The sequence below is a fragment of the Flaviflexus equikiangi genome, from assembly GCF_014069875.1.
GTDB classification, from domain to species: domain Bacteria; phylum Actinomycetota; class Actinomycetes; order Actinomycetales; family Actinomycetaceae; genus Flaviflexus; species Flaviflexus equikiangi.
Genome location: NZ_CP059676.1, coordinates 2,005,330 through 2,120,672 on the forward strand (window position 1 = coordinate 2,005,330; position 115,343 = coordinate 2,120,672).

At 62.9% G+C, this 115,343-nt stretch carries 100 protein-coding genes, 4 tRNA genes and 2 pseudogenes (1 of these 106 running past the window's edge); 30 read left to right on the forward strand and 76 right to left on the reverse strand.

Annotated elements, in window-relative coordinates:
- A protein-coding gene (locus H2O75_RS09235; RefSeq protein ID WP_182171222.1) for an anaerobic glycerol-3-phosphate dehydrogenase subunit C crosses the window boundary here: on the forward strand, nucleotides 1–1,004 show its 3' portion. The gene continues 289 nt to the left of window position 1, outside the view; only the last 1,004 of its 1,293 coding nucleotides appear in the window; its start codon lies beyond the left edge, outside the window; it ends in the stop codon at nucleotides 1,002–1,004.
- A gap of 54 nt (nucleotides 1,005–1,058) precedes the next feature.
- On the opposite strand, the gene panD is transcribed toward H2O75_RS09235, so the two are convergent.
- The 14 genes from panD to dacB are packed head-to-tail and all read right to left on the reverse strand — an operon-like array spanning nucleotide 1,059 to nucleotide 13,872.
- Nucleotides 1,059–1,499 (reverse strand): aspartate 1-decarboxylase, encoded by a 441-nt coding sequence (gene panD / locus H2O75_RS09240; protein WP_310650318.1) that lies wholly within the window; start codon nucleotides 1,497–1,499, stop codon nucleotides 1,059–1,061.
- Entirely contained in the window at nucleotides 1,492–2,325 is an 834-nt protein-coding gene (gene panC, locus H2O75_RS09245; RefSeq protein WP_182171225.1) for a pantoate--beta-alanine ligase, read from the reverse strand. The genes panD and panC overlap by 8 nt, the downstream gene beginning before the upstream one ends.
- Before the next feature lie 9 nt (nucleotides 2,326–2,334).
- Nucleotides 2,335–3,237 carry a Rossmann-like and DUF2520 domain-containing protein gene (locus tag H2O75_RS09250; RefSeq protein ID WP_259365241.1) on the reverse strand — a complete coding sequence of 301 codons (903 nt, stop codon included), beginning with the start codon at nucleotides 3,235–3,237 and terminating at the stop codon, nucleotides 2,335–2,337.
- Nucleotides 3,234–4,793, reverse strand: coding sequence for a PH domain-containing protein (locus tag H2O75_RS09255; RefSeq protein ID WP_182171231.1), 1,560 nt, complete (start codon nucleotides 4,791–4,793; stop codon nucleotides 3,234–3,236). Before H2O75_RS09255 ends, H2O75_RS09250 begins: the two co-directional genes overlap by 4 nt.
- The gene (locus H2O75_RS09260; RefSeq protein WP_182171235.1) at nucleotides 4,790–5,281 is read right to left on the reverse strand and encodes a PH domain-containing protein; all 492 of its coding nucleotides are present in this window, start codon (nucleotides 5,279–5,281) and stop codon (nucleotides 4,790–4,792) included. The genes H2O75_RS09255 and H2O75_RS09260 overlap by 4 nt, the downstream gene beginning before the upstream one ends.
- Nucleotides 5,282–5,327: 46 nt before the next feature.
- Nucleotides 5,328–5,789 (reverse strand): DUF3180 family protein, encoded by a 462-nt coding sequence (locus H2O75_RS09265; protein ID WP_182171238.1) that lies wholly within the window; start codon nucleotides 5,787–5,789, stop codon nucleotides 5,328–5,330.
- The gene (folK, locus tag H2O75_RS09270) at nucleotides 5,786–6,640 is read right to left on the reverse strand and encodes a 2-amino-4-hydroxy-6-hydroxymethyldihydropteridine diphosphokinase (protein WP_182171241.1); all 855 of its coding nucleotides are present in this window, start codon (nucleotides 6,638–6,640) and stop codon (nucleotides 5,786–5,788) included. The genes H2O75_RS09265 and folK overlap by 4 nt, the downstream gene beginning before the upstream one ends.
- Nucleotides 6,633–7,403 (reverse strand): dihydropteroate synthase, encoded by a 771-nt coding sequence (gene folP / locus H2O75_RS09275; RefSeq protein WP_182171244.1) that lies wholly within the window; start codon nucleotides 7,401–7,403, stop codon nucleotides 6,633–6,635. Before folP ends, folK begins: the two co-directional genes overlap by 8 nt.
- An 8-nt stretch (nucleotides 7,404–7,411) precedes the next feature.
- Complete coding sequence (gene folE / locus H2O75_RS09280) at nucleotides 7,412–7,978, reverse strand: GTP cyclohydrolase I FolE (RefSeq protein ID WP_182171247.1); 567 nt, start codon at nucleotides 7,976–7,978, stop codon at nucleotides 7,412–7,414.
- Nucleotides 7,975–10,023, reverse strand: a complete 2,049-nt coding sequence (gene ftsH, locus H2O75_RS09285) for an ATP-dependent zinc metalloprotease FtsH (RefSeq protein WP_220462725.1) — start codon at nucleotides 10,021–10,023, stop codon at nucleotides 7,975–7,977. Before ftsH ends, folE begins: the two co-directional genes overlap by 4 nt.
- A complete protein-coding gene (gene hpt, locus H2O75_RS09290) occupies nucleotides 10,013–10,567 on the reverse strand; it encodes a hypoxanthine phosphoribosyltransferase (RefSeq protein WP_220462726.1) in 555 nt (184 codons plus the stop codon). Before hpt ends, ftsH begins: the two co-directional genes overlap by 11 nt.
- Before the next feature lie 35 nt (nucleotides 10,568–10,602).
- Entirely contained in the window at nucleotides 10,603–11,598 is a 996-nt protein-coding gene (gene tilS, locus H2O75_RS09295) for a tRNA lysidine(34) synthetase TilS (RefSeq protein WP_182171251.1), read from the reverse strand.
- A complete protein-coding gene (locus tag H2O75_RS09300; protein ID WP_182171254.1) occupies nucleotides 11,574–12,509 on the reverse strand; it encodes a zinc-dependent metalloprotease in 936 nt (311 codons plus the stop codon). Before H2O75_RS09300 ends, tilS begins: the two co-directional genes overlap by 25 nt.
- Nucleotides 12,499–13,872 carry a D-alanyl-D-alanine carboxypeptidase/D-alanyl-D-alanine endopeptidase gene (gene dacB, locus H2O75_RS09305; protein ID WP_182171257.1) on the reverse strand — a complete coding sequence of 458 codons (1,374 nt, stop codon included), beginning with the start codon at nucleotides 13,870–13,872 and terminating at the stop codon, nucleotides 12,499–12,501. The genes H2O75_RS09300 and dacB overlap by 11 nt, the downstream gene beginning before the upstream one ends.
- A 67-nt stretch (nucleotides 13,873–13,939) precedes the next feature.
- Between dacB and H2O75_RS09310 the strand changes: the two genes are divergently transcribed.
- A complete protein-coding gene (locus H2O75_RS09310) occupies nucleotides 13,940–14,440 on the forward strand; it encodes an inorganic diphosphatase (protein ID WP_182175161.1) in 501 nt (166 codons plus the stop codon).
- A gap of 202 nt (nucleotides 14,441–14,642) precedes the next feature.
- Here the strand turns inward: H2O75_RS09310 and H2O75_RS09315 are convergent, their stop codons facing one another.
- The gene (locus H2O75_RS09315) at nucleotides 14,643–16,022 is read right to left on the reverse strand and encodes a C40 family peptidase (protein ID WP_182171260.1); all 1,380 of its coding nucleotides are present in this window, start codon (nucleotides 16,020–16,022) and stop codon (nucleotides 14,643–14,645) included.
- 456 nt (nucleotides 16,023–16,478) lie between these two features.
- On the opposite strand from H2O75_RS09315, the gene H2O75_RS09320 reads away from it, so the two are divergent.
- From H2O75_RS09320 to H2O75_RS09330, 3 genes are read left to right on the forward strand one after another with little or no spacing between them, the layout of a single operon-like run.
- Nucleotides 16,479–17,762 carry an O-acetylhomoserine aminocarboxypropyltransferase/cysteine synthase family protein gene (locus H2O75_RS09320; RefSeq protein WP_182171263.1) on the forward strand — a complete coding sequence of 428 codons (1,284 nt, stop codon included), beginning with the start codon at nucleotides 16,479–16,481 and terminating at the stop codon, nucleotides 17,760–17,762.
- Nucleotide 17,763: 1 nt separating this feature from the next.
- Nucleotides 17,764–18,978: a homoserine O-acetyltransferase MetX gene (gene metX / locus H2O75_RS09325; protein ID WP_182171266.1), complete on the forward strand. Its 1,215-nt coding sequence runs from the start codon at nucleotides 17,764–17,766 to the stop codon at nucleotides 18,976–18,978.
- Nucleotides 18,979–19,018: 40 nt separating this feature from the next.
- Complete coding sequence (locus H2O75_RS09330) at nucleotides 19,019–20,044, forward strand: alpha/beta hydrolase (protein ID WP_182171269.1); 1,026 nt, start codon at nucleotides 19,019–19,021, stop codon at nucleotides 20,042–20,044.
- Nucleotides 20,045–20,058: 14 nt separating this feature from the next.
- Here H2O75_RS09330 and H2O75_RS09335 read toward each other — a convergent pair whose 3' ends face one another.
- The 7 genes from H2O75_RS09335 to ppdK all read right to left on the reverse strand — a co-directional run bounded on the left by H2O75_RS09335 (nucleotide 20,059) and on the right by ppdK (nucleotide 30,383).
- On the reverse strand, nucleotides 20,059–21,351 hold the full coding sequence (locus tag H2O75_RS09335; protein WP_182171272.1) for a hypothetical protein: 1,293 nt from the start codon (nucleotides 21,349–21,351) through the stop codon (nucleotides 20,059–20,061).
- A gap of 46 nt (nucleotides 21,352–21,397) precedes the next feature.
- Nucleotides 21,398–24,256, reverse strand: coding sequence for an FAD-binding and (Fe-S)-binding domain-containing protein (locus H2O75_RS09340; RefSeq protein ID WP_182171275.1), 2,859 nt, complete (start codon nucleotides 24,254–24,256; stop codon nucleotides 21,398–21,400).
- 40 nt (nucleotides 24,257–24,296) lie between these two features.
- Nucleotides 24,297–24,527, reverse strand: coding sequence for a hypothetical protein (locus H2O75_RS09345; protein WP_182171278.1), 231 nt, complete (start codon nucleotides 24,525–24,527; stop codon nucleotides 24,297–24,299).
- Nucleotides 24,524–26,527, reverse strand: a complete 2,004-nt coding sequence (gene feoB / locus H2O75_RS09350; RefSeq protein ID WP_182171281.1) for a ferrous iron transport protein B — start codon at nucleotides 26,525–26,527, stop codon at nucleotides 24,524–24,526. The genes H2O75_RS09345 and feoB overlap by 4 nt, the downstream gene beginning before the upstream one ends.
- Nucleotides 26,524–26,772 (reverse strand): ferrous iron transport protein A, encoded by a 249-nt coding sequence (locus tag H2O75_RS09355; protein WP_182171284.1) that lies wholly within the window; start codon nucleotides 26,770–26,772, stop codon nucleotides 26,524–26,526. Before H2O75_RS09355 ends, feoB begins: the two co-directional genes overlap by 4 nt.
- Nucleotides 26,773–26,896: 124 nt before the next feature.
- Nucleotides 26,897–27,352: a ribose-5-phosphate isomerase gene (locus tag H2O75_RS09360; RefSeq protein ID WP_182171287.1), complete on the reverse strand. Its 456-nt coding sequence runs from the start codon at nucleotides 27,350–27,352 to the stop codon at nucleotides 26,897–26,899.
- Nucleotides 27,353–27,665: 313 nt separating this feature from the next.
- Nucleotides 27,666–30,383, reverse strand: a complete 2,718-nt coding sequence (ppdK, locus tag H2O75_RS09365) for a pyruvate, phosphate dikinase (protein WP_182171290.1) — start codon at nucleotides 30,381–30,383, stop codon at nucleotides 27,666–27,668.
- Nucleotides 30,384–30,566: 183 nt separating this feature from the next.
- Here ppdK and H2O75_RS09370 point away from each other — a divergent pair, with 183 nt between their 5' ends.
- Nucleotides 30,567–31,118: an HdeD family acid-resistance protein gene (locus tag H2O75_RS09370; RefSeq protein WP_182171292.1), complete on the forward strand. Its 552-nt coding sequence runs from the start codon at nucleotides 30,567–30,569 to the stop codon at nucleotides 31,116–31,118.
- An 89-nt stretch (nucleotides 31,119–31,207) separates the two neighbouring features.
- Here the strand turns inward: H2O75_RS09370 and H2O75_RS09375 are convergent, their stop codons facing one another.
- The 7 genes from H2O75_RS09375 to H2O75_RS09405 all read right to left on the reverse strand — a co-directional run bounded on the left by H2O75_RS09375 (nucleotide 31,208) and on the right by H2O75_RS09405 (nucleotide 38,743).
- The gene (locus tag H2O75_RS09375; protein ID WP_182171294.1) at nucleotides 31,208–32,842 is read right to left on the reverse strand and encodes a formate--tetrahydrofolate ligase; all 1,635 of its coding nucleotides are present in this window, start codon (nucleotides 32,840–32,842) and stop codon (nucleotides 31,208–31,210) included.
- Between the two features lie 102 nt (nucleotides 32,843–32,944).
- The gene (locus H2O75_RS09380) at nucleotides 32,945–35,473 is read right to left on the reverse strand and encodes an ATP-dependent Clp protease ATP-binding subunit (protein WP_182171296.1); all 2,529 of its coding nucleotides are present in this window, start codon (nucleotides 35,471–35,473) and stop codon (nucleotides 32,945–32,947) included.
- A gap of 88 nt (nucleotides 35,474–35,561) precedes the next feature.
- On the reverse strand, nucleotides 35,562–35,984 hold the full coding sequence (gene dtd / locus H2O75_RS09385; RefSeq protein ID WP_182171298.1) for a D-aminoacyl-tRNA deacylase: 423 nt from the start codon (nucleotides 35,982–35,984) through the stop codon (nucleotides 35,562–35,564).
- Nucleotides 35,984–36,280, reverse strand: coding sequence for a DUF2516 family protein (locus H2O75_RS09390; protein ID WP_182171300.1), 297 nt, complete (start codon nucleotides 36,278–36,280; stop codon nucleotides 35,984–35,986). The genes dtd and H2O75_RS09390 overlap by 1 nt, the downstream gene beginning before the upstream one ends.
- Entirely contained in the window at nucleotides 36,277–37,338 is a 1,062-nt protein-coding gene (gene ygfZ, locus H2O75_RS09395; RefSeq protein ID WP_182171302.1) for a CAF17-like 4Fe-4S cluster assembly/insertion protein YgfZ, read from the reverse strand. Before ygfZ ends, H2O75_RS09390 begins: the two co-directional genes overlap by 4 nt.
- The gene (locus H2O75_RS09400; RefSeq protein WP_182171305.1) at nucleotides 37,335–37,892 is read right to left on the reverse strand and encodes a heme-binding beta-barrel domain-containing protein; all 558 of its coding nucleotides are present in this window, start codon (nucleotides 37,890–37,892) and stop codon (nucleotides 37,335–37,337) included. The genes ygfZ and H2O75_RS09400 overlap by 4 nt, the downstream gene beginning before the upstream one ends.
- A 101-nt stretch (nucleotides 37,893–37,993) precedes the next feature.
- On the reverse strand, nucleotides 37,994–38,743 hold the full coding sequence (locus H2O75_RS09405; protein ID WP_182171307.1) for a hypothetical protein: 750 nt from the start codon (nucleotides 38,741–38,743) through the stop codon (nucleotides 37,994–37,996).
- Between the two features lie 462 nt (nucleotides 38,744–39,205).
- Between H2O75_RS09405 and H2O75_RS09410 the strand changes: the two genes are divergently transcribed.
- The 4 genes and pseudogenes from H2O75_RS09410 to H2O75_RS09425 all read left to right on the forward strand — a co-directional run.
- Nucleotides 39,206–39,916 carry a FadR/GntR family transcriptional regulator gene (locus tag H2O75_RS09410; RefSeq protein ID WP_182171309.1) on the forward strand — a complete coding sequence of 237 codons (711 nt, stop codon included), beginning with the start codon at nucleotides 39,206–39,208 and terminating at the stop codon, nucleotides 39,914–39,916.
- A gap of 95 nt (nucleotides 39,917–40,011) precedes the next feature.
- Nucleotides 40,012–40,467, forward strand: a pseudogene (locus tag H2O75_RS09415) (helix-turn-helix domain-containing protein); the annotation flags it as partial.
- A 124-nt stretch (nucleotides 40,468–40,591) separates the two neighbouring features.
- Nucleotides 40,592–41,836, forward strand: coding sequence for an IS256 family transposase (locus H2O75_RS09420; protein ID WP_182169453.1), 1,245 nt, complete (start codon nucleotides 40,592–40,594; stop codon nucleotides 41,834–41,836).
- Nucleotides 41,837–41,879: 43 nt separating this feature from the next.
- Nucleotides 41,880–42,419, forward strand: a pseudogene (locus H2O75_RS09425) (integrase core domain-containing protein); the annotation flags it as partial.
- A gap of 106 nt (nucleotides 42,420–42,525) precedes the next feature.
- On the opposite strand, the gene H2O75_RS09430 reads toward H2O75_RS09425, so the two are convergent.
- The 9 genes from H2O75_RS09430 to H2O75_RS09465 form a co-directional block, all read right to left on the reverse strand.
- A complete protein-coding gene (locus H2O75_RS09430) occupies nucleotides 42,526–43,104 on the reverse strand; it encodes a cyclase family protein (protein WP_259365242.1) in 579 nt (192 codons plus the stop codon).
- Nucleotides 43,105–43,224: 120 nt separating this feature from the next.
- A complete protein-coding gene (gene pstB / locus H2O75_RS09435; protein ID WP_182171311.1) occupies nucleotides 43,225–44,004 on the reverse strand; it encodes a phosphate ABC transporter ATP-binding protein PstB in 780 nt (259 codons plus the stop codon).
- A gap of 33 nt (nucleotides 44,005–44,037) precedes the next feature.
- Entirely contained in the window at nucleotides 44,038–45,126 is a 1,089-nt protein-coding gene (gene pstA, locus H2O75_RS09440; protein ID WP_182171313.1) for a phosphate ABC transporter permease PstA, read from the reverse strand.
- Entirely contained in the window at nucleotides 45,123–46,235 is a 1,113-nt protein-coding gene (locus tag H2O75_RS09445) for a PstC family ABC transporter permease (RefSeq protein WP_259365243.1), read from the reverse strand. Before H2O75_RS09445 ends, pstA begins: the two co-directional genes overlap by 4 nt.
- A gap of 80 nt (nucleotides 46,236–46,315) precedes the next feature.
- Entirely contained in the window at nucleotides 46,316–47,512 is a 1,197-nt protein-coding gene (locus H2O75_RS09450) for a phosphate ABC transporter substrate-binding protein PstS (RefSeq protein ID WP_259365244.1), read from the reverse strand.
- Between the two features lie 155 nt (nucleotides 47,513–47,667).
- The gene (locus H2O75_RS09455; protein WP_182171317.1) at nucleotides 47,668–48,645 is read right to left on the reverse strand and encodes an NUDIX hydrolase; all 978 of its coding nucleotides are present in this window, start codon (nucleotides 48,643–48,645) and stop codon (nucleotides 47,668–47,670) included.
- Nucleotides 48,642–50,945, reverse strand: a complete 2,304-nt coding sequence (locus H2O75_RS09460) for an RNA degradosome polyphosphate kinase (RefSeq protein WP_240161781.1) — start codon at nucleotides 50,943–50,945, stop codon at nucleotides 48,642–48,644. The genes H2O75_RS09455 and H2O75_RS09460 overlap by 4 nt, the downstream gene beginning before the upstream one ends.
- A 48-nt stretch (nucleotides 50,946–50,993) precedes the next feature.
- Entirely contained in the window at nucleotides 50,994–51,797 is an 804-nt protein-coding gene (mshD, locus tag H2O75_RS10935) for a mycothiol synthase (protein ID WP_259365245.1), read from the reverse strand.
- Nucleotides 51,797–52,405, reverse strand: a complete 609-nt coding sequence (locus H2O75_RS09465) for a hypothetical protein (RefSeq protein WP_182171319.1) — start codon at nucleotides 52,403–52,405, stop codon at nucleotides 51,797–51,799. The genes mshD and H2O75_RS09465 overlap by 1 nt, the downstream gene beginning before the upstream one ends.
- A 119-nt stretch (nucleotides 52,406–52,524) precedes the next feature.
- Here H2O75_RS09465 and H2O75_RS09470 point away from each other — a divergent pair.
- Nucleotides 52,525–52,596 (forward strand) — tRNA-Lys (locus H2O75_RS09470).
- Nucleotides 52,597–52,735: 139 nt separating this feature from the next.
- Here the strand turns inward: H2O75_RS09470 and H2O75_RS09475 are convergent.
- The 5 genes from H2O75_RS09475 to H2O75_RS09495 form a co-directional block, all read right to left on the reverse strand.
- Complete coding sequence (locus H2O75_RS09475) at nucleotides 52,736–52,996, reverse strand: GlsB/YeaQ/YmgE family stress response membrane protein (RefSeq protein ID WP_182171321.1); 261 nt, start codon at nucleotides 52,994–52,996, stop codon at nucleotides 52,736–52,738.
- A gap of 159 nt (nucleotides 52,997–53,155) precedes the next feature.
- Nucleotides 53,156–53,971, reverse strand: coding sequence for an EamA family transporter (locus H2O75_RS09480; RefSeq protein ID WP_220462727.1), 816 nt, complete (start codon nucleotides 53,969–53,971; stop codon nucleotides 53,156–53,158).
- 81 nt (nucleotides 53,972–54,052) lie between these two features.
- Nucleotides 54,053–54,796 (reverse strand): endonuclease/exonuclease/phosphatase family protein, encoded by a 744-nt coding sequence (locus H2O75_RS09485; RefSeq protein WP_182171323.1) that lies wholly within the window; start codon nucleotides 54,794–54,796, stop codon nucleotides 54,053–54,055.
- A complete protein-coding gene (msrB, locus tag H2O75_RS09490) occupies nucleotides 54,783–55,208 on the reverse strand; it encodes a peptide-methionine (R)-S-oxide reductase MsrB (RefSeq protein ID WP_182171325.1) in 426 nt (141 codons plus the stop codon). Before msrB ends, H2O75_RS09485 begins: the two co-directional genes overlap by 14 nt.
- Nucleotides 55,205–56,776, reverse strand: coding sequence for a mechanosensitive ion channel family protein (locus H2O75_RS09495; protein WP_182171327.1), 1,572 nt, complete (start codon nucleotides 56,774–56,776; stop codon nucleotides 55,205–55,207). The genes msrB and H2O75_RS09495 overlap by 4 nt, the downstream gene beginning before the upstream one ends.
- A gap of 304 nt (nucleotides 56,777–57,080) precedes the next feature.
- Between H2O75_RS09495 and H2O75_RS09500 the strand changes: the two genes are divergently transcribed.
- The 3 genes from H2O75_RS09500 (at nucleotide 57,081) to H2O75_RS09510 (ending at nucleotide 57,357) form a co-directional block, all read left to right on the forward strand.
- A tRNA-Glu gene (locus H2O75_RS09500) sits at nucleotides 57,081–57,153 on the forward strand.
- A gap of 24 nt (nucleotides 57,154–57,177) precedes the next feature.
- Nucleotides 57,178–57,251: transfer RNA gene (locus H2O75_RS09505), tRNA-Asp, on the forward strand.
- A gap of 33 nt (nucleotides 57,252–57,284) precedes the next feature.
- Nucleotides 57,285–57,357 (forward strand) — tRNA-Phe (locus tag H2O75_RS09510).
- Between the two features lie 484 nt (nucleotides 57,358–57,841).
- On the opposite strand, the gene H2O75_RS09515 is transcribed toward H2O75_RS09510, so the two are convergent.
- On the reverse strand, nucleotides 57,842–61,672 hold the full coding sequence (locus H2O75_RS09515; protein WP_182171329.1) for an ExeM/NucH family extracellular endonuclease: 3,831 nt from the start codon (nucleotides 61,670–61,672) through the stop codon (nucleotides 57,842–57,844).
- A 240-nt stretch (nucleotides 61,673–61,912) separates the two neighbouring features.
- On the opposite strand from H2O75_RS09515, the gene H2O75_RS09520 reads away from it, so the two are divergent.
- On the forward strand, nucleotides 61,913–62,380 hold the full coding sequence (locus tag H2O75_RS09520) for a phage holin family protein (protein ID WP_259365246.1): 468 nt from the start codon (nucleotides 61,913–61,915) through the stop codon (nucleotides 62,378–62,380).
- A complete protein-coding gene (locus H2O75_RS09525) occupies nucleotides 62,373–62,654 on the forward strand; it encodes a DUF3618 domain-containing protein (protein WP_182171331.1) in 282 nt (93 codons plus the stop codon). The genes H2O75_RS09520 and H2O75_RS09525 overlap by 8 nt, the downstream gene beginning before the upstream one ends.
- Nucleotides 62,655–62,713: 59 nt before the next feature.
- Here H2O75_RS09525 and H2O75_RS09530 read toward each other — a convergent pair whose 3' ends face one another.
- Nucleotides 62,714–62,902, reverse strand: a complete 189-nt coding sequence (locus H2O75_RS09530; RefSeq protein ID WP_182171333.1) for a BldC family transcriptional regulator — start codon at nucleotides 62,900–62,902, stop codon at nucleotides 62,714–62,716.
- Between the two features lie 174 nt (nucleotides 62,903–63,076).
- Between H2O75_RS09530 and H2O75_RS09535 the strand changes: the two genes are divergently transcribed.
- A complete protein-coding gene (locus H2O75_RS09535; protein WP_182171335.1) occupies nucleotides 63,077–63,304 on the forward strand; it encodes a DUF3073 domain-containing protein in 228 nt (75 codons plus the stop codon).
- 58 nt (nucleotides 63,305–63,362) lie between these two features.
- Here the strand turns inward: H2O75_RS09535 and purM are convergent, their stop codons facing one another.
- From purM to H2O75_RS09565, 6 genes are all read right to left on the reverse strand, one after another.
- Nucleotides 63,363–64,436 carry a phosphoribosylformylglycinamidine cyclo-ligase gene (gene purM, locus H2O75_RS09540; protein WP_182171337.1) on the reverse strand — a complete coding sequence of 358 codons (1,074 nt, stop codon included), beginning with the start codon at nucleotides 64,434–64,436 and terminating at the stop codon, nucleotides 63,363–63,365.
- A complete protein-coding gene (gene purF / locus H2O75_RS09545; protein ID WP_182171339.1) occupies nucleotides 64,433–65,899 on the reverse strand; it encodes an amidophosphoribosyltransferase in 1,467 nt (488 codons plus the stop codon). Before purF ends, purM begins: the two co-directional genes overlap by 4 nt.
- Entirely contained in the window at nucleotides 65,889–67,340 is a 1,452-nt protein-coding gene (locus H2O75_RS09550; protein WP_259365247.1) for an RNB domain-containing ribonuclease, read from the reverse strand. Before H2O75_RS09550 ends, purF begins: the two co-directional genes overlap by 11 nt.
- Before the next feature lie 9 nt (nucleotides 67,341–67,349).
- Nucleotides 67,350–67,613 (reverse strand): hypothetical protein, encoded by a 264-nt coding sequence (locus H2O75_RS09555; protein ID WP_182171341.1) that lies wholly within the window; start codon nucleotides 67,611–67,613, stop codon nucleotides 67,350–67,352.
- On the reverse strand, nucleotides 67,610–67,975 hold the full coding sequence (locus H2O75_RS09560) for a sterol carrier family protein (RefSeq protein WP_182171344.1): 366 nt from the start codon (nucleotides 67,973–67,975) through the stop codon (nucleotides 67,610–67,612). The genes H2O75_RS09555 and H2O75_RS09560 overlap by 4 nt, the downstream gene beginning before the upstream one ends.
- 69 nt (nucleotides 67,976–68,044) lie before the next feature.
- Entirely contained in the window at nucleotides 68,045–72,373 is a 4,329-nt protein-coding gene (locus H2O75_RS09565) for a bifunctional metallophosphatase/5'-nucleotidase (protein ID WP_259365342.1), read from the reverse strand.
- A 193-nt stretch (nucleotides 72,374–72,566) separates the two neighbouring features.
- On the opposite strand from H2O75_RS09565, the gene ptsP reads away from it, so the two are divergent.
- Nucleotides 72,567–74,246: a phosphoenolpyruvate--protein phosphotransferase gene (gene ptsP, locus H2O75_RS09570; protein ID WP_182171350.1), complete on the forward strand. Its 1,680-nt coding sequence runs from the start codon at nucleotides 72,567–72,569 to the stop codon at nucleotides 74,244–74,246.
- A 63-nt stretch (nucleotides 74,247–74,309) separates the two neighbouring features.
- Here the strand turns inward: ptsP and gdhA are convergent, their stop codons facing one another.
- The 7 genes from gdhA to H2O75_RS09605 all read right to left on the reverse strand — a co-directional run bounded on the left by gdhA (nucleotide 74,310) and on the right by H2O75_RS09605 (nucleotide 83,310).
- Nucleotides 74,310–75,662 carry an NADP-specific glutamate dehydrogenase gene (gene gdhA / locus H2O75_RS09575; protein WP_182171353.1) on the reverse strand — a complete coding sequence of 451 codons (1,353 nt, stop codon included), beginning with the start codon at nucleotides 75,660–75,662 and terminating at the stop codon, nucleotides 74,310–74,312.
- A gap of 216 nt (nucleotides 75,663–75,878) precedes the next feature.
- Nucleotides 75,879–78,137: a phosphoribosylformylglycinamidine synthase subunit PurL gene (gene purL, locus H2O75_RS09580; RefSeq protein ID WP_182171356.1), complete on the reverse strand. Its 2,259-nt coding sequence runs from the start codon at nucleotides 78,135–78,137 to the stop codon at nucleotides 75,879–75,881.
- Nucleotides 78,134–78,823: a phosphoribosylformylglycinamidine synthase subunit PurQ gene (gene purQ / locus H2O75_RS09585; RefSeq protein WP_182171359.1), complete on the reverse strand. Its 690-nt coding sequence runs from the start codon at nucleotides 78,821–78,823 to the stop codon at nucleotides 78,134–78,136. The genes purL and purQ overlap by 4 nt, the downstream gene beginning before the upstream one ends.
- Nucleotides 78,820–79,071: a phosphoribosylformylglycinamidine synthase subunit PurS gene (purS, locus tag H2O75_RS09590; protein ID WP_182171362.1), complete on the reverse strand. Its 252-nt coding sequence runs from the start codon at nucleotides 79,069–79,071 to the stop codon at nucleotides 78,820–78,822. The genes purQ and purS overlap by 4 nt, the downstream gene beginning before the upstream one ends.
- A gap of 28 nt (nucleotides 79,072–79,099) precedes the next feature.
- Complete coding sequence (locus H2O75_RS09595) at nucleotides 79,100–80,005, reverse strand: phosphoribosylaminoimidazolesuccinocarboxamide synthase (RefSeq protein ID WP_182171365.1); 906 nt, start codon at nucleotides 80,003–80,005, stop codon at nucleotides 79,100–79,102.
- Between the two features lie 88 nt (nucleotides 80,006–80,093).
- Nucleotides 80,094–81,308, reverse strand: coding sequence for a phosphoribosylamine--glycine ligase (gene purD / locus H2O75_RS09600; protein WP_182171368.1), 1,215 nt, complete (start codon nucleotides 81,306–81,308; stop codon nucleotides 80,094–80,096).
- 136 nt (nucleotides 81,309–81,444) lie between these two features.
- Nucleotides 81,445–83,310 carry a phosphoenolpyruvate carboxykinase (GTP) gene (locus tag H2O75_RS09605; protein ID WP_182171371.1) on the reverse strand — a complete coding sequence of 622 codons (1,866 nt, stop codon included), beginning with the start codon at nucleotides 83,308–83,310 and terminating at the stop codon, nucleotides 81,445–81,447.
- Between the two features lie 368 nt (nucleotides 83,311–83,678).
- On the opposite strand from H2O75_RS09605, the gene H2O75_RS09610 reads away from it, so the two are divergent.
- Nucleotides 83,679–84,677, forward strand: coding sequence for a hypothetical protein (locus tag H2O75_RS09610; RefSeq protein ID WP_182171374.1), 999 nt, complete (start codon nucleotides 83,679–83,681; stop codon nucleotides 84,675–84,677).
- Between the two features lie 75 nt (nucleotides 84,678–84,752).
- On the opposite strand, the gene H2O75_RS09615 is transcribed toward H2O75_RS09610, so the two are convergent.
- Nucleotides 84,753–86,036: an adenylosuccinate synthase gene (locus H2O75_RS09615; RefSeq protein WP_182175176.1), complete on the reverse strand. Its 1,284-nt coding sequence runs from the start codon at nucleotides 86,034–86,036 to the stop codon at nucleotides 84,753–84,755.
- 384 nt (nucleotides 86,037–86,420) lie between these two features.
- Between H2O75_RS09615 and H2O75_RS09620 the strand changes: the two genes are divergently transcribed.
- Together H2O75_RS09620 and H2O75_RS09625 are read left to right on the forward strand one after the other, a co-directional pair.
- Nucleotides 86,421–88,787, forward strand: a complete 2,367-nt coding sequence (locus H2O75_RS09620; protein WP_182171377.1) for a glycogen/starch/alpha-glucan phosphorylase — start codon at nucleotides 86,421–86,423, stop codon at nucleotides 88,785–88,787.
- A 185-nt stretch (nucleotides 88,788–88,972) separates the two neighbouring features.
- Complete coding sequence (locus H2O75_RS09625; protein ID WP_182171380.1) at nucleotides 88,973–89,392, forward strand: peptidase S9; 420 nt, start codon at nucleotides 88,973–88,975, stop codon at nucleotides 89,390–89,392.
- A 92-nt stretch (nucleotides 89,393–89,484) separates the two neighbouring features.
- Here the strand turns inward: H2O75_RS09625 and H2O75_RS09630 are convergent, their stop codons facing one another.
- The 4 genes from H2O75_RS09630 to H2O75_RS09645 all read right to left on the reverse strand — a co-directional run bounded on the left by H2O75_RS09630 (nucleotide 89,485) and on the right by H2O75_RS09645 (nucleotide 93,511).
- Complete coding sequence (locus tag H2O75_RS09630; protein ID WP_182171383.1) at nucleotides 89,485–89,883, reverse strand: arsenate-mycothiol transferase ArsC; 399 nt, start codon at nucleotides 89,881–89,883, stop codon at nucleotides 89,485–89,487.
- Nucleotides 89,884–90,042: 159 nt separating this feature from the next.
- Nucleotides 90,043–91,065: a class II fructose-bisphosphate aldolase gene (gene fbaA / locus H2O75_RS09635; RefSeq protein ID WP_182171387.1), complete on the reverse strand. Its 1,023-nt coding sequence runs from the start codon at nucleotides 91,063–91,065 to the stop codon at nucleotides 90,043–90,045.
- 206 nt (nucleotides 91,066–91,271) lie between these two features.
- Nucleotides 91,272–92,264, reverse strand: coding sequence for an asparaginase (locus tag H2O75_RS09640; protein ID WP_182171390.1), 993 nt, complete (start codon nucleotides 92,262–92,264; stop codon nucleotides 91,272–91,274).
- A complete protein-coding gene (locus H2O75_RS09645; RefSeq protein WP_220462728.1) occupies nucleotides 92,264–93,511 on the reverse strand; it encodes a transporter permease in 1,248 nt (415 codons plus the stop codon). The genes H2O75_RS09640 and H2O75_RS09645 overlap by 1 nt, the downstream gene beginning before the upstream one ends.
- 156 nt (nucleotides 93,512–93,667) lie before the next feature.
- Between H2O75_RS09645 and H2O75_RS09650 the strand changes: the two genes are divergently transcribed.
- Genes H2O75_RS09650 through H2O75_RS09660 form a run of 4 tightly spaced genes read left to right on the forward strand, consistent with a single transcriptional unit; the run spans nucleotide 93,668 to nucleotide 96,165 of the window.
- Entirely contained in the window at nucleotides 93,668–94,345 is a 678-nt protein-coding gene (locus H2O75_RS09650; RefSeq protein ID WP_182171396.1) for a GntR family transcriptional regulator, read from the forward strand.
- 53 nt (nucleotides 94,346–94,398) lie between these two features.
- Nucleotides 94,399–94,527 carry a hypothetical protein gene (locus tag H2O75_RS10940; RefSeq protein ID WP_259365248.1) on the forward strand — a complete coding sequence of 43 codons (129 nt, stop codon included), beginning with the start codon at nucleotides 94,399–94,401 and terminating at the stop codon, nucleotides 94,525–94,527.
- Nucleotides 94,528–94,579: 52 nt separating this feature from the next.
- A complete protein-coding gene (locus tag H2O75_RS09655; RefSeq protein WP_182171399.1) occupies nucleotides 94,580–95,347 on the forward strand; it encodes a hypothetical protein in 768 nt (255 codons plus the stop codon).
- Nucleotides 95,344–96,165: a Sir2 family NAD-dependent protein deacetylase gene (locus tag H2O75_RS09660; protein ID WP_182171402.1), complete on the forward strand. Its 822-nt coding sequence runs from the start codon at nucleotides 95,344–95,346 to the stop codon at nucleotides 96,163–96,165. The genes H2O75_RS09655 and H2O75_RS09660 overlap by 4 nt, the downstream gene beginning before the upstream one ends.
- Before the next feature lie 14 nt (nucleotides 96,166–96,179).
- Here the strand turns inward: H2O75_RS09660 and H2O75_RS09665 are convergent, their stop codons facing one another.
- The 4 genes from H2O75_RS09665 to H2O75_RS09680 form a co-directional block, all read right to left on the reverse strand.
- Nucleotides 96,180–96,755 (reverse strand): TrmH family RNA methyltransferase, encoded by a 576-nt coding sequence (locus H2O75_RS09665; RefSeq protein WP_182171405.1) that lies wholly within the window; start codon nucleotides 96,753–96,755, stop codon nucleotides 96,180–96,182.
- A complete protein-coding gene (locus H2O75_RS09670) occupies nucleotides 96,752–97,465 on the reverse strand; it encodes a LemA family protein (protein WP_182171408.1) in 714 nt (237 codons plus the stop codon). Before H2O75_RS09670 ends, H2O75_RS09665 begins: the two co-directional genes overlap by 4 nt.
- A 64-nt stretch (nucleotides 97,466–97,529) precedes the next feature.
- A complete protein-coding gene (gene pyrE, locus H2O75_RS09675) occupies nucleotides 97,530–98,093 on the reverse strand; it encodes an orotate phosphoribosyltransferase (RefSeq protein ID WP_182171411.1) in 564 nt (187 codons plus the stop codon).
- Nucleotides 98,094–98,170: 77 nt separating this feature from the next.
- Nucleotides 98,171–98,941 carry an SDR family NAD(P)-dependent oxidoreductase gene (locus H2O75_RS09680; protein WP_182171413.1) on the reverse strand — a complete coding sequence of 257 codons (771 nt, stop codon included), beginning with the start codon at nucleotides 98,939–98,941 and terminating at the stop codon, nucleotides 98,171–98,173.
- Nucleotides 98,942–98,971: 30 nt separating this feature from the next.
- Here H2O75_RS09680 and H2O75_RS09685 point away from each other — a divergent pair, with 30 nt between their 5' ends.
- Together H2O75_RS09685 and H2O75_RS09690 are read left to right on the forward strand one after the other, a co-directional pair.
- On the forward strand, nucleotides 98,972–99,766 hold the full coding sequence (locus H2O75_RS09685; protein WP_182171415.1) for an exodeoxyribonuclease III: 795 nt from the start codon (nucleotides 98,972–98,974) through the stop codon (nucleotides 99,764–99,766).
- Nucleotides 99,767–99,770: 4 nt separating this feature from the next.
- On the forward strand, nucleotides 99,771–100,076 hold the full coding sequence (locus H2O75_RS09690; RefSeq protein ID WP_182171417.1) for a hypothetical protein: 306 nt from the start codon (nucleotides 99,771–99,773) through the stop codon (nucleotides 100,074–100,076).
- 80 nt (nucleotides 100,077–100,156) lie between these two features.
- Here the strand turns inward: H2O75_RS09690 and H2O75_RS09695 are convergent, their stop codons facing one another.
- Both H2O75_RS09695 and H2O75_RS09700 read right to left on the reverse strand, forming a co-directional pair.
- Entirely contained in the window at nucleotides 100,157–100,423 is a 267-nt protein-coding gene (locus H2O75_RS09695) for a hypothetical protein (RefSeq protein ID WP_182171419.1), read from the reverse strand.
- Nucleotides 100,424–101,460: 1,037 nt separating this feature from the next.
- Nucleotides 101,461–102,228 (reverse strand): serine hydrolase domain-containing protein, encoded by a 768-nt coding sequence (locus tag H2O75_RS09700; RefSeq protein WP_182171421.1) that lies wholly within the window; start codon nucleotides 102,226–102,228, stop codon nucleotides 101,461–101,463.
- Nucleotides 102,229–102,244: 16 nt separating this feature from the next.
- Here H2O75_RS09700 and H2O75_RS09705 point away from each other — a divergent pair, with 16 nt between their 5' ends.
- The 3 genes from H2O75_RS09705 to H2O75_RS09715 all read left to right on the forward strand — a co-directional run bounded on the left by H2O75_RS09705 (nucleotide 102,245) and on the right by H2O75_RS09715 (nucleotide 103,882).
- Entirely contained in the window at nucleotides 102,245–103,006 is a 762-nt protein-coding gene (locus H2O75_RS09705) for an HAD-IIA family hydrolase (protein ID WP_182171423.1), read from the forward strand.
- 73 nt (nucleotides 103,007–103,079) lie between these two features.
- Entirely contained in the window at nucleotides 103,080–103,553 is a 474-nt protein-coding gene (locus H2O75_RS09710; RefSeq protein ID WP_182171426.1) for an ASCH domain-containing protein, read from the forward strand.
- A complete protein-coding gene (locus H2O75_RS09715) occupies nucleotides 103,550–103,882 on the forward strand; it encodes a YnfA family protein (protein ID WP_182171428.1) in 333 nt (110 codons plus the stop codon). Before H2O75_RS09710 ends, H2O75_RS09715 begins: the two co-directional genes overlap by 4 nt.
- Nucleotides 103,883–103,909: 27 nt before the next feature.
- Here H2O75_RS09715 and H2O75_RS09720 read toward each other — a convergent pair whose 3' ends face one another.
- From H2O75_RS09720 to H2O75_RS09750, 7 genes are all read right to left on the reverse strand, one after another.
- A complete protein-coding gene (locus H2O75_RS09720; RefSeq protein WP_182171431.1) occupies nucleotides 103,910–104,446 on the reverse strand; it encodes a GNAT family N-acetyltransferase in 537 nt (178 codons plus the stop codon).
- A 183-nt stretch (nucleotides 104,447–104,629) separates the two neighbouring features.
- Nucleotides 104,630–105,469, reverse strand: a complete 840-nt coding sequence (locus H2O75_RS09725) for a class C sortase (protein WP_182171434.1) — start codon at nucleotides 105,467–105,469, stop codon at nucleotides 104,630–104,632.
- 104 nt (nucleotides 105,470–105,573) lie between these two features.
- A complete protein-coding gene (locus H2O75_RS09730) occupies nucleotides 105,574–107,025 on the reverse strand; it encodes a SpaH/EbpB family LPXTG-anchored major pilin (protein WP_182175179.1) in 1,452 nt (483 codons plus the stop codon).
- Between the two features lie 26 nt (nucleotides 107,026–107,051).
- Nucleotides 107,052–108,041 (reverse strand): class C sortase, encoded by a 990-nt coding sequence (locus H2O75_RS09735; protein WP_310650319.1) that lies wholly within the window; start codon nucleotides 108,039–108,041, stop codon nucleotides 107,052–107,054.
- A 42-nt stretch (nucleotides 108,042–108,083) separates the two neighbouring features.
- Nucleotides 108,084–109,721, reverse strand: coding sequence for a SpaH/EbpB family LPXTG-anchored major pilin (locus tag H2O75_RS09740; RefSeq protein ID WP_182171439.1), 1,638 nt, complete (start codon nucleotides 109,719–109,721; stop codon nucleotides 108,084–108,086).
- A 60-nt stretch (nucleotides 109,722–109,781) separates the two neighbouring features.
- The gene (locus tag H2O75_RS09745) at nucleotides 109,782–113,474 is read right to left on the reverse strand and encodes a DUF7927 domain-containing protein (protein WP_220462729.1); all 3,693 of its coding nucleotides are present in this window, start codon (nucleotides 113,472–113,474) and stop codon (nucleotides 109,782–109,784) included.
- Between the two features lie 199 nt (nucleotides 113,475–113,673).
- Entirely contained in the window at nucleotides 113,674–115,284 is a 1,611-nt protein-coding gene (locus H2O75_RS09750; protein ID WP_182171445.1) for a LuxR C-terminal-related transcriptional regulator, read from the reverse strand.
- Nucleotides 115,285–115,343: the final 59 nt, after the last annotated feature.

Consider the following 115,343-nt stretch of genomic DNA (forward strand, 5'->3'; position numbering starts at 1 on the left):
CCCGTGCGGTCATGAAGGCTGAGCCGGGGAAGATGCCGCTGCGCGACAAGCTCATCACCCAGACGAACCTCATGGGTATGGCGATGACGCCCGTCGCTCCCATCGCCAACTGGGCGCTGCGCCAGAAGCCGATCCGTGTCGCCGTCGAGAAGACGGTGAAGATCCACCGTGAGGCTCCCATGCCGGTCGCGACCTCGCAGTCGTTCATGGGCTGGTGGAAGAAGCGCGAGCGGAAGACTGATGCGACGCGCGGACCGGTCGTGTTCTTCCACGGCTGTGCCGGCGGTTATTTCGAAGTCGAGACGTCGAAGCGAACGGTCGAGGTCCTCGAGCATCTCGGCTACGAGGTGATCGTTCCCAAGCAGGGTTGCTGCGGTCTCGCCCAGCAGTCGAACGGCCTGTTCGATGGTGCGACGAAGTCTGTCATCAAGCTCGCCAACCAGCTGAAGTCCGCAGGCCGCGATCTCACGATCGTGTCCTCCTCGGGTTCCTGTGCCGGCATGCTCAAGCATGAGGCGCACAAGATCATGGGCGTCGAGGATCCTGCCCTGCTCGATGTCGGCACCCGTATGAGGGAGACCGCGGAGTTCCTCAATGAACAGATCGAGGCCGGTATTCTCGATCCGTCCGCGTTCCGTCCGATCGAGGACACCGTCACCTACCATCAGCCGTGCCAGGTGAAGTCCCAGGGCATGGGCATCCCCACCATCACGCTACTCGAGTCCATTCCCGGGCTGACGGTGCGCGAATCCGGTGAGAACTGCTGCGGCATCGCAGGCACGTACGGCCTGAAGGCCGAGAAGTACGACATTGCTCAGCTTGTCGGCCAGCCGCTCTTCGACAAGATCAAGGCCTGGAGCCCCAGTCTTGCCGTGTGTGAGACGGAGACCTGCCGCTGGCAGATCCGCAAGGGTTCGGGAGCGAAGGTTGTCCACCCGGTCAACCTCATCCACCACGCCCTCGGCCTGTCGGACGATCTCTACGACCAGAACGCCAAGAACTAGCGCACAGGACATGGGGGTGGCCCGGAGCAATGCTCCGGGCCACCCCCACATCTGTCAGGCGCTGCGGTAGTCCTCGAAGGGGACGCCGCTTGACGTGAGGCCCGTACCATCCGGTACCTGGCCGGGTTCGCTGGACGTCTCGACGATCGCATTCGTGTCGTCGACGAAGACGACGCGCGGCACGTACGTGCGTGCCGTCTCGTCGTCGAGCTGGCTGTAGGCGATCAGGATGACCATGTCGCCCGTGTTGATGAGGTGGGCCGCCGCCCCGTTGATCTGGAGCTGGCCGCTGCCCCGCTTGGCGGGAATCGTGTAGGTGGTCAGACGGGCACCGTTCGTGACGTCGACGATGTCGACGGCCTCTCCGGGGAGAATGTCTGCAGCATCGAGCAGGTCCGCGTCGACCGTGACAGAGCCGACGTAGTCGAGATCTGCTCCGGTGATCGTTGCGCGATGGATCTTGCCGGTCATCATCCGGCGCATGCGATTAGCCAAAAGACACCTCCATGTTGTCGATGAGGCGGGTTGCTCCCACCCGTGCGGCGACGATCGCGAGACCGGTCCGCGCGTTCGAGGATACTCCCTGGAACGTCTCGGGGCTCACGATGGTGGCGTAGTCAACGTCCACGCCCGTCGTCCCCGCCAGCGTCTCGCCGAGCAGTCGTTCTGTCTCGGCGGGCGGCAGCCCGCCCCTGGCGGCTTCTCGTGCCGCAGTGAGCGCCTGCACGAGTGCGAGCGCGGTCGTGCGCTCCTCGGGGCTGAGATAGGTGTTGCGGGAGGAGAGCGCGAGGCCGTCACTGTCGCGGACGATGGGGACGCCGACGATGTCGATCCCCATGTCCAGATCCCTCACCATGGTTGTGATGAGGGCGAGCTGTTGGGCGTCCTTCTGCCCGAAGTAGGCGACGTCGGGGCGGACCAGGTTGAAGACTTTCGCGACGACCTGGAGCACGCCGGCGAAGTGTGTGGGCCGGGTAGCGCCCTCGAAGCGGGTCGCGACCTGCCCCGGGTCGATCCGCACGAGAGGCTCATTCTCGTACATCTCGTCGTCACTCGGTGCGAACACAATATCGACATCCCCGAGGATCTCCATGTCCTTCTCGAGCTGTCGCGGGTAGGCGTCGAAGTCCTCCCCCGGCGCGAACTGGAGCGGGTTGACGTAGATGGAGACGACGACCGTGTCGGAGTGGGCGCGGGCAGCATCGATGAGCCTGCGGTGTCCCGCGTGCAGCGCCCCCATCGTCATGACGAGGCCGATCGAGCCGTTGGCATCACGGATCCGCTGGCGCAGCTCCTGCTTAGTTGTTACGAGGTGAGTCACGAACCTAGTCTACTCGCCGGTAACTTCCCCGCCATCGGCCATCATTCGACCATCGTCACACTGGAGCGCTCGATCCATGTCCTTCGCTGTCGAGGGGGTGATGATGCGGCGGGTGACGGCACGATCGGCGGTGGCCTTCGCAATCGCCCGGTAGGTTGCGAGAATATCGGGGTGGTCCGCTAGTTCGCGGACGTGGTTCTCCACGGTGCCCGCGTCCCCGCGCACGATCGGTCCCGTCAGGAGGGACTCCCCCGAACGCAGCGCCCCATCGAGACTCGCTCCCGCCAGAGGCGCGAGAAAGGCTCCGGGATCGGGGATGCCAGCATCGTCGAGGAGCCTCATCGCCTGGGCGACGACGGTGACGAGATGGTTCCCCCCGTGGGCAAGAGCCGCATGGTAGAGGCCCCTCTTCTCGGAGGGCACCTCGACGGGAATACCATCGATTTCGGTGACGAGGGCGTGTGCGATCGGCAGGATCGTGGCGGGTCCGGAGACTGCGAAGGGGCAGTCGACGAGACGGTCGAGGTCGAGCGATGTTCCGGTGAAGGTCATGGCGGGGTGAATGGCGAGGCCGAGGGCTCCCTGCGCCGCCGCGGGGGCCAAGACCTCGGACCCCATGCTGCCCGCCGTGTGGACGAGCACGTGTCCCGGCTGCCAGGCTTTCAGCTTGGCCAGGCCCGAGACGATCCCGGCGATCTCCCTGTCCGGCACCGCCAGGATCACGAGTTCGCTGGTGCGGACGATGTCCTCGACGTCGCGATGTGGGGTCCCGGGCAGGAGCACGTCGGCGCGCTCCGCAGACTCATCGGAGGGGGCATGGACGCCGACGATCGTGTGCCCTGCACGCGCGAGAGCGGCCCCCAGGACGGCGCCGACCTTGCCGGCGGAGATGATGCCGATGCCGAGCTTCATGCCACTCCTACTCGCTGGGACCATTGTTCGATGGACTCCCGGTCGTTGACGGCGCGAGCATGCAGGCCGTGCTGCCGCTCCTCGGACAGGAAGCCCCACACCTGGTCGATGCTGAAGTTCGATGCACTCCACGTCGTATCGCCGGCCACGAGGCTGAGCTCGAACGTGCCGAGCCCCAGACGTGCCTGGACGGGACCCTGTGAGGCTTTGAGGCCCTGCCAGTGGCCGTGCAGCGCAACCGTGAGCCGTCTCGTCAGCCAACCGTCTCGGTGGGCAGCGACAGTGGACGTGAGGACGAGTCCGTTCCTGCGCCTGCGGAACGGGTCGAGAAAGCGTGCGGACGGGGGCGTGGGAGCGAAGAACCGCGACGGGCCCGTGCCCGAGAGAGCATCATCGAAGAAGCCCCCAAGGTCGTCGACGCCGACGCTCGGGATAATGGTCCACAGCAGGTCGAGAGCATCCGCACGCGTGCCGACAGGCATGATCGTGCTCCTCGTCATCGCGGAGTTGATCGAATCCTCGTCGATGACAGAGCCTGCGATGAGGATCTTCACCTTCCACCAGTCCTTCCGGCGCCACAGGAAGGGCTGTTCGAGTGTGACGGCGTGAATGCGTCTCGGCGGGATCGTCTGCGTCGTTGTCGTCGTCAGTCCCCGGCGGACACGGATGCCGTCGCGGGTGAGGAACAGCTTGAGGCCGTGATTGAGGTTGAACTGTCCCCACAGCGCGGCCACCGTGCCGCCTGCCGCGACGACGAGTCCGAAGGAGAAGCCTCCGTCGAGCCAGATCAGCGGCACGAGGACCGCGGCCAGCGCGCCCAGTGTGGTGAGGAGGATGCCGGACAGGAGGATCGACCCCACCAGCCGGCCCGTGGGAAGCTGGTAGAAGGGCTTCTCTGCCGCGTACGCATCATCCGGGTCGTAGAGGTCTCCGACGCTCTCCCCCCGGTCGACCGAGAACTCTGTTCCGGCGCGTGCCGCGCTCGCGATCGTCAGGATCTGGCTTCGCAGGGCCTGGATCTCGTTCATCTTCAACAGGCCGAGCGAGAGATTGCTGCCTGACGAGGAGGCTGAATCGATCATGATCGAGCCGAGGCCGAGGAGGCGGGGGATGATGCCCTGCTTGATCTCGACGGACTGGATCCTGTCCCACCGGACGTGACGGTGGGTTCCGGAGAAGATCCCGGACCGGTAGTGCACGCCCGAGGGCGCGAGGACGTAGGCCTGCTTGCGCCAGACAAGCCAGGACATGAGGATGACGAGGAGCGAGAGCGCGAGCGCGCCTCCCGCGACGATCAGGACCCATGTCGTCGTGATCCCCGTGATCGCCTGCCACACCTCGGAGAAGCCCTCCTCGGCGACCTGGAGGAGGATGGAGAATGCTGCGGCCGCGAGGGCCGCCCACACCTTCCACAGGGACAGCAGCGGCGTGGCCCAATGGAAACGGCTCCAGTCGCCCTCGGGGATCGTCGAGGCGACCTGCGCCATCGCCTCGTCCACTGACGAGGAATCATTCACCGGCGCGGCCTCTTCTGGCGGCATGTTCCGGTCTGTCACAGCCCCTCCATCTTCGTCGTTCCCAGCTCGGTGAGGCGGCGGCGCAGCCGATCGGCCTCTGCGCGGGGCACGCCGGGGATCTTCGCGTCCGCCGTGGCGGACGCCGTCTCCATCGTGATCGACGCGAGACCGTACCCGCGCAGGAGCGGCCCGTCTTCCACCTTCACCTCCTGCATGCGGCCGTAGGGGACGACGTCGAGCCTGCGGAACATGATCCCCCGGCACACGAGCAGTTCCTCGTCCGTCTCGTGGTAGCCCGTGTAGTAGACGGCCCGCACTTTGACGGCCGTGACGCTCAGGATCAGGACGAGCACGGCGGCAAGGGAGATGATCAGCCAGAGCAGGCTGGACCAGGCCACTGCCGCGATGATGAGGATCACCGCGACGGGCACGAACCAGAAGGCGCCGACGAGCGCGCGAACCTTCGCATGATCGGTCGATATTCGGGTGAAGGTGATTCCTGGCGCGAGCGGGGTGGCGACTGTCATGGTTCCTACTGTAGGTTGCCTCGGTTGGCCCCGCACGTTCGGCACGTCAGGCTCCGGCAGGTGCCCCCGGGGGTTCCTCTTCGTCGTCGTCGATCGAGCACCACCACTCCCCGAGGCGCCCCGCTCCGCCCAGTGCGGCCGACGCGAGTCCCATCCACAGGGAGTGTGCCGCCTGCTGGTCGAGGAATATGGCGTGATTGTCCGAGGCTGCCAGCCAGGCACCGAGCCCGATCCCCGCGAGAAGCATCCCGGCACGGCTGCACGCCTGGCAGAGGATAGCGATCCGAGCGGCGGTGAGCGGAGTCACCGAGGACGTGGCGCCTTTCGCCATGGCACGGACCTGCCAGGCAGAGGCGAGAAGAGCGAGTGCGAGAACGAGGGGGATCGTCCATGACAGGGATGGGATGGCGATCAAGGCCACCGTGGAGTCGATCCAGACGGACATGCCGAGGAAAGCGGCAAGGGCGCCGAGCAGGAACCACGAGAGCATCTGGATCGGGGACGTCATCTGATGCGCTTCCCGCGGAGCTTCCCCCACGGGTCGACCTCGGCCCATGGTTCCATGACGAAGCTCCTCATGTGCGCCCTCGGATGGGGCAGCGTGAGGTCAGGATTATCGGACAGCACTTCCCGGTCGGCAACCTTGTACGAGATGAGGTCAAGGTCGAGAGTGCGCGGACCCCAGACCTCTTCACGGATCCGTCCCTGTTCGTCCTCGATGCGCTGGAGCTCGGCAAGAAGTGCGAGCGGCGACAGCGTCGTCTTGCCGATCATGACGGCGTTCACGTAGTTCGGTTGGGATGGCATGCCGGGAGCGACCTCTGCGGCCGTCACTCTCGTCCGGGACATCTGCTCGTATTCGAGGACTCGAGCCAGCTTTCCGGCGCCCACCTCCACCTGGGTGACAGGATCATCGAGGTTGGAGCCGATGCCGACGACAACATCAGCGGCAGGCTTGGGCGGGCGCAGCAGTTCGCCGAGACGCCGGATCGTCACCGTCACGTCGGTAAAGGCGTGCGGGATCGGGGCGGAGGGCTTGTGCACTGTCACGTCGACAGCGAGAGCGCCCGTGCCCAGCATCCGATCCGCGATACGCTCCGCAAGAGTCTCGATCAGATCGACCGGTTCACCCGTCACGATCTCGATGACGTGATCGGCCGCATCAGCATAGTTGATGGTCTGCGCAAGGTCGTCCGAGGCACCTGCGCGGGATGTCGACGTGTGGAGGATGACGTCGACAGTGAATTCCTGCCCGTCTCGCCGCTCCTCGTCGAAGACACCGTGATAACCGGTCGCGGTCAGCCCGGTCAACTCAATCCGGTCTGCCAGGCGGCCGCCCGGGAGATAAAGATCAGCCATGAATCCTCCTCGCCAGCTCGGCCGCCGCAGCGGTTGCCCCAGCATTGTGGACACGGACGCCCCATGCGCGTCCGTACAGAAGTGCACTCACGATAGCAGTCGCCGTGTCACGATCACCGTCGACGGCTCCGAGGAAGCGCTTGCGGGAATGTCCGATCAGCCATCGGCCGGGGAGCAGGTCGACGAGTTCGTCGAAGCGCCGCAGAACCTCCCAATCCTGATCGCCGACCTTGGAGAATCCTAAGCCCGGATCGAGGATCAGGCGGGACTGGTCGATTCCGGCAGCGGTCGCTTTGTCGATAGCGGCCGACATTTCCCGGCCCACGTCCGTGATGATGTCGTCGTAGACGGCCGTCTCATCCGTTGTCGCCGCTCCCCCGCGCGAATGCTGGAGGACGTAGAGCGCATCGGAGTCCGCCACGACGGCGTGGATCTCAGGCTCCACCCTGCCGCCCGTCACATCGTTGATGATGCTGGCTCCGGCCGCAATCGCATGCTTCGCCGTCTGCGCGTGATACGTGTCCACGGAGACGGTGATCCCTTCGGCCACGAGGCCGGTGATGACGGGTCCGATCCTGGACCATTCCTCGTCGAAGCCGAGCGGTGCGGCGCCGGGCCGGGTTGATTCGCCGCCCACGTCGATGATCGTCGCGCCGTCGGCGATCAGGCTCCGAGCATGCTCGATGGCACGCTCTGCCGTGTTCCAGCGGCCACCATCCGAGAACGAGTCGGGGGTGACATTGAGGATGCCGAGGATCTCCATGGGCTGGCCTATCTGCTCATGATGAGGCTCATCGCCTCGGATCGGGTCGTCGCATGGCGCATGACGCCGCGCACTGCCGACGTGACCGTGCGGGCACCGGGTTTGCGTGCACCCCGGAGAGACATGCACATGTGCTCTGCTTCGACGACGACGATCGCACCGCGCGCACCGAGGGAATCCATGAGAGCATCCGCGACCTCGGACGTGAGTCGCTCCTGGATCTGCGGGCGTCGGGCGTAGCCGTCGACGAGCCGTGCCAGTTTGGACAGGCCCGTGACACGGCCGTCCTCCCCGGGGATGTAGCCGACGTGGGCAACCCCGTAGAAGGGCAGGAGATGGTGCTCGCACACCGAGTACATCGAGATGTCTTTGACGAGGATCATCTCCTGATGGTCAACATCGAACGATGCTGAGAGGACCTCCGTGGGGTCCTCGTGGAGCCCGGAGAACATCTCCCGGTAGGCGCGTGCGATCCGGGCGGGGGTATCGACGAGCCCGTCGCGTTCCGGATCTTCGCCGATCGCGACGAGCAGGTCGCGGATGGCATTCTCAACACCAGCAGAATCGAAGGTCACGATGGCTCCGTCGGATAGGCGATGGGAGGGATGGTCGAGAGGGGACGCTCGTCCGAACTCAGCCAGAGCGGACGCTCGGGAGCCTTGACCACGGGGACGAAGAGCTCAGCGAGCTCCTTCTCCAGAAGGGTTTCCTTCTCGAGGAGTCGGCCGGCCAGCTCGTCGAGGATGTGCCGGTTGGCCTGCATGATCTCCCAGCACTCATCGTGTGCCGCGTCGATCAGCTGGCGGACCTCCTGGTCGATGATGTGGGCCATGCGGTCGGAGTATTCGGCGTGGCCCCCGCCTGCGGCGCGGGTCATCGGATCGGCATCGTCCGCGACGAGACGGACAGCGCCGACACGGGCCGACATGCCGTATTCGGTCACCATCTTGCGGGCGATACTCGTCGCCTTCTGGATGTCGTTCGATGCTCCCGTCGTCGGATCGTGGAACACCATCTCCTCGGCGACACGCCCGCCCAGCGCATAGACGAGCTGGTCGAGCAGTTCGTTGCGGGAGGTCGAATACCTGTCCTCAGTCGGCATCACCATCGTGTAGCCGAGTGCCCGTCCGCGCGGCAGGATCGTCACCTTCGTGACAGGATCCGTGTGGTTGAGGGCGGCCGCGGCCAGGGCGTGCCCGCCCTCGTGGTACGCGGTCATCCGCTTCTCGTCCGCATTCATCACCCTCGTGCGGCGCTGCGGGCCTGCGATGACACGATCGATCGCCTCGTCGAGATCCTCGATCGTGATCGTCGTCTGTTCCTGGCGTGCGGCCAGGAGGGCCGCTTCGTTCATGAGGTTCGCCAGATCGGCACCCGTGAATCCGGGTGTGCGACGGGCGATGGACTCGAGCTCGATGCCGTCGGCGAGCGGCTTGCCGTCGGAGTGGACGCGGAGGATCTTTGTCCGGCCCGGCAGGTCGGGAGCATCGACAGCGATCTGACGGTCGAAGCGCCCCGGCCGCAGGAGTGCCTGGTCGAGAACGTCGGGCCGGTTCGTCGCCGCGATGAGGATGACGTTCGTCGTCGCGTCGAACCCGTCCATCTCCACCAGCAGCTGGTTGAGCGTCTGTTCGCGCTCGTCGTTGCCGCCGCCGACGCCGATGCCGCGGGATCGGCCGACCGCGTCGATCTCGTCGACGAAGATGATGGCGGGGGCGGACTGTTTGGCCTTCGTGAACAGGTCTCGGACTCGCGATGCTCCGACGCCGACGAACATTTCGACGAATTCGGATCCGGAGATCGAGAAGAACGGCACCTGTGCTTCACCCGCGACGGCTTTCGCGAGGAGTGTCTTGCCGGTGCCTGGCGGTCCGTACAGGAGGACGCCCTTGGGAATCTTGGCTCCCATCGCATGGAACTTCTCGGGCTTCTCGAGGAACTCTTTGATCTCGCCGAGTTCCTCAACGGCCTCGTCGGCTCCCGCCACGTCCGAGAACGTCACGTCCGGCATCTCCTTGTCCATGCCGGCGCCCTTGCTGCGGATCTTGCCGAACCCGCCCATGCCGCCCTGCTGGAGCTTCGGCAGGAGGAAGATGAAGAAGCCGAGGATGATGAGGAGGGGGATCGCCATGATGAGGAGCGATGCCCAGATCGACTCCTGAGGGACGATCGAGTTGTAGCCGTAGGCGGGCTCGGCCGACTCGACGAGATCGACGATATCCTCCCCCTGGGGGGTGATGTACTGGAAGGCGACACGGTCGCCGACCTCCTGCTGTTCACCCTCCGCATCCATGACCGAGACGTCTTTCGCGAGGTCGATGCGGACGGTCTGGGCGCCCTGGGTGATGACGACACGCTCGATGTCGCCGCCTTCAGCCTCCTGGAGGATCGTTATGCCCTCGGAGGTCGAGATGGGAGTGTATTCGCTGCCGCCGAAGAACATGTAGTAGAAGGCGAGCGCGAAGAGCGGTGTGAGGAGCCACGGGAACCACGAGCGCTTGGCCTCGGGCTGGTTCTTCTTCTTCGGGTCGTTCTTCGTCTTCTGGTCGTCCGTGCTCCTGCTCGCCGAACGCCAGGGCCTCTTATCCTCGCCCGGCTTGTCCTTCTTGCTATCCGCCATAGACGTGAGGTGCGAGCGTGCCGACGAAGGGCAGGTTCCGGTACTTCTCTGCATAATCCAGGCCGTAGCCGACAACGAATTCGTTGGGGATGTCGAATCCTACATACTCGACGTGGATGTCGACGGTCGTCGCGTCGGGCTTGCGCAGAAGGGTGGCGATCTCGACGGAGGCGGGCCCGCGGGACTCCAGGTTGGCCTTCAGCCAGGACAGCGTCAGCCCGGAGTCGATGATGTCTTCGACGATCAGGACATGCTTGCCCTCGAGGTCCGTCTCGAGGTCCTTGAGGATCCTCACGACACCAGATGATTTGGTGCCGGACCCGTACGATGACACCGCCATCCAGTCCATCGTCAGCGGCGTGTGCATCTTGCGGGCGAGATCGGCCATGACCATGACCGCTCCCTTGAGGATGCCGAGGACAAGGATCTCCTTCCCCTCGTAATCCCGGTCAATGGCGGCAGCGAGCTCGTCGAGCCTGCTGGAGATCTCGTCTTCGGTAATGAGGATCTTGCACAGGTCCTCGCCCATATCCGTCGAATCCACGAATGTCCCTTCTCGTCTGGCTACTAGCCTTTATGCTACTCCACGTGCCGTTCCAGACGATCGCGCGTTCTCCTCACGCGTAGTCCCGGAACGTCGATCCGTTTACCGGTCTCTCCTTCGACGAGACGATCGACTGCATTGACATGCCAGGCCGTCAGTTCGCCCGCCCGCGCTCCCTGCGCGAGGAGCCAGGATCGGATGATGCGGGTGCGGATGGCGCGGTGGTGGGGGCGGAGGGAGGCCAGGAGGAGCCCCTCGCCATCGAGCGCCTCCCCGAGCGCCGTATGTGCGAGATCATCGAGGCAGTCCAGGTCCTCCTGCAAGAGGCCAGCAGTGCGTGCGAGTGCACCCCGAACGTCCTGCCCGAGCGCTCTCGACAGCTCCGGCAGGGCACGATCGCGTACCGCGGACCTGCGGAGCGGCCCGCCGTCTGCCGTCCGCCACGGCCCCTCGCTGCTGTTCGAGGGATCGTCCCACCACTGCCAGCCCCATTCACTTAAGGCCTGGCGCAGCTCGGACCGTGTGAGGTTGAGGAATGGTCTCGCGAACGGCACATCGGTCGTGCCGGGAAGGTATCCAGTCGGCCGCATTCCCGCTATCGACCGGGGCCCGCTGCCGCGCCCCAGACCCATGAGGACCGTTTCCGCCTGGTCGTCCATCGTGTGCCCGAGGAGAACGAGTGCGGGCCCGCCGAGACGTCGCGCCTCGTCGGCGATCGCAGCATACCGTCCCGTCCGCGCACTGCCTTCGGGGCCTTCGGAACCGGCTGCATCGATGCGGACTGCACGCGCCGGCATGAGAGCGGATAGTCGTTCGACGAGATCGCGCGCTCTCGTGTCCGATCCCGGCAGGAGCCCGTGATCGACGGTGATGGCGCGGGGTGACACCCCGGCGGACTGTGCCTCGGCGGACAGTGCAAGAGCGAGAGCAAGCGAGTCCGATCCTCCGGAGCACGCGACAAGCACCGTGCGTGATTCGAGGGCGCCGCGAACAGCTTGGCGGGCTGCTAGGACAGCACGCGGGCGATCCACGAGTGGGGATCCTTCAGCTCGTTCACATCCGGCACGTAGAGCGGGTTCTGCCACAGTGTGTTCAGGCCGTCATGTCCGCGCTCGCGGATGACAGTTGACACGAACTTTTCGCCGTCGCGGTACTGGTCGAGCTTGAGGTCGACCCCGAGGAGCCTGTTCGCGAACCTTGCCAGATTCGATCCAGCGCCCCTGCGGGCCGCAACGGCCGCGGTGATGCGCTTGCGGGAGGGAATCCGGGCGATCGGGACCGTGTTCATGACATACTCCGCGTGCCCTTCGAGCACTGCCATGAGGGCGAGAAGATCGTCAAGGGCATCCTCTTCGAAGCCATCGTCGATGGCGTCGATGACGAGCCGGACCTTGGCGATGAGGACGTCTTTGAGCCACGGTGCGGCCGTGAACTGGAAGGCGTGGGTGAACTCGTGCACGCACACGAACAGCTGGACGTCGCGGCTGTCGAGGTTCCATTCGCTCGCGAATTCCCACACGTTCGGTGCGACAAGAAGGAGCCGTCCCGGTATCGGCAGTCCCTGCCCCGGTATTGCCGTCAACGCGAACGGATCGTACTGTCCGAGAATGCGGGGGGCGAGGAATGCGAGAGCTCCCGCCATCTCTTCCGAGACGAGGCGGTTGCCGATGCGGCCACCGTTCGTGAACTCTTCGATGAGGGGGGCGGCTGAGATCGCGGCCGCCTGCGCCCATCCCGGGCGGGCGAGAACCGCAACCGGGGTTGCCGCCACTGTCTCCGTGACGTCGTGGAGTTTCGTCACGCTGGCCACGATGTCGGGGGCGGCAGCTGCGCACTGCCTGAGTGATGTCGCCACTGCTTTCGCCTTGGCCGGCGTGATGGTGGGGCCGGAGCCTGAGAACTGCCGCGTTCGACGGTAGGCGATGGTCGGGTCAATCGGCATTCTCGTCCCCCATGGCTAAGGCATTGATGGCCTCATCGATTGCGGGACGAACTATTCCCGTTGTTCCCGACTCTAGACCATCGATGAGTATCGAGAAGGCAAGGACCTGTCCGCTTTCCGTCGTCACGTAGCCCGTGAGGGAGTTCGCGGCGATCAGGGTGCCGGTCTTGGCCCGGACGAGCCCCTGCGTCGGCAGACCGTCGAACCGGCTCCACAGCGTGCCGCTCAAGCCCGCGACGGGGAGGGAGTGGGGGATGGTGGACGTGTCGCAGCCGCATGATGCGGAATCGACGAGTACGGAGGTCAACAGGTGGGCGCTCACCCTGTTGTCGATCGAGAGTCCCGCAGCATCGGAGACGATCAGCCCCGTCGTGTTGTAACCCTGATCGACGAGGGATTCCTTCACCGCGACGGCAGAACCGTCGAAATCCGCTGTCAGTCCGCGGCTCTGCGCGACGAGGTGTCCGAGAACCTGGGCGAGAGAGTTGTCCGACATCGTCAACGTGTAGTCGACGAGATCGCGGATCGGGGCGGAAGAGACGATCCCGGCAGTGTTCTCGTCGGTTGCCGCAGGGGCCGTGCCTGTGGTGACGGTCGTAACCTCGATACCCCGTTCGCCGAGGAGCTCCGCGAAGCGGTTGACCGCATCGCGATCCGGGTTCGTGGAATAGACGCTTCCGACGATGCCGCCGTCGATCGCGATGGGCCTCATCGGCATGATGAACTGGCGATCGGAGCCGACAACGTTCTCGTGATAGTCGGTGCCGGTGAACAGGCTCGAGTCGAGGCTGAGCTCAATGCTCGACAGTCCTCTGGATTCGAGCTCGCTGATTGTTTGATCGGCGAGATCTGCCAGGCCGGCACGGCCGACGGCCGACATCTCATCCCCGTAGCCCGATGACAGGTAGATGTCGCCGCCGCCGACGAGATAGAGGCGCTGTTCGGAGATGATGGCCCGGGTGTCCAGTGTGGTGTTCGGGCCCAGCTCCTCGAGTGCGGCAGCCGCCGTGAGAACTTTCATGCTCGACGCGGGCAGTCTCCCCGTCCCGCCCCTCATGTCATACACGAGGGTTCCGTCGAGTTCCCGGACGACGAATGATGTCTCTCCCGTGTTCCGGGGGTCGTCGGCGAGACTCTCTGCGATGGTTGCGACGTCGCCCGGCAAAAGGTCGACACCACCATCATCAACCGGAACGTCTGCGTCAATTGCCTCAAAGTTTGCCGCTTCAGGGTAGGCTCGTGGTTCTAACGGCTTGTCCGTTGCCGTCAAGATTCCCGGGGCTATGTCAACTGCATCCGCAACCACATAGCCACCGAGTAGAATCAGGACAGCGACAATACCTGCCTGCGATCGTGCCTTCACCTCTTCAGTCTGTCACGTTCGTTCACCGTTCACCACAAAGGAACCTGTAGCCATAGGAGGCGTCATGTTGGAATTCGATGTCACCATCGAGATCCCCAAAGGCAACCGGAACAAGTACGAGGTAGACCACAAAACCGGTCGCATCCGTCTCGACCGAATGCTCTTCACCGCAACCCGATACCCGGACGATTACGGGTTCATCGATGACACCCTCGGTGAGGACGGTGACCCGCTTGACGCACTCGTGCTCCTTGAGGAGCCCACGTTCCCCGGCTGTGTGATCCGATGCCGCGCACTCGGCATGTTCCGCATGAAAGACGAAGCGGGAGGCGACGACAAGGTTCTGTGCGTGCCCGCAGGCGACCAGAGAGCATCGTGGCGCGTCGACATCGACGACGTGTCCGAGTTCCATCGTCTCGAGATCCAGCACTTCTTCGAGGTGTACAAGGATCTTGAGCCCGGCAAATCAGTCGAGGGTGCACACTGGGTCGATCGCGCCGCTGCGGAAGCGGAGATCAAAGCCTCCTATCAGCGTGCCATCGATCAGGGCTACTACGACGAGCACTAAACGGTGAAGAGGAAGAAGGGGACTGGTTCTGCACCGGTCCCCTTCTTGCTGCCCTCATGTCCGCTTCTCCTCCGTCGATGATCAGACAGACCATTCGAGTCGCCGGGACGGATGATGCTCATGAGGCCGTGACACGAGTGTTTGCTCAACGCAGTGACGGCAGGCCCAAGGCCTGCCGTCACTTCTGCTGTTCACCTGCTGGTCAGTCGCCGATGACGTTGCGGTACATCGGGCTTCCCCACACGGCGCGTTCCTGCGTTCCCATCGACGGGTTCCAGGCTGCGATGTGGGAGCCGTTGCCGGTGTAGATACCGACGTGGCCGGGCCACCACATGAGATCGCCGGGGCGTGCCGCAGAGGCCGCGACGAGCGTTCCGTTGAACTGCGCACCGTACGAGGAGCGAGCAACTGTGATGCCGTGATGTGCGTAGACGTAGTGTGCGAATCCGATGCAGTCCCAGCCAGCCGGCGTCACGCCGCCCCACACGTACGGAGCCCCCACGAACTGGCGGGCGTACGCGACGATCGAGGTGCGCGTCGCCGTCACCGGGCCAGGCGTGGGCGTCGGAGTCGGCGTCGGTGTGGGCGTCGGAGTCGGAGTCGGTGTGGGTGTCGGAGTCGGCGTCGGAGTTGGAGTCGGCGCAGGCGTAGGCGTAGGCGTCGGAGTTGGCGTCGGTGTCGGAGTCGGCGTGGGCGTTGGTGTCGGTGTGGGCGTTGGTGCGGGAGCCGGCGTTGCCGATTCCTCACGATCCTGCTGGTTGGCCTGGGATTCGAGGGCCGCGGCCTCCTGCTGCGCCTTGGCTTCTGCCTCGGCCTGCCTGATGGCCTCGAGCCTTGCGTCCTCCACCTGTTGGAGCCTTGCTTCTTCGAGTGCTTCGACGCGGGCGCGCTCTTCCGCCTCTTCGACACCCTTCTGCTCCGCTAGCGCGGCGATGAGTGCGTCGCGGCGGCTCTGCGCTTCTGCGAGCTGTTCCTCCACTGCGCGGGCGAGCTGGTCGGCTTCCCGTGCAGTATCGTCTACGTCGCTGGCTGCTGCGGTCTGTGCGGCGGCTGCTTGGGTTGCCTGCTCCTCCATCGCTTCAGCAAGGTTGAGCTTGGCTTCGAACTCTTGGAGCTTCGTCTCTGCGGACTGGCCGAGGCGGTCGTAGGCGCTTTGACGGGCGTTCGCCTCTTCGAGGCTCTCAGCGGAGAGGTAGTTGCCGAACGGCACGGCGCTCGCGCCGTCACGGTACATGGCGGCACCGACGCTTCCGAGCTCCTTACGCGCAATCTCGACCTCGGCATAGGCGGCGTTCGCAGCATCCTGCGTATCCATAGCCTTCGTGATCGTCTCGGACAGTTCGGCCTGGGCTCGGATCTGCTCGCTCTCGGCCAGGGCGGCCGACTCGGCGAGAGCAGTGGACTCTGCCGATAGCGAGGCAAGTTCCGCCTCGAGCTCTGCGAGCGACATCTCCATATAGTTCGAGGTTGTCACCTCGTCGTCTCCGTCATCGGCGATGCCAGCAGTGCCAACAAGGATCATGCTGGCGGCAAGAGCCACGGCACATGTGGCGTGGATGCCACGTCTGCGAATTCCGGCCACGTATTACTCCTCGACGCTGCGGCGTGTCGTTGTGACAATGCCGCCTACTAGTTTTTCGAACCGATACTGACGGTATACCACCCGTGACCTTTTTGAAACAATTTCTCCAATATCCCCACAGTTCACATCTGTCACACGAGTAACATCGGGACGGGATTGCCGGGAAGTGGCGACTTGCTGGGAAATTCCTGAGGTCGGGCCCACACCGAACAATGTGAACGTGATCAACATCACTTTTTATGATCGTGGGCCTTTGGTCCATGTTGTGAGACTTCTGCCCGGGCCTGACCATGGAGACGACGCGTCGCTTAGTGTCATCCCATGTTCCGAATGTGTAACTAGAGCGCGCACCCCTGTGCGTGCACCGATGCTCGCACAGCATCGGCCCAGCCATACCCTGCGAGGCTGGAGTTGTTACGCAACTTTGGCACTCCCTTATATGTTTGAGAGAGAAAAATGACCCAAGAAAACTGGAACTTCGAGACCCTTCAGATCCATGCCGGACAAACCCCCGATTCCGAGACGGGGGCCCGCGCCCTCCCGATCTACCAGACCACGTCGTTCGTGTTCGAGGATGCGGCGCAGGCCGCGGGGCGCTTCGCCTTGACGGAGCCCGGCAACATCTACACCCGCATCACCAACCCGACCCAGGGCGCGATCGAGGCGCGTCTTGCCGCCCTTGAGGGAGGAGTAGCTGGCCTGCTCGTCTCCTCCGGGCAGGCGGCGACCACTCTCGCAATCCTCAATATCGCGCAGGCAGGCGATCATGTCGTCGCCAGCCCCTGGCTGTACGGCGGGACGCTGAGCCTTCTCACCCACACGCTGACCCGCTACGGGATCTCCGTGAGCTACGTCGAGGACCCTGCCGACCCCGAGTCGTGGCGGGCCGCCGTGACGGACAAGACGAAGCTGTTCTTCGGGGAGACGATTCCGAACCCGCGCGGCTCCGTTCTCGACCTGGAGAAGATTGCGGACGTCGCCCACTCGGAGGGCCTGCCGCTGATCGTCGACAACACGGTTGCGACTCCATACGTTCTGCGGCCGTTCGATTTCGGTGCAGATGTTGTCATCCATTCCGCGACGAAGTTCCTGGGCGGACACGGCACCTCGATCGGCGGAGTCATCATCGAGAAGGGCGATTTCGACTGGACGTCAGGGAAGTTCCCGACGCTCTCCGAACCGGATGCCTCCTACCATGGCATCACGTGGGGGGATCTCGGCCCGGGAGCCTTCGTCACCCGTATCCGCACCACGCTCCTGCGCGACATCGGCCCCGCGATCTCACCCTTCAACGCCTTCCTCATCGGCCTGGGCGTGGAGACGCTCTCGCTGCGGATGGAGAAGCACCTCGAGAACACGCGCCGCGTCGCCGAGTTCCTCGAGAACCACGATCTCGTCGAATCGACGACGTGGGCTTCCCTGCCATCCTCCCCTTACTATGATCTGGCGCAGAAGTACACGCCGAAGGGCGCGGGCTCCATCATCGCCTTCACCGTCAAGGGCGGGAAGGATGCCGGCATCGCCTTCGTCGACGGCCTCACTCTCCACTCCAATGTGGCCAACATCGGGGATGTTCGTTCGCTCGTCATCCACCCAGCATCGACCACTCATTCGCAGTTGACGGATGATGAGCTGGCTGCCGCGGGCGTGCCCGCGGGTCTTGTCCGCCTCTCTGTGGGACTCGAGCACATCGACGACATCCTGGCTGACCTCGAGCAGTCTTTCGAGAAGCTGGCCTGACATGGATCGGTCTCCCTCCTACCTCGTCGGTCATCCCCCGTTACGGATCACCGATGCCGCCCCGGTACGCGACGCCGACACGGGCTACCGCCCGCATGCTCGGTTCCGCAGCCTCCCCGCGAGCGGGGCATGGCGGGAGGGAGACGACCCGGGCGACCGGAAGTTCGTTCATCTCGGCTCCCAGACACTCGAATCCGGCGCGACAATCGACGTGACGGTCGCCTACGAGACGTGGGGGGAGCTGAACGAGGACCGCACGAATGCTGTCCTCCTCTGTCACGCACTCACGGGCGACTCGCACGTGCGGAACGCGGATGGTACCGAGGGCTGGTGGCCCGGCATCGTCGGACCCGGCCTCGCGATCGATACCGACAGGTATTTCGTCGTGGCTCCCAATGTGCTCGGGGGCTGTCAGGGGACGACCGGGCCAGCCTCCCCACATCCCGACGGCCGCCCGTGGGCCCGCAGGTTCCCCCGCCTCACCGTCCGCGACCAGGTCGCCACGGAGAAAGCCCTCATGGACTATCTGGGGGTCCCGTCCTGGCATCTCGTCGCAGGGGCGTCCGCCGGCGGTCATCGCGTCATGGAATGGCCCGCAAGCTACCCCGAGCACGTTGACCAGTTCGCTGTCCTCGTGTCCGCTCCCGAGACGACAGCGGAGCAGATCGCCTACGCACATCAGCAGATCCTGGCAATCGAGCTGGATCCGGCGTGGCGGGGCGGGGACTATTACGATGCTCCCGCCGGCAACGGCCCGCACGCCGGGCTCGGCCTGGCTCGCGCTATCGCCCACACCACGTACCGATGTCCGACGGAACTCGATTCGCGCTTTGACAGGGCACCCCAGGAGGGTGAGGATCCGATGGATGGTGGACGTTTCGCCGTCCAGTCCTATCTCGACTATCACGGCTACAAGCTCGCGGCCCGCTTCGATGCCAACTCTTATCTCACGCTCACCGAAGCGATGATGACCCACTCGATCGGCCGCGGACGCGGCGGCGTCGAGGCAGTGCTCTCGACCATGACGCAGCGTGCGCTCGTCGTCTCGGTCGACTCGGACAGGCTCTTCCATCCCGCCGATCAGCGGCGCCTCGCGGAGAGCCTTCCGGGCTGCGATGGTCTCGTGTCCATCCACTCCGACCACGGCCACGATGGTTTCCTCGTGGAGGATGATCAGGTCGGAGACATCCTGCGCACGTTTCTTGCAGGGGCCTGAATCGGGAACGGGAACGGCTCGTTCCTGACACAATGGGGGCATGTGGTCACCCGACGTCCTTGGACCCGGATTCGAATCCGTCACGCTGCCGCTCCTCGACGATGAGGAGGGGGAGGTTGTCACGACACTGGTTCGGCACGTCCCTGCCGATGATCCCCTGGCACGTGACTCGACGCCGACGTCTCCGCGCTTCGTCATGCTGGCGATGCACGGCTGGAACGACTACTTCTATCAGGTCGAACTGGCCCGTGTGATCTCCCGTGCCGGAGGGGCCTTCTACGCGTTGGACCTGCGCAAATACGGCAGGTCATCGCGCCCTCATCAAACCCCCGGCTACATCGCATCCCTCTCCGATTACGATGAGGACATCCATGCCGCACTCGATACGATCCACACGATCCACGGGTGGGAGATGCCCTTGGTGATGTATGGCCACTCCACCGGCGGCCTGACCGCCGCGCTGTGGGCCGACCGTCATCCCGGAGCGCTCTCCGGCCTCATCCTCAACTCGCCGTGGCTGGAGTTCCAGGGCGCGACACTCGTCCGCCAGCTCTCCACTCCACTCCTCGAATCCCTTGCCCGGGTCTCGCCGGAAGCCGTCCTGCCCCTGCCTGATAACGGCTTCTACCATCGCCTCTTGACGGGATGGCGGGACGAGGGTGAGCTGGTGGAGGACGACACTGACCCTTTTACGACGACGGGGTGGACGTTCAACGAGGAATGGCGCCGCTATCCGACGACACCGATTCGGGCAGGCTGGCTGACCGCCATCCTCCAGGGCCATGCACTCGTCGCGAAGGGTCTCGACATCTCGTGCCCCACGCTCGTCCTCACCTCTAACCAGACAATCTTCTCCGACAAGTGGTCGGTCGAGATGAGAGGGGCTGACACGGTCCTCGATGTCGACCAGATCTGGCGCCGAGTCCCCTACCTGGGACGCGTGACAGCCCTGATCCGCCTCGAGGGCGCCATTCATGACGTGACGCTCTCTCGCGCGGCTGTCCGCACTCGAGCCTTCGGCGAGATGAGACGGTGGCTGCGGGCGTATATTCAGCCCCGCCGCTAGCGCCAGGCTCTCTCCTAGCGGAGATCTCCCAGACGTGCGCCGCCCTCGGTGCGCCAGTTCTTCCATCCGTCCATGCGGCGCCCCGCAACCGCGGATGCTGCATGATCGGGATCCGTGAAGCGCTCTCCCGATTCCAGCACGATCTCACCGGCCGACGTGAGCCGTGCCGACGCGTTCACTCTGCGGCGCAGAGACTTGAACGTCAGGGTCTGCTCTCCGATGCGGGAGGCGATGGCGCGCAGCTCGCTCGGACGTTCCGGCCATTCCACCTCTGGAAGCTCGATCGCCCCATCATCGTTCTCTCCCGTGAGCAGATCGACGTCCGGCGCGGCATCAATGCCCGTCCCGTCGGCAGTGAAACCGACGGAATGGAACGTGAACTCTGGTTCCGGATCGTCCTCGACCTGGTCTGCATTCGATACTGTTTCTGCCTGGATGCTCGAACTATCACGAGCGGCGCTGTGGGCGCCCCTCTTCGCTGCCGCCGGGGCCTCGTCGTCACCCTCATCACGAACGTTCTCCTCGGGCTGCGCGTGGCGGGAGACATCGTCGAGGGGGTCACCCGCACGGCTGACGAACACGACACCGTCGTTTCCTTCCGTGCTCTCAGTCGTCTCGTCCTGCTTATCGGCGGGACTGTCAACCGCCTCTTCCACCGAATCCGGCGCTGTCGCGGCAGTGTCGGACGGATGCGGCGGGGGCGCGATCTCGCCCCGGCGCAGCTCTTGTCCGATGGCGAGGAAGGATGCCTCGTGGGGGCGGACCTGTTCGAGAGAGACAAGGATCCCTGCCCTGGATTCGTGAAGGTCGATCCTGTGCACATCGATGCTGGCACCGACAAGCGTGTCGAGAGCCGCCCGGACCTGATCCTCGACTGTCACTGCGAGAATGATGAGACGCGGATGGTCCTCCAGTCCCGGCGGGCAGGAGTCGAGGAAGCTCTGCCAGTCCTTCCGGAACGCTGCGAGACCGCGAGGGTAGAGTCCCGACATTCGCCCGGATGGGATCTCCTCGTGGCGAGACGCACGCGCCAGCGATGCCATGAGGGTTTCGGAGTCGAGTCTTTCGACCACGTCGACCGTGACGGTCTTCCCCGTCGGATCGAGGGCGACGAGGGAGGTGTGGCGGGTCTGGTCCGCGAGACGGCTCGTCTCCGTCAGCCACGCCACGGGAAAGATCGGGCGATAGATCAGCTCGACGACCTGGTCACGGACCGCCATGAGCGTCTCGCGGATGATCTCGTCACGATGAGTGAGGGAGGGTCGAGCCGGGCTGAGCCGGCCATTATCCAGCGAGAAGACGGGCATACTTCACCTTAAATCTGAGCCGCGAACATACACGTCCCAGGATACATCAGCTTTCTGGGAGTCCGCCGGAAAGCAGCGTCGCAAGGTGAACACCGTGACGGTCGGCCAAGCTCTCGGCCTGGGTTCGGCAGGAGAAGCCGTCTGCCAGGAAGACGGCGTGCGGATGGTCGCGAAGGGCTGGCAGGAGCGCCCCCTCCGCCACCTTGCGGGAGATATCTGCGTGCCCCCTCTCCATCCCGAAGTTCCCCGCCATGCCGCAGCATCCGGACAGCTCGACGACGTCTGCCCCGGTACGGGACAGGAGCTCCGCGTCCGTCTTCCAACCCATGACCGAATAGTGATGGCAGTGCGGCTGGGCCACGACTGTCGTGCCTGTCAGGTCGGGCAGGACGAGGCGGTCGGGACCGAGCGGTGCCGGCGCCAGCAGGATCTCGGCCAACGTGTACGTGTTGTCGGCCACGAGGCGAGACCGCGGGTCCTCCGATAGGAGCTCGGGAAGATCGTCGCGGAGCACGGCCGTGCACGAGGGTTCGACTCCGACGATCGGGATCCCGTTCATGGCGAACGGAGCCAGCTCGGCGAGAAGCCCCTCCAGCTGGTGTCTCGCCCCGTCCAACTGGCCCGTCGTGATCCAGGTCAGCCCGCAGCACACGGGCTTCTTCGGGACGAGGACCGTGTAGCCGGCACGTTCGAGCACCTCGACCATGGCGCGCGCACCATCGGTATCGAGAGTCTCCGAGAACGAATCCGCCCACAGCATGACGTACTTCGCTGCATGATTTCCAGCCGAGGAGGACAGGCCGGCGGCGGATGCCCAGCGGGAGAACCTGCGAGTCGCGAGGGACGGCATCGTCCTCTCCGTGTCCACTCCCGCGAGCGCGAACACCGTCTTCTTCACAGGGGCGACAGACATGGCTGCGTTCGCAAGCTTCGCGACCGTGGGCACGAGCGTGGCCAGCTTCGTCCATCGCGGCAGCTGGCCCAGTAGGTAATGCAGCTTCGGGCGGATCTTGCCCTTGTGGGCGCGGTAGAGCACTTCGGACTTGTATCGCGCCACGTCGACCCCGCTCGGGCAGTCAGCCGAGCACGCCTTGCATGCCAGGCACAGGTCGAGGGATTGGAAGACCTCTTCGGAGCCCCAGTCGGCGATCAGCTGTCCGTTCGCGACCTCTTCGAGGATACGGGCACGGCCGCGGGTCACGTCCTTCTCGTCCTTCGTGGCCTGGTAGGAGGGGCACATGAAGCCGCCGTTCGCCCTCGTGTCGGCACGGCAGGCGCCGACGCCCGTGCACCGGTGCACGGCGGTTGTGAAGTCTCCTCCGTCCTCGGAGAAGGCGAAGCCGGTCCCCGTCGTCCCGCCGCCCGGAATCGGGCGGGCATAGGGCCTGCGAAGGTTCGCGTCGAGAGGATCGGGATCGACGATGATGCCGGGGTTGAGGGTCTTGCCCGGGTCGAAAAGGTTCTTGACGTGGGAGAAGAGCGTCATCATCTCCGGGCTGTACATGCGGCTCAGCAGTTCCGAGCGCGCCCTGCCGTCACCGTGTTCGCCCGAGAGGGAACCGCCGTAGGAGGTGACCAGGTCTGCTGCGTCTTCGAGGAACGCCCGCGTCTTCGGAACGCCGCTCGGATCGGACAGCGGCATGTCGATGCGGACGTGCACGCAGCCGTCGCCGAAGTGCCCGTAGAGGATCCCGTCCACCCCGTGATCGGACATGACTGCCGTCATATCCCGCAGGTAGGCGCCCAGGTGCTCCGGCGGCACCGCGGAGTCTTCCCAGCCCGGCCATGCCTCCCTGCCGCGGGGAGACCGTCCCCCGAGCCCCGCACCGTCGGCGCGAATCTTCCACAGTGCTGCCGATTCGGGGCCCTGCGGAGCGATCCGGTACGAGGTCGTGCCCGCGACGGCGAGAACGGATTGGACGCGATCGGCGACGATATCGGGAGATTCCCCTTCGAAGGCGCCGACCTCGACCATGAGCCAGCCGCCTCCGGCCGGAAGCTCGGGCACTCCCCCGCGTGCCCGCTCGACGATGTCGACGAGCCGACGATCCAGCCCTTCGATCGCGAGGGGCTTGAGGGGGAGGATTGCGGGGACGGCGTCGGCGGCCCGGATCATGTCCTCGTAGCCGAGGACGATGAGGGTGGTGCCGGATGCGAGGGGGACGAGGGCGACCTCCGCTTCGAGAACGGTTGCCAGGGTGCCTTCGCTGCCCACGAGGAACTTGGCCAGGTCGCGGCCGTTCTCCGGCAGGAGGTGTTCGAGAGAGTAGCCGGAGACCTGCCTCGAGAACCTGCCGGAGTGTGTCCGGATCTGGGCGAGATGGGAGTCGACGAGCTCCGTCAGTCCGGCAACGGAGGAGCCTTTCTCTGCCGTGTACCGGCGCCCCAGTCCGTCGATCACGTCGAGGCTGATGACGTTCTCGGCGGTCTTCCCCCAGGCGACAGCGTGCGGCCCGCACGCATTGTTGCCGATCATTCCGCCGATCGTCGCCCTGTTGGATGTCGATGGGTCGGGGCCGAAGCGGAGCCCGTGGCGTGCCGCCTCTTTCTGCAGCGTCGTCAGGATCGTGCCGGGTTGCACACGTGCCGTGCGGGCCTCTGGATCGACCGAGATGACGTTGGTGAGATGACGGGACAGGTCGAGCACGAGGCCAGTCCCGATCGAGTTGCCCGCGATCGAGGTGCCTCCCCCGCGGATGGTCAACGGGATGCCCTCTTCGCGTGCGAAGTTCTGGGCGGTGACGATATCGTCCGAGGACGAGGGGAACGCGACAATCTGGGGGACGACACGATAGTTCGACGCATCCGTCGCATACTCAGCCCGTCGGCGGATCCCGGTTTCGACCTCTCCCGAGATAAGCCCCGAGAGGCGGGTCGCGATCGTGTCAACCTGTGTCGTTGTCATGCGTCAAGTGTGGCACATGCTGGGCTCGTGAACCTGGGAGCTACATCCTTCGGACACTCATGAGGGGGCACCCCCGGCAGCCTGCCGGAAGGACGTCCGCGGGGGCGATAGCAGCACACGTGCCCGTCCCACATCCGGACACCGTCGGCGCCCCGAGACGTTCCCTGTGGTCGACGGCGAGCCTCACGAGTTCGGGATCGACCGATGCGGTGCGCGCCATCGATTCGATACTCCCGCCGCCCAGGAGAGCCGACATGACCCGTGATTTCACAGGAGTGATCCGATCTGGAAGACGGCAACCGCCAAGAGCCAGGCGAGGACGAGCTGGGCGCCGAATGCTCCGGCCGTGATCCGCCATCCCAATATCCGCTTCTGCTCAGCCAGAGTTGCCACGCACGGCGTGTAGGCGAGGACGAAGACGAGGAAAGCGAGTGCCGCCGCCTGACCATGCCCGCCGGAGGCATCATCGAAATCGGCCCGCAGTCTCTCGCCCAGGTCCGAGCCCTCAGCATCCTCATACGAGTTCTCTTCCGGCTCGTCCACCTGGTAGGACTGCGAAAGCGCCGCGACAACAGTTTCCTTTGCCACGATTCCGGTGAGGAGTGCGGCGGACGCATGCCAGTCGTTGAATCCTGCCGGGGCGAACACCGGGGCGATCGTTTGGGCGACCTCCGCGTACAGCGAATCCTCGACCGGAACATCGGCAAGATCGTGGTCGCCTGTCACGGGGATCGCCATGAGGCCCCACATGATCGTCAGCATGACGACAATCGTGACGCCCGCGCCCTTGAGGAAGGCAAGCGCCCGGCGGGCAGCAGACAGGAAGACGGTCGTCACGCCCGGCTTCTGATAGGCGGGCAGGACGAGGAACAGCGGGTCCGCGCTCGTATCATCTGAGAACACGAGTTTGAGGAGAAGCCCACCGGCGATCACGAGGAGGACGGAACCGATATACATCGCGAACACGACAGTTCCGGCATGGCTCGGGAAGAACGTCGCGGCGATAAGAATGTAGACCGTGAGCCGGGCCGCGCAGGATGTGAGCGGCACGAGAAGCGCCGTCACGGTGCGGTGCGCGGCGTTCGGGAGAGTCTTGGTGGCCGCGAGCGCAGGCAGGTTGCACCCGAACCCGACGATCAGAGGCAGGACGGCGCGACCATCGAGCCCGATGGACCGCATGAGGCGGTCGGCGAGAAGCGCCGCTCTCGCCAAGTATCCCGAATCTTCAAGCAGTGCGAGTGCGAAGAACATGATGAACATGAGAGGCACGAACGACAGCACGACGCCGATGCCGGCAAGGATGCCGTCGATGAGGAGGGACTCGACCCATGTGTCCGACAGGCCGAGAGCGCCCGTCAATGCGAGAGCCCAGTCGGTGACGGGGCCGCCGACGAAACCTTCCGCCCACTCCATGACGGGAGCGGCCACGCTCGTCGTCAGCTGGAACAGGCCCCACAGCACGCCGAGCAGGATGAGGATGCCGGCGACCGGGTTGAGGAGGACCCGGTCCACCCTGTCCGAGAACGTCGTGTCGATACGGGGGCGCTTCGCACCGAGACGGGAGGAGACCACCTCCACCCAGGCGAACACGTCGTCAGCATCTTCGAGAAGCTCCGCGAGCGTCGTCGCATCCGCCGCCTGCGTCGAGCCGCAGCAGTCCCCACCCTCAGCGCACGTACACGCCTTCGCATCCGGGCCGATCAGGAAAGGCAACACATCGAGGCCTGTCCGCACCGCGCCAGCCAAATCCTCGAGCCCGAGACCATGACGGGGATCGATGGCGACAACGGGAACACCGAGAACGCTCGACATCGTCTCGGTATCGATCTCGACGCCTTCGGCGCGCGCCACGTCGACCATGGAGAGGGCAACGATAACGGGCAGGCCGACACGAGACAGCTGGCCGAGGAGGTAGAGGGAGCGGGAGAGCGCAGTCGCGTCAAGAACGGCGACGACAAGGTCGGGCTTCCCACCCTCGACCTGAATATCACCCGTCAGGAGCTCAGTGACGACCTGCTCGTCCGCGGAACGAGCAAGCAGCGAGTACGTGCCCGGGGAGTCGACGACGGTGAGCTGACTGCCGAACGCACGCCACCCGCCGGTCGAGAGGTCCACCGTCGTGCCCGGAGCATTCCGAATATCCTGGCGCGCCCCTGTCAGACGATTGAACAGCGTGGACTTTCCAACGTTCGGGTTGCCGACGAGAAGGATCCGAGGGCTGCCGACAAGAGTGGGGGCACCGGAGCTCGGCCCGCAGTGGGAGCAGGTCATGAGATCGCCTTCGGCATGGGAACACCGTCACAGGGTTCCACGTGGATTCTGGCAGCTGCAGCCCTGTCGAGGGCGAGACGCCCACCGTCGATATCGAGGACAGTGCCCCCGAACAGGGTTCGCTGGGTGACTCGGATGATCGCACCCGGACGCAGACCGAGTTCGCGTGCCCGCAGGCGCCCCGATTCGATCCCTAAGGAGACGACGCGGGCCTGCTGATTGGCGGGCCAAGAGCTGAGCTTCATACCTCAAGGTTAGGTATGGCTAACCAACCCCGCGAGGGACCTTAGTCTGCCCAGGCGTGTGAGGTCGGACGGGACAAGAAGGGCGGGTGGCTGCACCAGCCACCCGCCCTCTGTTGAACGAGGCTCAGTCCTCTTCGTAGGCGCAGAGCGCGTCGACCTTGGCGGCCGATGCTGAGGTCTCGTCGAATTCGTAGTTGAGGAATTCCTTGGCGAGACGGCGAGCGAGCTCCTTGCCGATGACGCGTTCGCCGAGGCAGAGAACCTGGGCATTGTTCGAGAGCACGAGGCGCTCGACCGAGAACGAGTCGTGTGCGGTGGAGGCGCGGATGCCCTTCACCTTGTTCGCTGCCATCGCCACGCCCATGCCCGTGCCGCAGACGAAGATGCCGCGGTCGGCCTTGCCTTCGGCGATCATACGGGCAGCGTTGACGGCGACGTGCGGGTAGTCGACATCTTCGCCCTGCTTGACGCCGGCGTCGATGACTTCATCCACCCGGGGGTCGTTCTCGAGGTCAGCCTTGATGGCATCCTTGTAATTCACTCCGGCGATATCGCCGGCAACAACAACGCGAAAACCCATGTTCTTTTCCTTTCGATGGTGTCGGAAACGCCGGGTGGCCGACCAGGATCGACCGGGTGCCTGCGCCGCCGACGCGGCTCGTCGTCTCCGTACTCTCCGCAGCCGCGTTCACCACGACTGCTTAGGTCAAGACTATCCCCTCGGCCGACCGTCACGTCGAGACATATCACTTCCGAAACCCCCGCAGGGTCCTTCCTGCAAACGCGTGACCTGGCTTTTTAATCAGGAGTGCGATCGTCTCTCGCGGACGCTCACGTTTGGTGATGTGCAGCATGATGGGGCGGCACGTTCGTGCCGCCCCATCATCGGAGAACTAGTCCCAGGGCTGGGATTCGTTGCTGACCGCTGCGCGGCCCGCTTCCAGGCGTGCGACAGGCACGCGGAACGGGGAGCAGGAGACGTAGTCGAGTCCGACAGCGTCGAAGAAGTGGATCGACTGCGGGTCGCCTCCGTGTTCGCCACAGACACCGCACTTGATGTCGGGTTTCACGGATCGAGCCTTCTCGACGCCCACGGCGACGAGCTTGCCGACACCGCGCACATCGATCGATTCGAACGGCGAGACGCCGAACACGCCGAGGTCGAAGTACTCGTTGAAGAACGTGGACTCGACGTCGTCGCGGGAGAAGCCCCACGCCGTCTGGGTCAGGTCGTTCGTGCCGAAGGAGAAGAAGTCCGACTCCTCGGTCAGCGAGTGCGCTGTCATGGCCGCTCGCGGCAGCTCGATCATCGCACCGATCTGGATGTTGAGCGTGACGCCCCTGCTCTCCTCGACGGCGGCGATGATCTCCTCAGCGTCTTCCCGAATGATCTGGAGCTCTCGAACAGAGCCCACGAGCGGGACCATGATCTCGGGGCGGGGATCCCCACCGGCCTCGATCCGATCCGCCGCGGCCTCCGCGATTGCCCGGATCTGCAGTCCGAACAGGCCGCGAATCTTCAGGCCGAGACGCACGCCGCGCAAGCCCAGCATCGGGTTCTGCTCGTGCTGCTCTCGAACAGCCTTGAGAAGCTTCCGCTCCTTCTCCGTGACCTCGACCCCGGTGGCCTCCTTGACGGCGATCTTGACCGTCAGGTCGGTGATGTCGGGCAGGAACTCGTGGAGAGGGGGATCGATGAGACGGATCGTGGTCGGCAGACCATCCATCGCCTCGAGGATGCCGACGAAGTCTCCGCGCTGCAGCGGGCTCAGCGCCTCGAAGGCCGCATTCTGCTCTTCGGGCGTCTCGGCGAGAATCACCGTCTCGATCAGCTGGCGCCGATCTCCGAGGAACATGTGCTCCGTGCGGCAGAGGCCGATGCCGGTGGCACCGAACTTCCTGGCGCGCGCCACATCCTCCGGCGCGTCCGCATTGGCCCGCACCTTGAGACGTGCACGCTTGTCGGCGTGCGTGAGGAGCAGGTCGACGGCGGCGACGAGCTCCTTCGTCTCGTCATCGTGAGCGGCTGCGATGCCGGCCTCGAGCCCCTCTTCGATGTAGATCGAGACAGGGGAGGGAGTGACGGGAACATCGCCCAGGTAGACGTAGCCGGAGGTGCCATCGATCGCGATGACATCGCCCGCCTTGAGCACGCGATCCGAGCCGCGAATGGTCACGGTCTCGGTCGACTCATCGACATAGAGCTCTTCGGCGCCCACGACACAGCACCTGCCCATGCCGCGCGCGACAACGGCAGCGTGGGAGGTCTTGCCGCCGCGAGCGGTGAGGATGCCGGAGGCGACGACCATGCCTTCGAGATCGTCGGGGTTGGTTTCGCGGCGCACGAGGATGACGTCGGCGCCGGCCTTCGTTCTCGCGACCGCTTCAGCGTTGTTGAAGACGATCTCACCCACGGCCGCACCCGGAGATGCTGCCATGCCCTTCGTCAGGGTGATCTTCTCGGCCTCGTCATCGAACTGGGGGAAGAGCAGCTGGGTGAGCTGTTCGCCGTTGACGCGGGTCAGGGCCTCGTCACGGGTGATGAGGCGCTCCTCGACGAGCTGCGATGCGATGCGGAACGCGGCGGACGCGGTCCTCTTGCCGACGCGGGTCTGCAGGAGCCAGAGCTTGCCCTCTTCGACCGTGAACTCGATATCGCACATGTCCCGATAGTGGGTTTCGAGCGTGTGGAGGTTGGCCATGAGCTCGTTGTAGGACTTCTCGTCGAGTTCCTTGAGAGCATCGAGCGGCAGGGTGTTGCGGATGCCGGCGACGACGTCCTCACCCTGTGCGTTGACGAGGTAGTCTCCGTAGACGCCCGTGTGGCCCGTCGATGGGTCACGGGTGAAGCACACACCGGTACCCGACTTTTCTCCCATGTTGCCGAACACCATCGCCTGGACGTTGACTGCGGTGCCCAGATCGTGGGGGATGCGCTCGCGGCGCCGATAGATTTTCGCGCGATCCGTGTTCCACGAGCGGAAGACGGCCTCGATCGCCTTGTCCATCTGCTCGCGCGGGGTCTGCGGGAACGGAACACCCGTCTCGCGTTCGACAATGTCCTTGTAGACGTCGACGAGTTCCTTGAGGGCGTCGACATCGAGCTCGGTGTCCTGGGTGACGCCGCGCTTGTCCTTCGCAGCATCGAGAGCATCGGCGAAGTAGTCGCCGTCGATGTCGAGGACGGTCTTGCCGAACATCTGGATGAGTCGGCGGTAGGAATCCCACGCGAAGCGAGGGTTGCCCGACTTGCGTGCCAGGCCCTCGACGGACTGATCGTTGAGGCCGATGTTGAGCACTGTCTCCATCATGCCGGGCATGGAGAACTTCGCGCCCGAGCGGACTGACAGGAGAAGCAGGTCGTCTGGATCGCCCAGCTTCTTGCCCATATCCGCTTCCATCTGCCGGAGCGCGGTCGTCACCTCGACACCGAGGGTGTCCGGGGAGGAGCCCTGGGCGAGGTAGGCGCGGCAGGCCTCCGTCGTAATGGTGAACCCCGGGGGTACCGGAATTCCGAGCTTCATCATCTCTGCAAGGTTCGCGCCCTTGCCGCCGAGAAGATCCTTCTTGTCCTTGTCACCTTCGGTGAAGGCAAAGACATATTTCGTCATCAGTATCCTCCGTTGGACCTGTCCGTAATGTGTAGTACGTCACGAATGACGGTAACACTTGCGACCCACCCGTGTTGTGACTTTGGTCCCAACGATCATTTTGGCCCGGAATGCCAACGGAAAATAGTGATTGACACTGACGCGCGCTAAAGTGAACTCATACTAATCAGAGAGGTTCCGCCCATGTTCTCGTTCCTATCTCGCTCCTGGTGGCTTCCCTTTGCCAGCGGAATCGCCGCCATCATCTTCGGCCTTTTGGCGATCATCATGCCGGGGACAACTATTTCCCTCCTGCTGATGCTCTTTGCAATTTTTCTCATTGTGCAGGGCGCTGGCCTCGTCTGGTCCGCCTACAAGTCCGAGGGTCCCGGTTCGATCGCTCTCGGCGCGACAGGTGTCGTCCTCATCGTCTTCGCGATCTGGACTCTCGCGGCAACCGATTCGGCTGCTGAACTCCTCGTCACCATCATGGGTATCTGGGCTCTCGCCATCGGTGTCGCCACGGCTCTCGCCGGCTACGGCATCCGCAACCGCACCGACCAGTGGACCCTCCCCCTCATCGGCGGCATCATCATGGCCCTTGCCGGCATCCTCGTCATCATCAAGCCGTGGACCGGCGTGGCCGCTATCGCGATCACCATCGGTGTCGGCGCTATCCTCTGGGGCGGCCTCATGGCCTCGATCGGCTGGTCTCTCAAGAGCATCCTCCCGGGCGACGAAGCACCGAGGAAGTAACTGCAGCACCAAGGAACTCTGATGAGTGGGCCGGTTTCACCGGCCCACTTCTCTATGCGTCAAGACGGTGCACATGCGGCACCTTCCCCCTATTGCAGGCCTGTGAGCACACCGTCCGCGACGTCGATGTCGACAGCATTCGGATGTGCAGGAAGCCCCGGCATCGTCATCACCGAGCCCGCGATGAGGACGACGAATCCTGCACCCGCGGAGAGCCGCACGTCCGTGATCGGTAGCGTGTGTCCGCTCGGTGCCCCCATGAGCTTCTCAGCGGCGAAGGAGTAGGGGGATTTGGCGATGCAGATCGGCAGCCGTCCGTAGCCGCGCTCCTCGAGCCCCCGCAGCTTCCTCCGTGCCCCCTTCGACCATGAGACTGCGCCGGCACGGTACACCCGTGTGGCGACCAGGTGCGCCTTCTCGGCAAGGGACACGTCTTCCGGGTAGCAGAATGTCGTCTCGCTCGGCTTCTCGAGGTCGGCCAGGACGGCACGGGCAAGATCGATCGAACCGGCTCCCCCGTCAGTGAAGTGGGTGCTGGTCACGGCTCTCACCCCGAGGGGCTCGAGAAGATCAGCCACCGCCTGGAGCTCTGCCGGCGTATCCGTGTCGAAGGCGTTGAGAGCGACGAGAACGTTCTGGCCGAAGACATCCTTGAGGTTCTCGACATGGCGGAGGAGATTGCTCGCCCCCGCCCGGAGCGCCTCGACATTCTCTGCCGCCACGTCACGGACGGGCACCCCTCCATGATATTTCAGGGCCCGGACGGTTGCGACAACGACGGACAGATCGGGCCGCAGCCCCGACTGCCTGCACAAGATGTCGATGAACTTCTCCGCGCCGAGGTCCGCACCGAAGCCCGCTTCGGTGATCGTGATCGTCCCTGTCGCGAGTGCGGCTCTCGTTGCCAGCACGCTGTTGCAGCCGTGGGCGATGTTCGCGAAGGGGCCCCCGTGGACGAATGCGGGGGTTCCTTCGAGGGTTTGGACCAGGTTGGGGGCGAGAGCATCCTTGAGGATCGCCGTGAGAGCCCCAGCGGCAGAGAGCTCGGCAGCAGTCACTTCGCCGCCGTCGTATCTCTCGCCGACGACGATGCGGCTGAGCCTTTCCCGCAGATCATCGCGGGATTCCGCAAGGCACAGGACAGCCATGATCTGGCTGGCCGCCGTGATGTCGAACCCGGTCTCCGCGAGAACCCCGTTGCTTCGCCCGCCGAGAGAGGTGACGATGTGGCGGAGCGAACGGTCATTGACGTCGATGGCGCGGCGAATCTCGATGGAACGCGGATCGATGTCCAGTGCGTTGCCGTGGTGGATATGGTTGTCGACGAGTGCGGCGAGGAGGTTGTTCGCCGCAGCGATCGCCGCGAAATCACCGGTGAAATGGAGGTTGATATCGTCTTCTGGCAGGAGCCTGGCTCGCCCACCCCCAGTCGCTCCCCCCTTCATCCCGAACACGGGCCCCATCGAGGGTTCCCGAAGGGCGAGAACAGCCTCCTCCCCCAGTCCCCGCAGACCATCGGCCAGGCCGATCGACGTGGTCGTCTTCCCCTCACCGGCCGGCGTGGGGGACATGGCCGTGACGAGGACGAGGCGCGATCGCCGAGGCGGCAGCGACGCGAGCCACTCCAGATCCACTTTCGCCTTGTCGTGTCCGTACCTCAGCAGTGCTTCATCGGGAATCCCGATCGAGCGGGCAATATCGGCAATGGGCTGGGGATGCGTCATGCCTCGAGTTTAGTGGAGGCGGGTGTGGCGGCGGTGTGTTATCGAGTGCCGGTACGCAGAAGGTGGGGAGCAGATTGCTCTGCTCCCCACCTTCTCTCGTGACTACTGGCCCGCTTCGAGTGCGGTGTCGTCGAGTGCGTCGACCGCCTCGTTGATCTGTTCCTCGAGGACCTCGTCGACCGATTCACCCTCGAAGGTGAAGGACATCGGAATGTTGTCCTGATCGACCCCGACCTTGATGGTCTGGCCCGGCTTGAGATCGCCGAAGAGGATCTTCTCCGACAGCGTGTCCTCGATTTCGCGCTGGATGGCGCGGCGGAGGGGACGCGCACCGAGAACGGGGTCGTAGCCGCGCTCCGCGAGCAGTTCCTTCGCCTCCTGCGTGATCTCGATCAGCATGTCCTGGTCGGCGAGACGCTCGGACAGCTGCGCGATCATGAGATCGACGATCTTGAGGACCTCGTCGCGGGAGAGCTGCGGGAACACGATGATCTCGTCGACACGGTTGAGGAACTCGGGACGGAAGTGCTGCTTGAGCTCGTCGTTCACCTTCGTCTTCATCCGGTCGTAGGACGCCATCGTGTCGCCCGTGACCTGGAAGCCCGTGTTCTGCGAACGCGCGATGTCCTTCGTGCCAAGGTTGGTCGTCATGATGATGACCGTGTTCTTGAAGTCGACGACACGACCCTGCGAGTCCGTGAGGCGTCCCTCTTCGAGGATCTGCAGCAGGGAGTTGAAGAGATCCTGGTGTGCCTTCTCGACCTCGTCGAAGAGGATGACGGAGAACGGACGGCGTCGAACCTTCTCGGTCAGCTGACCGCCGTCTTCATATCCGACATACCCGGGAGGGGCACCGAACAGTCGCGAGACCGTGTGCTTCTCCGCGTACTCCGACATGTCGAGCGTGATGAGGGCATCCTCGTCGCCGAACATGAACTCGGCGAGAGCCTTCGCGAGCTCCGTCTTGCCGACGCCGGTCGGGCCGGCGAAGATGAACGAACCGCCCGGACGCTTCGGATCCTTGAGGCCTGCACGCGTGCGGCGGATAGCCTGGGACAAGGAACGAATCGCATCGTCCTGGCCGACGATCCGCTTGTGCAGCTCCTCTTCCATGCGCAGGAGCTTCGCGGATTCCGCCTCGGTGAGCTTGAAGACGGGGATACCGGTGGACATCGCGAGAACTTCGCCGATGAGATCGCCGTCGACGACGGACACCTGATCCATGTCTCCCGACTTCCAGGCCTTGTCCTTCTCGGCACGCTCCTCGGCAAGACGCTGCTCGGTGTCGCGCAGAGCGGCGGCCTTCTCGAAGTCCTGCCCGTCGATCGCGGCTTCCTTCTGCTTGCGAACATCGGCGATCTTCTCGTCGAGGTCGCGCAGCTCCGGCGGGGCCGTCATCTTCCGGATGGCGAGGCGGGCTCCCGCTTCGTCGATGAGGTCGATGGCCTTATCGGGGAGGAAGCGGTCGTTGACGTAGCGGTCGGACAGCGTTGCGGCCTGCTCGATCGCATCATCCGTGATGGTGACGCGGTGGAAGGCTTCATACCGATCGCGCAGTCCGCGAAGGATGTCGATCGTCTGCTCCACGGTCGGCTGATCCACCTGGATCGGCTGGAATCGGCGTTCGAGGGCGGCATCCTTCTCGATGTGCTTGCGGTACTCGTCGAGTGTCGTGGCACCGATGATCTGGAGTTCGCCGCGTGCCATCATCGGCTTGAGCAGGGACGCCGCATCGAGCGCGCCCTCCGCCGCACCGGCGCCCACCATGGTGTGCACCTCGTCGATGAAGAGGATGATGTCTCCGCGGGTGTTCACTTCCTTGAGGATCTTCTTCAGACGCTCTTCGAAGTCGCCGCGGTAGCGGGAACCCGCCACGAGGGAGCCCATGTCCAGGGCGTACAGCTGCTTGTCGCGGAGGGTCTCGGGCACGTCGCCGGAGGCGATGGACTGGGCGAGTCCCTCCACCACGGCCGTCTTGCCCACGCCCGGTTCGCCGATGAGAACAGGGTTGTTCTTCGTGCGGCGGGACAGGATCTGCATGACCCTCTCGGTTTCGAGCATGCGTCCGATGACGGGATCGAGCTTGCGCTCGCGTGCCGCATGCGTGAGGTTGCGGCCGAACTGGTCAAGAATCGTCGAGCCGGCCTTCTGGCCCTCTCGCGGGCCGCTGCCCACTCCGACGGTCTCCTTGCCCTGGTATCCGCTCATCAGCTGGTTGACCTGCTGGCGTACTCGCGGCAGGTCGGCGCCGAGCTTGACGAGGACCTTGGCGGCCACGCCGTCCTGCTCGCGGAGCAGGCCGAGGAGGAGGTGTTCGGTACCGATGTACGAGTGGCCGAGCTGCAGGCCCTCGCGCAGTGCGTACTCGAGGACCTTCTTCGCCCGCGGAGTGAAGGGGATATGGCCGGAGGGAGCTTCGTTCCCCTCGCCAATAATGTCAATAACCTGGACACGTACGTCATCCAGCGAGATCTCGAGTGCCTCGAGGGACTTCGCTGCCACACCCTCACCCTCGCGGATAAGGCCGAGCAGAATATGCTCGGTGCCCAGGTATTTGTGCTTGAGGTTCCGAGCCTCATCCTGGGCAAGCACGATCACGCGCCGCGCACGGTCAGTAAACCGTTCGAACATTGCGCCTCCTTTAATAGCTTCACCAACTCTAACTGTCGATGCGGGAGTGCTATGCCCGTGTTCGCCACTGGCGTTAGCCGTTATCTGCCTAGCATTCCCACCACAGGGTGAAGGGGCCGTCGTTGACGCTTTCCACTGCCATCATCGCGCCGAAGACGCCCGTCTTGACGACGAGGCCGTGGGCGCTCTCGAGCCTGCGCGCGACCGCCTCATAGACTGGTTCCGCAACGGGACCCGGCGCGGCGTGCGACCACGAGGGCCGCCGGCCTTTCCGGATATCCCCGTAGAGCGTGAACTGGGAGACGAGGAGGATCTCCCCGCCCCGTTCCGTCACGCTCTCATCCTCGAACACGCGCAGGTCGGCGATCTTCCGCGCGGTGAGTTCGATCTCGCGATCACCGTCGTCCGCGGTGACGCCGAGCAGGACGAGCAGGCCGGGGCCGATGGTGGACACGGTCTCGCCGTCGACGCTGACGCTGGCGGAGGCGACGCGGCTGATCACTGCCCGCACTACCAGGAGCCCCGATCCCTGGGCCCGCGGCGGGGGCTGTCATCGAGCTTCGGCTTGATCGTGCCGAGATAGTAGATGACAAGGATGAAGCATGCGAGCGAGATGAGGAAGGAACCGGGGATGCGGAAGGGCATGAGTCCGGCGCGGAGTGCGAGTCCGCCCAGCAGTGCCGCTACCCACGCCCACTTGCTCATGGTTCCCGCCCACGGGAAGGCATCTTTCGGCCGCGTCGCGGCATCGACGATCGCCCACAGGAACAGGGCGATGACGAAGTAGTTGAAGAGCATCCCGATCATGGCGCAAGCTTTCGTATCTTGGGGCGATCGTAGGACAGTGCCGTCCTGCCGTCCGGGTTGACGATGACCTCCGCGAGCGCGGGTATGCCATCGATGGCGAGCTGGGCGTCGAGCGGCGTGTTGCGCTTGAGCAGACCGAGGCCGACGGGCCCCTCGTCCATGTCGCGCCCCGCGCTCGTGATCTTCCCGACCGTCTTCTCTCCCCATAGGATCTCGGATCCTGCGGCAGGGAGGCGCTCTGCGGAGCCATCGAGTTGGAGGAGGACTGCGCGCCGTGGGGGGCGTCCGAGGTTGACGGTGCGCGCAACGGCCTCTTGGCCGCGGTAGCAGCCCTTGTCGAGGTGGACGGCAGAGCGGAGCCAGTCCCATTCGTGCGGGAGGGACTTGTCGTCAACATCGAGGGCTGGCCGGGGCCGCAGATCGACGATCCGCTGAGCTTCCCACGCGAGCATGCCCGCCATCGTGCCCTCCCACTCGTCGAGAGCGGCCTCGAGGTCAGCGGCCGGCACGAGGGCCAAATAGCGGTCGTGTCCGCGCGCAGGATGCTGATCCGGGTCGGCTCCGTAGGCGACGGATGATGCTGGGACGGCGGGCCAGGGGTCACGCCACGTGAGGATCGCCCGCGGCACGGTCTCGGAACCGTATCCGCCGAGGAGGCTGAGGTCGTCGCGGAGTGCGACGTCTACTCTCATCATGAACTTCATGGACTGGAGGAAAGCCCGCAGCTCCTCTCCCTGCCCGACATCGGTGATGAGGTAGAGGGTCTCGCCGTCGTCCTGGACGAAGGCTGGCACCTGGATCCGACCCTCCGCGCTCAACAGGATGGTCTCTGTCGATTCCCCCGGCGTCAGCCCCGTCAGGTGCTGGGTTGTCAGGCTGTGGACCCACGTGAGCCGGTCCTGGCCCGTCACGGTCACCACCTCCATGTGGGACAGGTCGACGAGTGCCGTGCCCGCGAGGAGGGCGCGCTGCTCCCTGGCGGGTGAGCCGTAGTGGGCGGGGACGGGAGCATCGATGCCGTCCCCGAGGACGGCGCCGGGACGCTCGCTCGGCTTCACATGTCCTCCCGGACGCGTGAGAGCCTGCCCGCGGCGTAGGACTGCATCTCCTCGCCGAAGGCCGCCATGTCGTACGCGAAGAGGAGATCCGATTCGACAAGGCCGACCTGGAGGCTGCTGGCGTTCACCTCTGCTCCCGCCGCGGAGCGCACCATCGCATCGGAGATGAGTGTCATGCGGGGCGCCTTGACTGTGCCGATGTAGAGCGCGACCCGGCCGTCCGGGGTGGCGATCATCGCTTCGACGTCGCCCTCTTTCTCGGGAGACTGGCGAAGGTAGCCGGAGGCGACCTGCCAGCGGCGGTTCTCGGTCAGCTGCGACACCCCAACGGAGCCCGGCAGCTCCTTATCGATGTCGTCCGGGTTCTCGTTCGCCAGCGTCCACGTCGACGTGACCGTCAGGTAGGGCCCGCCGTCGTTGTGGATCTCGAGATCGCAGATGATGGCAGCATCGTCGATGCCGGGGTAGCCGAGCATGCCATAGCCGCGCCACGTGCCGACCAGCCATGCCATCGGATAGGTCTCGGGGGCCAGATTATCGGGAATCTCAAACATGTCTCTACAGTAGCGAACCGGGGAAGCGTTCCAGAAGCGTCACTCTCGGACGACGGGGCCGAAGCGCTCGCAGACGGAGGGACGTTCGCCGCGGGCGTAGCTCAGGAGATGACGAGGACGAGCGTATAGGCGACGACGGCCGCGACGCAGAGCGGAACCATCGCCAGGGCGGCTCCCGGCCTCCGCCTGGTGGCAGGTGGGAGCCTGCGCAGGATCGAGTCGAAGATCGCGAGGATCGCGCCCGCGACGAAACCGGCCGCGGCGGCCACGTACCAGGCGATGTCGGCGACGAGCATGAAGCCGAGTCCCCCGAGGAAACCGCCGACCATGTAGACGATGTGGCGGACGTGCCGGAGGGAGTGCGGGATGAGGACGTCGAGGAGAAGGGCCACAGCAACCGCGGTCAGCACGGCACTGGCGGCCACGCGACCATCCGCATCCACGACGACCGTCCTCGTCCACAGGGCAGTCATGAGGGCAAGGATGGAGCCGGAGACGGTTCCCGAGATCTGTTCGAGGAGGCGCGGACGTCCGTCTCGTCTCGCCATCTCCGCCACGAAGCCGACGATCACGGTGAGGCCGGCAAGGAACACGAGTTCGCGGACTCCGAGGAAGTATCCGACGGCCCCGGACGCGACGGAGAAGGCCGCGATGACACGCCTGGCGGTGCCAGGGTTGGGCAGGTCGATGAGGAACGGCCACCCCACCGCGAGGACGACGCCGATGGCGATACCTGCAGCCGTTGTCGCGATCGGTCCGAGCGCAACAGCGCCGAGAAGCACTCCTGCGCCCGCCAGGCTCGTGCCGGCACGGGCTCGCGAACTCATCCGCATCTCAATTCCACTCTTCACCCCTTGATCTTGCCACGCCGCCCGCCCGCTCCCGCTCCTTATTCGACACGAGCCTCCTCGTCGAGTCGCCAGGAGCCAGATCTTGCCTGCAATTTGGTGCAGAAATGGGACGGGCGAATGCACGGAGGATAGAGAGTGGACGTGATTGCCGCCACAGGTTGACGCGTGCGGGAAAGCCCGCAAGAATATGGGTACGACATCGGATCGCGAAAGCCCCGGGCTCCAACTATTGCCGCTACGAGCGGCCTACGCGCCGACAGGCGCTATCCGGTTCGGTGTCGCTCAAGTTAGCGTCGGCAATGCCGACGCTAACTTATTGTCCCCGCATTGTGAGCGGAGGGACACCTCTCGGCACCACTTGCCACACTATGGTGACGCCAACCACACCACCATCATTGAGGGTCCGGCACGGGGCCTGGGGCTGGCGTGAGACAATCGAGCGGCAAGGACAAAGGAGTGCACATGCCGGTTGATCGGGTCACATCAGCCATTGACGCCATTTTAGCCCGGATTCATTCCGGCGAGTTTCCCGTGGGCGAAGCGCTGCCGCCCGAGGCGGATCTGGCGACGATGCTCGAGGTTTCTCGCCCGACGATGAGAGAGGCCGTTCGCTCACTGTCGACGAAGGGCGTCCTGCGCGTTATCCACGGGCGCGGCACGTTCGTCAATCCCGTGGCCAGCTGGACCGATCTTCCCGCCATGGTGGAAGCATTAGGCCGCTCCCAGTCCCCTCGCGAGATCGGCCTGCAGCTCATCGAGCTGCGCCGCATGATCGAGGTGGGCGCGTGCGGCCTTGCCGCGCGCAACCGCACCGACGACGATATCGCTGTCCTCACGGAGCTTCTCACCATGTTCGAGGATGCGGCCGAGACGGGCGACATCGACACGATCGCAAAAGCCGATCTCGCTTTCCACACGACGATTCTGGAAGCGAGCGCGAATCCGTTCCTGTCCGTCATCATGCATCCTCTTCAGGATGCTCTCTCAGCATCACGGAAGCAGACGAGTGCCGACTCCCGGATCCGACGCCGGGCGGCCGAGCATCACCGCATCATCCTCTCCGCCATCGTCGATGGCGATGAGGCGCGGGCGAAAGATGCGATGCGGAAGCATATGACCCAGACGAGGGACGACATCGCAGCCTATCTGCCCGACCAGCCCGTGACGGACTAGTTGTAGTTCCTTGGGACGTTGTGAACGCTCGAGTTAGATGAAGACCTCCGGCAGGATGTGGGTTACCACACACGCATCCTGACCCGGAGGTCTTCATGTCCCACGCTAACGCACCCCTCACCCCAATCGGCAGAAAACGCCTCGCCGCCCTAATCGTCGATGATGGGTGGTCGATCAGACGCGCGGCCGAACGATTCCAGGTCTCACCCGCGACCGCTTCGAAATGGGCGTCCAGATACCGGGCCGGTGAACCCCTCACCGACCGTTCGTCGCGGCCGCATCATTCACCCACACGACTCCCGAAACGACGTGAGCGTCGCATCATCTCGCTGCGCTTCACCCGCAGGTGGGGGCCTCACCGCATCAGTTACCGCCTTGGCATCCCGCGCTCGACGATCGAGCGTGTCCTCGCCCGCTACCAGATGCCCCTACTCGCTCATGTTGATCAGGCGACCGGGTTGCCAGTGCGAAAGCCACGGATCGTACGCTACGAGAAGCAGGCACCGGGTGAGCTCGTGCATGTCGATATCAAGAAGCTTGGTCGTATCCCAGTAGTGCCCCTTAGAGTGGTGTAGCCCCCGGGGTGGTCGTGAGCGTCGTTGCTGACGTGGACACGGTCACCGTGGGATCCTTCGAGAAAGCTCTCTACTTCCCACTCGAAAGGACATCGCCACGATGACCGCTCCTCATATTATCGACCCTGCAGGCCTGCTCCGTGAAGCCCTGGCCGAAGCATCCCCGGACTTGATGCGCGATCTGCTGCAGGCCATGATCAACGCCCTGCTTTCAGCAGACGCCGATGCCGTGGTCGGGGCGGAATGGGGCAAGCCCAGCCCCGACCGCCGCACCCAGCGCAACGGCTACCGCCACCGGCCCCTGGACACCCGGGTCGGCACAGTGGATGTTGCTGTCCCAAAACTCAGATCGGGCACATATTTTCCCGACTGGCTGCTCGAGCGCAGAAAACGAGCCGAAACAGCACTGATCACGGTCGTGGCTGACTGCTACCTCGCCGGCGTCAGCACTCGGCGGATGGATAAGCTCGTGAAAACCCTGGGTATTCATTCCCTGTCGAAGTCGCAGGTCTCGCGCATGGCTACTGACCTGGACGAGCACGTGGACCAGTTCCGTCACCGCCCGCTCGATGAGGCCGGCCCGTTCACGTTCGTCGCTGCTGACGCGCTGACCATGAAGGTCCGCGAGGGCGGGCGTGTGATTAACGCGGTCGTCCTCATCGCTACCGGCGTCAATGCCGATGGTAGGCGTGAAGTCCTCGGCCTGCGGGTTGCGACCAGTGAGACCGGGGCGGCATGGAACTCCTTCTTCGCCGACCTCGTCGCACGCGGCCTGACCGGCGTGCGTTTAGTGACTTCTGATGCTCATGCGGGCCTGATCGAGGCGGTCGCAGCGAACCTGCCGGGTGCGTCCTGGCAGCGATGCCGCACGCACTACGCCGCGAACCTGATGAGCGTGTGCCCCAAGAGCTACTGGCCGGCAGTCAAAGCGATGCTGCACTCGGTCTACGACCAGCCCGACGCAGCCAGTGTCCACGCCCAATTCGACCGGCTCTTGGACTACGTCGGCGATAAGCTCCCTGAAGCTCACGATCATCTGGACGGCGCACGTGCCGATATCCTTGCCTTCACCGGTTTCCCGACCGGGGTGTGGGCCCAGATCTGGTCCAACAACCCCAATGAGCGCCTCAACCGCGAGATCCGTCGCCGCACCGATTCGGTGGGGATCTTCCCCAACCGAGAGGCGATCATCCGCCTGGTCGGTGCGGTCCTGGCCGAGCAGACCGATGAATGGGCCGAAGGGCGCCGCTACCTCAGCCTCGACGTTCTCGCCAGAAGCCGCCTCCACATGCTTCCCGAGACCACAGACGAGGTGAGCGACGATCCTCTCGAACTGACCGCCTAACCACTAATTGAAGAACCGAAGGAACACCGGCTACACCACTCAAAGGGACTTGACCCGTATCCCCGACGGTGGTGGGCATCGCATGCTTGGCCGACAGGCCGGAAAGAAACATAACACTGGCCATGGAAGACCCGGACGCGGGTACGCCTACCTGCATCACGCAGTCGATGATTATTCCCGGCTCGCGTATTCCGAGATCCTCTCTAATGAGAAGAAAGAAACTGCGTCTGGGTTCTGGGAACGCGCCCGTGCTTTCTTCGCCCAGGCCGGCGTAACCGTTTCCGCGGTGATGACTGACAACGGGGCATGCTACCGCTCACACGCCTTCAGAATTGCTTTGGGCCCAGAGGTAAAGCATCGATTTACTCGCCCGTATCGGCCGCAAACTAATGGGAAAGTTGAACGGTTCAACCGCACACTTACTGCAGAGTGGGCGTACGCGGCTATGTATGTCAGTGATGAAGCCAGGGCCGCAACGTACGATGCCTGGCTACATCACTACAATCATCATCGACCCCATACCGGGATCGGTGGGCAGACTCCCTCGGATCGTGTTCACAACCTCACTGGGAACTACAACTAGTCCTCGAGCAGCGCCATCGCGTTCACCTGCGATGAATCGACTCCCTTGATCCGGAGCGGCCCGAGCGTGACGAGCTTGATCGTCTTGTCCCCGATCGCCTTCATGCTCATGTCCTCGATGCCGACGATGATGTGGTCGGAGTAGTTGCCGAGGAGCCAGCGGTGCGCTTCGGGCCCCGATCGTTCGTCGGGGCGGCGATCGACATCCAGTCCATGCCGATGCAGTCGAGCTCGGGGAACTCTCCGCACAGCCACTTCGACAGGCCCGAATGAAGGCTGACGCCGTTGTTCTGGTACATGTGGGGATCGCTCGTCCGCTTCTCTTCGAAGCCGGTGCGGATCAGCAGGAGGCGCTTGCCCTTGAGGTCGCCTGCGAAAGGCTCGAGGTCTTCCTTCGTGACGATCTCGTCCGGGCCGTTGCGGTGCGGCAGGTCGACGAGCAGGATTTCCTCCCCCAGGTAGGCGAATTTCTCGATGGGCAGCTCGTCGAACGGCACCCCTTCCGTATTGAAGTGGCGCGGCCCATCCATGTGGGTCCCGAAGTGGTTCGGCAGGGAGATGAGGTGGGAGTTGAACGGCTTACCCGTCTCGGAGAGGTGTGTGTCTTGCTCGATGCTGATGACTGGCTCTCCCGGCCGGGCAACATCGTTGGGGTCGAGCACGTGCGACAGGTGTACGAACATCATTGTTCTCCTTCATTGTGAGCGTGACAACAAAGAAACCTTAGACCTCTGATCTCTCACAAGAGGGTCGGCTCATGCTCCGATGCTGGGGCCCGCCGAGACATCTCCCGGCGGGCCTCCGCGTCACCCGAATCGGCCGGACACGTAGTCCTCGGTGGCCTTCTTCGACGGGTTCGAGAAGATCTTGTCCGTCGTGTCGTACTCGATGAGATGCCCGGGCTTGCCGGTGCCCTCGATGTTGAAGAACCCTGTCATCGACGAAACACGGGCCGCCTGCTGCATGTTGTGCGTGACGATGACGATCGTGTAGTCCTTCTCGAGCTCCCGGATCAGGTCCTCGATCGCGAGGGTCGAGATCGGGTCGAGGGCAGAGCACGGCTCGTCCATGAGCAGCACGTCAGGCTTGACGGCGATGGCGCGGGCGATGCAGAGGCGCTGCTGCTGGCCTCCCGAGAGGGACGACCCGGGGCGTCCCAGGCGGTCCTTCACTTCCTCCCACAGGTTGGCGCCCCGGAGCGAGAACTCGACAAGCTCCTCCGCTTCCGACTTGCTCATCCGCTTCGAGTTCAGCTTCGCACCCGCCAGAACATTATCGGCGATCGACATGGTGGGGAACGGGTTGGCCCGCTGGAAGACCATGCCGACAGAGGCGCGAACATCGACAGGGTCGACGCCGGGGCCGTAAATGTTCTTGCCATCGATGATGGCATCGCCTTCGACGCGCGCACCGGGGATCACCTCGTGCATGCGGTTCAACGACCTGAGGAAGGTCGACTTTCCGCAGCCCGAGGGGCCGATGAGAGCAGTCGTGGCGCGGGGTGCGATATGCATCGAGACATCTTCGACAGCGAGAAAGTCGCCGTAGTAGATGTTGAGGTTCGAGACGTCAATGCCTTCGTTCACAGGTTTGTTCCTTCCGGGGGCCGCAAGGGCGGCCTACTTTTCGCCCTTCGGCGCGAACGCCTTGGCAATGATGCGGGCAACGAGGTTGAGCAGGAGCACGAGGAGAATCAGGGTGAGAGCGCCGGACCATGCGAGTTCTCGCGTGGCCTGATTCGACCAGGACGAGTACACGTAGGTCGGGAGCGTCTCCATGTATCCGGTGAACAGGTTCCAGTTGAACACGTTCGTCGTGCCGGTGGTGATGAGAAGCGGTGCGGTTTCGCCGATGATGCGGGCGACGGCGATGACGACGCCGGAGACGATGCCGGGGAGGGCGGTCCGCAGCACGACCTTCGTGATCGTCCGCGACTTCGTCACGCCCAGAGCATAGGAGGCCTCCCGGAGCTCGTTCGGGACGATCCGCAGCATCTCCTCCGTGTTGCGGATGACGATCGGAGTCATGAGGACGACGAGCGCGACCGAGCCCATGAAGCCAGTCTTCATCTGCAGCGCAGCTGAGGACCCGACGAAGTACTCCGCGATCGTCGGGATCATCGCCGCCGCGAACAGGCCGGCGACGATGGAGGGGATGCCGGTCATGATGTCGACAAGGAACGTGACGGTCCGTGCCAGGGGGCCGCGACCGTACTCGACAAGATAGACAGCCGTCATGACACCGAGGGGGACGGCGATCAGAGCCGTCGTGCCGGTGATGAGAAGCGTGCCCACGAGGGCGTGGCCCGCTCCCGTCGCGTGATCCGCGAGAGTGAGGCCGTTGCGGTCGTTCGTGAGGAACTCCCACGTCAGCTCGCTGTAGCCGTTGGAGATCACCATCCAGATAAGGGAGATGAGAGGCGCGACGGCGATGATGAACGCGGTGACGATCAGGCCGGAGACCATCCTGTCCGTCGCATACCGCCGGCCCTCCACCGCGAAGGAGATGATCGTGGAGAGGACGAGATAGAAGACGATCGTGAGAACAGCCGTCGCGGTGGGAGTGATGCCCTCCGTGCCCCAGCCGTTGAGCACCACCATCGCAGCCGCCGCCGCGAGCGCGATCGCGACGGGAGTGAAGTACCGGGGCAGTCGCTTGCCGTGGCTCACATCCTGGCGGGGGGTCTTTTCTTGCGTTGCGAGACTCATGCGTTGGCCCCCGAGAAGTCCTTGCGGCGGTTGACGATAGCGCGCGCGATGAAGTTGACGACGAATGTGAGAACGAACAGCAGCAGGCCCAAGGCGATGAGGAAGGGCTGTTCGAGAGACGGATTGTCCGGCGTGCCTGCACTGGCCTCGGGCCAGCGCAGGGCGATCTGGGAGGCAATGGTCGAATGCTGGCCCACCCCGAAGATCTTGAAGTTGATCTCAAGGCCTGCGGACAGGACCATGAGGAGCGCCATCGTCTCGCCGAGGGCTCGGCCGAGGCCGAGCATCGCGGCAGACACCATGCCGGAACGTCCCATGGGGAGGACGGTCATCGTGATCATCTCCCACCGGGTCGCTCCCAGTGCCATCGCGGCCTCTTCCTGCAGGCGCGGAGTCTGGATGAAGACCTCACGGCACAGGGCCGTGATGATCGGCAGGATCATGATCGCGAGAATGACGGAACCCATGGCAAGGTTGCGGGCGGGACCAGCCGACATGTCGACCAGATCGGGAGTGATCGGCCACCAGTCCCAATGCTCGGCCGCATAGTTGAAGCCGGGCAGGCCGCCCTGCCACACAGCATCCCCGTCGACCTGGACCTCTTCGCCGGCGAGGCGAACAAGCCACGGCCGGAACGTGACCTCGATCCACGAGAAGATCGGCCTCAGCATCGGCTCGAGGGTCGACATTCCCCACATGCCGTAGATGATCGACGGAATCGCGGCCAGCAGGTCGATGACATAGCCGAGGAACTGGGCGAGACGACGAGGAGCATAGTGGGAGATGAAGAGGGCGATGCCGATCGCAAGGGGTACGGCGATGACGAGAGCCATGAGGGAGGACAGGACCGTGCCCCAGAGCGCGCGTGCCGCGAAGCTCCAGAAGGAGATCGGCTCGCTGCCGACGCGGGCGAAGCCCACATCGGCCTGGATCTCCTCCATCGACGCCGTATAGACCTGATACGACTGGATGAGGAGGAAGAAGGCGACCGCTCCGAGCAGGACGAGGATGGCGATGCCGGCACCGTAGGCGAAACCCCGGAACGTCTTATCGCCCCGCGACCCGACAGATCTGGACTTCTTGACTTCGTCTCTCGTTGTCAAAGACACGCGAAACTCCTAACGCCCTGAAGGCGGACTGGCATCGTGCCAGCCCGCCGTCAGGCTATTGAATGGATTGCGAGAGCAGACTACTCGGTGACGATTGCATCGATGGCCGGAAAGACGCGGGACTGGAGGTCGTCGGAGATCGGGGCGTTGCCGCCGCCGGCGGCCGTGGCGGCCTGCTGACCCTCGTCGGATGCCATGTAGGAGAGGTAGCCCTTGACGTTCGCGGCTTCCTGGGCGTCCTCGTACTCGGTGCACGCGACGATGTAGGAGATCATGACAACCGGGTATGCGTCGGCGATGGAGCCGTCCCGCTTGAGATCCACCGTGAGGATGAGGTCCGTCGCGTCCGCGGTCGGCTCAGAGCCGTCGACGATCGCGGCCGCAGCCTCGGGTGAGTACGCGAGGAACTCGCCGTTGACCTCGACGTTGGCGGCCGGAAGGTCACCGATCTGGGAGGCGTCAGCGTAGGTGATGGCACCCTCGGTCTGGGCGGTCAGGTCGACGACACCGCTCGTCTTCTCTGCGGACTGGGTGCCCGAGATCGGCCACGCATCAGCAGCCTCGTACGGCCATGCCTCGTCACCGGCGGCCTCGATGATGTACTGGACGAAGTTCTCGGTCGTGCCGGAGTCATCGGCGCGGTTGACGGGGACGATCTCGAGATCGGGCAGCTCGACGCCCTCGTTGTCGGCGGCGATCGCCTCATCGTTCCAGTTCGTGATCTCACCGGAGAAGATGGCGGCAACGTTGGCGGCGGACAGGTTGAGGCTGTCGACACCCGGCACGTTGTAGGCGATGGCGATGGGAGAGATGTAGAGCGGAAGCTCCACGATGTCGGAGCCGCAGCGCTGAGCGGCCGCCGCGAGCTCTTCCTCATCGAGGATCGAGTCGGTGCCGGCGAACGAGACGGCCCCGCCGATGAACTGCTCGCGGCCCGTGCCCGACCCGGTCGGGTTGTAGTTCACGGTCACACCGAAGTCAGCGGAGAAGTTGTCGCGCCATGCCTGCTGGGCGTTCGCCTGGGAGGAAGCGCCCGATCCGTTGAGGGAGCCGGAGACGCCGAGATCTGCGATCGGGGTGGGAAGCTCGGATGATCCGCCGGCTTCGGTCGAAGCCTCGTCGTCCGCGGTCTCCTCTTCGGTCTGCTCGTCAGTCGCGTCTGTCGTGACGTCCGGGGTTTCCTCGCCTTCCGAGGTATCGGAGCAGGCGGCGAGAGTGACGGCAAGGGCACCGGCGAGTGCGAGCGATGCGGCCTTGCGAGAACGGGTGATGTTCACAGTGGATTCCATCCTTCAGATAGTGGGTGGAGCGCGGGGCTCCGGACCGAGATCAACGCTAGGCGCGGATGGTGACCAACAAACCCGTTCGAGGTTAACGAACGGTGAACGGTTATGTGATGCGGGACACAGGCGGGTGGTTCCTTCTCGACTTTCTAGGTCAAAACGGACGGACGCACTTTTTCCAGGGCGACGATGTGCGCCTTGTGCCCCTTGCGCTGGGAGACGTGCGCGATCAGCACCTCCCCGGTCTTCAGCCAGGGATCAGTTGTCGGAACCTGCTTGATGATGGCATGCGGAGCCCTGTTCTGGAAGGCTTCCACGATCGTCGGAAGCGTGGGCCGGTGGGCGCACACGGCAACGGCAGAATCGTTCTTCCGCAGGAGCTGATCGATGAGCCGGTAGACGGGGCGGGGCTTCTTCTCGTGGGCGGACTCGGTGAGTTCGTCCCGCTCCTCGATCTCCACGCCCACTGCCTTCGCGAACGGCCGCATGGTCGCCATGCACCGTTCCCACGGGCTCGACACGACCCTGGTCACGCCGTACGAGGACAGGAGTGGGATGAGCTCTTTCGCATGCTTCGCACCCACCGCAGTCAGCGGGCGGGTCTCTTCGGGGCCCTTCCCGCCTTTCCATGCGGAGCGCTTCATGGCCCGCGAATGCCGCACGACGAGGAGCGTCCACGTCGACAGCTTGTCATCCGCGTGCTGGTCCATGAGCTTGCCCAGCAGGTCTCGATCCGACTCCTGGGAGAGCATCCCGAAGGCCTTCTTCGACGACACCCACCGCACGTCGTCGATCTCGCTGCGCTTCGCGGGAGATACGGCTGGCCGCACTCGGTAGACAGCGGAATCGGTCGACAGCGGACATCCCACCCAATAGTGGGTGATCTTCTTCCTCCCATCGCCCAGCCGATAGGCCACTTTGCCGAGGGGCTGGCCGAGGGAGATGGCGACACCCGTCTCCTCCTCCACTTCACGCACGGCAGCGACCTGGACGTCTTCACCGTTGTGGAGCTTCCCCTTCGGGATCGACCAGTCGTCATAGCGCGGCCGGTGCACGAGGAGCACCTCGACATCCCGGCCCCGGCGGCGCCACACGAGGGCGCCCGCCGCGAGGACATCAGATCTCAACTCTTGACCTTCGACCGTGCCTTAGCCATGAGGTATTCCTGAATGTCGATGAGCCGTTCCCCGTTCTTGTCCGTATCGACCCGCCTCCAGCCTTCCGGCTCGAGATGCCAGGAGGCCGTCGTGTCTGCCGTCGCCATCTCCAGCAGCTCGATGAGGTGCGCGCTGTGCGCAGGATCGGAGATCTTGATGAGAGCCTCGACGCGACGATCCAGGTTCCTGTGCATGAGGTCCGCGGAGCCGATGAAGACATCCGGATCCCCCTCGTTGCAGAACGCGAACACACGGGAGTGCTCGAGGAAGCGCCCGAGGATCGACCGGACGGTGATGTTCTCGGACAGGCCTGGAATCCCGGCCCGCAGGGCACAGATGCCGCGAACCTGGATCGCGACGGGGACACCCGCCTGGGAGGCGCGGTAGAGCGCGTCGATCGTGGTCTCGTCGACAAGGGCGTTGACCTTCATCTTGATCCACGCCTCCTTGCCCGCCTGCTTATTGGCGATCTCGCGATCGATCCGCTCGAGCAGGCCCGGCCGCACCGTGCGAGGGGCCACCAGGAGGCGATGGAACTTCGTCCGCGGAGCATAGCCCGACAGCTGGTTGAAGAGTCTCGTCAGATCCTGCCCGACATCGCGGTTGGATGTGAGGATTCCCAGATCCTCGTAGCCTCGCGCCGTCTTCGGATGATAGTTGCCGGTGCCCACGTGGCAGTAGCGCCGCAGGCCGTCCTCTTCCTGGCGCACGACCAGGCAGATCTTGCAGTGCGTCTTCAGGCCCACGATTCCGTAGACCACGTGGACGCCGGCACGCTCCAGCTTCCGAGCCCACTCGATATTGGCGGCCTCATCGAAGCGCGCCTTGATCTCGACAATCGCCAGGACCTGCTTGCCGGCCCGCGCGGCCTTGATGAGGGAATCCACGATGGGAGAGTCACCCGAGGTGCGGTACAGGGTCTGCTTGACGGCGAGAACCTTCGGATCAGCGGCCGCCTGGGCGATAAACTGCTGGACGGAGGTGGAGAACGACTCGTAGGGGTGGTGGAGGAGGATGTCCTGCTCCCTGATGGCGTCGAAGAAGTTCGTCGGGGTGGACGACTCCACCTCCGCCAGGCCCTTCGGCGTGACGGGAACGAACTTCTTGTACTTCAGCTCCGGCCGATCCAGATCATGGATGACGTTGAGCCCCGTCAGGTCGAGCGGCGTCGGCAACCGGTACACATCCGAGTCTCGGACGCCGAGCTCCCGCACGAGCAGATTGAGGACATGGTTGGAGATCCCCTCCGCGACCTCGAGCCGCACCGCGGGACCGAAGCGCCGCCTCGTGAGCTCCTTCTCGAGGGCCGTCAGCAGGTTCTCGGCATCGTCTTCCTCGACCTCGACGTCTTCATTGCGTGTCACCCGGAAGGTGTCGTATTCGACGACCTCCATCCCCGGGAACAGAGCATCGAGATGGGCACCGATGACCTCTTCGAGCGGCACGTAGGCCGTATGCCCGCCGACCGTGGGAACATCCTCAGGCCGGTAGGGGCGCCCGTTGACATCGACGGCGATGAAGCGCGGGAGCAGCGGAGGAACCTTGACTCGCGCGAAATGCTCCTTGCCCGTCTTCGGGTTCCGCACGACGACCGCAAGATTGAGGGAAAGGCCGGAGATGTAGGGGAACGGGTGGGCGGGATCGACCGCGAGCGGGGTGAGCACCGGGAAGATCTGGCTGCGGAAGAACTTGCGGAGCCGATCGTGCTGGCTCTCGTCGAGCTGACCCCAGTGCAGGATGTCAATGCCCTCCTCGGCCAGCTTCGGCTTCACATCCTCCGAGAACACGCGAGCATGGCGATCCATGAGCTCGTGGGCACGCACGGCGATGCCGTCCATGACCTGCCGGGGAGACAGCCCCGCCACGGACTGCACTGCCAGCCCGGTTGCGATGCGCCTCTTCAACCCGGCAACTCGAACCATGAAGAACTCGTCGAGGTTGGAGGCGAAGATCGCAAGGAACCAGGCGCGTTCGAGCAGCGGCAGGCTCAGATCTTCAGCCTGTTCGAGGACCCTCTCGTTGAAGGCCAGCCAGGACAGTTCACGCTCCGCAAATCTCCCGTCCGGAAGGTCGGTCTCACCGTCATCGTCGCTCTGCTCGGCCTGCTCCGCGAGCGACGAGATGGGGACGGGAGAACCCGTCCGCGCAGCCGCCTGTATTCTGGCGCGCCGAGCAAGCTCGTCCTCCGTGTCGTCAACAGCATCCATTTCGGTTTCGAAATCGACAACATCGTCCGCGTCGTTCAGTGCCGCGTTGAGCTCACTATCCATATCGTTATCCTCCCACGTCACACCGGACGGAGAAATCCGTCCCACACTTTAGGCCAACTCGTATTGAATGTCGCGGCGCGCCACGTCGAAACCCGCCCGAGCATACGTCGCCAAGGCCGCTTCGTTATCGCCCTCCACATAGAGCATGGCAGTCGAAGCACCGCCCTCACGAAGATCGGCCAGGCAGTGCCGGGTGAGCCAGCCGCCCAAGCCCCTCCCCTGCCACTCCGGATCGATTCCGAGCACATAGAGCTCAGCAGGATCGCGCTTGAGCCAGTAGAAGCCGACCACGTCATCTCCCGCAACGGCGAGCGTGATCTCGCCGCCGCTGGCGGGAATATCGTCCGCCGTCATCGCACCCTGCTCGGGGTGATGCGCGAAAGCGCGAGCATTCACCGCGACCAGATCCTCAGCATCACGATCCGTATAGGGCCGCAGCGAGACATCGCCGCGCGCTTCTGGACGACCAGCATCCTGCAGGAGGGTCGAGAGCTGGCGCAGCTCGCGGACCGGGGCGAGGCGCGTGCTGGCCGCGAGCGCCTGCGCCGCGGGAAGATTGCCGTGCGACCACAGTCTCATCGGCGATACCGTCTGGGAGACGTGCTCGACGAGGTGCCTGCCGAGACCCTGATCGCGGTGGTCGGGGTGGACTGCCAGTTCACTGCCCTCCTTGCCCATGCAGGCAAGTGCGATCAGTCGATCCTCGTACATCGCCATGTAGCGCGCCGGACGGTCTTCGCGAACATCACGGTGGGAGGCTTCACCGAAAGCCTCCACACCGTCATGCTGTTCGACAAGAGCGGCGAACTCCGTGAAAGCATCGACCGGTGGTCGAGCTGTCGAGATCCGCATCAGTCGAGACGCCCATCGTCGAATGCGGCGGCGCCAAGAGTGAGCTCCTTCGCCGTTTCCAGCAGAGCGTCGTTGCGCCGCGTCACGTGGGTCGCAAGGTCGTGATTATCGGACGAGATCCACACGGCATCGAGATCACCGAGGACACCCGCGAAGGCACCCGAATCCGAGAGGAGCTCCGTGAAGCCCTCCGCGCCGGCTCCCGAGAAGACAGCATCCCATCGCTCCCGGATATCGGCGGGAGTCCATGGGAGCTCCTGTCCGTTCTCCTCGGCTATGGCCTGGCTTGCCGCGAAGCGGCGAGCCACATCTGCCGGTTCCCGGCGGATCCATTCCCGCAGGAGATATCCCCGCCACAGCACCCCGCCGAGCGTATCGGAGGGTGCGCGAACCCAGGCTTCAGCAACGAGATCGATGCCCTCTTCGTCGAGGAGCTCAAGGATCCGCTCACGAACATCATCATCGATGTTCTGCCGCGATGAGGTTGGAACGAGGGCTTGGGCTGCAGCATGGGCGATCTCGGAGATCTGGGCAGGATCCGGCTCGCCCGTGAGGTATTCGACCTGCTCCGGATCAATCTGGGCCGGCCTGCGTGGACGCTTGTTCATGATGTCCTCCCTCATTCGAAAGTTGAGTTTCTTTATTGTCCCTCATCACAGCCCGCGTATTCAGGACCTTCGCGAAGCATTTGAAGTGCTAGGATATTTTCGGTTCCGCAAGGAGCTGTGGGCCTCTAGCTCAATGGTAGAGCTCCGGACTTTTAATCCGTAGGTTGTGGGTTCGAATCCCACGGGGCCTACCCCCGTTTTCCCCGGTCTGTCACTGACAGGCCGGGGAAAGCTCTTTCTACCCGCTGCTCGGCGGAACGCTGTTTTGAAGCGGATATGACAATGCCAGTGGGCCGGAATCCGACCCACTGGCATTTGTCACGCTAAGGCTTAGCGCCTACGCGATGCTCCACGGTTGGACACACCGAGGTAGAGCGAGATGAGGACGATGGCGAGAACGATGGAGACGATCCACTTGAGGATGGTCGAATCGGAACCCATAGGGCCCTCGACGAGCCACCAGCCGAGCGCGGTGCCACCGGCACCGAGAATAACCGTCCACAGGACACCGATGTTCTGGTCGCCCTTCATGAAGAAGCGTGCGAGGGCACCAATGATGGCGCCAACAATGATCGTGGCGAAAATACCCATGGCATTTACCTCCTAGATTCTGGGAACTACCTGTATAGCTCCGTGCCTGTACACACTAAAGGGAAAATCGTCAGAGCGCGCGTTATGAGGACAATTGGGCTGAAATCGCCCAGAAGTGGGGATCTTTGAGGGCCTTTCCGCACTCAAGCGGGGGCGTGCTCAAGCCTTTCGGTAGCTTGCGATGAAGACTGCGAGGGAGATGAGCACAAGGCCAAGGAGTTCGCCGCTCGAGGGCAGCTGGCGCAGCATGACGAATCCGACGACCGTGCTCATGGCAGGGAGAATCGAGTTGAGGATCGCGAATGTCGTTGCCGGAACGTCTCGGAGCACGACTTGGTCGATGACGTACGGAACGGCGGATGACAGCAGCGCCACGAAGACGAGGGTCAGCCAGAACGAGAGTGTGGGACGGATCCCGACGAGTTCTGGCAGCGCGAGAGGACTGAAGACAATGGCGGCGCCTGCCATGGCGACCGCGAGCCCGTCGATCCCGTTAGCCGATCCAGCCACCCTGCTGCCGAGAAGCATGTACGCAACCCAGCACAGGCCTGCAACGAGTGCGAAGACGAAACCCAGCGCAACATCAGGATCTGACAGATCGAGACCCACCCAGGAGATGAGGAAGACGCCGGTGGCGACAAGGACGACCGCGATCGTGGATCTGCGCGTCCGCGCCGCGCTTGCGAGGAGGACGGGGCCGAGAAACTCGAGCGCAACAGCCGTGCCGAGGGGGATCCGGGCGATCGCGAGGTAGAAGAGGATATTCATCCCACCGAGGGCAAGGCCGAAGGCCAGGGCACGCAGCTTGTGAGGGTATGTCCAGGGCCGGCGCCAGGCGAGAAGAAAAAGGGCCGCGAAGAAGATTCGCCCCCATCCGACCGCCAGCCCCGACGCGGTGACGAAGAGGCCGATGGCGATTGAGGCGCCGACGTACTGGGACAGCCCCGACAGGAGCATGGCGGACACATTCTTCACCCAGCCAGTATGGCCCCGATCGGTCAGCCGTGCGTCATCGGACCACGCGTTCGACACCCGCACGCGGATTGGTGCGACCGGTCATTGACCTTCGTCGGCGATGGATACCGTGGCAAGGACGCCCCGGTGGTCAGAGAAGGAGAATCGGTGGATCTCGGCGCGGATAGCGGGGAGATCGCTGACCAGATAGTCGAGCTGGAAGCGGGGACGATGTGCAGGATAGGTGGGCCCCGTGCAGAGGCTCGGCCAGATCGACACGTTGGTTCTCTGGTTGAAGTCCCCGCCGAGTATCCGTGGCCCCGGGAGTGTCTGGAGGAAGTCCTCGACCTGGCGGAGCTGGTCCTCCCCCACTCCCTCATGCCATGACAGATGGGTGGAAGCGACTGTCACCGTCGTGTCACCGACAGCCAGAGTCGCCGCGAGGACCTGCCTCGGCTGGTCCATGTCGACGTGGAATCCTCGACGGCGGGGAAGCGGACGCTTCGTCTCGAGATGGTGTGCGTGCCACGTCGCCGGATAGCGGGAAGCGATACCGACCCCGGTACCGTTCTCGCCCACATCCTTGCGCCGCGGGTTGAGGAACGGGAGAACGGTTGCCCACGTGCTCCGGCCTGGCAGGAACTGCCAGTGCTCGAGCCCGCAGGCCGCCGCGACGAGCCCCGTATGGTCCACTCGGCCGCTCAGGAGCGAACCGCGGTCCGCCTCCTGGACGAGGACGACATCGGGGCGCAGGGCCGCGATCTCGGCCAATCCTGCCGCGAACTGCTCGGGTGGTTTGCCCTGCTGGAGGTTGAGGGTGAGGACCGTGAGGTCAGCCCTCGACAACGTCCCCACCATCGGCCGGGACGAAGGTGAGTGACACCGAGTTCATGCAGTACCGGTTGCCCGTCGGGGTCTGGGGAGCATCGGGGAAGATGTGCCCCAGGTGCGAATCGCAGGCGGCGCACCTGACTTCGGTGCGGACCATGCCGAGGGTACGATCCTCGATGAATGAGACGGCGCCGTCTTTCGCCTCATAGAAGCTCGGCCATCCGCAATGAGCATCGAACTTCGTGCCAGCATCGAACAGCACCGTGCCGCATGCCTTACAGGCATACGTGCCCTCCCTGCCCTCGTTGAGGAGCCTGCCCGTGCCGGGACGCTCCGTGCCAGCCTCTCGAAGAACCTGGTAGGACGCGGGGTCGAGACGCTCGCGCCAGTCACTCTCAGAGAATGTCAGAAAATTCTTGTCGGTCATGTCGGTTCCTTCGAGTTGGCGGTGTCCTCCTGCTGAGGATCGGTCTCCCCATCATCGTGCACGGCGTTGCGTTGCGCAGCCCTTCTTTCGCGTTCGGCGATCGCTTCCTCCCCGGGGCCGGAGAATGCTTGGGCACGCTTCTCGGCCTCGGGCGAGCCGGAGAAGATCGATGCCTCGTGTCCCGGCTTCACGCTTGTCGTCGTCACACCTGCCGTCGTCGGAGAGGACGCTATCTCGTCTTCGGAATACTCGGGCGGGGTACGTTCGGACAGGGATCGGCGGAACGGCAGATAGTCGAGCGGGAGGATCACCGTCTCCTCCATGTCCACATCCTCGTGCGGCACAGCCGGTTTGGGAGCCTTCGGCAGGTGCTCCTCGTCGACGAAGACCTCAGGATCGGGATATTCGGCGATAGCGGTCTCGAGATCGTCGATCGATGCGAAGAGGTTGCGGGAGTATGGGAGCGCTTTGGGGACGCTTTCCTGGATCCACTTGACCATGTGTTCGCGCGTGTAGTTCCTCAAGTCGGTCAGCTTCGCGGAATCGACGGCGGATACGAGGATCGCGATGCGAACTCGGCCCCCTTCAGCGGAATCGACCTGGAGGACTGCCGTCCTCCCATCCCACAGGTCACTCGCCTGGAGGCACCTGTGCATCTCCGACCTCATGGCATCGATGGGAACCTGCCAGTCCAGATCGAAATAGACCTTGCCCATCATGTCCGAATCGCGTCTTGTCCAGTTCTCGAACGTCTCCGTCGTGAGCTTGCTGGAGGGGACGATCAGCCGCCTGCCATCCCACACCTTGACGACGACATACGTCAGGGTGATCTCCTCGACGACGCAGTATTCGCCGTTGACGATGACGACATCATCGACGCGCAGCGAGTCGGAGAAGGCCACCTGGAGTCCGGCAAACACGTTGCCGAGCGTTGACTGTGCCGCGAGACCGGCGATGACCGAGATGACACCGGCCGAGGCGAAGATCGACGCTCCTGCGGCACGGGCCGTCGGGTACGTCATGAGGACGCCGGCGATGCCCATGACCCAGATGGAGACGACGAGTACCCGGCGCACGATCTGGAACTGGGTTTGGATCCGCTTAGCGCGTTTCGTTGCCGACCGTTCGACATGCCGTACGACAGCGGCCTCGACGCCGAGCATGACGCGGGCAACGAACCAGGTTCCGGCGAGAATGACGACGATCATGCCGGCGTGGAGGATCGGCCCCCGCCATCCGGGCTCGATCTCCCCGTCATCCACTGCCGTCTTCACGCCGAAGGCCACCCAGGCGCCGGCCAGCGCTAAAGCCAACTGGAAGGGACGCTTCGGCGGACCGAGGGCAGGTTCAACGATGGGATGGCGCCGCGAGACTGCCTGCGCCACAGCAATGAGAAGGATCGACAGGAGCAAACCGAGCACGGCTCCGATGAGACACGTCAGGAGTGTGCCGACAATGTCGAAGGTGACGGTCACGGCCTGTTCCACGTTCTCGCCGAGCGGCGTCTCCTCCGTGGGATCCTCGGTGGGGTCGACGACAGATGCGAGCTGGGACAGGAGTAGCTTCATGGTGTCAACAGTAGCCAGTCACTGCCTGACATTCGAGGCTGCCCACATGTTCACATCCGGCAGATCACAGCCGCTCCCCATGATTGGTTCAGCCCGAACGGGCGGCTCTTATCGCTTCGTTGCCTCCGTGCGATCGCCTTGTCGCTTCCCGTCCATCTCCGAGGAAAACGCCCCTCCACCGCCACGGGCGGGATCCGGTGAGTAAGGACACATCATCCGCTTTGCATTGAACGCAGTTTTCTAGTTATGCTGGTCTGGCTCCGGAAGGAACGGAAACGTTCACGAAGGAACACCAGAAATACTGGCCCCGATCGTCTAGCGGCCCAGGACCCCGCCCTTTCACGGCGGTAACACGGGTTCGAATCCCGTTCGGGGTACGACTTTGGTCGACAGTGTTTCTTGGCCCTGTAGCGCAGTTGGTTAGCGCGCCGCCCTGTCACGGCGGAGGTCGCGGGTTCAAGTCCCGTCAGGGTCGCAGATTGCCCGGCTATGCCGGGCAATCTTATACGCCTCTGTAGCTCAGTTGGTAGAGCGTTCGACTGAAAATCGAAAGGTCATCGGATCGACGCCGATCGGAGGCACAATTGGAACCCGCGAGAGATCGCGGGTTTCTTGCATATCTTTGCCGTTGTGAAGTTCGTGCCTGACTCAGTCGCTTCATCCCCCTGGCGTCAATGGCGGCCAGCAAGGCGCTGCGCTTCTCCCTGCATTCCCACAGCGAGCATGAGATGGTCAGTGAAGGACTTCTGTCGTGTCATTCGAGTCCGTCTCGCAGGCATCGACATCACTATCGTGGCCACTCCGGACTGCCGCCTTCTCGGCACTACGGCTATGTGATCGGCATTCAACTCAACGTAGTTACTGCCATCGAAACTTCTGGCCTCGAGGAGCAGGCTCCACGTCTTTTGCGTGTGGGCTGGCCAAGACACTGTTTGGTTTGTTCCCTGGAGCTTCCCCTCCCGCATCGGCAACCACTCGGTCGCCGCGTTGTCGTCTGGACATAGAACTGCTCCCCCGAAGTGTTTTCGGGGGAGCAGTCATGAGTCAGATAATCTGACGGAAGGACTAGCCTACGATGCGGTTGACTGTCGGGGTGTCGACGCCGTCGCCATCCCAGTCACCGATGAGGATCGTGTCGCTGGCCCGACCATAACCGATGGTCCAGTCAGCAGCCCCGCCCGCGAGAGCGTTGTTGATGTGGAAGACATTGCCACGACGCAGGGAGACAGTGTCAACACCATCACCATCGAAGTCACCAGCAAACGCCTCATCACTCACCCGGCCGTAGTTGAACACGGAATCCGCATCCCCACCACCAAGAGTGTTGTTGATGTAGAACGCATTCCCACGACTCACAGCAAGCGTGTCGACGTCATCGCCATCCCAGTCACCAACGAGAACCTCATCACCGGCGCGACCGTAGTTGAACTCAACATCGGCGTTACCACCGGCAAGGGTGTTGTTCAGGTAGAACGTGTTGCCACGGCGAACACCGAACGTATCGGCGCCATCCCCATCCCAGTCACCGACGAGAACCTCATCGCCGACCCGGCCGAACTTGAACTCAGCAGCAGCGTTACCACCCGTGAGCGTGTTGTTGCCATAGAACGTGTTCCCACGACGCACAGCGAGTGTGTCATAGCCATCGCCGTCCCAGTCACCGACAAAGACCTCATCGCCGCGACGCCCGAAAGCGAACACGACATCAGCCTCGGTCGAGGTCCAGTCATTGGCAACGAAGAACACATTGCCCTTCAACGGAGCCACGGGACCCGGAGCGACATAGGTGAATGTCCACTGAGCAACAGCATCCTCAGCAAGGACATAGCCCTCGATCGCACGTGCGGTCACGACCGTGTCAGCCGTGATATCGACATCGCCGGTCACGACCGCGCCATCAATCACGTACTCGACACCCTCAACTACTGGAATCGAGACCGTGTTGCCGGCCTGGACAGGAGCCTCGGGCGTGACGGTCACGATCGGAGCAGTATAGGTGAATGTCCACTGAGCAACAGCATCCTCAGCAAGGACATAGCCCTCGATCGCACGCGCCGTCACGGTCGTGTCCTTCGTGATATCGACATCGCCAGTCACGACCGCGCCATCAATCACGTACTCGACACCCTCAACCGTGGGGATCGAGACCGTGTTGCCATCCTGGACAGGAGCCTCAGGCGTGACAGTCACGATCGGAGCGACATAGGTGAACGTCCACTGAGCAACAGCATCCTCAGCAAGGACATAGCCCTCGATCGCACGTGCCGTCACGGTCGTGTCAGCAGTGATATCGACATCGCCGGTCACGACCGCGCCATCAATCACATACTCGACACCCTCAACCGTGGGGATCGAGACCGTATTGCCGGTCTGGACAGGAGCCTCAGGCGTGACAACGACTTCGTCGTTGAGGCCGGGGATATCCAGGCCGACCTTAATCGGATCGTGGTCGGAGGAGCGGAACGGGTTGTCCGCCTGGAACAGGTTGGTCACGTTGTAGTTGTAGCGGGAGTATTCCATGCCGACAGACTCAACGGAGTTGATGTTCCAGACGGCAGTCTCGGTTACCCAATCCATGGCGTCTGCGCTGCCGAGGATGTGGTCGAGGGAGCCTGCGCGCAGGCCGAACGTGTACGTGTAGTAGTGCTCGCCGTCCAGGTTGCTCTGGTTGCGGAGAAGGTTGACGTAGCCGTCCGCCTCGAGGATCCGCATCGGATCTTCAGCGGAGTAGGAGTTGAAGTCACCCACGAGGAAGACCGGCATATCGCCGTACTCTTCGTCCGCGAAGGCGAGAAGTGCAGTTGCCTGCGCCTTGCGGTCGGGGTTTGCGTTGCCCTGCCCTGTGCCGTCATCGGTGCCGGAGCCCTTTGACTTGAAGTGGTTCGTGATTGTCGCGAACTGATCGCCAGCGGGATCGCCGTCAGCGTCGAGTGCCTGCCAGGCCTGGCCGAGGGGCTCGCGTGCGTTGCCGAAGGCGGAGGAACCGATGAGGATCTTCGAATCGCCGACGGGGACGACTTCGTCGACCTGGTAGATGAAGGCGAGTCGGATGACGTCCTCATCCTGCGGGAGAACCTCGGGTGACTCGACGTATGCCCACTTGGCGGAGCCTGCGTCTGCGTTGAGAGCATCGACGAGGTCGGAGACGGCGACGTCCCGGTCCTTGCCGAACGCGGCCGAGTTCTCGATCTCTTCAAGGCCGACGACAGAGGCGTCCAGCTCCTGGATAGCGGCAACGATCTTGCCTTCCTGGCGAGCCAGGTTGTCGGCGTCCCATGCGCCACGAGCATCACAGCCGCCGCGGACGGTGAGGGGGTTACCCGCACGGTCGTTGTACGAGGTGCAGCCGCGCAGGTCAGTGCCCAGGGTCGTGAAGTAGTTGAGAACGTTGAACGTTGCGATCGTCACGTCACCTTCGACCTCGGGTGCTTCGACGATCGCTGCGCGGGTGTCTTCGACGACAAGGAAGTCGTCGTTGTTGCCGGTGATGCGCTCGACGGGCTGAAGGTTCCACTGGTAGCGGTAGTCAAGGATGACAGGCTCGGACACGGTCACGTCTGCGCCTACACGGAGGGGAACCTCAGTGTTCAGGTACGGGACGGGCGTGTTGTGGTCGTTGAAGTTGAAGTTCGTGTAGCTGAACGACGAACCATCATCGAGGGTCAGCATCTTCGAGGCATTCTCGGCGACGAGTGCGTCGTGCTGGGCCTTCTCCGTGACCGGGTTGTAGATATCGGTCTCGGTGGGGAGCGGTGCGTCGTCCATTGCCAATGCGACCTGGCCGTAGACGTTCGTTTGGTACGTGTCGGTCACGGTGAACTGGACGTCGGTCACGTCGAGGAGCATACCCTCGAGAACCTCGCGCTGAGCATCCGTCACGAGATCGGCAGGAGTCACGGCCGTCGGGACGGGAGCGTCGACGACCTCGTCGAGGATGGTGTAGGACTGGCCCGTGATCTGGGTGAGTCCGAAGTACTCGCCAGCGGTGCCGGTCACCTCGATGTAGTCACCGAAGTCGACAGCATTGGCCGTTGTGGCCGAGTAGACGAAGACGCCGTGAGAGGCGTTGCCGATCGTGCCGCCGGTGCCCGGGGTCTGGATGTAGACGCCGTTGAAGCCGCTGTTCTTGTAGACGGCCGTGACCACACCGCGTGTGGTGACAACCTGTCCGTTGAGCGGAGTGGTGCTGCCGGTGCCCTGGATCTCGGCAATGGTTGTGGTGGTGGGGTCTGGATCCGGATCGGGGTCTCCACCGCCGGTACCACCGGAGTTCTGCGGAGTCGGGGTCGTTGCCCACGTGAAGTCCGCCAAGTTGTTGTCGGTATCGGCACCAGCGGTACGGGTGATGGAACCGGAATCGGAGTTGCCACCCACAACTGCGGCCACGGCCGTCTCGTATCGCTCCGCAGTGCCCCAGCCGACCAGGTCGACGAGGCGGTCGTCGGCCGACAGGTCACCCTTAGGCAGGCCCGTCAGGCTTGTCGTGCCATCGACGAGCGCGAACACGCCGCCACCGCCGCCGGCGTTCAGGGTTGTCACGAGATCAGGCGCCGGGAGCGCTGCCCCGTTAGAGCCGTTCGATCCGCCCTGGATAAGGAAGTATCCTTCGGCAGGGACAGAGCCCGAGAGATTGACCGAAGCAGTCGCGTTCGCGTTGGTTGCCGGGATGTACTGCAGCGACAGCCCATCGAGGCTGATCGCCTCATCGGTGGGGTTGTACAGCTCGATGAACTTGTTCGTGTATGCCTGGTTGGCGGAGCCGCCGCGAGCAAAGACTTCGTTGATAACGACGTCACTGCCATCCGTTTCCGCCTGGGCGGGTATCGCCCATATCGGTGACACAATCAGCGCACCAGCACCGATTAATGCCACTCTCTTGGTGAAGAATGATTTCATATGATCTGTCCTCTTTGATTAGACCAGCCGAGTCACTTTTAGTGAATCTCCTCTACATTCTCATAGTCTGGTGACGCATTGGGGAAGTTTCTGTAAACAGGAAGCGAAGCCCGAGGTCACGGGCGCATTCGATGAGGTGCACCTTGTTCCCGGCTGACATCCCGTGAGGTACGCACTCATGCAGTGTTCGCGGTAGAGTGATGGAGATCAAATGATTAGTTCATCGGAAGGAGATGGACGGTGACAGCATCCGCGAACAAGGGACCAGCAGTCCCATCTGACCTAGGCGGCTCGACCCTGCCCCCGGTTGAGGAGACCAAAAACTCTCGCTCGATCGGTGAACTCGTTGCGGGGATCAGCGAACGCTTCTCGCGCCTGATCCGCGATGAGATCGAGCTTGCGAAACTCCAGGCGACCGAGAAGGCGAAGAAGATTGGCCTCGGCGCTGTCATGCTGATCGTTGCCGGCGTTCTCGCGCTCTACGCGCTCGGCATTCTGCTCCTCGCGGCCGTGTGGGGCATCGCCAACGCCCTCCCACTGTGGATATCGGCTCTTATCGTCGGCTTCGCCCTTCTCCTGATCTGCGGCATTCTTGCACTGATCGGGCTCAAGAAGATCAAGGCCTCGAACGAGTACGTCGTCGATCCCAAGTCGGGAATCCTCAATGACATCGAAGCGGCGAAGAAGGGACTGGCACACCATGAGTGACGCACCCAAGCGCAGCGCGGCCGACATTGAAGCCGACCTTCAGCGCACCCGTCAGGAGCTCACCGAGATCGTCGACGAGCTCGCGACCCGTGTCGACCCGAAGGCCAACGCGAAGGCTGCGGCTGACCAGGCGAAAGCGAAGGCGAACGAATTCGCTGCCAAAGCGAAAGCTGTTCCCGCTGACGCGAGTCACGGCGATGCCGTCGCCATCGGAATCCTCGTCGCAGCGGCGGCGACTGTGCTCCTAGCGGGCTACCTCATCATCAAGAGGTAAAAACAGGGCGTGTGCTGATGGGAGGAGCATCATCGCTCCTCCCATCAATCATCGGGTGATTACCGTCGCGCTGTCGCAGTGAGAAGCTTTTCAACCTCTTCCCTGCGGAAGCGGCGGTGACCCCCGAGGGTTCGAATCGACGATAGCTTTCCCGCGTTCGCCCATCTCGTCACCGTTTTCGGGTCGACATGGAAAAGCGCAGCCACCTGCGACGGTGTCAACAGATCGTTTTCGGTCTGTGTTTGCATTGGACCTCCTCAGCCTCACGGACGCTGTGTCCAGATTCGCAGTAAATGTCAGGATAATGCGGGGTCCAAGGTCCCGAATTCCAGAATTGAGGGTGGTGCCGTAGAATGTTGAGTGCCATCGTTGTACGTTTGAGGCACTGTAATTGACCGAACTAGTTGAGGGGGGTCGACGCCATGGGGCGCGGCCGTCAGAAGGCCAAGCAACGTAAAGTTGCTCGCAATTTGAAGTACTCCAGCCCGGATACTGACTACCGAGCGCTGGAGCGCGAGCTTGTCTCCAAAGGAGACGAGCCCGCTGACCAATCGGATGAGTTCGAGACCGAGTACTCAGGCTTCGAGTACGAGGACCCTTATGCCGACGAGGACGACGAAGAAGAAGACGTCTACCCACTCGGCAGATAGTTTCTCAAGCTAGGAAGGGCGCGGATAATATCCGCGCCCTTAGCTTGTGCCGATTTGTCTAGAGCCCCGTGTACATGCCGGTGAGGCGAACTCCTCCGCCGTTGACGCCCTTCGCGCCGCGGAGAGCCTCCCCACCATCGTCCGCCATGACCCTTCCCGCTTCCCAGGCGGGAATACCGGCAGCGGCACAGACGGAGATGACGCCCTGCGCGTGTTCCTCGGGAACAATCGCAAGCATGCCGACACCCAGGTTCAGTGTGGCCTCGAGGTCCTGTGTCGGGACCTGGCCGAGATCGGCGATGACACGGAAGATCGGCGGAACATCCCAACGGGAGACCTCTGCCAGCATGCCGATTGGCAGCACTCTGGCCAGGTTCGCCGCGAGTCCGCCTCCCGTCACGTGGCAGTAGGCGTGGACACGATCGGCGAGGTCGAGGCATACGTTGGTGTAGAGACGTGTGGGAACGAGCAGCTCTTCGCCGATCGTCGTGCCCAGTTCGTCGACGTGCTTCGTGTAATCCCAGCCGTTGACCTCGAGGACTTTCCGGACGAGGGAATAGCCGTTCGAGTGGATCCCTGAGGACGCCATGGCGATGACGATGTCGCCCGCGCGGACCCTGTCCGGCCCGAGGACGGCATCTGCCTCGACAACGCCCGTCGCGGCTCCCGCCACGTCATACTCATCCTCGCCGAGAAGACCCGGATGCTCTGCCGTCTCCCCGCCGAGCAGGGGCGTGCTGATGGAGGCGCAGGCGGCTGCGATGCCGCGGACGATGTCGGCGATCCGTTCGGGAACGACCTTGCCGCAGGCGATGTAGTCGGTCATGAGGAGGGGCTTCGCCCCCACCACCACGATGTCATCGACGACCATGCCCACGAGATCCTGGCCGATCGTGTCGTGGATATCGAGAGCCTGAGCGATCGCGACCTTCGTACCCACACCGTCCGTCGATGTGGCGAGGAGGGGCTTCCGGTAGGCGAGGAGCTCCGAGGCGTCGAGGAGGCCGGCGAAACCGCCGACGCCGCCGATCACGTTCGGTCCGTGAGTCTTCGAGACGGCGGACTTCATGAGCTCGACGGCGCGGTCACCAGCGCCCGTGTCGACGCCGGCTTGGGAATAGGTGATCTTCATGAGTCCTCCGGTGCGGGATCGAGGCCTGCCGCCACTCTCGTGTGGTCGACCGGCATAGGGTATTTTCCTGAGAAGCAGGCGGTGCACAGCGTAGACTCGGGGCGTGTCGTCGAGGCGATCATGCCTTCCTCGGACATGAAGCCGAGACTGTCGGCCCCGATCGACTGCCTGATCTGGTCGATGCTCAAGCCGGAGGCGATGAGCTCGGCCCGTGTCGCGAAGTCGATCCCGAAATAGCAGGGCCAGACGACCGGGGGCGACGAGATGCGGATGTGGATCTCGGCTGCTCCCGCTTCGCGGAGCATGCGGACAAGCGCGCGCTGCGTGTTGCCGCGCACGATCGAGTCGTCGACGACGACGATGCGCTTGCCTGCGATGACTTCGCGCAGAGGGTTGAGCTTGAGCCGGATGCCGAGCTGACGCATGGTCTGGGTGGGTTGGATGAACGTACGGCCCACGTACGCATTCTTGACGAGACCCTGCGCGTAGGGAATACCGGATTCCTGTGCGTATCCGATCGCGGCCGGTGTTCCCGAGTCCGGGGTTGCGATGACGATATCGGCCTCGACGGGATGTTCGCGGGCGAGAACCCTCCCCATCTCGTTCCTCGCGGCGTTGACGTTGCGCCCGGCGATCGTCGTGTCCGGCCTGGCCAGATAGACGTATTCGAAGATGCAGCCGCGGGGCGTGGCGTCGGCGAAGCGGCGCGATCTCATTCCCGACTCGTCGATGATGAGGAGCTCTCCGGGTTCGATCTCGCGGATAAAAGAGGCGCCGACGATATCGAGCGCGGCCGTTTCCGAGGCCACCACCCATCCCGAGCTGAGCCTGCCGAGGACGAGCGGGCGGAACCCGTAGGGATCGCGGGCCGCGTAGAGCGTGTGCTCGTCCATGAATGCCAGAGAGAAGGCGCCCTTGAGCTGCGGAAGCACTCTCATCGCAGCCTCCTCGAGCGACTGGTCCTCGTCTGAACACCCCAGGAGGGCGGTCATGACGGCCGTGTCCGTCGAGGATCCGCGGCCGAGCTCACCCGTGAGGTCTTCTCCCGACTTCTCTCTCACCAGCCCCATGAGTGCCTGAGTGTTGACGAGGTTGCCGTTGTGTCCGAGAGCGATCGTGCCGAAGGGTGTTGGCCCCAGTGTCGGCTGGGCGTTCGTCCAGGCGGACTTGCCGGTCGTCGCGTAGCGCACGTGACCGACGGCAATATGGCCTGTCAAGGGCCGCAGGTGGTCCTCGTTGAAGACTTGGGAGACGAGACCCATGTCCTTGTAGACGAGTATCTGCTCACCGTTGGAGGTCGCGATACCGGCGGATTCCTGCCCGCGATGCTGGAGCGCATACAGCCCGAAGTAGGTGAGGTGTGCGACGTCCTCTCCCGGGGCCCAGACCCCGAAGACGCCGCATTCGTCCTGTCCCTTGTCGTCTGGGTCCAGGACCCGGGTCAATCGACCATCACCGTGCATGCTTGCCCTTCACGTATTCGAATTCTGGACCATCGGGAGATACCTTGACCAGCCTGACCCGGATGTCGTGGCCCACCGGCAGGTCTTCTCCGTGGATCGTGGCTTCAACGGCGGGGTCACGCACCATGACACTGCCGCGCGGCCGCTCACCATCCGAGACATCGATGACGACGCCCCGGAAGATCTCTCCTTCGCGCCCTGCGAGGATGAGCCCCTCGAGGGCGTTGATCGCGCCGCGTTCGTAGGCGGAGGCACGCTGGTTGGCCTTCGTCATCGTCTTCGGAAGGTCCGGCAGTGCTTCTGTCACCCACGCAGGGATCGGCCCCTGCGCACAGAGGCACCGGCAGACCTCGAGAGCATACCGGTCGACGAGACGCCGAAGGGGCGCTGTCACGTGCGCGTAGACGGAGGCGATCGCGGCATGGGCGGACACGACGTCGTCCGCGGATTCTCCTGCCCCGAGGGGGAGGTAGGAGGCGCCCCGGAACAGGCTGGCCGCTTCGTTGAGGAAAGCGGCGTGTGCCGCCCGCGAGGAATCGAGCGAACGGACGAAGCTGGGATAGTCGACGTCAGCCTGCCAGGGGATATCGAGCGCAGCCGCGACCTGACGGAGCCTGTCGAGGTCCTTGTCGCGCGCCGGGGGCAGTGTCCTGAGGATTCCCACGTTCGCGTTCTTCATGAGCCGCGCGGCTGCCATGCCGGTGAGGAGCGAGATCTGTGCGTTCCACTCCTCGACGTCTGTCACTGCACGGAAGGCGAGATGGTAGCCGACATCCGTCTTCTCGATCAGCTGCTCGGGAAGGTCGAGAGACACTCCCCCGCGCGCGATCTCGCGCTCGATGCGAAGGCGCCCGATCGTGGCGAGAAGTTCCACCAGGTCGGCCGGAACCTGCTCGGGGAGTGTCCCTCCCCCGTCATGAGCATCCTGGACCTGTTCGTATGTGAGCTGGGCGCGTGACCTGACATGGGCGAATTCCACCCACGAGTGCCGCAGTCCCCCGTCCGGATCAAGGTGGAGGTACCAGAGGTATGCTGGACGGTCTTCGCCTTCCAGGAGGGACGCGGAGCCCGCTGAGAGCTCTCGCGGGTGAAGGGGGATGCTCCCGTCAGGGCCATACAGCGTGACGCCGCGGGCGTGCACCTCGCGGTCGAGATCGCTGCCCGGGCGGACGAAGAGCCCGACGGCGCTGATCGCATACTGCACGAGGTAGCCATCGCCCTCCCGGGACAGGTACATGGCCTGATCCAGGTCGCTCGCGCCGGGCGGGTCGATCGTGACGAAAGGAATATCGCGGCGGTCCGGCAGAAGGCTCGCATCCACGTCCTCGACGGTGACGTCTGGATAGTCGGTCGAGATCGACAGCTTCTCCCGCAGCGCCGTCATCGCAGTGACGACTTCTCGGGGTTGCGCTACGTTAGCGCGGACTATTCGCTGAGCCACGGTCTCAGGCTAGTCCACCGGCCCGGGCTTCTTCAGCGATCTCCGGTCAATGAGAAGAGCGATCAACGCACCGAAGAAGAGACCGACTGGGACGGTGAGGAGGAGCATGGCGGCGGCGACATCGCCGATCGCGAAGCTGCCGGCCGCGGGACCGAATTGGATGATCAGCAGGCCGACGATTGCGCCCAGGGCGGCGCCGACCAGCATGAATCTGCCGTACCGCGGGGCTCGTCTCGGGTTGGTGACGTAGAACTCTTCGCCAGATTCCATCATTGCCTTCCTCGAAATAGCGGCAGGACATCGCTGAGATCCGCCCGGATGCCGGACGCTCCTACTTTACCTGCACTGACAGCATCATCCCAGCTCGTCTGCCCGCACGCGAGCTCCAGCCACGTATCGATATCGATCTCGACAACGTTCGGCGGGGTGCCGCGCTTGTGGGAGGGTCCCATGATCGCCTGGACTGCCCCCACGTAGGGCACCCGGACTTCGACTGATCGTCCCGGGCTCAGGGCTGCTAGCTCTTCGAGGGCTCCCCGCCCCGCGGTTCTCTTCTCACCGGTAGAGAGAGTGTCTCCGGACAAGATCCTCGAGACGAGACTGTCGAGCTCGCTGAGGTCGATACGGCGCTTCATGCTCCCACAATAGCGGGACGCCCACCGAATGGTGGGCGTCCCAGTGTCACGTGCCGCTAGGGCTGCGTGTCAGCGGCGAACCGCCGGGGTGTCGACCATGTCGCCATCCCAGTCGCCGATGAAGACGTCATCGCCAACGCGTCCGAATCCGAGGGAGCTTCCTGCGAAGCCGCCCACGAGGTCGTTGTTGATGATGAAGACGTTGCCGCGACGCAGCGAGATGGTGTCGTAACCATTGCCGTTGTAGTCGCCTGCGAACGCCTTGTCCGTTGCCCGGCCGTAGTTGAACTCGTGGCTGGCTGCCCCGCCGACGAGCTCGTTGTTCACGAAGAACGCGTTGCCGCGTCGAACCGTGATCGTGTCCTTCGTGTCATTATCCCAGTCGCCGGTGAGGATCTCGTCCCCGCGGCGTCCGTAGTTGAACTGCAGGTCGGCTGCGCCGCCCTTGAGCTCGTTGTTCAGGTAGAACGTGTTGCCGCGGCGGACACCGAAGGTGTCGTAGCCGTCGCCGTCCCAGTCACCGACAATGACCTCGTCGCCGAGGCGGCCGTACCTGAACTCGACCTCGGCGTCGCCGCCCTTGAGCTCGTTCGTGACGTAGAAGGTGGTGCCGCGACGGACAGCGAAGGTGTCCTTGCCGTCGTTGTCCCAGTCACCTGCAAAGACTTCGTCTCCGGCCCGGCCGAAGCCGAACTCGATCGCGGCGACAGTGGATGTCCAGTCATTCGAGACGTAGAACCAGTTGCCGACGGAAGGAGCGATCTTCGCAGAGACGGGGATGGTGACGTCGGTGTCGACATCGCCATTGGCGAAGGTCGTCACGATACGCAGCTCGGAAACAGCAGGCACGTCCGCGGGAACAGCAACCGTCACGGCCGCGGTACCCGTGTCATCACGGTTCGGAACGATCGTCGCATCAATAGCCGAGGAACCAACCTCAACACCATTGAGATACACAGTGACCGTGTCCGGCTTCTCCTCCAACGCCGTGAACACCAGCGAAGCAAGCTCCACCTCAGCACTCGCACCCGCAACCAACGGATCATGAATCAGACCGATCGAACGCTGACCCGCAGGAATCGTATCCGCATTACCCGCCTTGATGTAATCAACATAGGCCTGAAGATCAACAATGCCAGTCTCCACAGGATTCGTGCCCTGCGCGAACTCCGTGAAACCATCCTGACCCGTCAACAAGAACGTATTCGACGCAACCGTGTACGTCGCCGCCTTATCAACCGGCACACCATCAATCCACACACCCGTGATATCGCCACCATCTTCAGCGGTCCAATCATAGGTGTACGTCACGTTATCCGACAGACCAAGACGCAGCACAGGACGCGACGCACCAGGCTGGAACTGCTGCTCCAACACCGTGTACACCTGCTCACCCGTCAGATCAATCGTGCCAATCGTGTTACCGAACGGCTGAGCCGAGAACGCCTCACCATACGTGACCTTCCCATCACCACCAGCGGGAAGACTATCGAGATCGTTACGCAGACCACCCGGATTCGTCAAACCAAAATCAGCACCCGACAGCTTATTCGCCGTCATCAACGCCGCATTGGCAACATGGTTACCCATCGAGGACTCAGTCCCACGATTCGACCCCATATCCGAACCCGTATTCGTCCCACGGAAAGCATTCTCCGTGATCTCGGCAAGAACCTCAGCGCCAAGCACCTCAGCCTCAGCCTTAGCCGCATCAACAAGCGCCTGGATCTCAGGATCCGCAGCAACCGACTTATCAAGGTCAACAATCTTCGTGTCATCAATCGTGACAACACCCTCAGCCGACACACTCAACGTCGCATGAGCAAACTTCTGACCATACTGACCACCCTGAAGAATCGGCGCACCAGCATCCGTCATCACATTCGACGAAATATGGGTATGACCGGCAAACACCAGATCAACATCCCCCGACAAGCCCTTCGCAACCGAGTCGCCCTCATGGAACAGCGACACAACCACATCAGCCTCACCGTTAGCAGGATTCCCATCCTTCAACTGCGCAGCCACATCATTCGTCGTCGCCACAGGATCAGCAAACGTCAGACCCGCAATACCATCAGGCACCACGATCGTCGGCGTCGTCTCCGTCACCGAACCAACAAAAGCAACACTCACGCCATCAATATCCACCACCTCATACGGCGGCGTATTGATCGCGTCAGCACCCCCAACATTCGCACCCAGATACGAGAAATCAATCAACGGAATCACACGATCCGTCAAATCCGCATACCCCTGATCGAACTCATGGTTACCCACAGCCGACACATCCAGACCCATCGCATTCAGAACATTCAACGTCGGAACATCCTGCGCAATAGCAGACACATACGCAGACCCACCAATATTGTCACCCGCAGAAACAAACACGGTGTTCTCATTAGCAGCCCGCACAGCATCAATCTGCGTCTTCAAATACGGAGCAGTCTCGATATAACCATGGAAATCAGTAATCCCCACAACATCAATCGTGACTGAGCCACCGGCAACCTTGACGGGGATGGTGACGTCGGTGTCGACATCGCCATTGGCGAAGGTCGTCACGATACGCAGCTCGGAAACAGCAGGCACGTCCGCGGGAACAGCAACCGTCACGGCCGCGGTACCCGTGTCATCACGGTTCGGAACGATCGTCGCATCAATAGCCGAGGAACCAACCTCAACACCATTGAGATACACAGTGACCGTGTCCGGCTTCTCCTCCAACGCCGTGAACACCAGCGAAGCAAGCTCCACCTCAGCACTCGCACCCGCAACCAACGGATCATGAATCAGACCGATCGAACGCTGACCCGCAGGAATCGTATCCGCATTACCCGCCTTGATGTAATCAACATAGGCCTGAAGATCAACAATGCCAGTCTCCACAGGATTCGTGCCCTGCGCGAACTCCGTGAAACCATCCTGACCCGTCAACAAGAACGTATTCGACGCAACCGTGTACGTCGCCGCCTTATCAACCGGCACACCATCAATCCACACACCCGTGATATCGCCACCATCTTCAGCGGTCCAATCATAGGTGTACGTCACGTTATCCGACAGACCAAGACGCAGCACAGGACGCGACGCACCAGGCTGGAACTGCTGCTCCAACACCGTGTACACCTGCTCACCCGTCAGATCAATCGTGCCAATCGTGTTACCGAACGGCTGAGCCGAGAACGCCTCACCATACGTGACCTTCCCATCACCACCAGCGGGAAGACTATCGAGATCGTTACGCAGACCACCCGGATTCGTCAAACCAAAATCAGCACCCGACAGCTTATTCGCCGTCATCAACGCCGCATTGGCAACATGGTTACCCATCGAGGACTCAGTCCCACGATTCGACCCCATATCCGAACCCGTATTCGTCCCACGGAAAGCATTCTCCGTGATCTCGGCAAGAACCTCAGCGCCAAGCACCTCAGCCTCAGCCTTAGCCGCATCAACAAGCGCCTGGATCTCAGGATCCGCAGCAACCGACTTATCAAGGTCAACAATCTTCGTGTCATCAATCGTGACAACACCCTCAGCCGACACACTCAACGTCGCATGAGCAAACTTCTGACCATACTGACCACCCTGAAGAATCGGCGCACCAGCATCCGTCATCACATTCGACGAAATATGGGTATGACCGGCAAACACCAGATCAACATCCCCCGACAAGCCCTTCGCAACCGAGTCGCCCTCATGGAACAGCGACACAACCACATCAGCCTCACCGTTAGCAGGATTCCCATCCTTCAACTGCGCAGCCACATCATTCGTCGTCGCCACAGGATCAGCAAACGTCAGACCCGCAATACCATCAGGCACCACGATCGTCGGCGTCGTCTCCGTCACCGAACCAACAAAAGCAACACTCACGCCATCAATATCCACCACCTCATACGGCGGCGTATTGATCGCGTCAGCACCCCCAACATTCGCACCCAGATACGAGAAATCAATCAACGGAATCACACGATCCGTCAAATCCGCATACCCCTGATCGAACTCATGGTTACCCACAGCCGACACATCCAGACCCATCGCATTCAGAACATTCAACGTCGGAACATCCTGCGCAATAGCAGACACATACGCAGACCCACCAATATTGTCACCCGCAGAAACAAACACGGTGTTCTCATTAGCAGCCCGCACAGCATCAATCTGCGTCTTCAAATACGGAGCAGTCTCGATATAACCATGGAAATCAGTAATCCCCACAACATCAATCGTGACTGTTTCAGTATTCGTGTTTTGCGGTTCGACAACAGCAGTCTTGTCGCTGTCATCTCCCGCCGGTGCGGCTGTGGCTGGGGCGGCTATGCCCATGGCGACGAGCGCGACCGTTGCTGTCACAGCAAGGGGGCGCCGTGCGCCCAGTAAGTGATTTCTCATCACATACCGTCCTATCTCTCAGAAAGTCATGACACGATCCAACTTACCTGGGATCGGTGAAGTGTGGGTTAACTTACGCAAACAACGACCATGTGGTTCGTTGTGGACTCTCGGTGAATCTCTGGTCCCGAGCGCGCTCAACTAGAATGCTGACGAAGCCACTCAGTGGAGCGCGATCTGGAAGGAACGCCATATGGAAGCGTCGCTCACCCTCTATGGGACTCCTGTTGTCCCCGGGGTCTCCTACGGAAAGACAGCCTGGGCACGGGCAGTACCCGAGCCCGAGGACACGTCGGAGGTGATCAGCGAAGATAGGCGGGGGATCGAATCCGAGCGTTTCACCGCCGCGGCGGATGCTGTCGCGGGACGCCTCCTCGATCGTGCCGCGAATACGGTCGGCACAGCATCTGACATCCTGGCCGTCTCTGCCGGCTTCGCGAAGGATGCTGGGTGGCGCAGAGAAGTGTCAAAGCGGATCGCGTCGGGCACCCCAGCGGTCCAGTCAGTTGCCCAGGCCACCGCCATGTTCGCCGATATCTTCAAGCAGGCGGGCGGGCTCATGGCGGAGCGCGTCACCGACCTCCTCGACATGAGGAACCGTGTCATCGCTGAGATCAACGGCGATCCGGAGCCTGGTGTCCCGACACCCGATGAGCCGATCATTCTCCTCGCGGACGATCTCGCACCCGCCGACACGGCCGGCCTCGACCCGGACCTCATCCTCGGCATCATCACCCGTCTCGGCGGCCCCACGTCCCACACGTCGATCATCTGCCGCCAGCTCTCCATCCCCTGCATCGTCGCCGCCCGCGACCTCGGGAATGTGCCCAACGGCGCGACGCTGATCATGGACGGGGATTCGGGTGAGTACTCGGTCGATCCCGACACGGAGACCGCCGAGTCTCTCGCACGAGAAGATGCTGAACGGCGCAGACTGGCTCGCTCCTGGCACGGCCCTGCACAGACCAAGGACGGCCATGCCGTCGAAATCCTTGCCAACATCCAGGATCGTGCGGGCGCTGAGCGCGCCGAAGAATCACAGGCCTCCGGCATCGGACTCTTCCGAACCGAGCTCGGCTTCCTCAACACCCCGACCGAGCCCTCCGTCGAGGAGCAGGTCAAGCTCTACAGTTCAGTCTTCCAATGCTTCCCCGGCGCGAAGATCGTTGTCCGAACGCTCGACGCCGGGTCGGACAAGCCGGTCGCCTTCGCATCGGTGCCGAACGAAGAGAACCCGGCGCTCGGAGTGCGCGGACTGCGCACCTCCGGCATCGACCAGGGTCTTCTCACCCGCCAGATCGAGGCACTCGTCGAGGCCTCGAACGAGCACGACGGCCCGAATTGGATCATGGCGCCCATGGTGTCGACCGTAGCGGAAGCCCGCTGGTTCGCGTCACTCGTCCGCACCCACGGCATCAAGGCCGGCATCATGATCGAGGTCCCCTCGGCCGCGATCTTGATCGACAAGTTCCTCGAGGAGATCGACTTCGTGTCGATCGGCACGAACGATCTCACCCAGTACGTCATGGCGGCCGATCGAGGCAACGCGAACCTGGCGACGTACACGGACAACTGGCAGCCTGCCGTGCTCACTCTCATCCACGGGATCGCGCAGGCGGGCCTCCGCCACGGCAAGCCTGTCGGAGTGTGCGGGGAAGCGGCAGCGGATCCGAACCTTGCCGCTGTCCTGATCGGCATGGGCGTGACGTCCCTGTCCATGGCGCCCAGCGCGATCCCGTATGTCGGCTCGCGCCTGGACTCCGTCACCTTCGACCAGTGCAGGAGGGCGGCCGATGCTGTCCTCGGCGCAAGCGACCCCGCCGAAGCCCGCTACCTGGCACTTGCTGTCCTCAACGAATCCCACACCTGGTAACTGTCTCGACAAAGAGGAGGGCGGTGGGCTTGTGGCCCACCGCCCTCGATCGATATGAGGGGCCTAGATGACGCCCTGCGCGATCATCGCATCGGCAACGCGAACGAAGCCGGCCGCGTTCGAGCCTGTCACGTAGTCATCGGGACGACCGACGTACGTCATCGATGCTTCCGTGCACTGGTTGTGGATATCTTCCATGATCGTGTCGAGACGGTTGGCGACATCCTCCGCAGTCCAGGACTGGCGTGCGGCGTTCTGCTGCATCTCCAGAGCGGAGACGGCGACGCCGCCCGCATTGGCAGCCTTGCCGGGGCCGTAGAGGGCGTCAGCATCGTCGAATACCTCAACACCATCAGCTGTGGTCGACATGTTCGAGCCCTCTGCGACGGCCTTGACGCCGTTCTTGATGAGTGTACGAGCGTCCTTCGCGGTGAGCTCGAGCTGGACTGCACACGGGAGGGCGATGTCGACGGGGACGTCCCAGATCGAGCCGCGGGTGTGCAGCTCTGCGCGGGGGCGCTCCTCGACATAGTCGGCAACGCGGCCGCGGTTGACCTCTTTGATGTCCTTGAGGAGCTCGAGGTCGACGCCATCGGCGTCATATACCCAGCCGGACGAGTCGGAGAAGGTGACGGGGCGTGCCCCGTAGGCGAGGAGACGCTCGATCGCGTAGATCGCGACGTTGCCGGAGCCCGAGACGGAGACCGTCTGTCCCTCCAGGCTTTCGCCCCGGGTCTGGAGCATGTTCTCCGTGAACGCGACGAGACCGTAGCCGGTGGCCTCGGTGCGGATGAGAGAGCCTCCCCATTCGACGCCCTTGCCGGTGAGAACGCCCGCCTCGAAGCGTCCGCGGAGCCTCTTGTACTGGCCGAACATGTAGCCGACCTCGCGGCCGCCCACCCCGATGTCACCGGCAGGGATGTCGAGATCCGGGCCGATGTTGCGGTACAGGCCCGTCATGAAGGACTGGCAGAAACGCATGATCTCGTTGTCGGAGCGGCCGTGCGGGTCGAAGTCGGATCCGCCCTTGCCGCCGCCGATCTGCTGGTAGGTGAGAGCATTCTTGAAGGTCTGTTCGAAGCCGAGGAACTTGACGATCGATGCGGTGACGGAAGGATGGAATCGGATCCCACCCTTGTACGGGCCGAGGGCCGAGTTGAACTGGACTCGGTAACCGCGGTTGACGTGGTACTTACCCTCATCGTCGACCCACGGCACACGGAAGTGGATGACACGTTCCGGTTCGATGATTCGCTCGAGGATAGCAGCGTCCTGGTATTCGGGGTGCTGTTCGAGGACGGGAGCGAGGGTCGTCAGCACGCCGGTGACAGCTTCGTGGAACTCCGCTTCGCCAGGGTTACGTACAGCCAGGCCGTCGAGGACTGACTCGATGTATTCATTCGCGATGCTACTCATACCAGAAACGCTAGTTCATTGAGGGAAATCCGCGCACAACCGTCCACTGCGAAATATTCCACATTTCTCGGCCATACCCCCGAACATCGGCAACCCGGAGGTAAATCGCCCAAAGTCCGCCAAAAAAGCACACTCCCCCACGATTGAGATTCCCGATCCGGGAGGCTCTCACGCGAGGGAGTGCATCATATATCGGCCGAAGCCGGTGGACAATACTCAGTTCTGCGGCGCCCGAGGGGTGGGACCGACAAGCTCGTCGATGAGGAACGAGTAGGTTTCCTCGCCCTCGATGACGAGTCGCCTGCCGCCCGTGGTGCCGATGCGGGAGACGGTCACGCCCTCCGCCTCGGCGGCAGCCACGACAACCGGCCAATGCTCCTCGTCCACGGCGATCACCGCACGCGCCTGCGATTCGGAGAACAGCGACACGAAGTCGCCGGCACCGAGCGGACGGACGTCGATAGACGCTCCGACGCGATTGCGGAGCACCATGTCCGTCACCGTCTGGATCAGGCCGCCGTTCGACACGTCATGGGCGGCCTTCGTGATCCCGGCCTCCGCGAGTGCGATGAGAACGTTTCCGAGGGCCACTTCTCGCGCCAGGTTGACCGCGGGCGGGAGCCCTCCGAGATGATCGTGGACGGTGCGCGCCCATGCCGACCCGTCGAGTTCTGCCGCGACGTCCCCGAGGGCGACGATCGCGAGGCCTTCCTCGACCCAGCCCGAAGGGCTGGCGACCGTGACGTCGTCGAGGACGCCGAGCATGCCGACGACGGGGGTCGGGTTGATCGATTCCTCACCGGACGAGTTGTAGAGGGACACGTTGCCGCCGGTGACGGGGATGCCGAGCTCGGCACAGCCGTCTGCCAGCCCCTCCATCGCCTTGACGAGCTGCCACATGAGTTCTGGCTTCTCGGGGTTGCCGAAGTTCAGGCAATCCGTCACGGCGAGCGGGCGGGCACCCACTGTCGCGACGTTCCGGTAGGACTCGGCAAGAGCTTGGCGGGCGCCCTCGTACGGGTCGAGCTTCGTGAACCAGCCGTTTGCGTCTGTCGAGATCGCAACGCCTCGCCCGGTCTCCTCGTCGACACGGATGACCCCCGCATCGTCGGGCTGGGACAGTGCCGTGTTCCCGCGCACGAAGCGGTCGTATTGGCTTGTCACCCAGTCTTTGGGCGCCTGGTTGGGAGAGTGGAGGACCTGGATGATCTGTTCCCGCAGCTCGTCGCCCGGTGCCGGCCATTCCAGCCTGTCGGCCGAGTCCGCCTGCAGGTCGTCCTGCCACGAGGGGCGGGAGTAGGGCCGATCATAGACGGGGCCGTCGACCGCAACGGTTGTCGGATCGACGTCGACGATCCGGTGACCATCGTGATCGATGGTGAGCCTGCCATTGCCGGTCACTTCACCGATGACGGAGGCTTCCACCTCCCATTTGGCGATGATCGCCATGAAGTCATCGAGACGCTCCGGGGAGACGACTGCCATCATCCGTTCCTGGGATTCGGACATGAGGATCTCGCCCGCGTTGAGAGTGGGATCGCGCAGGAGCACCTCTTCCAGATCGACGTGCATGCCCGACCCGCCGTTGGCGGCAAGCTCGGAGGTGGCGCAGGAGATGCCGGCGGCACCGAGGTCCTGGATCGCCTCGACGGTGCCGTCGCGGAACAGCTCCATGCAGCATTCGATGAGGACCTTCTCCATGAAGGGATCCCCTACCTGAACGGAGGGGCGCTTCGTGGGCACTCCCCCATCGAAAGCCTCGGAGGCAAGGATGGAGGCGCCGCCGATACCATCGCCGCCGGTGCGGGCACCGAACAGGACAATCTTGTTGCCGACGCCTTCGGCGTTGGCAAGATGGATGTCCTCGTGGCGCATGACGCCGACCGCGAGGGCGTTGACGAGCGGGTTGCCCTGGTAGGAGGAATCGAATTCGACTTCCCCTCCGATGTTGGGCAGGCCGAGGCTGTTGCCGTAGCCGGCGATGCCGGAGATGGCACCGTTGGCCACCCGCCACGTGTCTTGCTCGTTCGGGTCCCCGAAGCGCAGCTGGTCCATGACGGCGACGGGACGCGCACCCATGGCGATGATGTCGCGGACGATGCCGCCGACTCCCGTGGCGGCTCCCTGATAGGGCTCCACGTAGGAGGGTGAGTTGTGCGACTCCACTTTGAACGTGACCGCCCAACCATCGCCGATGTCGACGACGCCGGCGTTCTGGCCCATGCCGACCAGGAGATGCTTGCTCATGGCCTTCGTCGTCTTGGCGCCGAACTGTTCCTTCAAATGCTTTTTGGAGGACTTGTAGGAGCAGTGTTCCGACCACATGACGGAGTACATGGCGAGTTCCGCATTCGTGGGACGCCGGCCGAGCAGTTCCTTGATGTGGGCGTATTCGTTGTCTTTCAGGCCGAGGGCCGCGTACGGCATCTCCTGGTCGGGCGTGGCTGCCGCATTCGCAACGGTATCGTGGATCATCGGAGAACCCCCATGAGTGACTGGAAGATGATGAGGCCGTCGGTTCCGGTGCGGATGCCGGACGGGGAGTCGGGACCGTAGCCCGCTTCCACAGCATGCTCGGGGTGCGGCATGAGGCCGACAACGTTCCCGGCGGCGTTGGAGATTCCTGCGATATCGTTTCGGGAGCCGTTCGGGTTGCCGTCCACGTAGCGGAAGACCACACGGCCCTCCCCCTCGAGCTCGGCGATCGTCTCGTCGTGCGCCTGGAAGGAGCCCTCCCCGTTCTTGAGCGGGATCGTGATCTCCGCACCTTCCGAGAAGCCGCTCGACCAGGCGGTCCGAGTGGATTCCACGCGGAGCTTCTGTTCGCGGCAGATAAACTTCTGGTGGTCGTTGCGCACGAGAGCGCCGGGCAGCAGCCCGGACTCGCACAGCACCTGGAATCCGTTGCAGATGCCGAGAACGGGCATGCCGTCCTTGGCTCGGTCGATCACGGATTGCATGACCGGGGCGAGAGCCGCGATGGCACCGCACCGGAGGTAATCGCCGTACGAGAACCCGCCGGGAATGATCACAGCGTCGACACCGTGAAGGTCTCGATCAGCGTGCCAGAGCTCCACGGCCTGCCCGCCGGCCAGCCGGACTGCCCTTCGCGCGTCCCCCTCATCGAGGGAGCCCGGGAAGGTGATGACACCTACCTTCACTTGTCCTCCGCATAGATGCCGACGACATCCTCGATGACGGGATTGGAGAGCACGCCTTCGGCCGCTTTCCGTGCCGCCTCGAGGGCTTCATCTGTGACGTCACCCTCAACGGTCAACTCGAACCGTTTACCCTGGCGAACGTCGGTGAACTCGGTGAAACCCTGGTGCGAGAGAGCGCCAGCAATGGCTTTCCCTTGCGGATCAAGGATTTCAGGCTTCGGCATGACTTCTACAATGATGCGTCCCATGGGCACAACTGTAGCGCCTGCGCCCCGATCAGCGCCCCCAGGTCTGCCCTGTGAGCCGCTCGTAGGCGTGAATGTATCGTTCCTGTGTTTTCTCCACGACGTGCGCGGGAAGCTCCGGCGGTGCGGACACCCGATCCCAGCCCGATTCGTCCGATGTCAACCAGTCGCGGATGTACTGCTTATCGAGAGAGGGCTGCGCCTTCCCCGGCTCGTAGGTGGCCGCGTCCCAGAACCTCGACGAGTCCGGGGTCAGGATCTCGTCAGCCAAGACGAGGTCTGTCTCGCCCGGCTGGAGGCGCCTGCCGAACTCGAACTTCGTATCCGCCAGGATGATGCCCTGCTTCGCGGCGATCTCTCGGGCCCGGTTGTAGAGGGCTAGGGAAATGGAGCGGAGCGAGCGGGCGAGATCCTTCCCTGTGATCTCCTCGACCTGCTCGAACGTGATGTTGACATCGTGATCGCCGACGTCTGCCTTCGCGGCGGGAGTGAAGATCGGCTCGGGCAGTTCATCGCCCTCGCGGAGCCCCTCGGGGAGCGCGATCCCGCAGATCGATCCCGTCTCACGATACTCGGCCAGGGCGGAGCCGCTGATGTAACCGCGCACGACGCACTCGACGGGCACCATCTGCAGACGCTCCGTCAGCATGGCACGGCCCTTCACCTCGTCCGGCACATCGACCGACACGAAATGGTTCTGGGTGACATCGTTCAGCTGATCGAACCACCACATCGTCATCGAGGTGAGGATGCGGCCCTTCCCCGGGATCGGTGTGGGCAGCACATGGTCGAAGGCGGAGATGCGATCCGAGGCCACGATGAGAACCGTGTCGCGGCCCGAATGTGTCGTCAACTCGGTCGGCACATAAAGGTCGCGCACCTTGCCGGACTTGACGTGGGTCCAGCCGCGCAGGTTCTTCGTGGGGCTCTGATTCATGCCCTCATTCTCCCACGAAAAGGGGGAAGTTTCGCCCCCTTCTCCGGCGATTGTTCGCATGGCGACACTCCTTCGAACCTGTGCCCGGTCAGATGCCGGCGGCGATATCGGTCCTGTACTGGGCTCCCTCGAAGGGCTGGATCTTCGCATAGGCATCGGCCCTGGCCTCCGCCACGGTTGCCCCGAACCCTCGCACTGCAAGAACCCTGCCCCCGGATGTCACAACCTGGCCGTCAACCTCGGACGTGCCGGCATGGATGACATCAGTCGACGTGACGGGCACCCCGAGAGTCAGCCTGCCCGGGTAGCCCTCGGCTGCGAGGACGACGGCGACAACGGCGCCCGGATCCCAGTCGAGGGGAGGCACCTGTTCGAGCGTGCCGTTGGCGGCTGCCAGGAGAACGTCCGGGAGTGGGGTGCGGAGCCTGGGCAGGACAGCCTGCGTCTCCGGATCGCCGAAGCGCACATTGAACTCGATGACGCGGATCCCGCGCTCAGTCAGCGCGAGTCCGACATAGAGGATGCCGACGAAGGGAGTGCCCTGCCGCTCCAGCTCGCGGATCACAGGGTAGGCGACACGGTCGAGGACCTCATCCGCCAGCCCGGCGGGAGCCCACGGGAGCGGAGAGTACGATCCCATGCCCCCCGTGTTCGGCCCCTCATCGCCATCGCGCAGACGCTTGAAATCTTGGGCGGCCTCGAGTGGGACGACCGTCTTCCCATCGCACAGGCAGAGCAGGGAAACCTCGGGACCATCGAGGTATTCCTCGATGACAACGGAGCCGCCCCTGTCAATGCAGTAGTAGGCGTGCTCACGGGCCTCCTCGATATCGGTCGTGACAACAACACCCTTCCCGGCCGCCAGACCATCGTCCTTGACGACGAACGGTGCGGGGAACATGTCGAGCGCATCATCAGCCTGCTCGCGCGTGGAACAGATGTGGGCCATCGCGGTGGGAACCTCCGCGAGCGCCATGATCTTCTTCGCGAATGCCTTCGATCCCTCGAGCTGCGCGGCGGCCGCGCTGGGCCCGAACACGGCGATCCCAGCATCGCGCAGATCATCGCTCACCCCGGCAACGAGGGGCGCCTCTGGGCCGATGACGACGAGGTCAACGTTGCGGCGCAGCGCAATCTGCACCATATCCTCCCCGCTGAGGATGTCTCCGTCGAGGCATTCGGCATTGGGGATTGCCGCGATGCCGGGGTTGCCGGGAACTGCGATCAGGGTGTCGACGTGGGTGGCCATGGCGAGAGCCAGAGCATGCTCGCGTCCACCGGAACCAAGGAGAAGGATCTTCATGCCTTGAGCCTACCGCCGCCGCGTTCATCGTCCCGCAAGCATCGGCCGATCGTTCGCAGAATGAGCGAGTCTCACACAAGCTGAAGGGCAGGTGCCGTGGCACCTGCCCTTCATTCTCTATGCGAAGAGACTGTGATTACTTGCGTGCTTCCTCGATGCGCCCGCGGTATGCTGCGAGCTCGTTGTTGATCGAGGCGGGAACCCTGTCGCCGAACTGGGTGAAGTATTCCTCGGTGTGGTCGATCTCGGCTGCCCACGCATCGGGGTCGGTCTCGAAGAGCTTGTTCCACTCCTCCTGGCCGACATCGGTGCCTTCAAGGTTGAAGTCTTCAATCTTGGGGTAGCGGCCGGTGATGCCGTCGATGGCCTCGACGCGACCATCGGCGCGGCGGACGATCCAGTCGAGGACACGGGCGTTGTCGCCGAAGCCGGGCCACATGAACTTGCCGTTCTCGTCCTTGCGGAACCAGTTGACCTGGTAGACCTTGGGGAACTTGTCGCCAAGCTTCGCCTGCATCTCCGTCCAGTGGCCCCAGTAGTCGGCCATGTTGTAGCCGCAGAAGGGGAGCATGGCGAAGGGGTCGTGGCGCAGCGAGCCGGCCTTGACGTCCGTCGCGGCAGCGGTGACCTCGGAGGCAACCGATGCGCCGATGAAGACGCCGTGATCCTGGCTGTACTGTTCAGCGACGAGCGGCACGTTCGTGGCGCGGCGTCCGCCGAAGAGGATCGCGTCGATCGCGACACCTTCGGGTGCTTCCCAGTCGGGGCAGACGATCGGGCACTGCGAGGCGGGGACGGTGAAGCGCGAGTTCGGGTGAGCGGCGAGCTTGCCCTCCTCAGCGTCAGCCTTCGTGTAGTCGTTGCCGTGCCAGTCGATGAGGTGATCCGGCATCTCGCCGTCGATGCCCTCCCACCAGACATCGCCATCATCAGTCAGGGCGACGTTGGTGAAGATGGAGTTGGCGCGTGCCGTGTCCATGGCCATCGGGTTCGTCTTGTAGGACGTGCCCGGTGCGACGCCGAAGAAGCCTGCCTCGGGGTTGATCGCACGCAGCGTGCCGTCTTCGCCGGGGCGCATCCATGCGATGTCGTCGCCGATCGTCTCGACCTTGTAGCCCTCGATCGTGGGCTGGAGCATGGCAAGGTTGGTCTTGCCACAGGCGGACGGGAAGGCCGCTGCGACATGGAACTGCTTGCCGGTCTCCTCTTCGGTGAGGCGGAGGATGAGCATGTGCTCAGCCATCCAGCCGTCACGGCGTGCCATCGTCGAGGCGATGCGGAGAGCGAAGCACTTCTTGCCGAGCAGGGCGTTGCCGCCGTAGCCGGAGCCGTAGGACCAGATCTCGTTCGTCTCGGGGAAGTGCGTAATGTACTTCTCCTCGTTGCACGGCCATGCGGTGTCGGGGCGTTCATTGCCCTCGGCGTCGATGAGCGGGTAGCCGACCGAGTGCACGGCGGGGACCCATTCCTGGCCCTTGCCGATGAGCTCGAGGGCGGGGGTGCCCATGCGAGTCATGATCCTCATGTTGACGACAACGTAGGGGGAGTCGGTGATCTCGATGCCGAGCTGCGAGATCGGACCGCCGATGGGACCCATGGAGAACGGAATCACGTACATGGTGCGTCCGCGCATCGAACCGTCGAAGAGCGGGTTGAGGATTGCCTTCATTTCCTTCGGGTCGGCCCAGTTGTTGGTCGGCCCAGCATCTTCTTCCTTCTCGGAGCAGATGTATGTCCGCGACTCAACGCGGGCGACGTCCGAGGGGAGTGAACGGGCCAGGAACGAGTTCGGCCTCTTCTCGGGGTTGAGACGGGTGAACATACCAGACTCCACCATCTGCCCGGTGAGCAGGTTCCACTCTTCCTCTGATCCGTCAACCCAGAAAATATCCGTGGGCTTGGTCAGGTTGGCGATCTCGGTTACCCATGCAACGAGATCCGCCGGGGCGATCTCGGGAGCATCTGCCTTGACACCTTCGACGGTGTAGGTCTTGTCAGTCATCGCGCTTCCTCCTAGAAACTAGGCGATGGTCTTTTTCCTTCTATGGTCAAGTACCGATATAAATTATCCACCTCGATAACGGCTTTTAGCTGGGACTATAGGCTTTAATTACAAGGGAAATAACTAGGACTGTTGACCCAGAAGTCCCTATAATCGTGTCCTATTTGTCCGCTGCTGAGTGCAGGTTGGACGCATCGGGATCCGTTGATGAAATTCCGACCAATTCGGACATATGTCATTGACTGTTCCCCGGAACCGGATAAGGGTGCTGAATGAGAGAGCTCCCCAGGGAGAATGCTCGCAATAACGGGCAGATGACTACTAGTGTGGTGGCAAGGCCCAGCTTCCGGCATCCTGAAAGGATCCCCATGAATACACGCACGAAAAGGGCGCTGGCAATCACAGCTATCGCGCCGACCCTGCTCGTCCTCTCAGCCTGCCGAGGGGACATCGCCATCCAGATCCAGGAGGACGGCTCCGCCTCCATGGTGATGGAGATGGAAGACACCACCGGCATGCTCTCCGGCTTCGGCTACACCTGTGACGATCTGTTCTCCGAGCTCGGCGTCGAAGACCCCTTCGATGCGGAAGAGGAAGAGGTCATCATCGAGGACATCTCAGGCGAGAATCTCGCCTGCCGGATGACATCGACGACGACGGAGGATCTCGTGGACGGCGAGACGCTCATCGACAACGGCGACACATTCACCTTCGTCGCTGAAGCAGACCCCTCGGCCGCCATGGACGACGAACTGCCCCCGGGCATGGAATTCGAGTTCACCATGTCGATACAGATGCCGGGAGACATCGTCGAAGCCACGAACGGCGGAGTCATCGACGGAAACCGAGCAACATACGACGTCTTCGAGGCATTGACGACGGGCTTCGAAGTAACCGGATACAAGACGGGCTCTGGCTCTGGCTCTGGCTCTGGCTCTGGGACCGCAGACGCCCCTGCGGCAGACTCCGATGAGTCCGGATTCCCCCTGTGGGCATGGTTCGTCATCGGTGGCGGCCTCCTGATCCTCGCCGGCATCGCAACCGTCCTCATCCTCCGCGGCAAGAAGAATAAGACCGAAGATTACGGCCCGCTCGGCTTCAACCCGGGCGATGGTCAGTATCCGGGGCAGTACGGCGGCCCCCAGCCCGGCCCCTACGGGCAGGGCGGTCCGATCCCGCAGGGAGGACAGTATCCCCAGGGCGGCCAGTACCCGCAGGGAGGCCAATACGGCAGTCATCCCAACCCGTATGGCAGCCAGCCCTACAACCCGAATCAGCCGTATAACCCCAACCAGCAGCCCCCGCAACAGCCGTACAACCCGAACCAGCCGCCCCACAATCAGGGCAACTGGAATTCGCCGAGCTAGCCTCGAGAAAGCTCCCCGGATCCTCTCTGGATCCGGGGAGCAGTCTATGTCGCTAGCCGACTGTGCGGGCCAGGGTCACACGAGGGGGAAACGCACGATCGTCTGTTCGCGGCCCGGGCCAACACCCACGGAGGAGATCCGCACGCCGGAGAGCTCCTCGAGAGCGAGAACATAATCCTGGGCGTTCTGGGGAAGATCCTCGAACTCGGTCGCGTCAGAGATATCCTCCTGCCAGCCCGGGAAGTACTCGTAGATGGGCTTCGCGTGATGGAAGGACGTCTGGTCGGCAGGCATGTCGTCGTATCGGACGCCGTCAACCTCGTAGGCGACACAGACGGGAATCTGCTCGAGAGTCGACAGGATGTCGAGCTTCGTCAGGACCAGGTCCGTCAACGAGTTCACTCGAGTGGCATAGCGGGCCACGACTGCGTCGTACCAGCCGCAGCGGCGGGGACGGCCAGTCGTCGTACCGTACTCTCCGCCGCGCTCACGCAGCCAGTCACCCTCGGCCCCATCGAGCTCCGTGGGGAACGGTCCCTCCCCGACACGGGTGATGTAGGCCTTCGCGACACCAGCCACTCGGTCGATCCGGGTGGGACCCACACCCGATCCGGTGCACGCGCCGCCAGCTGTAGCGGACGACGATGTCACGAACGGATACGTGCCATGGTCGACATCGAGCATGGTGGCCTGCCCGCCTTCGAAGACAACAGTCTTCCCCTCGTCGAGAGCATCGTTGAGCAGGTTCGTCACGTTGCACACCATGGGGCGGATACGGTCCGCATACTTGAGGAGCTCTTCCGTCACGACCTCAGCATCTGCCGTCTTCGTGTTGAAGACCTTGAGGAACATGCTGTTCTTCTGGTCGAGAGCGGCCTCGACCTTCTGGCGCAGGATCGGGGCGTCGAAGAGATCCTGGACGCGGATGCCGATCCTGTTCATCTTGTCCGCATACGTCGGGCCGATGCCACGACCGGTCGTACCGATCTTCCGCTTCCCCAGGAAGCGTTCCGTCACCTTGTCGAGAGTGCGGTTGTAGGAGGGGATGATGTGAGCATTCGCCGACACCTTCAACCGTGAGGCGTCGATGCCGCGGCTCTTCAGCTCATCGATCTCTTGGAAGAGAACATCAAGATCGACGACGACACCCCCGCCGATCACTGGCGTGCAGGACTCGGTGAGAGCACCGGCGGGAATGAGGTGGAGTGCGAACTTCTCACCGTTCACCACGATCGTGTGCCCGGCATTGTTGCCGCCGTTGAACTTCACGACATAGTCGACGTCGGTGCCGAGCTGGTCGGTTGCCTTGCCCTTCCCTTCATCGCCCCACTGTGCGCCGATGACAATAAGTGCCGGCATCATGTTCTCCTTCAAATTTTGAACTGAAAGCCTGTTCAGTCTAGACAACTCCGCTGGTAGGGACAGCACTGTCTCGCCGTCCAGGCACCTCGAAAAGCATACAAGGAGTGACACGCCGCCGCCCTGGGACCGTTGGGAATCACATAGGACCTCACTCACAGCCGAGAGCAAGCCCCAACCTCGGCTTGAGTGAGATTCCATTGCGGTTCTTCGGCTGGGTTGCACCGTTCCGAGTGTGCGCACCACCGTCCGTGCAGGCCGTCATCACCACCAGACAATCTGAGAGCGGTCCAGGCAAGCCGGTTTGCTCGCAAGGACCGCTCTAGACCCACTAAGCTTGCCGACAGGGCACATTGCCGCCTTTTCATTACGAAGGAGAAATCTGTGACTTCTGATCTCACATCCAGCCTGGGTTCTTTCACCCGCGCTGTCGCGGGACGGTCCCCCGAATCCTCAACACCCATGGAGGTGTGGTCGGGCCTGTCCTCGAATATCGTCGACCTTATTGCGGACGATTGGGAGAAGTCTGTTTCCCGTGCGGCTACCGGCCGTCAGCAGCACTACTTCTCGGCTGAGTTCCTCATGGGCCGCGCCCTCCTCAACAACCTGACGAACCTCAATCTCGTCGATACGGCCGCGAAGGCCGTCAAGGCCCACGGCCAGAACCTGTCTGACGTGCTCGAGGCTGAACACGACGCGGCGCTGGGCAACGGCGGTCTCGGCCGTCTCGCCGCCTGCTTCCTCGACTCGTGCGCAACTCTCGATCTTCCCGTCACCGGATACGGCATCCTCTACCGTTACGGCCTGTTCAAGCAGTCTTTCGAGGATGGCTTCCAGCGCGAACATCCGGACCCGTGGATGGAGGAGGGCTATCCCTTCGTCATCCGCCGCGAGGAGGAGGCCCGGTACGTCAAGTTCGACGATCTCGACGTCCGTGCGGTCCCCTACGACATGCCGATCACCGGCTACGGCACGAACAACGTGGGCACGCTCCGCCTGTGGAAGTCGGAGCCGATGGAGGAGTTCGACTACGACGCGTTCAACTCACAGCGCTTCACCGATGCGATCGTCGAGCGTGAGCGCGTCGCAGACCTGTGCCGCGTGCTCTACCCGAACGACACGACGTATGAGGGGAAGGTCCTGCGCGTCCGCCAGCAGTACTTCTTCGTCTCCGCATCCCTCCAGACCATGGTCGATTCCTATATCGCACATCACGGCACCGACATGTCGAAGTTCGCCGAATACAACTGTATCCAGCTCAACGATACTCACCCGGTGCTTGCCGTTCCGGAGCTGATGCGGATCCTCCTCGACGACCACGGCATGACGTGGGAGGACGCCTGGGATATTACGACGAAGACATTCGCCTACACGAACCACACGATCCTCACCGAGGCGTTGGAGACGTGGGAGTACTCGATCTTCCAGCAGCTGTTCGGCCGCGTTCTCGAGATCATTGCCGAGATCGATCGCCGCTTCCGCATCGATATGGCCCAGCGCGGCATTGCCGATGATCGGATCGATTTCCTGGCCCCGATCTCGCAGGGCCGGATCCACATGGCATGGATCGCCTGCTATGCCTCGTTCTCGATCAACGGTGTGGCCGCGATCCACACGAACATCCTCAAGAAGGACACGTTGAACGACTGGTACGAGATCTGGCCGGAGAAGTTCAACAACAAGACGAACGGTGTGACGCCGCGCCGCTGGCTCAACCAGTGCAACCCGCGTCTTGCCAAGCTCCTGACGAAGCAGGTCGGTTCCGATGCGTGGGTCTCGAACCTCGACATGCTGGCGCCGCTCTCAGCGAAGGCGCACCTGAAGTCGATTCAGAAGGAACTCATCAAGATCAAGCGGGCGAACAAGAAGGACTTTGCGGACTGGATCGAGAAGCGCCAGGGCATCACCATCAATCCGGATGCGGTGTTCGATGTTCAGATCAAGCGTCTGCACGAGTACAAGCGCCAGCTCCTCAATGCCTTCTATGTCCTCGATCGCTACTTCGCGATCAAGGCGGACCCGAGCCTCGACGTCACCCCGTCGGTCGCGATCTTCGGCGCCAAGGCAGCCCCCGGCTACTTCCGCGCCAAGGGCATCATCAAGCTCATCAACGAGATCGCTGAGCTCGTCAACAACGATCCCGAGATCGGTGACAAGCTCAAGGTCGTCTTCATCGAGAACTACAATGTTTCTCCCGCCGAAAAGGTCATTCCCGCAGCCGACATCTCTGAACAGATCTCGATGGCGGGCAAGGAAGCATCCGGCACGGGCAACATGAAGTTCATGATGAACGGGGCGCTCACACTCGGCACGCTCGATGGCGCGAACGTTGAGATCGTCGATGCTGTCGGCGAAGAGAACGCCTACATCTTCGGTGCAACCGAGGACGAGCTTCCCACGATCATGGCGTCCTACGATCCGTATGCGGCGATGGAGTCAACGGAGGGTCTGACCCGCGTCGTCAACGCGCTCACCGATGGCACGCTCGACGACAACGGTTCCGGCATGTTTGCCGACATTCGCCGCTCCCTGCTCGAATCGGGCCCCGGCGGCTCCGACATCTACTACGTCCTCGGCGACTTCGCGTCCTACCGTGAGGCGCGCGATCGCGCACTCAACGATTACCGGGATCAGAACGAGTGGGCGCGCAAGTGCTGGCTCAACATCACCCTGTCGGGACGCTTCTCGTCCGACCGGACGATCAACGATTACGCCCGTGAGGTGTGGCGCATCGAACCCGTCAAGAAGTAGTCGACAGCCTGCTCCCCAGCCGTTGGATAAGCCAGCGCCTGGGGAGCAGTGCTATGTCGAGCCCACCATCACGCCCGGAACGGATACCTCTGACTGGCGGAGCCGGATCCCGCGTGGTCGATTCGCATGTGCGCGTGCCGGACAGTTCTCGCGGCGATAGTGTGGGGTGACGGAAAGGAACATGGATGGATTCAGATACTCGCCACAACGCGGTTCTCGCCGCAGCCACGACAGCCGCCTACTACGCACTGCCTGATATCACGCGCTCAAAGGCGCTCCGCACGCTCGGGAAGACGGGGCTCATGGTCGGATCCTCCCTCCATGTCATCGCCGCGGAGCAGCCCCACTACCGTGAGAATGCGAGAGAATTCGGGGAGTTCCTCCGCGGCGCAGACGCGGACACCCTCCGTGTCACCGCAGCGATGCTCACCGCGGTGAGCATCGCGGCGACAGCCGCGACCATTGCCGGTGAGAAGGCTATCTTCCGCCGTGGGGAACGGCGCCGCGCAGAGGGCCGCCGCCTGCCCCACACCCGGCAGGCTCTCGTTCTGGGTTTGCTCAGCGGCCTGCTTGTCGTGGCGGCCGAGAGGATCGAGATCTCCTAGAGCCACCCTCGTGCGTGATGACGGTTCGGGCGCACCTCGTGCTGATCGACGCCGCCGCCGCATCCTCAGCTGGGCCAAGGCTCTAGTTGCTCTCAGGCAGTGAGTTCCCGGTAGAGTTCATCGACTCTGCCCGCGATCTCGTCACGTACGAGCCGCATGCGGTCCATGCCGTCGATGCCTCGATGTGAAGGCTCATCGAGGATCCACACGTCGACACGCTTCGCCGTATCGAACAGTCCCGGGTCGGCCTCGTCTCCGAGGAGAACAACCCTGTCGACGGAGCGGACGATCTCCGGGTCGATCCCTTTCGGGTACTCCCCTGCGGTGGATGCTCCGACCTCATCGAGGCTCTCCGCGGCAAGGGCGTTGACGCTCGAGCCGGGCTTCGTCCCACACGAGTGGACGTCCACGCCCTCTTTCATCCGCATGAGGGCCGCAGCGATCTGCGACTTCCCGCCGTTCTTCACGCACACGAATAGAACAGATGCCATGATGCCTCCCAGAGTTATCTCTGCCAGAGTAATGGTGCGAGATGACGGCTCGGTGACGAGAAGGTGAACCGCAGGCGTTTCCCAGATCGCGTCGTCCGGTCGTTCGAGGGCAGAGAGGAAGGGGCAGCCGGTGGCTGCCCCTTCCTTCAGTCCAGTGGACTACTTGATGCGGGTCCCGACGGAGCCGAGCTGCTGGCAGGCTTCGACGATACGGTCTGCCATGCCCTTCTCTGCGGCTTTGCCCCATGCGCGGGGGTCGTACTGCTTCTTGTTGCCGACATCGCCGTCAACCTTGAGGACGCCGTCGTAGTTCTTCAGCATCCACTCGGCAACCGGGCGGGTGAAGGCGTACTGGGTGTCAGTGTCGATGTTCATCTTGATGACACCGTTCTTCACTGCCGTGGCGATCTCTTCCGAGGTCGAGCCGGAGCCGCCGTGGAACACGAGGTCGAACGGCTTGTCCTTGCCGAACTTCTCGCCGATCTCCTTCTGGATGTCGCCGAGGAGCTCGGGACGGAGCTTGACGAAGCCCGGCTTGTAGACGCCGTGCACGTTGCCGAAGGTCAGTGCGGTGAGGTAGCGGCCGTTCTCGCCGAGGCCGAGAGCCTCGACGGTCTTGAGGCCGTCCGCTGCGGTCGTGTAGAGCTTCTCGTTGATCTCGCCGACGACACCGTCTTCTTCGCCGCCGACAACGCCGATCTCGATCTCGAGAATGGTGTTGGCCTTCTGGGAGAGCTCGAGGAGCTCCTTGGCGATCTCGAGGTTCTCCTCGAGTTCAACGGCAGAGCCGTCCCACATGTGGGACTGGAAAGAGGGAAGCTGGCCGTTCTTGACCTGCTCGGCCTCGATCTCGAGGAGCGGGCGCACCCAGGAGTCGATGTTCTGCTTGGCGCAGTGATCGGTGTGGAGCGCGACAGTCACGTCGTAGTTCTTGGCAACTTCCTTCGCGTAAGCGGCCATGGCCAGCGAGCCGGCCACACGATCCTTACGGGTGGAACCGGACCAGTACTCGGCTCCGCCGACGGAAACCTGGATGATGCCGTCGGACTCTGCCTCGGCGAAGCCCTGGAGCGCGGCGGTCAGTGTCTGGGAAGAGGTGACGTTGATGGCCGGGTAGGCGAAGCCCTGCTTCTTCGCCCGGTCGATCATCTCGTTGTATACCTCGGGGGTTGCAATAGCCACGGTGGAAATCTCCTTCGATAGACGGCCTTAACCACTGCTCATTGTCTCACGATCGGCCCGCAAGCGATAGGACGGGAGGCCCCCTTTGTGAGGACTTTTGCTCGTTCTTGGGCTGATTTATGAGGGATCACACACATTCGGCGGAGGCAGTGAGCGTCCGTCTTCTCTACATGGTCGAAACACTGCCCCGCCGCACGCCTGGATGATCAGAATCCCCGATCTGCGACCTCCGCGCGAATCGCATCGATCGTCGCACCCGAGCGCAGGAGCACATGGAGGAGGAGACGGACCTTGCGGGCCGTGAGGAAGCCCGCCGGGATCACTCCCCGGCGGATAAGGTCCTGTTCGGATCCGGGATAACCGTAGGAGCGTTCAAGTGTTGTTCCGCTCCCCGTCCGAGACGCCATGACCACGGGCAGGCCGTCGGCGACGAGCTTCTCGCACCTGTCGGCAACGGGCTCGGACAGATGGCCGACGCCCGAGGCGGCGACGACGAGTGCGGGCGGTGCCATGGTCATGATCGCCGGGATCCAGTCACCCTCGTCGGCGAAGGGAGACTCGATGAGCGGGATGCGAATGGGCTCCGCGTCTGGCGCGGGGAGCGGGCTGAAGCGGCGCACCGGCGCCAGCATCATCCGCAGGCGACGCTCAGCCACCCTCCCAACCGGACCCCACCCCGATGACTGGAAGGTCCACACTCCGGTCGAATGCGTTTTCGACACGAGCCGGGCCAGGTGGACGGTGTCATCAAGGACGACGAGCACTCCCATGCCCCGAGCATCCTCGGAGGCTGCCGTCACGATTGCGGCCAGAAGGTTGGCGGGCCCATCAGCCCCCGGCAGGTTCGGCGACCTCATCGCCCCCGTGAGGACGAGAGGCTCCTCCCTGTCCCACAGAAGGTCGAGCAGGAACGCGCTCTCCTCGAGAGTGTCCGTGCCGTGAGTGAGGACAACGCCGGCCGCACCATCATCGACCGCTTTCCGTGCAAACGACAGAGCATCGATGATGTTGCCCGGAACGATCGCGGGGGATGCGACGTTCGCAATCGTCGTGGCCCTGATGGTGGCGATGTCGGCAAGCGCAGGAACAGCTGCCACGAGATCGTCTGCCCCGAGCTCCGGCTTGACGGCCCCCGTGCCCTCTGCGGACATGGCGATCGTGCCGCCGAGCGCACCGATAGCAATAACTGGGTGAGACATTAGAAACCTCCGAGGATAACGGCAACGGCCGCGACAAAGACCAATCCGGCGAGCTGTGAGGGGCGCTGGAATCTATTGGCGGACTTCAGCTCAGACCCTGGCACAACGGGGATCGTCGTGGCAAGCGCGGCCACGGGGCCGCCCGTCAAGAAGTACTGCATGATCGAGGTGGGACCCGCCGCGGCGACTGCCGCCGCCAGCGGATTGACATCGCCCTGGGCGACAACGATCGTCAGCATCGGCAAGATGATGGCGGCGGAGGCTGAGTTCGACTGGGTCAGCAAGCCCGCCACTGCGGACACGAGCACAAGAGTGATGATCGGAGCCGCATCGATGAGCGGCTCGAACCAGCCGCCGAGCAGGTCGGTGATGCCGATCGAGGCGATGACACCGGACATGTAGAGGAAGCCGATGGTGGCGATGAGGGGGACCGCCACGCGTTGGACCGATTCGAGCATGGAGCGCTCCGCCGCCATGGGGTTGACCCGTGCCATCGCCATGACGATCACGCTGACCACGAAGCCGACCGCGAAGACCGGGTACCCCATCGCGAAACCGACGACCAGGAGAGCGAAGGGCAAGAGCACCCACCACACGCGCGGTTCACCGTCCGCGCGCTGGAAGTCTGACAGTGCCTCCCGAGCATCGGCCGCGGAGAGCTTCTCTGATTTCTTCACGTCCGCTCTCATGCGGGCAAAGGACACTCCGAAGATTGTCAGCGCGGTGGCGAGGCCGATGGCGTTGATCCAGCCGAAAGTGATTCCCGTGGTGGCGATAACGGCGAGAAGGGTTGGATGGGTGAAACCGGCAAAGTTGCCGAGATGGCCGGCGTGCGCGTGCGTACCCGCCGACTTGTCTGGGCTGACTCCCAGCTTCACAGAGGCCGGGCCTGTCACAACGGCGGTGATGGCTGGCTGCGTGAAGCCGGTGAAGGCTCCGATAAGGCCGGCGGCGATACCGCCGGAGGCGGCCACCCCGGGCCCTCCGCCGAGCTTGCTTCCCTGCCGGATGATGGCGTTGACCAGGATCCGCAGGTAGCCCGTATGCTCCATGGCGCCGATGAAGATGAGAACTCCCGCCATGTCGGCAATGACGGGATTCAGTCCGCCGATGACGAGAGTCTTGATCGTGGTCACGTCACCATCACTCGTCACGGGAATGCCGAAGACGAGCGCCGCGAGAGTCGCCCCCACGATTGCCGTGGAGTAGAGCGGAGTCTTCCCCACCACCATAAGGATGAGAGTCAAAGCCATTAAAAGTTGAGCTGCTATCTCCACGAGAGCGCTCCTTTCACTAACAGATATTTGTTATACGATATATTTTCTTTCTTCTGCGATATATGGACCTATGTCCCTCGGCGCACTACCGGATAAACTTGCTCGAACCAACCCAAGGAGTGCTACATGGCCACAGATACGTCAGCGAGAGGGTCTCTGGGCCGAATGTCGGTGCCGACCACTCAGGCCGATTATGCGCACTCCGAGATTCGCAAGGCCATCATCACCGGCACCTTCAAGTCTGGGGACCGGCTGGTCCAGTCCGAACTGGCCGCAGAGCTTGCCGTCTCTGTCACTCCCGTACGAGAAGCACTGCAGCGCCTCAAGGAGGAAGGCCTCGTCGCCTCGCTTCCGCACAGGGGAACAACGGTTGCCATGCTCGATCTCGCCGCAGCCGAAGAGATCTACGCCATGCGGAAGCTAGTCGAGCCCCTTCTGATACGGAAGACCTTCTCCTCCATTACCGCTTCGGACATCACCAAAGCTCGCGAGCTCGTCGCCCGAATGAGAGAGACCGATGATCTACTCGCGTTCGCTGACCTCAACGAGCAATTCCACGAGACAACGATGAAATACGACGACTCGTGGACCTCCAGAATCGTTCATACGCTGGCGGGAGCGTCGTCTCCATACGTATCATTCTCACTCCGCCTTCGGCCTGAACAGATCGGGGACTCCCACGTCGCGCACGACGACATTATCAACGCCATCGAAGCCAACGATGTTGAAAGGGTGGTTGCGCTCGAGCTTGCGCACCTCGACTCAACCATCAGCATCCTTCGAGAACTGGGCGACCGAGTCTGATCAGATTTCCCCGCACGGGACCTGGCGTATGGTGAGAGAAAAGGAAGGCTGGCATGGTGAACGACGACGATCGCGACGCGAACAGCAATTTCGACCTTTTCCGCAACAAGAGGGTCATGTACCCGACGATTGCGGGGCTTCTCCTCGTCGTCGGCATCCTGCCCTATCCGTTGTTCTTCTAGAGCTGTCAATCCTCTCGCCTCGTATCGGGGACGGGGCCGTATGATGGCGGGCATGACGCTACGAGTTGGTTACCTGTCCCGCACACAAGCATCATCTATCGACTTCCCGCACCCTGTTGAACTCATCGACCTCGAGACCGACACGGTTGAGGGACTGCGCGATGCTCTTCTGGCCGGCCACATCGACATCGCCGTCCATGCGGACGCGAATCTCCCGCTCGACCCCCAATTCGTCCAAGCCATTGCCCACCGCGAGAACCCTCAGGATGCGTTCTGCGGGCCCACCGACTACCGGGGCCTGCCGCACGGGGCCAGGGTCGGCACGGACAGCGCCAATCGGGCGGCCCAGCTCAAACATTTCCGTTCAGATCTCGTACCCACGGAGGTTGCCGGTGATCTCGAGGAACGTCTCGCACACATCGGCGATGGTCTGGACGGGATCATCGTCTCTCGCGCCGAGCTGACCTGGCACGGCCTGACGATTGGGCAGGACCTTCCCTATGAAGTGATGGTCCCCGTTGCCGGGCAGGGCGCTCTCGCGGTCGAAGCGCTCGCGACATCGGCCGATGTTCTCGCCGGGATCGAGGACTCCGTCGCGCGCATGGAGATGGTGGCTGAACAGACCTTCGCCGCGGAGCTGGGTGGGCTCCCGTCCTCTCCCGTGGGAGTCCTCGCAAGGTCGACAGGAAAGACGGTTGCCCTGCACGCCCGCTTCCTCGGGGACGGCACGAAGGTTGAGATTCGGCGCAGCTCGAGCAATCCGCTCACTCTCGCCACCGATCTCGCGGCAGAGTTCGTCAGGCGCGGCGTTCGACCATGATCAGCGCCGTCGAGGATTTGGCACGTCTCCTGAGTGCCGGCAACGTCGTTGTCGTGTCCGGGGCCGGCCTCTCGACCGCTGCGGGACTGCCGGACTATCGAGGCAACGGGGGCGGCGAGACACCATCCGTCACGTACGACATGTTCGTGTCCAATCCGATGTGGCAGCGCTGGGTGTGGCAGCGCAACCAGGAGACGTGGCGCGCGTTGGATGCTCTTGCTCCCACCCGCGGGCACCTGCTCCTGTCATCGTGGGAGCGGGACGGCATCATCACCGGCACAGCCACCCAGAACGTCGATGGTCTGCATGCCAAGGCGGGATCGGTTCGAGTGGCTGAGATGCACGGGTCGTTCACCCGCGTCGCCTGCATCGACTGCGGGGAGATCACGTCCCGCCGCGAGCTCGATTCCCGCTTGAGTGCCCTCAACCCCTACACGGTGGATGATCCACAACCGGGCCATGCGGCAGTACTCGCCGAGGCGGATAGCGGGGCCGCCGCAGCATCGACATTCATCGTTGCACCGTGCGCCACATGCGGGGGCACGTTGAAACCGGACATCGTGTTCTTCGGTGAGACAGTCCAGGCACTGGATGAAGCATTCGAGTTCGCGGATGATGCGAAGACGATCCTCGTGCTCGGCTCGTCGCTCCTTGTCATGACGGGGATGTGGGTGGTCAGCCGGGGCCTCTCATCCGGGGCGGCTCTTGCCATCGTCAACGCCGGCCCCACGCAGGCCGATCGGTTGGCCGATCTGCGCATCGACACACCGATCGACGCCGTCCTTGCCGAGGCGGATGCTCTGCTGCGCGGGGAATAGCAGGCAGGTCCGGCTTATCGCCCGTACTGGTGCTCGGTCGACCAGGCGTGCATGGCGATCGCTGCGGCGGCCGCCACGTTCATCGACCGAGTCGACCCGTACATGGGGATCTGGCGCACCTGCGCACATTCTCTCAGGAGCTCTGGGGATATTCCGTTCGACTCTTGGCCGAAGACGAGGATGGATCGCTCCGGGAGCGGTGTCGCCTCGAGGTCGGTACATCCCGGTACGTTGTCGATCCCGATGATCGCGTAGTCGTTCTCAGCGGCCCAGGCCGCCAAGTCTGCCGGTTCGGGCTGGTGGATGATTGTGAGATAACGGTCGGTCACCATGGCGCCCCGCCGGTTCCACCGGCGCCGGCCGACGATATGCACCCCGCCGACGTTGAACGCATTACCGGTTCTCACGATCGAGCCGATGTTGAGATCGTGCTCGAGGTTCTCGATCGCGATGTGGAGTGCTGCCCGGCTCGTCTCCAAGTCTGCTTTGATGGCATCCACGCTCCACATCCGGTACTTGTCGACCACGTTCCTCGTATCGCCGTTCGCGACGAGTTCGGGATCGAGCCTGGGATCGTTCGGCTCCGTCATCGACGTGTCTCGTCTCCGCCGTCGACGGCCCTCCCACCATCACGCCTCGGATCGAATCCGCCGCGCTGACCGCCGAAGCCGGGTGCTCCGGGTTCCGGGGCGGGCTGCCACGCATCAGCCCCATAGCGGCCCAGGTGACCATCCGTGTCCGTGAAGGAAACGCGCGGAGCCTGGCGGACGCTCTCTGCGGTCTCGAAGTACTCTGCGCGCCTGAAGGAGAACATGGAGGCGATGATGTTCCCGGGGAATGACTCGATCGTCGTGTTGAGGCCGGACACGTTCGAGTTGTAGAAGCGGCGTCCTGCCGCGATCCGATCCTCCGTGTTGGCGAGTTCTGCCTGGAGGTCACGGAACGGACCGGAGGCTTTCAGGTCCGGATAGTTCTCCGCCAGGGCAACGACTCCCGCCAGCGCACGCGACAGGTCACCTTCGCGCTGTGCTCGTTCACCGGTCCCCCGCCCCTGCTGGGCCCTTTCCCTCATCGCCGTCACCTCCGCAAGGACGGCCTGCTCGTGGCTGGCGTATCCCTTGACGGTCTCGATGAGGTTGGGGATGAGCTGGTAACGGCGGTGCAGCTCGACATCGACCTGCTTCCAGGATTCCTGAACCTGGTTGCGGAGCCGAATGAGCCGGTTGTACATGCTCACCACCCACACGACGAGGATGACGATGAGGAGGACGATGAGGCCTACAACAACCGAGACGTTCATGATGGACTTCCGTTTCTCTCAGGGGAGTCGGGCACTGCTGGGCAGCGCCGCGCAATGATGGTGCTTAGCGAAGCTCATCGATCGAGAGGGCGGCCAGGTAGGGCACACCAGCATCCTCGATCTTCTCTTTCGCGCCGGTCTTCCGATCGACGACGACTGCGACCGCCACAACCTCAGCACCGGCCTCGCGCGCTGCCGCGAGCGCCTCAAGGGGAGACCCTCCCGTGGTCGATGTGTCTTCAAGGATGACGACCTTGCGGCCGACAATCTCGGGGCCCTCGATCCTGCGCTGCATGCCATGGCCCTTGGCCGCCTTGCGTACGACGAAGGCGTCGACATCGAGGCCGCGGGAAGCTGCCGCATGCATGATCGCCGTGGCGACGGGATCCGCCCCCATGGTCAGTCCTCCCACGGAGTCGATCTCGGAGGCGCCGAAGCCCGCCTCTTCGAGCATGTCGAGCATGACGTGCCCGATCAGTGGGGCCGCCTCGTGGTGGAGGGTGGCCCTCCTCATGTCGACGTAGTGGTCGGAGACGAGGCCGGAGGCGAGTGTCACCTCGCCTTCGATGACGGCAAGGTCTCGGACGAGGGCGATCAGGCGTTGGCGCTGTGTGTCGTTGCTCTTCACGATGCTCAGTCTACGCGAGCGGGGGGTGCGATGGAGGGGCGGGGAACCTTCAGTAGGCTCGCCGTCCTCGGCAGGTCCTAGTCGTGCCTGCCTGAGCGGCCGGGGCCCGCGACAGAGCGGACGAGCCTCCGCGGTGCAAGGCGGAGGAACCCTGCAGCTGCCGCATAGAGCGGGGATGGTGTGACGATGACGCGGCCGCGCCGGACAGCGTCGAGGGACCTGGAGGCGACCTTGTCGACGGGGATGAAGGCGAGGTCGGGCCACTGGCTGGCATCGACCTGGGTGCGTTCGTGGAACTCGGTGTGGACGAGGCCGGGGCAGGACACGGTGACACTGACACCGTAGGGTTTGAGGGTTTCGGCAAGCCCTTCGGAGAAGGTCCGCACCCACGCCTTATGAGCGGAATAGGTGCCCTGTGCCGTCAGGGAGGTCATGGAGGAGACGTTGAGGATCGCACCGTAGCCGCGTCTGGCGAACTCGTTCGCGGCACTGTGGCAGATGATGAGGATGGCGCGGGCCATGACATCGATGGCCTGGAGTTCACGTTCGAGGGAACCGCCGATGAAGTCCTGCCCCAGCCCGAATCCTGCGTTGTTGACGACGAGACCGATGGGCTTCTCGCGACTGGCTGTCCTGTCTGCGACCGCTCGGGCGCCCTCCTCGGTCGCCAGATCAGCACTCAGCACCTCGATGCTCTGACCCGTGAAGTTCCGGAGCCTGTCGGCATAGTCCTCGAGAGCGGCGGTGTTTCTCGCAACGAGAACGAGGTCGTTGCCCTCCCCTGCGAGCTGCCACGCGATCTCTTTGCCGATGCCGGACGTTGCTCCTGTAACCAGTGCTGTACCCATGTGTCGAGCCTAGCTGGAATAATGGCCCCCATGAGACTTGTAACGTGGAACGTGAACTCCATCCGCACTCGCATCGATCGCGTCATCGGGTTCCTCGAACGCTCCGATACTGATGTGCTCGCGATCCAGGAGACCAAGTGCAAGGTCGAGCAGTTCCCGTATGCGCCTTTCGAGGAGGCCGGCTATGAGGTTGCGGTTGCCGGGCTCAATCAATGGAATGGTGTCGCTCTGATCTCCCGAGTCGGCCTCGAGAACGTCCGCACGAGCTTCGATGGTCAGCCCGCTTTCGCGAAGCCGGACAAGGAACCCGTGGTCGAGCCCCGTGCGATCGGTGCCACCTGCGGCGGGGTGGATGTGTGGAGCTTATACATCCCCAACGGGAGGTCGATCACCGACCCGCACTATGCCTACAAGCTGTCCTTCCTCAACGCGCTCACCGAGTATGGTCGGTCGCGCCTGGCGGATGATCCCGCGGCGCAGATCGCCTTCGTGGGCGACTACAACGTGGCCCCGCTCGACACGGATGTGTGGGACATCGAGGTGTTCCGCGACAACCTGTATGTGACCGAGGGGGAGCGGAGCGCTCTTGCCGCTCTTGCCGATGCTGGCTTTGCCGAGGTGACGCGCAGCCATGAGCCTGACCAGTACACGTTCTGGGATTATCAGCAGCTGAGGTTCCCGAAGAACCAGGGCATGAGGATCGATTTCCAACACCTGTCCCCCGCGCTCGCGGAGCGCGTGAGCACAGCGAGCATCGACCGTGATGAGCGGAAGGGCAAGGGGAGCTCTGATCACGTCCCCGTCATCGTCGACTTGCTAGATTGAGTCCATGACCCATCCCGGATACCAGAGCTACGGGGCTATGCCCCCGTACGGATATCAGCCGCCTCCCCCGCCCAGCACAGCGGGGAGGACGGCGGGAATCTTAGCAATTCTCTTCTTCTGGACCGGCTCGATTGGTTGCGCCCTCGGCTTCGTCTCGATCTCCCAGGCCCGCAGGGCTGGCGCTTCGACGACTCTCGGAATCCTCGGCTTCTCGCTCGGGCTTGCCGTCTTCATCGGCATCTTCGCCTATGTCCTGTTCGGCGTCCTCGACGTGTGGGACCATCCCCTCGTTCGCGGCACATCCGGCTAGCGGAAGCTGAGCTGCTGCTCGGCCCATCCTTCGTGCACTGGCGCCCAGGGCGGTCACACGATACCGCAGAGACTAGAAACTCACCACCACATATCGATCGTGAGGCGCTCCCCTTCAGGGAGCTTCTCCTGCATCTCCATCGCGAGAGCCACGTATTCTCGGTCAATCTCCGCTCGCAGCTTCTCAGAACCGAAGACTCCCTCCATCTCCCGGAACGACTCATTGAACTTGTCGGTCCACTTCGAAACTCTGCGCCACAGATCCTCACCAAAGATCGACTCAATTTGATCGACACCGTCGATATCGATACCGAATGGTATATACGTATAATTCGGAGTGAACTCCACTTTTAACACCTCATATCATTCGGCGGAAATGATGTAATTATCAACTTATTATTCATTGAGGCGATAACGGTGGCGTGGAACGTCTTCGTTTGCCCCGATGCTTTGACAACGACAACCGGAGTCGCATAGCAGCGCTTCTGACCGGGCTGGACACTGACGCGCAGTGGATACCTCAGGGCTTGGTCTGTAGCCCAGCTCATGAAATCGCGCCAGTTGCCAGGCCCACCCATCTGCCCCGTCCAATGACCCGCATGCTTACTGCGAATGTGGTGGTAGCCCACGTCTACATTTCCGCACCTTAAGGCAATCGGACCATCAGATTTTCCATAATAATTGCGTAGGACGAAAGATGATGGAGCGACGTTGCAGATTGCATCGAGAATGCCAGAACGAGGAAGTGTCGTCGGGGGCCTGACAGCAAATGGTGTCGCGACCGAGAAGCTCTCATCTCTTGACCCGTGGTACCACTCAACGATCTCTCCGCTGTCGTCGAGCTCAACACAGACAGCATGACTCGGATCAGGATTCTCATAACCTACCGTGCTTGGCCCCCCGCCTTCCCACTCTTCCTCCGGAGAAACACCACTTCCACCGACATCCCGCCCCTCGGAGCCAGCGTGTGCAGACGCGGGCGCTAAAAGCACCACAATGGCAGTCATCATCGCCATGGATTGGATGGACATCATTATCCATCTCCCGTCAGCGCATCAATCGACATCGCCAGCTTGACATATGTGAGCGTCACCATACTCGCAAGTATCGAGAAAGTATAGAGAGAACGAGAAAGTATAAGAGAGAAGTGAACTCCAAGCTGACCATCAAAGTCATGCCGCCCTATACAAGAATGTCCTTGAAACGCTGGGACACCCAGCAGTCACAGCTCGCCATTGTCTCCTGGCAGCGCCGCGACGCCAGCGAACATCGGAGAAGCTGCCCTCCATTGACCTCATCAACGCAACGACACCGACTGCCAGCGCGGCCAGAACAACCAATCAGGCCCGTCAGCGCACCACAGTGACGTGGGTGAAGCGGATGCTCTAGAACTCCGCTTCGGCTCTCATCGCATCCGTCAGGCCGGGCCACAGCTCGATGTGCTTCTTTCCGAAGTTCTCATCGCCCAGGTAGACGCCCGCGAGCTGAACCTCGGGGTCGACCCAGAGGAATGATCCTGCCTGGCCGAAATGGCCGAAGGCGGACGGCGAGAAGGACGCTCCCAGCCAGTGCGGGTCCTTATCCGCCCTGATCTCGAACCCGAGCCCCCACGCATTGTTCTTCTGCCTGCCGTAGCCGGGGAGTATCCCGGGAAGCTCCCCGAAGCTCAGCGTCGTCGCCTCGTTCACGAGGCCGTCTGATACGAGGGTGGGAGCCAGCAGCTCCCGCGCGAACGCGGCCAGATCGGCAGCATTGCCCTCGCCGGAATGGGCGGGGGATCCTTCGATGAGAATGGAGGAGAGCCCGAGGGGCTCGAGCACTGATTGCTCGATCCAGGTCTGGATGCTCATCCCGACGCGCTCGGCCACATAGTCGCCGAGAACATCGAAGCCGGTGTTCGAGTAGATCCGGCGCTTACCGGGCTCGGAGACTGTCTCGTCCCCCTCGAAGGGCAGCCCGGAGGCGTGGCCGAGCAGGTGACGGACCGTGGCCGGCCCTGCCTGTTCGTCAAGGTCGATGAGATGCCGATCGACCGCGACAAGCACGGAATATGCTGCGAACAGTTTTGTGACGGATGCGAAACGGAAATTATGTTCGATATCGCCACGATTTTGTATGACTTTGTCAACTGAGCTGAGAATAACGGCGTCCACGTGCTAAGTGTAGGACATGAGCTCTTGGCTAATTGATATGGATGGCGTCCTCGTGCACGAGGGCCTGGCGTTGAACGGGGCCCGGGAATTCTTGGGCCGGCTCGACGAGAAGGGCATTCCCCACCTCATCCTCACGAACAACTCGATCTTCACTCCCCGCGACCTCGCGGCGCGCCTGTCGACCTCCGGTATCGAGGTCGACGAGAAGCAGATCTGGACTTCTGCTCTGGCGACGGCCAGGTTCCTGGCCACCCAGTCTGACTCGCGCCGCGCCTACGTGGTGGGCGAGGCAGGCCTGACGACTGCTCTTTACGAAGAGAACTTCATCATGACGACAGCCAACCCTGACTTCGTCATCCTCGGCGAGACACGCACGTACTCCTTCGAGGCGATCACGACCGCGATCCGTCTCATCCAGAACGGTGCCCGCTTCATCGCCACGAACCCGGACGCGACGGGACCCTCCGCTGAGGGCGACCTGCCCGCGACGGGCGCTGTCGCGGCCATGGTGGAGAAGGCGACCGGCCGCAAGCCCTTCTTCCTGGGCAAGCCCAATCCGATCATGCTGCGCTACGGCCTCAACCGGATCGGGGCGCACTCTGAGGACACGTCGATCGTGGGCGACCGCATGGACACGGACGTTCTCGCAGGAATCGAGGCCGGTCTCACGACTCACCTCGTTCTCACGGGCTCGACCAAGAAGGAAGATATCGTCAAGTTCCCGTTCCGTCCCGAGTATGTCCACAACTCGATCGCGGACGTCATCGACTTCGTCTAAACATCTGTCTCTCTGGAGGGGCGCCGGGTTCAGCCTGGCGCCCCTCCAGCATCCCGCCTGTACGGTGGAGGACATGAATGACGTCATCGAGCCCTGGTGGGCCGCCGCCAGAGCCTCCCTCCCGGGCCTTCCGGAAGATCCTCCCGGCGCGTGGGCCTTCGGCGCCACAGCGGATCACGCCGATGAGCTGCTGTCCCTCGTCCTTGCCGGTGTAAAGACCGGAACGGCGATGTCTCTTCGCGAATGCGAGCTGACAGGGGAAGCCATCCCGCGTGCCGGGGATTACAGCATCATTCTCGACGGATCCGGGCGGCCGGCTGCGATCATCCAGACCACGCGGATCGATATCGTGCCCTTTGGCGACATCGATGCGGAACATGCTCACGCGGAGGGGGAGGATGATCGGACTCTCTCTGCCTGGAGGGATATTCACGAACGATACTGGCGCACCTACTCCCCTGCCGGTTTCGCGTGGGACATGCCGGTGGTGTGCGAACGCTTCACACTCATCCACCCCGCACCCGAGACCGCCGAGGTTCACCCATGACGATCACCCGCTCCCTTATCCTGTTCGCTGCCGCCGCGCTTGCAGAGATCGGGGGCGCCTGGCTCGTGTGGCAGGGCGTGCGGGAAAGCCGGGGGTGGCTGTGGATCGGCGCTGGCGTGATCGCCCTCGGAGCCTACGGTTTCGTCGCAACCCTCCAGCCTGATGCGAACTTCGGCAGGATCCTTGCCGCCTACGGCGGCATCTTCGTTGCCGGTTCTCTCGCATGGGGCATGGTGGTCGACGGTTTCGAGCCGGACCGCTACGACATTGCCGGGGCGCTCCTGTGCCTGCTGGGAGTCGCTGTCATCATGTACGCGCCCCGATCCTAAGGCTCAACGCTCCGCGGTGCACTCGGCCTAGAGATCCCACACGATCGGTGTGACCGTGCCCGTTTCCCAATCCCTGCGGAGCACGCTGTAGGCGACGGAGGCGAGAGGTTTGCCTCCCTCGACGGGCCACGCCTCACGATAGTAGGCTTCCTGGACCCACCCGCACCGTGCGAACACCCGCCTCATGGCAATGTTGTCCTCCCGCGTCTGCCCCTCGAACCTGTCGACGCCGGCAAGGGAGAAGGCATGCGCCGTGGCCGCCTCGAGGACCTGGGCGCCAAGACCTCGTCCTCTCATGGATTGGGCAAGCCTCATGTCGAACAGAGGCGCCAGGTCCGTCAAGTCCTCGAACCGGAGGAAACCGATCCTGCCGAGACTGTCGTGATCGATCCAATATGAGTCATTGTCGTCGTCGCGGTAGCTGCCGTCGGCGATAGCGGTCTCGACATCCTCACGGGTCACCGTCTGGCGCACGTGAAAGGGAAAGCGGTTGGACGTCATGAACGACACGAGCTCGTCGTAGTCGACGCCTACCGGGTCGAGGCGGGTCAGGGTGATAGTCACGGAGCAAGGCTACCGGTAAGAGCCGGTGAATCGCATGATCCGGTCTCACGCCGCCGAATCATGTTGTGGACGGGCTGATGTTGGCGACTCAGCACGTTGTTCGTCTCACGCCGGGGATCTTCGCATAATCCGTCTCATCCATGCGGAATCGTCAGAGTGCCCGGCCGATTCGACCTGCCAGCGTCAGCTTTCGGGGAGCGGATCACATGTGGTCCGTGGCTTTTTCTTGCGCTTGCTCGGTGCAAGAAGTATGAACCCTGACAGGGTGGAGGCTCCGATGAAGATGACAGCCCACCAGGGGAAACCGAGGCCCACACCGTCTCCGCCGATGGCTTGACCGCCTAGCTCATCGATCGGGTCAGCTACTCGCACCGCATGAACCATGTACCGGTGGCTGTTGATGCCGATCGGAGAGCAGGTAAAGAGCGTCACCCAGTCCTCTCCCTCGATGATCTCGAGGGACTCCGTCTCGCCCGGCAGCACGGTCTCTGTCCATTCGACCCGATAATGGTGGTCCTCTCCGAGGACCGAGATCCAGAAGAGATCTCCCGGCTCAGCCTTGAGGATCTCCGTGAACAGCTTTGCCTGCGGAAGTCCCGAGTGGGAGGTGAGGACAGCCCTCGTCGAGGGGCCGCCAACTGGTAGAGACGTTCCGTACATGTGGCCTACGCCGTGCGAGATCGCACGCTCGGATGTGCCGTGGTAGATCGGCAGTGCGATGTCGAGGCGCGGGAAATTCACTGTACCGATCGCATCGGTGCCGCTCACGCGGAGCATCTCCTCATACGCTTGGTAGACAGCACTTCCCGCTTCAGCGTCCTCCTCTTGAGTGAGGTAGGGGTCGGTCAAGGGGCCGGGTTCGAGGTTGTCGTTGTAGGCGTAGGCGGCATCGAGGATCCGTTGCCGCTGCTCACTCGGAGTGCCTTCGACTTGGCGCACGTAACCCGAGATCTCCGAGTTGTGCCCGATGCTGCTGATCCAGTCTGCACCGTCAGGGTAGACGAGGAGACCAATCCCTAGCATCGCCAGAATCTGCAGAATGATGCTCGACGTGCGAACCTTGCGCCGCTTCCTCCGTATCGGCCCGGGCGGCTGACTGTCAGCCGCCCCGGGCACCTCCACGTCGATCACAATGACGCTGACACTCCCGTGTCACGTGCCTGGCGCCTCCGCGAGGCAAGCGCAATGATGCCGGCAAGAATGAATGAGATGCCCAGGAATCCGAGGCCCGCTACCTGGGAGCCTGTGACCGGCATATCAGGAATGCTTGGCGGCACGGGCTTGCGTTCCACTTCGAAGATCAGTGTCTGGAACTGGAGAACGTCGTTGACCGCGCCCGCGAGGGGCCTGTCGTCAACCCAGGTCCACCCGGGTGGGATGCACACGGGGACGGCCCAATAGAGTCGGTAGAGCGGATCGCTCGGGTCGCGGTCCAGTCCGTTCGCGAAGTTGGAGAAGCGCAGGCCTGGGACGATGAACCTTCCCTGGTCGTCTGTCACCCACTGATTGACACCATCAACGCTGATGGGGTTCCTCTGCGCTCGAGCATCCGCCTCGGAGGCATAGACCATGAAGCACGCGTTGGCGATGAGATTGCTGGGGTTGCCGTACTCGTGCACTACGACGGAGAGCGGACCCCACTTGGTGATCGCGGTGTCGCTCACTCCTCGACCATCATCGATCGATGACCTGCTCGGGTAGAGAATTGCTTCGTTGATCAGCTCGCCTTCTCGGAGAACGATGGTGTCGTATTCGATCGTGACCGTACTGTTCGGGTCGCGCTCCAGCGCATCCTCAAGCTTCCGCAGACCAGCATCGGTGAACTCGATGGCGACTGTGTTCGTGTCGGGGTCGAATGTCACGGTGTAGTCGACGCCCGGCGTCAGCGGCGCACCTCCCGCAATGGAGACAACAGGGGTGCCCGTGTACTCAAGTTTCGTGTCGATCACCTGCTCGACACGGTACCCGTCGAGGCTCGGGACGTTGGGGATCGTCGACGTCGACGTCCAGTGGACAATGTCGCCGAGCACGATGGCATCCTGGTCGACAACATCGAGGCTGATGCTCGCTACTGCGTTCTTCGGGTAGATGTGCACCGTGGTCAGCCACTGATCGCGGCTGACCGGATCGGTCAGCGGCAGGGCGACGAGGAACGGGACCGCCTCGACATAGCCCGCGGGGGTCATGACCTCCTCAACATAGTAGAGGCCAGCATCGAGGGGAGTCAGGGTCGCGTTGCCGCTCGCGTCCGTTGTTGCACTGGCGGCTGCTGGAACATTGGACACGAGATCTGCAGCATCATTCGCCGCGAGAACGGAGGCTGCCTGCTGACCGGCAATGGTCGTCAGGTCGATACCCGGGACACGTTTTGCGGTGAATGTTGCGCCCTTGACTGGTCGGAGGCCGGTCGTGTCCTGGACAAGGCCGTTGGAGGGAACCCCCCGCTCATCGGGCTGCTCGAACTTATGGATCTCGATCGTCATCGTCTCGGACTCAAGAGGTGCCGCGAGAGCTCCCTGCGCGGTGATCAGGGCAAGAACCATCGCCAGCAGAGCGCCCAGCAGACTCTTCACTGTCATGTTGTTATGTGCGTCGGTCTTCTGCTTCACCGCAGCCCCTCCCACTTACTGTCGAATACGTGTTCCGTCGCACCATTGGGTGCTTTGCGCCGATTGACCGGCTTGAAAAGAATGAATGCCACCAGTGCAGATCCAGAGATGAAGCCGAGTGCCCACCACGGGAAGCCTGCCGTTTCTCCGCTACTCGCCAGTTCCTTGCCGTCAGAGCCGACTGGTGCATCGATTCGCTCACCATGGACGAGGAGGCGATGGCTGTTGATGCCGATAGGGGTGCAGGTGACGAGGGTGACTCTGTCTTGCCCGGTGGAGATCCTCAACGATTGAGTTTCTTCTGGGAGGACGGTTTCGATCTGACGAACCTCGTAGTATCGATCCTCTCCCATGACGTTCACCGTGAAAACATCACCGACCGCAGCCTTGGGCAAGTCGGTAAAAAGTGAGGCCGATAGGAGGCCAGAATGACTGGTCAGCACCGAGTGTGTCGACGGGCCCCCGATTGGAAGGGAGCTGCCGTACAAGTGCCCCACGCCCCTGCGCAAGACGTCATCGCTGGTGCCATGGTAGATGGGGAGTGAGATATCGAGACGCGGATAGCGGATCTCACCAATCACACCGTTTTCGCTTGCGGTTAGTGTGCTCAGATACTGCTGGTAGCCCGGATCGCCCGCCTGATCGCTGCTCGACCCCGAATACGGATCGCGCAGCACTCCGGCTGGAACGTGAGAGTTATATTCCTCAGCGTCTCGAAGCGTGTCGGTGAGTTCTTGCACCGGAATGTTTTCGATCTGACGCACGTAGCTCGCCACATCTGACCGTTGGGTGAGCGAAGCGAACCAGTTTGCCGCACTCGGGTACGTGAGTGCCCCGAAACCTATCATTGCGATGATCAGGAGAACGATGGGTGTGCGTGCATTTGTGAAGCCGGACTTCGAACCCGACCTGGGAGGGGTGCCGTACGTCGACGATTCCAGGGTTTCGCTCATGCCGACACCTCCTCTCAGCCCAGGTTCTTCCATTCGGACGGGTGGAGGCTCAGAGTGAGCCCCCACCCGAGCGTGCTACTCGGCAGCCAGTTCGCTGTCGCGACGGCTGCGTGCCACGAGCATGACAGCGGCGAGGATGGAGATACCTGCCAATGTCAGGACTCCCGTTCCCATGCCACCCGTCAGCGGGAGCTCGAAGCCACCGTTCGCCGGCGCGTTCTCAATCTGTGTCACGACGACACGGCTTTCGGCAGCCTTGACAATGACCGGGACGGGTTCTGCCAGAAGCTCATATCCCGCGGGGGACTTGACCTCCACCAGCCAGTATGTGCGGTAGTCAGGGTCGTCTTCAGCCAACTCCTTACCATCGGCAAACCCGCTGTAGCGGAGGCCCGAGATTCGCACCTCACCATTCTCATCGGTCGTGTACCGGTTCGTGCCGCCAGAACCGACTGAAATGGGGTTCCTGCCGGCTTCCGCATCTTCCTTGCTGACAAAGACGCTGAAGACTGCGCCTTCAAGAACGGTGTTGTCGGATGCGTCGACCTTCTTGATCACGATGTCGCCCCACTTCGACTCGACGATCTCGCTCGGGATTCCTTCTACAGTGCTGTCGTTGGGGAAGAGGATCGCTTCGTTCTGGATGATGCCAGCGGTTACGCCCGTTCCCATGGAGGCGACGGTCGTTCCGATGACAACCTGGACCTGGGCGCCTGCCGTCGAGCCCGCGAGCCCGAGCTTTGCGAGACCAGCCGGGGTGAACTCCACCTGGACGTTCTGGCCGAGATTCGAGCCCGGACCGGGGATCGGGTTCGGGAGCACGGTGTAGTCACCGGCATCGAGAGTGACGCCAGTTACGCCGATGAGAGACACGGTGACGGTCTGCAGTGCCAGACGAGCATCAAGCTGATCAGTGATCAGGTACTTGCTGGGAGCCAGGAACTCCAGGTTATCGGCGCTGGGGTCGCCTCCGGTGAAACCGGGGTTCGCGGTGCGGGGGATGTCAGCCTTGATTGTCCACGTGACCGGATCGCCGATCTTGACACCCGCCGAATCCTCGACCGTTTTCTCGATGTTTGTCGTCGAGTTCTTCGGGTAGACATTGATGTCGTAGAGCCATTTATTAAGATCTGTCGGATGCGTGAGGGGGACTGTCATCACCCACGGCACAGACGGAGTCACGTTAGCGGGGTAAGCAGTTTCTTCGAAGTGGTAGAGGCCGACCGGGAGATCCGCGAAGACTGCCGGAGCGTAAGCTCCGCTGGTGCCCGTCGTTCTGACAACCTCAGAACCAAAGGCAACGGATGTTACCGCAACGTCCTCGTAGGTCCACGAGTTGGTTGCCGCGTCGTAGTCAAGCTTCGACGCGTTCTGCCAGCCCTCGTTGGTCGTCAGGTCGAACGTGACAGTTTCGGCGTCGACCTCGACGCTTACTACCCGCTGCGCTGTGAAATCGACACCGGCTATGGTCGGGCTCGTTACAGTTTGCTCTAGACCGTTCGCCGGATTGCCAGCAGTATTAGGCTGTTCATGCTTGTGGACGGTCACCGTTCCGGTGATGGGAGCTCCCCCAGTGCCCGGGAGAATGAGCGGGCTGTCCGCGTCACCTGGAGCGGCGTTGGCAACGGCGCCTCCGCCGAGGGCGAGAGCGAATGCGGCACCGGCTGCAACGAGCCCTGCCAGCGCACTGCGCCCTCTCTTCTTGATATTCATTGTTCTACCTTCCGAATGGAGAGTTGTTTTTCAGGATTAAAACGTGGTTCTTCATCGCAATCACGAGCTGACGCTGTTCCGACGTCGGATGAACAATCCGACTCCGACTGCAGTGATGATGATGATCAGCGCTGAGCCCGAGAGCAAGGCGTTGATCCCGAGACCGCCCGTGAGGGGCAAAGCAATCATGCGCGGATCCTGGATGATCATGAGCCATCCGTCTCCGTCAACGCATGCCACGCCGCCGGACCCACAAGTTTTAGCGGGATTCCCCTCGCGGTCGTAGACCGTGAGTCGTCCTTCGCCGTCAGCGTCCGCGACAGTGAACTTCACTGGTTCTGCAAGAAGCTGGTGATCTGCCGGAGCCCGTGTCTCGAGCAGCCAATATGTTCCCGCGGGCAGGTTCTGTGATCTCCAGGCGCCCTGCTGTGCAGGGGAATCTGTCGCGTAGAGATAGGCACAGTCTGTCGGGGATCCGGGATAGTCACTAGGATCGACATTCCACGGCACGGTGGGCACGGTGCCGGTGAAGCCAGCATCGATCCAGTTCTGCTCTGTACACATGGCCGCCGGCACTGCCGCGCTCATCGTTCCACCGCTATCGTCGCGGATCTCGAAAGCGTGTCCGGAGAGTCCCTGTTCGACGCCGTCGACGCTGACACCGTCCTTGCGAATGGTGAAGAAGCCGTTTTGGATACGATGCTCGACCTGGCATTCGTCTGAGTTGAAGCTATCCGGAACGCCTGTTTCACACTGCTGCGGCGGCTGGGAGGTGCTGTCGGCCGTGGCTGCGTTGAGGAATGTGGATCCCCACTGAATCTCTTCGGGCTCCCATTGGCCATCAATCGTGGGAGCATCTCCCACTGTCACGGAGTACCAGACTTCCGCGCGGACAATGTTCGCCGGCATATCGAACTCCGATGTGGTCAGAGTCCACGTGCTATCGAAATAGGGAGCTGTTCCGCCGCCAGCCTGCAGGACTGGGTCTGTCACACAGTCAGCTTCCCCGGAGCAGGCTGTTTGCCTGTTCCCGTCGCTATCGTAAAGATAGATGCCGATCGGGAGAGCGCCCGAACGGATCTCTGCATCGGGGGCCCAGGATCCAACTTTCAGCACATCTGTCATGTCGTCGGTGACAACGACATCGTCGAGAGCCCAGTTCCCGGCACCACCGTTAAGCTTGGAGACCGTCACCCGGTAGTGGACGGTATCGCCGCTGTGGACGAGGGAATCGTCTGCAGGCAGTGAATCCTTCGACACAGTCCACGCGGGAATAGGATGCTGGGTGCACAGCGCGGAGTCGTCTTCACAGGTGGCGGGAGGGTTCTCACCGGCTGGTGTGACATAGTTGCGCATCCAGTAGCCTGCGAGCGGCTGGTCAGCATTCTCGCGGGCGGCAGCGTTGTCCGCGTTATCCTTTACCCGCACGGGGAAGGAAATCGTTCGAACTTCACCAACGGGCACCGTGCCGGTGATCGCGAGCTGCTGGCTCGTGGCGTCCCACGATGTGGTCAAGGGTGGGGTTCCCGACGCCGTGATCACCGGAGCCGGCACGACGTCAGTGCCATTGACGAAGACGGCGTCGTCGAGCACGTCCTTCAGGTGATCGACGTGATTCACCGTCGCGGCAGCTGTGCCCGAAGTGTTATCGAAGGTCAGTGTATATGTCACTATCCCATCCGGGTTGACCGTGGTCCCGGATTCGGGCGAGGACGACTTGTCGACCGATAGATTAGGGGTCAGTGCCTTGTTCGTGAAGATGCAGTTGATGTTCTCACCCGGCACAAGCTGGGGGCTCGTGGTGGTGCTGAGCGCGAACGACAGGCTTCGCCCGTTTCCGTTGATAAACGATGTCTGGGAACCGCCGACATAGCAGGCCCACGTCGTCTGGTAGCTGCCCTCATTTTGAAAGATGGTCTCGCTGGCCGTGAACGTTCCGTCGAAGATCATCGCGAAGGGACCGATTTGTTCTTTTTGCAGGCCCTGCTCGTTACCAGTCGTTGTCGCCGACGTGAAAGGTGTTGTCGTACCGCCAGCTGTTCTGGCAGCGTTCAGCACGAACTGGTCGCCTGCTTGGAACCGATCTCCGTCAACGTACTTCTGTACGCTGATGGTTGTCGGCTCCGCGCAGCTCGCGAGGTCGACGAAGGCGCCGCCCCCGCTCAACGTGGTACGGCTACTGAGAATATTCATGGACGTCGGGTCGGCGAACGAGTTGAGGGCGCCCTGCTGGATGATGGCACGACCGCTCTGCGTATATGTCACGCCGTTGACAGCCTCTCGCTGGCCATTCGGCAACCGGCCCGCATTGGCCGAACCAATGATCGTGGGGACCTCGGCGAGTGTGTGGGATCCCGGAATCTGCTGGAGGGCAACACCTTCGACAGATCCAGAGACTGTGTATCCGCCGTTTGTGTCCGACATGATGAACTGGAGGTTATTGGCACCGTCGAAGGCGAAGTCCCCGTTCATCGCGTTAGCACTTGTCGTGAAGTTCACGGGCCGCTCAACGTCGACGTGCGCGACTTCGCCGGTGCGGTAGCCGTTGCCCGCCGAGTAGCGATAGACGTGCATGCGAAGGGCACTTCGCCCATTGATGTTCTCGTTCGACGAAGAGAAGTATGCGTAGTAGAATTCTTCGCGGCCCTGATAGATCGTCGCATCGCCCGCGACAACATAACCAGCAGTCGGGGACAGCATGTCCATCGTGAATACGGGATAAGGAGCTGCGTCCACTGACGGATCGAAGCGATACGTGGTGACGTTTCGGCCGTTGGCGTCCTGACCCGCAAAGTAGAAGATGCCGGTGGGTGTCACACCGAGCGCGTTGCCAGTCTGGTTGGCAGACAGAGTGACCGACGAGTTGGGAACCTGCGTTGTTGTCGTATTGATTGCCGTCTCTGCCGCGTTATGGGTCGCCTTCAGTATCGCTGTGCTCGATGACGTCGACGAGTTTCGGCGCAACGTATAGTATTCGTTTGTCGCCGCCGTGCAGATATTCGTCTGCGATCTCGGTGCAACCATGAGGTCGGTGAACACCCAGGGGCCGTTTGTCGGCCATCCTGACGGACTACTGCCGCTCCCAGGGATCTCTATCCACGTGGCGGTCGACGTGGTCCAGCCATACTCGTTGATCGACCCGACGGGCTGGATCCGGTATCGGCTGTTCGCACTGATGTCGTGGCGAGTGTCGTACGATTCCCCCTCGCGGATGAGAAATGGAACCGCGAAGACTCCGGGGGCTGGATTCTGGTCCATCGACGACGGATGGCAAGGATCGACCGTGCAGTCGGCCACGTTGGCAGTGCCCGTCGGCCAGGACGTTCGACCCGCGGGCCCACCGACGGTCACGGTGGCTCCTCCCACCGGGTTGCCCACCGCATCGGTTACCTTCCAAGTCAAGTAGTTGCGTCCGGTGGGGAGAGCGAAGAGGCCCGCTTCCACATCTCCCGTCGATACTGATGCAGACGAATCCTCGGGACCTTCCGGCTCACTGAGGATGGCGGAACCCTCCGGCTCGCTGGAGATCTCGTCACTTGCGGGTTCGCTGACCGGCCCTTCGGACTCTGCCCGCGAGAGCTCGTCTGATGTCGGATCGTCGACCGGCTGCTCACTTTCGGCCGGTTCGATGGTCTCATCGCTGACAACAATCGTCGGATCGACATCAACGTTCTGCTGGGCTTGGGACGGCATGACGCCGGTCAGCAAGCTGAGGGCGAACACAAGTCCAAGAGCGACGTTTGAACGAGACATCGTAAGCATGCGTTCCCCACCCCATCGAGTTGCCGTCATTGGCTCCCTAACTGCTGCTGCGAGCTACGACCGGAGGACTTTCGACACGAGTCCACGTAGCGACATGGTGATCATCTAAGTGCACGATGGGGACCTTGGGCTGTGCAAGAGCCACATATCACCCAAACGAGCGCAAATCTCACCCCAGATATTTACGGGGCTAGAGCCAGCCTTCGCGCTCCGCCCTTAACACCGCGGCTTCCCTGCTCGACACGCCAAGCTTGCGATAAATGGCTTTGACATGGGTTTTCAGCGTGTTGGAAGAAACGAAGATCTCGTTCGCAATCTCTTTCTGCGATTTGTCCTGCGCCAACTTACGCAGAATCTCGAACTCGCGTCCCGTCAGCCGCGCGGAACCGTCAGGGAGGGAATTAACCACCCGGGGGCTTCTCCCGTCTCGCGCCGGCCAACCATCGATTGTGGAAGCCGCGAAATCCAGCACGTCATCAGGGAAGGCATCGAGATCCTCGGATTCCAGCCCTCCCGATAGAGCCAGCAGCAAGGCTTCGCGGGCTTCTTCGAACTTCTCGAGCCGGAGATAGGCTGCACTCATTCCTGCTATCCGCCACACATCGATCTTCCACATGCGGATTCCGTCTCGGGAACCAATCCGCTTAGCAACTTTGAGGGCGTGATGGTGCCGCCCGGCAGCAAGCTCGATGTCTAAGAGGGCAACCTCCGTTGCTACATACGCAGGATCGGCTCCTTTGAGCAGATGTCGCGCAGCATCGAGATCGCCTTTGGCGATACTGACATTGACACGCGCAACAGGAAACACGCTTCCCGCCACGCCCTCTCCCGGGATCTTGGCGAGCGGTGTCCTCTCGAGGCTCGCCAGCCGATCTAGCAACTCCCGATAGCGGCCTGCCCGGCACAGCGTGCGCCGCAACGCAATGACGTAGAACGGCCACATCTCACCAAGCGAATGCAGTGGAATCGAGTCGAGTCTCTTGATCGCAGCTTCGCTATCGGCCACCTCGGTGAAGGCGAGTGCGAGCTCAATCGTCGCGTCAATGCCGGGTTCGACCCACGAGTGAAGGCGCGGTATGGTATCAACTTTCGTGAGTGCTCTCTGGACGTCGGACGGCCTGCCGAAGGCGCCGTGAAGAAGCGCTTCCTTCGCGTATGCATCGCGCGTCAGAAACGCCAGGCTGGGCACCATGGGCTGCATCTGGGCACGGACGAAGCAGTCAAGAGCACGCCGGGGCTCCCCTGCCAATAATGCAGTGATGCCGAGCTGGACAGGCAGCAGGACTGCCATTCCACTGCTGTCGGAGAAGAGCGGCGTCATGGAGCCCATGCGATTGTCGATCACATCGAGCTGCAGCATGAGTTCGGGGGTCAAATGTGCGCGTCCCGCTAGTCTCAGTTTCATGATCGCGCCGACAAGTCTCATGAACTCGGCTGAGAAGGGAGGGTCAGGAGACCCAGAGTCGGGAGCGCAGCCTTTAGTTTTGTCGTTGTCAGCGCTGAAGATCGACAGCATTCCGCGCGCGAGGCCGCGCTCGTCGACACCTCCGTCAACAATGCTCGTGAGCATGGCGTGAAAGATGCTGGGTTCCAGGCCGAAATGCGCGGCAAGAAGGTGATCCTCAATAGTCCGCGCAAGCACCGGAAGGTTACGTTCCTCGTATAGCCTCTCAAGTTGGCGCACGATAATTGAAAGCGTCGCTTCAGAATTCTCGCTGCGAACCGAGCTCGCCCTCCCTGACGTCTGCAGAGCTTCGCCCGGTGCACTGACCACTTTAAGTTCGCCAGAAGTATTAACCATGAATTAGCCCTCACGTTCACTTCCGAACCCCATCTGGAAACGCGCCGAGAACATCAAGC

Bases quoted from the DNA above. Each gene is read 5' to 3' on its own strand.
- H2O75_RS09250 (WP_259365241.1), bottom strand. From the start codon at position 3,237: ATGAAGCTCGGCATCGGCATCATCTCCGCCGGCAAGGTCGGCGCCGTC.
- H2O75_RS09260 (WP_182171235.1), bottom strand. From the start codon at position 5,281: ATGACAGTCGCCACCCCGCTCGCGCCAGGAATCACCTTCACCCGAATA.
- H2O75_RS09265 (WP_182171238.1), bottom strand. From the start codon at position 5,789: ATGACGTCCCCGATCCAGATGCTCTCGTGGTTCCTGCTCGGCGCCCTT.
- folK (WP_182171241.1), bottom strand. From the start codon at position 6,640: ATGGCTGATCTTTATCTCCCGGGCGGCCGCCTGGCAGACCGGATTGAG.
- folP (WP_182171244.1), bottom strand. From the start codon at position 7,403: ATGGAGATCCTCGGCATCCTCAATGTCACCCCCGACTCGTTCTCGGAT.
- ftsH (WP_220462725.1), bottom strand. From the start codon at position 10,023: ATGGCGGATAGCAAGAAGGACAAGCCGGGCGAGGATAAGAGGCCCTGG.
- H2O75_RS09300 (WP_182171254.1), bottom strand. From the start codon at position 12,509: ATGCCGATTGACCCGACCATCGCCTACCGTCGAACGCGGCAGTTCTCA.
- H2O75_RS09320 (WP_182171263.1), top strand. From the start codon at position 16,479: ATGACCCAAGAAAACTGGAACTTCGAGACCCTTCAGATCCATGCCGGA.
- metX (WP_182171266.1), top strand. From the start codon at position 17,764: ATGGATCGGTCTCCCTCCTACCTCGTCGGTCATCCCCCGTTACGGATC.
- H2O75_RS09330 (WP_182171269.1), top strand. From the start codon at position 19,019: ATGTGGTCACCCGACGTCCTTGGACCCGGATTCGAATCCGTCACGCTG.
- H2O75_RS09335 (WP_182171272.1), bottom strand. From the start codon at position 21,351: ATGCCCGTCTTCTCGCTGGATAATGGCCGGCTCAGCCCGGCTCGACCC.
- H2O75_RS09340 (WP_182171275.1), bottom strand. From the start codon at position 24,256: ATGACAACGACACAGGTTGACACGATCGCGACCCGCCTCTCGGGGCTT.
- feoB (WP_182171281.1), bottom strand. From the start codon at position 26,527: ATGACCTGCTCCCACTGCGGGCCGAGCTCCGGTGCCCCCACTCTTGTC.
- H2O75_RS09355 (WP_182171284.1), bottom strand. From the start codon at position 26,772: ATGAAGCTCAGCTCTTGGCCCGCCAATCAGCAGGCCCGCGTCGTCTCC.
- H2O75_RS09360 (WP_182171287.1), bottom strand. From the start codon at position 27,352: ATGGGTTTTCGCGTTGTTGTTGCCGGCGATATCGCCGGAGTGAATTAC.
- ppdK (WP_182171290.1), bottom strand. From the start codon at position 30,383: ATGACGAAATATGTCTTTGCCTTCACCGAAGGTGACAAGGACAAGAAG.
- H2O75_RS09370 (WP_182171292.1), top strand. From the start codon at position 30,567: ATGTTCTCGTTCCTATCTCGCTCCTGGTGGCTTCCCTTTGCCAGCGGA.
- H2O75_RS09375 (WP_182171294.1), bottom strand. From the start codon at position 32,842: ATGACGCATCCCCAGCCCATTGCCGATATTGCCCGCTCGATCGGGATT.
- H2O75_RS09380 (WP_182171296.1), bottom strand. From the start codon at position 35,473: ATGTTCGAACGGTTTACTGACCGTGCGCGGCGCGTGATCGTGCTTGCC.
- H2O75_RS09390 (WP_182171300.1), bottom strand. From the start codon at position 36,280: ATGATCGGGATGCTCTTCAACTACTTCGTCATCGCCCTGTTCCTGTGG.
- H2O75_RS09400 (WP_182171305.1), bottom strand. From the start codon at position 37,892: ATGTTTGAGATTCCCGATAATCTGGCCCCCGAGACCTATCCGATGGCA.
- H2O75_RS09410 (WP_182171309.1), top strand. From the start codon at position 39,206: ATGCCGGTTGATCGGGTCACATCAGCCATTGACGCCATTTTAGCCCGG.
- H2O75_RS09420 (WP_182169453.1), top strand. From the start codon at position 40,592: ATGACCGCTCCTCATATTATCGACCCTGCAGGCCTGCTCCGTGAAGCC.
- H2O75_RS09430 (WP_259365242.1), bottom strand. From the start codon at position 43,104: ATGATGTTCGTACACCTGTCGCACGTGCTCGACCCCAACGATGTTGCC.
- pstA (WP_182171313.1), bottom strand. From the start codon at position 45,126: ATGAGTCTCGCAACGCAAGAAAAGACCCCCCGCCAGGATGTGAGCCAC.
- H2O75_RS09460 (WP_240161781.1), bottom strand. From the start codon at position 50,945: ATGGATAGTGAGCTCAACGCGGCACTGAACGACGCGGACGATGTTGTC.
- mshD (WP_259365245.1), bottom strand. From the start codon at position 51,797: ATGCGGATCTCGACAGCTCGACCACCGGTCGATGCTTTCACGGAGTTC.
- H2O75_RS09465 (WP_182171319.1), bottom strand. From the start codon at position 52,405: ATGAACAAGCGTCCACGCAGGCCGGCCCAGATTGATCCGGAGCAGGTC.
- H2O75_RS09475 (WP_182171321.1), bottom strand. From the start codon at position 52,996: ATGGGTATTTTCGCCACGATCATTGTTGGCGCCATCATTGGTGCCCTC.
- msrB (WP_182171325.1), bottom strand. From the start codon at position 55,208: ATGACCGACAAGAATTTTCTGACATTCTCTGAGAGTGACTGGCGCGAG.
- H2O75_RS09495 (WP_182171327.1), bottom strand. From the start codon at position 56,776: ATGAAGCTACTCCTGTCCCAGCTCGCATCTGTCGTCGACCCCACCGAG.
- H2O75_RS09515 (WP_182171329.1), bottom strand. From the start codon at position 61,672: ATGAAATCATTCTTCACCAAGAGAGTGGCATTAATCGGTGCTGGTGCG.
- H2O75_RS09525 (WP_182171331.1), top strand. From the start codon at position 62,373: ATGAGTGACGCACCCAAGCGCAGCGCGGCCGACATTGAAGCCGACCTT.
- H2O75_RS09530 (WP_182171333.1), bottom strand. From the start codon at position 62,902: ATGCAAACACAGACCGAAAACGATCTGTTGACACCGTCGCAGGTGGCT.
- H2O75_RS09535 (WP_182171335.1), top strand. From the start codon at position 63,077: ATGGGGCGCGGCCGTCAGAAGGCCAAGCAACGTAAAGTTGCTCGCAAT.
- purM (WP_182171337.1), bottom strand. From the start codon at position 64,436: ATGAAGATCACCTATTCCCAAGCCGGCGTCGACACGGGCGCTGGTGAC.
- purF (WP_182171339.1), bottom strand. From the start codon at position 65,899: ATGCACGGTGATGGTCGATTGACCCGGGTCCTGGACCCAGACGACAAG.
- H2O75_RS09555 (WP_182171341.1), bottom strand. From the start codon at position 67,613: ATGATGGAATCTGGCGAAGAGTTCTACGTCACCAACCCGAGACGAGCC.
- H2O75_RS09560 (WP_182171344.1), bottom strand. From the start codon at position 67,975: ATGAAGCGCCGTATCGACCTCAGCGAGCTCGACAGTCTCGTCTCGAGG.
- H2O75_RS09565 (WP_259365342.1), bottom strand. From the start codon at position 72,373: ATGAGAAATCACTTACTGGGCGCACGGCGCCCCCTTGCTGTGACAGCA.
- ptsP (WP_182171350.1), top strand. From the start codon at position 72,567: ATGGAAGCGTCGCTCACCCTCTATGGGACTCCTGTTGTCCCCGGGGTC.
- gdhA (WP_182171353.1), bottom strand. From the start codon at position 75,662: ATGAGTAGCATCGCGAATGAATACATCGAGTCAGTCCTCGACGGCCTG.
- purL (WP_182171356.1), bottom strand. From the start codon at position 78,137: ATGATCCACGATACCGTTGCGAATGCGGCAGCCACGCCCGACCAGGAG.
- purS (WP_182171362.1), bottom strand. From the start codon at position 79,071: ATGGGACGCATCATTGTAGAAGTCATGCCGAAGCCTGAAATCCTTGAT.
- H2O75_RS09595 (WP_182171365.1), bottom strand. From the start codon at position 80,005: ATGAATCAGAGCCCCACGAAGAACCTGCGCGGCTGGACCCACGTCAAG.
- purD (WP_182171368.1), bottom strand. From the start codon at position 81,308: ATGAAGATCCTTCTCCTTGGTTCCGGTGGACGCGAGCATGCTCTGGCT.
- H2O75_RS09605 (WP_182171371.1), bottom strand. From the start codon at position 83,310: ATGACTGACAAGACCTACACCGTCGAAGGTGTCAAGGCAGATGCTCCC.
- H2O75_RS09610 (WP_182171374.1), top strand. From the start codon at position 83,679: ATGAATACACGCACGAAAAGGGCGCTGGCAATCACAGCTATCGCGCCG.
- H2O75_RS09615 (WP_182175176.1), bottom strand. From the start codon at position 86,036: ATGCCGGCACTTATTGTCATCGGCGCACAGTGGGGCGATGAAGGGAAG.
- H2O75_RS09625 (WP_182171380.1), top strand. From the start codon at position 88,973: ATGGATTCAGATACTCGCCACAACGCGGTTCTCGCCGCAGCCACGACA.
- H2O75_RS09630 (WP_182171383.1), bottom strand. From the start codon at position 89,883: ATGGCATCTGTTCTATTCGTGTGCGTGAAGAACGGCGGGAAGTCGCAG.
- H2O75_RS09640 (WP_182171390.1), bottom strand. From the start codon at position 92,264: ATGTCTCACCCAGTTATTGCTATCGGTGCGCTCGGCGGCACGATCGCC.
- H2O75_RS09650 (WP_182171396.1), top strand. From the start codon at position 93,668: ATGGCCACAGATACGTCAGCGAGAGGGTCTCTGGGCCGAATGTCGGTG.
- H2O75_RS10940 (WP_259365248.1), top strand. From the start codon at position 94,399: ATGGTGAACGACGACGATCGCGACGCGAACAGCAATTTCGACCTTTTC.
- H2O75_RS09655 (WP_182171399.1), top strand. From the start codon at position 94,580: ATGACGCTACGAGTTGGTTACCTGTCCCGCACACAAGCATCATCTATC.
- H2O75_RS09660 (WP_182171402.1), top strand. From the start codon at position 95,344: ATGATCAGCGCCGTCGAGGATTTGGCACGTCTCCTGAGTGCCGGCAAC.
- H2O75_RS09665 (WP_182171405.1), bottom strand. From the start codon at position 96,755: ATGACGGAGCCGAACGATCCCAGGCTCGATCCCGAACTCGTCGCGAAC.
- H2O75_RS09670 (WP_182171408.1), bottom strand. From the start codon at position 97,465: ATGAACGTCTCGGTTGTTGTAGGCCTCATCGTCCTCCTCATCGTCATC.
- H2O75_RS09680 (WP_182171413.1), bottom strand. From the start codon at position 98,941: ATGGGTACAGCACTGGTTACAGGAGCAACGTCCGGCATCGGCAAAGAG.
- H2O75_RS09685 (WP_182171415.1), top strand. From the start codon at position 98,972: ATGAGACTTGTAACGTGGAACGTGAACTCCATCCGCACTCGCATCGAT.
- H2O75_RS09690 (WP_182171417.1), top strand. From the start codon at position 99,771: ATGACCCATCCCGGATACCAGAGCTACGGGGCTATGCCCCCGTACGGA.
- H2O75_RS09705 (WP_182171423.1), top strand. From the start codon at position 102,245: ATGAGCTCTTGGCTAATTGATATGGATGGCGTCCTCGTGCACGAGGGC.
- H2O75_RS09710 (WP_182171426.1), top strand. From the start codon at position 103,080: ATGAATGACGTCATCGAGCCCTGGTGGGCCGCCGCCAGAGCCTCCCTC.
- H2O75_RS09715 (WP_182171428.1), top strand. From the start codon at position 103,550: ATGACGATCACCCGCTCCCTTATCCTGTTCGCTGCCGCCGCGCTTGCA.
- H2O75_RS09725 (WP_182171434.1), bottom strand. From the start codon at position 105,469: ATGCTAGGGATTGGTCTCCTCGTCTACCCTGACGGTGCAGACTGGATC.
- H2O75_RS09730 (WP_182175179.1), bottom strand. From the start codon at position 107,025: ATGACAGTGAAGAGTCTGCTGGGCGCTCTGCTGGCGATGGTTCTTGCC.
- H2O75_RS09735 (WP_310650319.1), bottom strand. From the start codon at position 108,041: ATGGAAGAACCTGGGCTGAGAGGAGGTGTCGGCATGAGCGAAACCCTG.
- H2O75_RS09740 (WP_182171439.1), bottom strand. From the start codon at position 109,721: ATGAATATCAAGAAGAGAGGGCGCAGTGCGCTGGCAGGGCTCGTTGCA.
- H2O75_RS09745 (WP_220462729.1), bottom strand. From the start codon at position 113,474: ATGTCTCGTTCAAACGTCGCTCTTGGACTTGTGTTCGCCCTCAGCTTG.
- H2O75_RS09750 (WP_182171445.1), bottom strand. From the start codon at position 115,284: ATGGTTAATACTTCTGGCGAACTTAAAGTGGTCAGTGCACCGGGCGAA.